We start from the raw sequence: 115,343 nt of genomic DNA on the forward strand, positions 1-115,343 counted from the left end.
CACAGACTCAACAAAAACTGTATATAAAAACAGTTACATTTATAACGCACTCCCCAAATTTAACAATAATTAATTTAAACGAACTGACATTCAACTGATGACCAACTGCATATACTAAGAATTTCGTATGTTGAAATACGTCTAAATGTAAATGTTCGTAACAGAGATAACATCTGTTTATTTAATAAGCAACAAAACAATCAACTACTTAATAAATATTAATCATTCTCTTTGACATTTTTTACTTACATCCGTAACCGAAATGCTTACAACTTTTCTATAAAAACCAGTCACTATTATAAGTGTGCAGAGGGCATTGCATTAATAACTGCACGGTTGTTAGTTAACGCAATTAACTAGCTAAAAATATAATTTAACTGACTTATTATTGGAGAATATAATGACTACTTTTAAAAAAACCTTATTAGCCGCTGCAGCAATTCTACCTCTAGTGGCTTTATCACTACCTAGCCATGCTGTTATGGACTCTTACATGGAGAAAGCGCTAATTAATGTTTGTAAAGCAGCGAAAAGTAATAGCGTACTTAAACTTAAAAGCACTACCAAATATTACCGCTTAAAAACGAAAACCGTTGCTTTGGGTTTGGTTTGTAACGGCGATGATGTCATTACTTTTGCTGAAAGCTATGGCGCAAACAAAACTGCAGCTACGCTGCAAAAAAGTATCGGACGAGTTAGTATTACTGATGTTGCTTCTGTACAAAAGTTAAATGTAACTTTCTAGAACGTGAAAATACAATAAGATTAAATGAAAGTTAATAGGCTCTTGAATAAGTTATCGTTAATAGCATGCTTAGAGTAACTCATGCTATTAACCTGCTTATTTTACTATTAATTAAAAATCGCTTTCTTAGCTCGCGACGCTGAAATTAGCTTGTGCTAAAGAGCTTTTCAAACCATGATCGTTTATCTACTTTAGGTTGTAAGCAGTTTTTAGAAATACGAACCCCCGCAGCAACGGCAGGATAAAGTGTAGTACCTTCACACTGCTCGTTTACCGCTAGCCCTGTTTTTTGTTCAAATGGCAGCATAATAACCCCATCGGGCATATGCTCTTTTCTATCGCTAATACCTTGCGCTTTCATAAAATCAGCAAATAAAGGTAATGCGCCACTACTGCCTGTTAGCCCTGTCGGCTTGTTATCATCGTTGCCTAGCCATGTGGTCACTAGATGTTTGGCGTCATAACCAACAAACCAACTGTCACGTAAGTCATTACTGGTACCGGTTTTACCTGCAACACTGTTATTAGGTAAGCGCCAGCTAAGTGATTTTGCCGAGCCAATTTGAGTAACTTGCCCTAACGCATAATTTAATAAATAAGCACCATGATTAGATAGACGCTGCTCTTGCAAGTCATTATACGTCCACAAGGTTTCACCTTGGCTCGACATAATATGAGTAATTGCATGACTTTTCTTATATTGACCATTCGCTGCAATCGGTAAATAAAGCTGATTAATTTCTACTGGCGACATAGTCATCGAGCCTAGCAGCATTGCTGGGCGCATCGTAATATCTTGCTGATAGCCTAATAAATGTATAGCATCTGCGACATTATCAAGTCCTAGCGCCATACCTAAATTCACCGTTGGTATATTTAATGAATTCACTAAGCCGGTAATAAGTGGCACTTGACCACGGTATTTACCATCATAGTTTTTCGGTCGCCACAAGTGGCTTACTTGTGTATCACTCTTTTTATTTTGGCCGGTTTCACGGCTTAATGTAATAGCTTTATCGTCAAGTAATGTTGCTAAATTATATTGTTCAAAACGCTCTAACGCAGCTAAGTAAATAGCAGGTTTAATTAATGAACCAATTTGACGTTTTGCATCTAACGCGCGATTAAAGCCAGCAAAACCGCTAACACGATCTCCCGCTAAAGCTCTTACTTCTCCCGTTGAAATATCACTAACCACCATAGCGGCCTGTAAAGATTTTTGTTGGTATTTTTTTTCTAACAACGGCAACTGCGTATTAATAGTTTGCTCAACTAATTGCTGACTACGATGAGAGAAACCAGTAAAAACTTTAATGCCTGATTTGCGAAGATCTTCAGAAACCAACTCGTTTAATTCTTGGTTAACTAATTGTAAATACGCTGGGTATTTTTTCTTTCTACTTTGTCGCTTATTTGTCACGCTTAACGGTGCATTTACCGCATATTTAAACTCAGCAAGCGATAACATGTCTTGCTCAAGCATTAAACGTAAAATTAAATCTCTGCGTTGTTTAGCGCGTTTAGGGTGGCGCCGAGGATCATAGTAGCTCGGGCCTTTCACTTGTGCGATGAGTAATGCTATTTCATGGTTTGTTAACTGCGCAATATTTTTTCCAAAATAGAAGTTTGATGCCAAGCCAAAACCATAAACACCATGAGCAAAGTTTTGTCCTAAATAAACTTCATTTAAATAGGCTTCAAGTAGCTGATCTTTGCTGTAGCGAAACTCTAAAATAAGCGCCATTAAGGCTTCTTGCGCTTTTCTGGTTAAAGTACGGTCTCGCGTTAAAAACATATTTTTAACTAACTGCTGTGTTAGCGTACTTCCCCCTTGCACTGTTCTGCCTGCACGCATATTTGCATACAAGGCTCGAAGAATACCTAATGGTGATACACCGCTGTGGTGATAAAAATCTCTATCTTCAATTAATAACAATGTATCAATGAGCTGTGCTGGCACCTGTTGTAAAACAATTAATTCACGATCTTCTTTATTGTCTGGTACTAATCTAGCGATTAACTGCGGCTCCAGCTGAATACTCGGCACAACATTATGTTGCACATATAAGGCTGTAATGTGGTTATTTTCCACTTCGATAGTTAACGGCTCAGCCCCCATAAAACCTTGCGCAAACGTAAATGCTCGCTGAAAGATAATCAACCGATGGCTCGACTGCGCAAACTGCCCCGGTGCACTAACTTTGGCAACTTTTTTATAGCCTTTTAATTTTAATTCTTGCGCAATATGGCTAAGGTTAGCTTCATCACCAACATGTAACGTATCTACCTTACCGTAAACTTGCACAGGTACTTGCCAACGTTCACCTTCAAAGGTTTTTTTCACCTTTGCATCAAGATAAATAAGCACAATAATCAAGGTAAAAAAAGCGGCAATGCATACTTTAAAAAAAGTACGTAGGCACCACGATAACCAACCTTTCGCTTGCCCATCATTTGTTTTAATCGCTGATTTTTTTTCGCTAGTATTTTTACTTTTTTTAGCGCGTGTTTTTTTATTGTCTGTCATATAACTTAATTTATCTTCTCAGCCACATTAGGCTATTTTCGGGTAATAATTTCTTAAATCGCAAATTACTTTATTTAGCTGGTACCATAATTATGTGGTTTTAATATGTCGTTTAGTTTTATTAGTGGCAACCGCATTAGCGGGATCATCTGGCCAATAATGTTTTGGATAACGACTTTTCATGTCTTTTTGCACCGCTTGATAACTTCCTTGCCAAAATTGTACTAAATCTTGCGTTACCTGAATGGGCCGCTGCGCGGGTGATAGCAACTCTAATAATAATGGAATACCTGCAATAGCGGTATTGCCTGTAATAATACCCACACAAGGAGTTTGCGTTAAACCATAGAGCTCTTGCATGGGCAATGACACTTTCGGTGATTTTTCTTGGTTATACGTTATGGGGCAGTGTCGTCCTGTTGGCCCAATGAATACAGTAGGTGCAGCATGCTTAAGTTGTTGCTGCTGCTGATAATCAAGTAGTGACAATAACATTGCACTTAAATCAATTTTATCTAACTGTGCTTTACTTTTAATAGCGCCAACAAAAGGCGCGAACCATATCGGTAAGTGATTAAGTAAATAATCCTCATCTATCATTGGAAGTTTCAACTCAGACACATAGTGATTAAGCCACTGCCAGCGTGCCTTAAGAGCAATGTCTTTCGCTTGCCAATTAAGAAAAGACAAACCTTTTTGTCTGACTAAATCACACCACATGGTACTAATATTTTGCTCATTAAGCCCTGTAGAGACTTTTTGTTCATTGAGCACTAAAGCGCCAAGTTTGCTTTGATGACGGGCAATAATTTTACCTGTAGTTGTATCGAAGGTAGCATTGTCTTGCGCGATAACCTGTTCACTAAAAAGCAGTTCTATCGCCGATAAATCAATGCTTGCGGCTAATTTAGCACTCAACTGGTGATTAAATTGCATTAGCTGTGCAAGGACTAGAAACTCTTCATTTGCTAAGGCATCATCACTATTCACCTGTGCCCCTTTGCCGTTAGCACATAAAAAACTACAAGCACTAACACCTGAGTTTACATTTGCACGACCACGAACTTTAGCAACACGCTCAGGGTAGGCTAGTGCTAAAATAAGCCCCGTATTTTCAAGTGATATATTGTTAATGTTGAAACTAATATCAGCACGTTTAGCGACTATTTGTGCTTGCTTGACAATACGTTTCATCAAGCCATTATTCGTAAAAGAGTTTTCAGTAAATAACTGTAAACGATGCACTAAATTAATATTATGCTGTGCTTGCTCTGCACGAAATATATCACGTTCTTCTAACAGCGCCGCCATTAAACAAGCTAACGACGGATCACTATTGAGCACTTGGTTATTGGCTTTGCTATAGTTTTTAATGGCAAAAATCATATGTGCAAAGCGAGGGTGGCAAGGTAAAGCGGCAACTAAACCACCATGTGCAGTTAAACGTTTTTGCCTATCAACTATTAATAGGCTTTCAAGCTCTTGCCAGCCTTGTTGCTCTTTACTAGCACTTGGTAACTCTAACATTGGCAGCTCTGCTAATGCACTAACACCCCAACGGGCGGCTTCAATTAATGTTGGTAATAAATCAGCCTGCTGAATAGCATTCTCTGGATATTGCGGACGCCTATCAAAACTGTCTTTTGCAAATAACCGAATACATTTGCCCGGCATTAATCGCCCTGCTCGTCCAGCGCGTTGAATGGCAGACGCTTTTGCTATTTGTTTTTGCACTAATTTGTTAAGCAAGCTGGCGCTATCATAAATAGCCACTTTTTCTAAACCGCTATCAATAACTAAATTAACCCCCTCAATAGTTAATGAAGTCTCTGCAATATTGGTGGCTAGTACGACTTTGTTAACACCTAGCTCAGATGGCGCTATTGCCAGCTGTTGTTCACGTAACGATAATTCACCATATAAAGGGCATATAAGTGTGTTATCAGGTAGTGATGATGCTAATCGTTCAGCCACAAAGCGAATATCGCCAACCCCAGGTAAAAAGACTAAAATAGCACCATCATGTTGTTGCGCTTGTTGCTTAATCACATTAACGGCATGTTCTCGCCAATACTGTGCATTAGTTGGTGCTTGATATTCTATGTCGACGGGAAAACTGCGCCCTTCACTCGTAATTGAAACAGCATCAGGTAATGCACCCAATAAATTATCACTATCAATAGTTGCCGACATCAGGAGTATTTTTAAATCGTCGCGTAACTCAGTTTGCACTTCTCTAGCTAAAGCGAATGCTAAGTCCCCTTGTAGGCTACGCTCATGAAATTCATCAAAAACAATTAAGGCTGTACCAACAAGCTCGGCGTCTTGTTGAATAATTTGCGTTAAAATACCTTCAGTGATCACTTCAATACGTGTATGTGCTGATACTGATTTTTCATGTCGTAACCGATAACCAATAGTATCACCAACACGTTCACCTAACTGGCTTGCTAAAAAATTAGCAATATTTTTTACCGCTAAGCGTCGTGGTTGCAATAAATAAATTTTTTGGTTTGTTAGGGCTGGTAAGGTTAATAACCATAAAGGCAACCCTGTAGACTTACCTGCTCCAGGGGGGGCAGATAGAACCACAGTATTATGCTGAGTTAAAAGCTGCCCAAATTCAGCTTTAATAGCGGTAATAGGTAATGCAGGCAAAGACGACATAAAATCATATCACTGTAAATAATAACAGCATAATAGCAATTATTTCACTGACACCCAAGATAAGTAAAACAAACTCCAAAAATTTACCGTTAATATCCCTATAAATATCAAATACTCGTTACTTTCATGGATTAAATTTTACAAACCAACAGCTAAGTTATCATTAATTTTTATCAAAAATAATCTTGAAAATATAAAAATCCATGCTTACTTGCAAGTTTACTTCAAACTGGTATACCTGTATCTCTTGGCTTACTTATAAGGAACTATTATGCAATTTTCACAACATGGACAGTACACCATAGAACACCAAGACAACATTTTGATTGTTGATGCCGCTGGCCCTTTTAATGACGAAACAGCAAAGCATTATCACCAAGATATAACACAATTAATTAATGAATTATCTGGCGAGGCGTGGGGCTCATTAGTCACTTTCCATGGTAACAGTATTTTTACCCCTGACGCTGAGCAACAATTAATTGAAACGACACGTTATCGACAAGAGCGCGGTATGATAGCGATTGCTGTAGTAATCACTAATAGTGCCTATGCTGATATTCAACAAATGCAATTACAACGAATTTATCGTCAATGCCGTATAGATTTTCATGTTTTTAGCGAGGTGAGCCGTGCCAAGTCTTGGCTCAATCAGTTTATAACTCGTCGTCAAGATAAAGGGTAAGAAAGCACAGCGTTAATAAAGTTTTTAGCGTAGAGTAAGCATAATCTCGATTTTATTTTACATTACTTTTAACATTATCTATGCAATTTACTTTATACCCCGCAACACTCATCAAACGTTACAAACGCTTTTTGGCCGACATAACCTTACCTGGTAACACACAAAAATTTATAAATCACTCCAATACTGGTTGTGATTAGTCATTAGTTAAAGAGGCTTTAAGTTTACGTGGGGTACTGGATGATTACTCTTTAGATAAGCGCAATAACAATGGTCTAAAAGTATTAATTAATAGGTTTAAATTGGATGAATAATATTCAAAGACTTTATGCCTATTATATTGCTCCATATAATTAATATTTAGAGGTGTAATAGAGATTCTTCGTTCATCATCATTCCATGAAAGTTTATCGTTAACTCTTACATCTAATTTATTTTTCAGTCTCGCCAATTCATGATAAAAGTATCGCCCCTTATCATTATTAACAAACCTTATAAAAACACCAATGGAATCAGACTTCTTATCTTTATAAAGTGTTACCCATGCGATCATCCCAGAAGGCGGCAACGACATGCTGATCGAACTTTGTTTGCTGGTATTACAGATTGGTTGTGCCGAATCATCTAACTTCAATTCAGATAGAAACTGACTCCAATACTCTTGATTAAGGATTTGATCTTCTGTTGGTTGATTATTTGAATTCGACTCTAGTCGATCTATTGCAACGTCTTCCGAAAGATTTGCAGCAACACTAATATTTGCATTTTCAATAGATATTACATGTCTTTCAACTATCTCTGTTTTTTGCAACAATCTTGGTTGAACGAGTAATGAATCATTCTCCATTTTAAATATCATCATTTCAACCATGGCAAAACTAAACTCCAGTGATGCATTACGCGTCAGAAAATCATTTATTTCATTAGCGCCTTCACGAATACCATCTCCTACGACCATTAAAAGAAACTTACCTCCCGATAAGCTTTTTTGAACAGCATCAATAAAATAAGCTTCCGGTAAATCATTACAATGCGCTTTAACACACTCATAAAGTGAAACATCACCTGTACGCCTTTTAACTTGGTTATCAAGCTCTGTATAACTCCACTTATTGAGATCTTTTGCATAATCAAGTGTCTGACCTACAACTTCACGACGTGATTGAGGGTTCCTGTATAGCTTCACCTCAACGATAATAATCCTTCCTGCGGTTGTTACATAAAGACAATCAATTCTTCCTGATGATGATTGTAGCTCCATACATATAGGCACCAAGTCAGTATAATCTGGATTAATCTCATGAATAGGTAACAAATCAGTATTTTCAAAAATAATTGTTTGTAACCACTTTTCGTCATAAACACTACTATCTGCAAAATCAATTCTATTGAGCTTTTCAATAATTTTATTTTTGTTTATTAGTAATGGAGTTGTATTGGTATTCATGGAGAATCTCTTTATGATGAAAACTATGGAAATAATAATTATCTTAATAAATAATACTAACAAATGTATAGCTAAATGAAATTTAAAAAACCTCTCAAAAGTGCCACTTTAATCAAACGTTACAAACGCTTTCTGGCCGACATAACCTTACCCGATAACACACAAACAACTATACATTGTGCCAATACAGGAGCAATGACCGGCTGTGCAACCCCCAACGATACTATATGGTATAGCACGTCTGATAACCCTAAGCGTAAATACCCTTTTAGTTGGGAAATAACACAGAATAAAAATAACCACTATATATGTATTAATACTTTACGCGCCAACCAATTAGTTGAAGAAGCAATTAACAACAAAGTCATTACTGAAGTTGCTGATTACGGCCAACTACAAAGAGAAGTAAAATATGGTAGCGAAAATAGTCGTATTGATTTTTTACTAACAGCCGATAACAAGCCTAAGGTCTATATCGAGGTTAAGTCTGTCACCTTACTCACAGACCAACAAGGCTACTTTCCTGATGCAGTAACCAGCCGTGGGCAAAAGCATCTACGAGAGTTAATAGAAATGACAGAGCAAGGACATAGAGCCATCTTATTATTCGCGGTACTTCATAGCGGCATTAATAGTGTTAGTCCTGCAGAGCATATTGATGAAAAATACACAGCACTGCTAAAACAAGCAATGGCAGCGGGTGTCGAGGTGATAGCTTATAAGGCGAAATTCACCGAAAACGATGCAAAATTTACGGTAATTTTGCAAAACAAGGTACCACTTATTATTGAGAAAGAACCAATAAAGATTGACTTAGCCTAGTAAAACTTGCTAAAAGAGCTTGCTAAAAATGTTTAGTAAATTTAAAACTCGCATTTAAAACACCTAATCAATTGATTTAATTAGATTTAAAAATTTTTACTATTAAACAGTTGATTTTTATCAAGAGCGACACAATATAGTCCTAATTCATCGGGCCATATATATTATTGGCGCTTACAACTAAGTTAGCTCATCATACAATTAAATGATGAATACAGTCGCTGACTTGGTCTATGTAGCACTAGGAGATTAAGCATGCCAACAAGTACAAACAAACCATTAGGGATTCTTGCGTTAGCTGGCGTTGGGCCATACCAAGAAAAAGCTGGCGAAGAATACATGGGTGAGCCTCAATTAGCGCATTTTAAGAAAATTTTAGATGCTTGGCGTATACAGTTACGTGAAGAGGTTGATCGTACCGTAACACACATGCAAGACGAAGCAGCTAACTTTCCAGATCCTGTTGACCGAGCAGCTCAAGAAGAAGAGTTTAGTTTAGAATTACGTACTCGTGATCGTGAACGTAAACTCATCAAAAAAATAGAAAAGACGTTACAATTAATTGAAGATGATGATTTTGGCTTCTGTAACTCTTGCGGTATTGAAATTGGTATTCGCCGTTTAGAAGCACGTCCAACTGCCGATCTTTGTATTGAGTGTAAAACCTTATCTGAAATAAAAGAGCGTCAAATGGCTGGCTAAGAATTAACTTCAATTTTATTGTGAGTTAAACTTTACCTATGCACATAACGTCTATTCAGCGACCCGAAAATACTAGCTCTGCTAGCCATTATCGCGGTCGCTTTGCTCCCTCTCCTTCTGGATTACTCCATTTTGGTTCATTAATTACCGCTTTAGCGAGCTTTCTCGATGCCAAGTCAGCTGTAAGCGCTTGTGGTACTCAAGGAAAATGGCTAGTACGTATTGAAGATATTGACCCTCCACGAGAGCAAGCGGGCGCAAGTCAAAAAATTCTCGCCACATTAGAAGCATTTGGTCTGCATTGGGACGAAGAAGTACTTTACCAAAGCCAGCAAAGCTCTCGCTATAACGCCTTATTAGAGCACCTACACCAGCAACAATTAAGTTATTACTGTCAATGCACGCGTGCAGATATTAAAGCCATAGGTGGCATTTATCAAAGTCACTGCAAGTCGCTAAATATTGATTCTAAACACAGTGCTATACGTTTAATTAATCAATATGGGCTCTATCAATTTAGTGATACCTTTCAAGGAAAAGTTAGCTGTGAGCAAGCACTAGCCAATGAAGACTTTATTATTCATCGCAAAGATGGCTTATTCGCATATCAGTTAGCAGTAGTAGCAGATGATATTGAACAAGGTATCACCCATATAGTACGCGGTTGTGATCTACTAGAGCCCACGGCAAGACAATTAACGTTATTTAAAACACTAAACAGCACTGCGCCACAATTTGGTCATATACCACTGGCAGTCACGAGCCAAGGTTATAAGCTCAGTAAGCAAAATAAAGCGCTCGCCATTGACACTGATAAGCCACAACCTGCATTAGTCAAAGCACTGAGCTTTCTTGGACAAAATCCCCCCAAGGCATTGGTTTTCGAATCAGTAGAAAACATTATCAATTGGGCCATAAACAACTGGCAGCGCAGCGCTGTCCCTCAAAAAACCAAAATTAGCATTAATGAAAATTAGTTAAAGATTTATTACCCTACCAGCTCTCTAAGTAGAGCGACAACTAAAGGAAATTAACATGTCAAAAACAATTGTGATCACTGGCGCAAACCGCGGTATAGGGTACGCCATGACAAAACTATGTTTAGCGCGTGGCGACACCGTATATGCCTTATGCCGTAAAAGCTCAGCCGATTTGAACCAGCTTCAAGCGACATTTAAGTTAACTATCATCGAAAATATCGACGTATCAACAGAGTTTGGCATTAACAACGCAGTTGTTGCCCTAAAAGGTATTACCATTGATTTATTAATTAATAATGCCGGTATTTTACGTAATGAATCACTAAACGACTTAAACGCTGAAACCATTACCGAGCAATTTCATGTTAATGCTTTAGCGCCATTACAAGTAAGTCATGCATTATTACCTAACTTAACTAACGGTAGTAAAATTGCTTTAATTACCTCTCGCATGGGTTCAATTACTGATAACACTTCGGGTGGGCGTTATGGCTATCGTATGTCTAAAGCTGCTTTAAATATTGCTGCAATGTCACTGGCACAAGACTTAAAAGCCGATAACATTGCCGTAGGAATTTACCACCCAGGTTACGTACAAACTGATATGGTAAATCATAGCGGTGATATTAGCAGTGACCTTGCAGCCGAACGTTTAATTGCCTTAATGGACAACTTATCATTATCTGAAACAGGCGTATTTAAGCACTCTAATGGAGAAACTCTTCCTTGGTAGTTAACCTGAACTCGGCTTAAGAGATATTTAACAAATTGAAATATCAGTAAAAATTACTTTTATGAACCTCTAGCTTGATAGTTTTCCTTAATTCAAGGCAAATTTCGCGTCAATAGCTGGCCTATTGCAAGTAAATTTAACGAAGAAGTTAGGAAAAGTAGCTGCTAGATAAACATTTGTTAAGCCGAGATCAGGTTAGTTAATACCACTCAAAGCAAGATCGTCTTCCATTAGTCATTGCACAAGGCATCAAGTAATAGCGCTTATTGCATGATGCTTTTATGCCACTTCTTCTGTTACCTTGCAGCATGACGGACTACCACGGCGGCAAACGAAAATAGCTGAACCCTGCAACTTTTTGGCTTGTTTTTTAGCATCACTGGCAAGCTCAGCAATATCATGATGTGAATGGCATAAGTGAAGATCTGGTGATACAACGCCAATAGCTAAACTCAGTAGCGAAAAAAACTGCCACTCACCCGTTCTCGATTTAGCTTCAATCCCCCCAGCTTTCAAGTGTGCGTCATCATAAAAATGCTCAATGTGTTGATCAAATTCACTAATAATTTGTTCGCAACTCTTTTTCCAATTTTCTTTCTGATAATCTTCTTTAAAAATAACCACAAAATCATCGCCGCCAATATGGCCAACAAAATCCTGGCTGGGAACATACTTTTTAATAAGCCCTGCAACGAGCTGAATAATTTGATCGCCTTTAGCATAACCATAAATATCATTAAAAGGTTTAAAGTTATTTAAATCAAAATAGGCAAAATGGAAGTTCTTTTGCTGGAATATTAATGAGTCTACTTCTCGATAAATAGGCACATTACCGGGCAACATGCTCAAAGGGTTAGCATAGCGAGCATGTTGCAGCTGCTGCTGAGTGACTTGCCGAAGTAAATCTCGAACCGAGCCAATACCAATATAGCGCCCCTTATCGGTAATAATAAAATGCCATAATAGCTTTTCATCATGCTCTGAAGTTACCAATTGTGCCACTTCATCAAGTTGGGTATTTGCCTCAACAATAACGGGGGTTTTAGTCATGGTTTCACTAATCGGTTTACGCTCATTCAGTGCTCTACCAAAAGGGGTTGAAAAAAGTTCCAATAAGTTATCACGTAAAATCATCCCGATAGGCTTATCATTATCAATAACAGGAATCGAATGTACTTTCGGGTGCTTATAAAGAAACTCTACCACCTCTTTTGTCAGTTCATTACCATGACGCGGTTGCATAAACTGCAATAGTGATGAAGCCATCTGCTCAAAATGTACTGGAAAGTTCTGCGCTCTCGCATAGCTTCTTAATATAGCGGGCAAATCAACAGCTGGAAATGGCTCTGGACGAGCAAAAAGAAAACCTTGATATAAATTCATACCAAATTCTTGTAATTGCTCAAACTCTTCTACTGTTTCAATACCTTCAGCAATCACTTGTGCATTAATACTACGCCCTAGACTAATAATACTCTTAATAAACTCGCGTTTAATTGGGTCTTGATGGCACTGGTTAATAAAATATCGGTCTATTTTCACAAAGTTTGGGTTTACTTCTGACCATAACTTCAAACCTGCGTAACCTGCCCCTAAATCATCCACAGCTATTTGAAAGCCTAAATCACGATAATGCATTAACGCACGTTGTAGTAACTCAGGCGACTCTATTGGGTATTTTTCGCTTAATTCAATCACCACTTGTTCTGGCTGCAAGTCATGCTCAGCCAAATAGGATAGCGTTGATCCTTGTGGATGATCCTCTTGTAGAAACACCATCGGGCTAACATTTAAAAATAGTTTGCCTTTTAATGCTAATGCAACAAAGCGAGCAATGGAGATTCGACGGCAAACTAACTCCAACTCTGACAACAGCCCAAATTCAAATGCTGCATCAAACAAAGCTTGTGGGTTATGCAGTGGACTATCTGATGGTCCACGTATTAGTGCCTCATAGCCATAAACATCATTAGCGTTAGTTGCATAAATGGGTTGAAAGAAGGCGGTGAGCTGTTGGCGTTGAATAATATTAACGAGCGTACTTTTTAACTGCATGTGAATTCGAAATAGCTTAATTTAGTTAAGCTTAATCAAAAACTATGACAAAAATGTGACGACATCTGCCGACTTTTCACACAAATTAAGTTTTTGTTAATTGCTTTTACGCTGTTATTTTTTTCAACGCTGTTATATCATTGCGCCACTATTTATCTGTGTTCTTTAAAGGCCTGTGATTATCAAAAGTGTTATCGATTTATGTAAAAAAATTTTTACTCGACCCAGTAATAATGCGCAAACTATTACCTCAAAAGTAACAACTCATAAGACGAGTGCTCCACCCAAGAAAAAAGCGCATGCGAGTACGAAACAACATAATGTTAGCGCCTCATTTGATGCGCCCTTAGTCTTAACTCGAGATCAACACCCAGTATCACGCCAATTATTAAGTCCAAATGCACTTAAAGTATTATATCGCCTAAACAAAGGAGGCTTTGATGCCTACTTAGTTGGTGGTGGTGTTCGCGATATTCTTTTAGGGTTAAAACCAAAAGATTTTGATATTGCAACCAACGCAACGCCAGAAGAAATTAAAGGCTTATTTAGAAACTGTCGCTTGATTGGTCGTCGTTTTCGCTTAGCACACATTGTTTTTGGCCGTGAAATTATTGAAGTTGCCACCTTTCGAGGTCATCACGACAGTACTGCTGAAAAAAGCAAAAAGCCAACTAAAGAACATACTAAAACATCAAAACAAAATGATGAAGGTATGTTATTACGTGACAATATTTACGGCACTATTGAAGAAGATGCTGAACGTCGTGATTTCACTATCAACGCGCTATATTACTCAACCAAAGACTTCAAAGTATTTGACTTTGCTAATGGCGTAAAAGACATTGAAGATAAAGTGATTCGCTTAATCGGCGATCCTGAAACGCGTTACCGTGAAGACCCTGTACGCATGTTAAGAGCAATTCGATTTGCCACTAAACTTGATATGCAAATTAGCCCTGAAACCAGTGCGCCAATTCAAGAGCTAGCAACGTTAATGGCGAGCATTCCTGCTGCTCGTATGTTTGAAGAGTTCTTGAAAATGTTTATTTCAGGCAAAGCCATTGCAAACTTTGAACAATTACGTCACTACAACCTCTTTGGTTACTTTTTCCCAGCCGTTGAGCAAGCACTCAATGCTCAGCCCGAAAACGAGCAAGCAAAAGTAGAGCAACAGCAATTGCTGGCATTAATTGTCTTAGCAATGGGTAATACCGACCAACGTATTAATAACGATCAACGAGTAACACCTGCGTTCTTGTTTGCCGCATTATTGTGGTATCCACTGCAAAAGCACATCAAACAAATTAATGCCGCACAGCAATTAGCGCCACAAGATGCTTTTTTTGCTGCGTTAAGTGAAGTGATGCCAGAGCAGCAACGTAGTATTGCTATTCCTAAGCGCTTTCAGGGCGTAATGAAAGATATTTGGATATTACAAGACAAACTTGCTCGTCGTGAAGGCAAGCGTGCTTTTAAAACCTTTGAGCACCCTAAATTTAGAGCGGGCTACGATTTCTTATTATTGAGAGCTGAAATAGAACAAAGTGCCGAACTTAAAGAGCTTGCTCAGTGGTGGACTGACTTTCAAGAAGTCTCAAATGACGCTCGTGTTCAAATGATCAAAGGCATTAAAATGGTACCAGGCTCAAAACGGCGCTCACCAAGAAAGCGTCGTAAGCCAACTAAATCAGCGGCTGCCAACAATAGCGCTAACCACGACTAAGTAACGCTAATGACTATAGTATATATTGGGCTAGGTAGTAATTTATCAGACCCAGCAGAACAAGTTAAACAAGCAATAGTTGAAGTTGCTAAAATACCTCACAGCAGTGTTTTAGCGACATCGAGTATTTATTTAAGCCGCCCAATGGGACCTCAAGATCAAGACGATTATATTAATGCCGTACTTGCTCTTGAAACGACATTAGCACCTCTTGATTTATTAGATGCGCTACAAGCGATAGAAAATGCTGCGGGTCGTGTTCGTAAAGATAATCGTTGGGGCGCACGCATTCTTGATTTAGATATTCTATTATATGGTGACCTAGTTATTAATAATGATCGTTTAACTGTCCCTCATTATGGTATGAAAGTACGCGAATTTGTTTTACTGCCTTTAGCTGAAATTGCGCCAAAATTATGCTTACCTTGTAATGAAGCCGTAGCAAGCTTGGCAAATAAAGTTAATACTAATGGCATTCAAAAGCTTACTTAAAAAGACATTTTTTCACCGACTCGAATAGCAACACTAACACTTTGTAACAGTACACAAAAACCGGAACACTTATGGCTAAAATAACCACCGCGACTTTGCTTAAAATGAAGCAGCAAGGCAAAAAAATATCAACGATTACCGCGTACGATGCAAGCTTTGCTAAGCTTTTCGACCAAGCAGGTATTCATGCTATTTTAATTGGCGATTCACTGGGTATGGTATTGCAAGGACAAGATAGCACTTTGCCTGTGACTGTTGACGATATGGCCTATCATACCCAGTGCGTAAAACGCGGGGTTGAAGACACCTTGATTATCGCCGACATGCCATTTATGAGTTACGCCACTAAAGAGCAAGCTTTCACGAGTGCTGCTCAATTAATGCAAGCCGGTGCTAGCATGATAAAAATGGAAGGTGGTGCTTGGTTAAATGACACCATTAGCGCTTTGGTAGAGCGTGGTATTCCTGTTTGTGCGCATTTAGGACTAACACCGCAATCGGTTAATGTATTTGGTGGTTTTAAAGTACAAGGTCGTGAAAACGACAAAGCGCAACAAATGATTGAAGATGCCAAAGCCCTCGAAACCGCTGGTGCACAATTATTGGTATTAGAATGTATTCCAAGTGCTCTAGGTAAAGCAATTTCACAAGCGCTTACTATCCCTGTTATTGGTATTGGCGCAGGTAAGGATACCGACGGTCAAATTTTAGTTATGCATGACGCTTTAGGTATTGCTTGTAACTACATGCCTAAATTCTCACGTAACTTTTTAAAAGATACCGGCGATATTAAAGCCGCAGTAGAGTTATATATTAGTGAAGTAAGCGCAGGTAACTTCCCTGGCGATGAGCATATTTTTAACTAGCAGTAAGTTAACCTGAGATCGGTTTAGATTTAAGAGATATTTAACACATTGAAATATCAAAATAAATCACTTTCTGAATCGTTAGTTTGATAGTTTTTCTTTTTTTCATATGACAAGCAAGAAAAATTTCGCGTCAATAGCTGGCCTATTGCAAGTAAATTTAACGAAGAAGTTAGGAAAAATAGCTACTAGAGCAACATTTGTTAAACCGATATCAGGTTAAGTTGTATACTCAAAACTACTGAGTAACCATTAACCAACAGCATTGAACTAACCGAGTCCGAAGAAATACCTATGAAAACAGTTACTCATATTAATGAACTACGTAACCAAATTAGCCAATGGCGACAACAAGGGCTAACCATTGCCTTTGTACCAACAATGGGTAACTTACACGCGGGTCATATTTCTTTGATAACGCATGCTCATCAACATGCCGATAAAATTGTTGCCAGTATTTTTGTTAATCCGATGCAATTTGGCGCTAATGAAGATATTGATAGCTACCCAAGAACCATGGAAGAAGATAAAGCTAAGTTGGTTGTTGCAGGCACCGACTTATTATTTACGCCAACCCCCGACATGATTTACCCTAAAGGGTTAGCCAAACAAAGCTACGTTGAAGTACCTAATGTATCTGACGGTTATTGCGGAGAGAGCCGCCCAGGTCATTTTCGTGGTGTAGCAACGATTGTTTGTAAGTTATTTAACTTAGTACAGCCTGATGTTGCCTGTTTTGGTTTAAAAGATTATCAGCAAGTACAAGTGATCACCACTATGGTTGAAGACTTATCAATGCCTATCACCATCATACCTGTTGATACTATCCGCGAAGAAAGCGGCCTCGCTTTAAGCTCACGTAATGGTTATTTAACTCCTGACGAAAAAGCAATCGCCCCCGCATTACAACAAAACTTACAATGGCTAGCGCAAGCAATAAAAGCCAGCCATGCTAATAGTGACAGTATTGATTTTATTGGTCTAACAAAAAAAGCCGCCAACGCAATTAATAGCACAGGTATGCACACCGACTATATTCATGTTTGCCATGCACAAACATTACAGCCCGCCAGTGAAGATGATAAACAGCTGGTAATTCTTGCTGCTGCTCACTGTGGTAAAGCGCGATTAATTGATAATTTACCATTAAATTTAGATTAATGGAGTTATCGCTTACTCTGTGACTACTTCACCTCGTACGAAGCTCTAAAAATAAAGTTCATAAAACAACAAGTTAATTGCGGTAAACATCGGCAAATTTGCCGCGATTAGGTTGATAAAATATTTTTTATTAAAAGATTGCCACGCAAAATTTTATTGCTATAATCGCCAAACTTTTAAACGATACACATAACTAGTCTCCTCTAGTTAATATCACTTCAGCCTAGATAAATCCTATGAGTAAACGTCCTTTAACTACTGCGGCACAAAACCCTCTAATAAATGCGGAAAAGCAAGAGAGTGCGTCAAGCAATGGTTCAAACACTATGGTAAATAATACCCCTGACACATCAACCGTTGCAACGAACAATGAAGATTGGAGCGTACAAGATAGCGCTGATCTTTATAGTATTGATCAATGGGGTGTTGGCTATTTTAGTATTGCTGACAATGGTGAAGTGCATGTTAATAACCCGACTAGCGCCAATAGAAGTACTGACACGACAACGCTAAACAACACCAGTGTATCGTTAGTTGATATCGTTCAAGGCATGAAAGAGCGTGGCTTAGAAATGCCTGCAATTTTGCGCATTGAAAACCTGTTGGATCAACGTATTAAAGAGCTTAACGAAGCTTTTTTGCGCGCCATCACAGCGGCTGAATACCAAGGTAATTACCGTGGTGTTTTCCCTATTAAAGTAAACCAACAATGCCATGTTATTGAAGAAATAGCCGACTTTGGTCGTCGCTTTAACCATGGTTTAGAAGCAGGCTCTAAAGCGGAATTGATTATTGCCTTATCACAATTACGTAATCACGAAAGCCCTAATCAAGACAGCTTAATTGTGTGTAATGGTTATAAAGACTCTGAGTTTATTGACTTAGGCTTATATGCTAATCAAATGGGCATCTCGTGCTTTTTTGTTCTTGAAACGCCAGCAGAGTTACCGATTATTCTTGAGCGCAGCCGAGCGTTAAATATTAAGCCGTTAATTGGTGTACGAATAAAGTCATCGGTTGTTGTAGATGGGCATTGGAATGAAGATAGCGGTGATCGCTCTATTTTTGGTTTATCTACCAATAGTTTGCTGGAGGTCGTCGAACAATTAAAAACGGCTAACATGTTAGATTGCCTGCAATTATTACACTGCCACTTAGGTTCGCAAATTCCTAACATTCGCAACATTCGTAATGGCGTGCTCGAAGCTTGTCGTTTTTATAGCGAATTAATAAACGAAGGTGCGCCTATGGGCTACCTCGATTTAGGTGGCGGTTTAGCCGTTGACTATGAAGGGGCTAGCTCAAATAGCACGCATAGCATGAACTACAAGCTTGATGAATACTGTGCCAATATTGTTGAAACTATTATTGAAAGTTTGGATCCGTTAGATATTGCTCACCCAACGATTGTCACAGAGTCGGGTCGTGCAACGGTCGCTTATTCATCTTTATTGCTATTCAATATTTTGGATGTTCGTAATCATGAGCCGCAAGCATTACCAGCGACTTTAGCTGATGACGCTCACGAACTATTGCATAATTTATTTGCGGTGTTAGGTAATACCACTAATAAAAACTTTCAAGAGTGCTATAACGACGCTATCTATTATCGTGATGAAATTCGCGAGTTGTTTAGACGTGGTCAAGTGAACTTACATGAAAGAGCTCTAGGCGATAATATTACCTTGGCTATATTAGAAAAAATAAGCCATATACTGAAAACAATTGAACGTATACCGCCAGAGTTGGAGAAACTACCAGAGTTATTGTCAGATATTTATTACGGTAACTTTAGCTTGTTTCAATCATTACCCGATATTTGGGCGATAGATCAGGTTTTTCCTGTAATGCCTATTCATCGCCTTAATGAGCAACCTGACCGTGAAGCAATTATTGCTGACATTACCTGTGATTGTGACGGAAAAATTGACCGTTTTATTTCACCTGATGGAATTCGTAATACATTGCCGTTACATAAGCTTAATAAAAACGAAGAATATTACGTAGGTGTTTTTTTAGTTGGCGCTTATCAAGAAACCTTAGGCGATTTACATAATCTATTTGGAGATACCAATGTAGTAAGTGTCAGACTCAATGGCGATGGTAGCTTTGATTTTGTTCGTGAGTTTCATGGCGACAGTATTTCAGATGTACTAAGCTACGTTGAATACGAGCCAAAACAAATGTTAGAGCAATTTAGACGCAAAGCGGAACAAGCGGTTAAAGAACAAAAAATAACCGTAGCGCAACGTCAAGAAATACTAAAAGCGTTTAAAGAAAGTTTACAAGGTTACACCTATTTTGAGCGTGAGCAAGTTAACTAATTAAGCGTAAAAATCGTAATGAGCCGTTAAAAAACAATGGCTCATTGCAACCATTAATAAACAACGAACAATGTAAAATACAGGAAAAACCATGTCTCAATTAACCCCTTCAAAAGTGATCATTATCGGTGCCGGTGGCGTTGGTGGTGTTGTTGCACAAAAGTGTGCGCAGGTAGCTGAACTTTTTAGCGACATATTATTAGCAAGCCGTACTGAAGCAAAATGTATTGCCATTGCTGAGCAAGTCAAAGAAAAAACAGGTCAAGTGATTCGCACCGCACAAGTTGATGCAGACAACGTACCTGAGCTTGTTGCTTTACTCAAAAAAGAACAACCACAGTTAGTCATTAACGTTGCCCTGCCGTACCAAGACTTAACCATTATGGATGCCTGTTTAGAAGCTGGTGTTCACTACATGGATACAGCTAACTATGAGCCATTAGACACCGCTAAGTTTGAATACAAATGGCAGTGGGCTTACCAAGAAAAATTTGAGCAAGCAGGTCTTACCGCACTACTTGGTAGTGGTTTCGATCCCGGCGCAACCAATGTTTTCACCGCTTACGTAGCAAAACACTACTTTGATGAAATTCATGAGTTAGACATTATTGATGTTAACGGTGGTGATCATGGCTACCCGTTTGCGACTAATTTCAACCCTGAAATTAACATTCGTGAAGTAACCGCTGAATGTCGTCATTGGGAAAACGGTGAGTTTGTTACAACCGATGCTATGTCGAAAAAAGCAAGCTTCACTTGTCCTGAGTCAGTTGGTACTTACAATATTTACCGTATGTACCACGAAGAGCTTGAGTCATTAACAAAGCACTTCCCAAGCCTAAAACGCGCACAGTTTTGGATGAGTTTCTCTGACAATTACTTAAAGCATTTAGAAGTACTCGGTAATGTTGGCATGACAGGCATTGAGCCAATTGACTATAACGGTCAACAAATTGTGCCAATTCAATTATTAGCCAAGTTATTGCCTGATCCATCATCATTAGGTCCTCGTACTGTTGGCAAAACTTGTATTGGTGTTGTAGTACGCGGTATTAAAGACGGTAAAGAAAAAGTCGTTTATCTTTATAATATTTGTGATCACCAAGCTTGTTATAAAGAGGTTAACTCACAAGCAATTTCATACACCACAGGTGTACCAGCGATGATTGGCGCTAAGCAAATGCTTGAAGGTAAATGGCTAAAACCTGGCGTATGGAACATAGAACAATTTGATCCTGACTCATTTATGGCTGATATGAATGAACACGGTTTACCGTGGAAAGTTATCGAATTAGATGATTTTTCATTATAAAAAGTAACGGGATTGAAACGCATTAGCATCACATAGTTAATGCTCAACAGCCCCACTAACGCGGTTTATTAACAGCTTAGCTGATAATAAACCGCATTTATTATCTGACTCATAACTATGGGTACAGACAGCTCAAACAAGCCATTCGGCTTGGGCATTTGCAAGGGTAATCACTTCATGCAATTTACCGATTTTACTAAGCTTGACCTACAACGTTTACCGTCACCATGTTTTGTGGTTGACCAAGTCGCTATTGAACGTAACTTAACCATACTTAATCATGTTGCTAGCGCCAGTGGTGCTAAAGTGCTTGCCGCGCTTAAAGCATTTTCTATGTGGCAATTAGGCCCGTTAACCGCAAGTTATTTAGACGGTATTTGTGCCAGTGGTTTACATGAAGCTAAGCTTGGTTTTGATGAATATCGCTACGGTGATAAAAAATCAGAAGTACATGTCTACAGCGCTGCGTTTAGCGAAGCCGATGTAAAAGAATTATTAACCTTTGCTGATCACATTGTTTTTAACAGTGTTAGTCAATGGCAACGTTTTAAACCGCTATGTTTACAAGCTCAAATTGAACGACCATCGCTGCATTTTGGCTTACGGATAAACCCTGAGCATTCAGAGGGAAGCGTACCACTATACGACCCTTGCGCCGAAGGCTCTCGTTTAGGTATTAAACTTTACCAATTAGCTGATATCGACTTAACTGGTATTAGTGGTTTGCACTTTCATACCTTATGCGAGCAAGGTTTTGCTGAACTTAATAGAACCTTAAATGCTGTTGAAAACAAATTCTCTCATCTGCTGACACAAATGCAATGGGTTAATTTTGGTGGTGGACATCACATTACCGCACCAGACTACCAAGTAGACGCATTAATTGAGCGTATTAAGAGCTTTTCAGCGCAACATCAAGTACAAGTTTACTTAGAGCCTGGTGAAGCTATTGCTATTGGTAGTGGCGTATTGTGCGCTGAAGTACTCGATATATTTGAGAAAAAAGCTCAAAGCGAGCATGACTATCACGCTATTTTAGATACGTCAGCCACTTGTCATATGCCTGATACCTTAGAAATGCCGTATCGCCCTGATATTACTAACTCAGGCGAGGTAAACGAGTTTCTCCATAACTATCGCTTTGGCGGTTTAACGTGCTTGGCCGGCGACATTGTTAATGATTACAGCTTTGCAGAGCCATTAACAATAGGCCAACGTATCGTTTTTGAAGATATGGCGCATTACACTATGGTAAAAACAAGTACCTTTAATGGCACTAAATTACCAGCGATTGCGCTTTGGAATTCACAAACAGATGAATTAACCCTAGTGAAGCAATTTACGTATGACGACTTTAAACAACGTTTGTCTTAATGGCCATTTAACTACTCAACTATAGTTTAAACACTATTGTTAAAATACCACATAGAGATATACCATGACCGAACCTCATGACGATTACCCAATATTTTTAGGCTCTGAAATAGAACAACCTGAAATGAATAATGCCTTTTTTCATGTCTTGCCTGTACCATTTGAAAAAAGTGTTTCTTATGGTGGTGGCACTGCACAAGGGCCTTCAGCTATTTTACAAGCGTCTTGGCAACTCGAAGAGTGGGACGGTAAAAGCAAGCCATGCCAGCATGGAATTTATACTCACCCTGCAATAGATTGCAATGTATCTGCAGAGCAAGTCATAGATAATATTGCCAAAGCAACCAAGTTAATTCTTGATAATGGTGGTATGCCAATTGTTTTTGGTGGCGAACATACCGTCACTTACGGCGTTATTAAAGGCTTTCGTGATGCGGGTTATGACGACTTTGGTGTTGTGCAAATTGATGCTCACGCTGATTTACGTGAAGCCTACGAAGGTGACAAGCTTAGCCATGCCTCTGTAATGAAACGCGTTGTTGATTTAGGTATTCCATTATATCAATTAGGTATTCGCGCTTTTTGTGAAGAAGAAATGCAAATTCGTGAACAACATGGTGTGCATTTTCAAGACGGTGAAGAGTTAGTCCCTAATAATATTCAAAGTATTACGTTACCTGACGACTTCCCTGAAAAAATATTTTTCACCTTAGATATTGATGGTATGGACCCTTCAGTGTTCCCTTCAACAGGAACACCAGTGCCGGGAGGCTTAGGCTGGTATCAAACCTTAAATTTGTTTGAGTCTGTTGCTAAGCAGCGCACTATTATCGGTTTTGATATTATGGAGTTTGCGCCAATCAAAGACTTTCATGCTTATGACTTTGCCGCTTCATTACTGACTTATAAAATGATGGGTATTGTTGAGCGTAACAGCAGTAAAGTTAAATAACCTGAGGCCTAATTTAACTTAGCTTAAAGCTGATTTAAGCGCAGAGTTATAAGCCATAAAAAAGCGACATTAGTGTTCAACATTATGTCGCTTTTTTTATAGCCTAACTGGAGCTATTTAGTGTTAGCCGCAGCAAGTAATTCAGGTAAAAACTGCTCACTCTCTAAAGCAAGTTTACTTTGCTCGACGAGAATGTCTTGTAAAATTTCTTTGGTCGTGAGCGGGTTAGCTAAAACCACTCTAAAAACAATAACTTTTTCACCGTTATAATGCCCTACTTCAATACGCGTTCGCGAAACAAAAGACTTTCCGTCTTCACGCTGACGTTTTTGAATAAACTTGGTTAGTTTTCCAAGTAATAAATTGATATGTTGCTGACCTGCCACATCATTATTTTTGCCCTGGTTTGCCAATAACTCTTGTACTGATTTAGGCGCATAACGATAGGTTAATAAACATAACTCAGGCTTGGTTATTAATTCAAAATCTGGGTGCTGGTTAATAATATCCGCAAAGTATTCTGCTTTTTCTATCGCTTGGTTAATTAACATTTCATAACCGGGGCGACTAATAATATGTAAGCTAGAGTAAACTAACATCGCCATACCAGGGCGTGATCCTTCAAGGGTATGGCTACCTAAATCTTTTGAGCCTTTACGAAGAATATATTCAGCATGATGTTCAATAGCCGCAACCGATGAAGGGTCTTTAAAAATAACTACCCCAGCGCCCATAGGAACATACATTTGTTTATGAGCATCTATGGTTACTGAGTCGGCACGTTCAACGCCAGCAAGTAATGGACGGTATTTGTTTGATAATAAGGTAGCTCCACCCCATGCGGCATCAACGTGAAAATGACATTGATGCTGCTCGGCAATATCAGCCATTGCATTAAGCGGGTCAATATTACCCGTTTCAGTAGTACCCGCTACACCAACAATAGAAAGCACTTTAATATTTTTTGCCGCTAATTCATCACACTTTTGCGCCAACTTAATACAATCTATTTTATTATTTTCATCCGTAGGAATGGCAATAACACTGTCTTGACCAAGACCTAAAATATCGGCTGACTTTTTCAGTGAATAATGACCACGCTCTGAGACCAAAATAGCCAAACCTTGATAACCATAATGCTGCAAAGCTGCAAATAAGCCACTACGAGCAACTCCCTTAAAGTCACCATCCGCTTTTAATAATTTGTTACGAGCAACCCACAACGCAGTAATATTAGCTACTGTGCCGCCTGAACAAAAAGCACCAAGTGAGTGTTGAGCGCTATGCATCCAGTTTTGGTAAAAGTCACTTGTTTCTTGATAAACCAAGTTATGCATCATGCCTAATACTTGGCGTTCTAACGGTGTAAATGCTTTAGACGTTTCTACTTTAACGAGATTTTGATTTAATCCAACCATTAACTTAGATAATGGTAAAATAAAAGAGGGTAAAGCTGAGGTCATATGACCAACAAAGCTAGGGCTAGAGGTATGAACTGATTGAGAAACTAACTTATCAAGTAAGTGACTCATATGGTCTGATACAAACGCCGGTTGCTCAGGAATTTGTGCATCAATAAAGTCTTGTTCAATATCAGTTAAAGCATTCTCACTGGCAACAATATGATTATTTAAAAAGCCAACCAAGTTTTGCGACATTTCCTGCTCAATTAACCCTAAGGTTGAATCAGGTGCTTCAGCTACGGTAAAAATCCGATGTAAAGACTCTTGTGTGGCATCTGCAATACGTTTAGTGGCTTTCATAATGGTTCACTTTTACTTACCTAATTATACCGCGCTAGCTAGGCTAGCTTAATCGTGGGTAAGCTATCATTGTTTAATTGAGTGTACAAAGCATCGCACTTTAATAAAAAATCAGTTAAAAGTCTTCTTTTTTTAGTGACTATGATGAATACAGCAAGATACTCACCACTGTTACGTACTTACTTGACGATCATAAAGACACTGTATATCATCAAGTTCCATTAAAGTACGAGCAATATTGTCATTATATGAATAGATCCCCTCTTTTAGTAACTTTCCTCAGCATTTCATTACTTGCCATAACCAATAAAGCATTGGCTGATTCTCCTTATATTGGTATTGATTACATGCTAACCGATATTGATGTTGGGGGGGAGAATATTCAACCAGCCATAATGGGTTTAAGGGCTGGAGTAAGTAATAATAATATCGCCTTTGAAGCGCAGTATTTACTATCTTCAAAAACAGATAACTCCAATCGAATAAAGTTTGATTTAGAAGAAAGCAAAGCATTATATGTTGTGCTGCAGTCAGATACTATGCAAGGCTTTCGTTTTGATGTCTCGCTAGGCTATGCTATGAATGACCTAGCGGTTACCGGCCCTGCAGAAACTTATAATGGCACTGAAGAATACAGTGGCTTTTCATGGGGCGTATCCCTTATACAACAATTACCTTACATAGAAAATGCTCAGGTTAGGTTAGGGTATCAATCATTATACAAAGACAGCGACCTTGAAATTACCGGTATTGCTTTAGGCTTAACCTACCAGTTTTAACATATACCTCTAGCATGTCAAACCAACTTCTTAGCCAATGAAGGCCTTTTATTTACTATGCAAAACATTAAAAACTTAACAAGCGTTTCTTACGCCTATATCAGTTCATTACTTATCAGTGTTACGTTATTATCGGGTTGTGGCTCTGATGGCGACTCTGAAAACCTAGCCAAAGCGGTCAAATTAGAAGCTCAACGCCAAAATGGTACTATTATTGAGAGCTTTGTTATTTCTGGTGGGCAAACTCGTCTAACAAAAGATGATACACATCAATTAACGGCGATGGGCACAGACAATAAAGGAAAAACCCGTGACGTTACTAAAGAGTTAACTTGGAGCTCAGGTGATGAAAGTATTGCTACTGTTAATGAAAAAACGGGTTTGGTAACGGCAATTAAAAACACCGAAGAAAATCAAGGCATTGTTGTTATAACGGCAAAAACCGATAATGACATTACTAGAGATGTAAGCTTATCAGTAAGTAATGAGGCTCCTGAGAGTATTGTCTTAAAGCAAATATCCCCTGAACAAGGAAATATTAACACTTGTATTGCTGCAAAAATTAATGCCGATGTAACATATAAAGATGGCTACCAATCGTTAAATACTACCCGCGGCGTCAGTTTTAGTGTTGATGATAATAGTACCGCTGTTATTAATGATGAAGGTGATCTTTTTACCTCAGCTGCAAGCCCAGAAGACACCATAATTAGTGCTAGTATGACAAATAAAGTTATAGGTTTATTAGCTGTTACAGCAGATCCTAGTAACTTATCTGAGTTGATTATTATCTCTGACGATGAAGAAGTAACGGATCGCATCACAATGAACGTTGGTAAGCGTTTACAACTGAATGCACAAGCAACATTATTAGCTGAAGTATCTGAGGACACCTTTGATATCGACAACAGTGTTAGTTGGAGGACAACACCTAATAATACTCAGATTGGGCTTACCAAAAAAGGTGACAACAAAGGAACACTACTGGCATTAAAGCCTGGCGTGGTCCAAGTTATGGCAAATTGTGGCGGTGAAGAAGCAAAAGCAATTATTGAGATTAAAGGCGAAGCAGATATAGAAGACTTGCAGATTAATGATGGTGAAGATGAGTTAACCGTAGGGCTAGATGACTCAATTACGTTAACCCTGAGTGCTAATTACACAAATACACCGAGTACATTAAATGTTACCGAATTTGCTCAATGGCTAATAGATGGTGGCACCGAAAGCGACCTCATTAATGTTGAGCTAGTAGAAACAGGAACCGATACTGCTAATTATAAAATAACAGCCAACAAAATCACTACTGGTACTGTCGTTATTTCAGCAGCTTATGATAACAATGAAACGAGTGTGCGTATCAATATAGAAGTATCTGAATAGAAATAGCAACATAGAAATAACAGAGTATTATTAAGATGACTAGCGATTAAAATTAATACTACTCATATATTAAAAGCGACCTTCAAGGTCGCTTTTTTGTTTTTCTAAGTACAATTTTCCATTTTAAACATTAATTTTCACTCAATAATTTTCGTAGTCTATACTGCTTATAAGCTTTACTTTTTATCAACCACTTGCATACTCCGACGATTTCATTTTTATTCTAATACGGTAGACCTTATGACCAATGATGCTGTACCTTCAACCCAAAAAATAGCCATTACTGACCTTAAACCAGGCATGTATGTTTTATCTATCACCAGTAAAAATAAAAGCGTTAATGTTAAAACTGAAGGCTATATAAGAAGCCAAGAAGGTATTCAGAAAATGGTTCAAGCCGGTATTACCCACCTAACCATTGACCCTAATAAACAAAAGCAAGCCGAAAAAATAGATAAAATATTACCTGATATTGATAATGAACCAGAGCCATCGGCACAAGAAAAGCCTACATCGGTTTCATTAGATCAAGAAATGAAAAGTGCTAGTACGCTCTATGACAATGCCAAAACGTTGCAACATAAAATTCTTAACAATCTCACTGAAAGCAGAAGCATAAATATTAGTGAAGCAAAAGAAGCAACCGACGCTATTGTAGACTCCATCTTTAGAAACCAAGATGCGCTCGCCTGTATGTCTCGCTTACGTATTAAAGATGAATACTTAGTAGAGCATTCGCTTAATGTTTCTATTTTAATGAGTATCTTTGCTAAATATTTAAAGCTTGACCGCGAATTAATAGAACAACTCGCCTTAGGCGCTTTCTTGCATGATGTTGGTAAAGTCTTAATTCCACCAGAAGTGTTACATAAACCCGGCAAACTGACTCCCCCTGAGTATGAAATAATAAAAAGCCATGTAACATTAGGTATGCAAGTCCTACAAGATTGTCCTGACTTACCTGAGCTAGTCTTAAGTGTTGTCAAACAACATCATGAACGCTTAGATGGTACAGGTTACCCTCAGCAGTTAACTGAGCCACAAATAAGCCAGTTTGGTCGTATGATAGCAATTGTTGACAGTTATGATGCTATGACAGCCGAGCGTGTCTATAAAGCAGGTATGCACCCTATCAAAGCGTTTAAAATATTAATGAAGGAATCTCCAACCAGTTATGATAACGAATTGGTTGAGCAATTTGTAAATTGTTTAGGTATATACCCTATTGGCACTTTGGTAAAATTGACAAGCGGTAAACTAGGTTTGATAAGCAAGTTAAATAAAAGCAAACCACTACAACCTTTCGTACGGGTTTTTTATAATACTAGATTAAACCAAGCTATCGCCATGGAAGAAATTGATTTAATCCATGACAAACATCAAGATCAAATTGACTGCTGCATCAAACCTGAAGAGTTCAATATTAACCTGTTACGCTTTTTTAAACGGGCTTTTATAGAGTAAGGCCCTTATTATTTTAATAACATATTAATATTAAAAGACAATAATTCAAGCTTCCTTCTCTAACTAGAAATTTTCTAGTATAAGCAAGACCGTTTTATGCGCCAATAGCGAGTCTATTGCAAATGACTCCAACGCGATTATTGATAAGTAATATCAGCTTGAGATAAATTTATTATTTTAAGCTCAGATTACTTAGAGCAGCGAAGCCGCATAAATTAGGCCTGCTTGAAATAACGCCAATAATGACAATGCTAAAGCGAGTACTTTACGTTTAATTTTTATCATGGTGCATCCTTAATACTACTAATCAGTTTAATTACCTATTAAGTTCACTTTAATAAGTATTTAACCTGATCTCGGCTTAACAAATGTTTCTCTAGCAACTATTCTTCTTAGCCTCTTAGCTAAGTTCACTTGCAATAGCTCCCTATTGACGCGAAATTTTCCTTGCTGATCATATGAAAAGAAGAAAAACTATCAAGCTAACGATTCAGAAAAATAATTGGTGCGGATATTTCAATTTCTTAAATATCTCTTAAACCAAGTTCAAGTTATTTAACGATAAGTAGCAAGGGCTATACCAAAAGTAAAAAACAGTCTGCTTGCAATAATTAGATTACCTGAGTTACCAATAACATCAGTGGCAGCGAGGCATTTAAGGAAATTTAACCTTTATCTTGGTGGAGGAGTAGCGGTCAATAAAGACAATGAAGTATAAAATGAAAACTACGAGTGTATAGTAAATTTCACTAAATAGTGGTGATAATAACGCATCAACTTCATCTAGATGCAAATAAAATCGCTAATAATGGAGTTAACTCTCTCAATTTCAGTAAAGAGTCGTTAAAGTATTATTAAAGACTCTTACTTACCATTAGCGAGTATATTAGCGTACTAATGAAAGCTGATAACACACTTGCTGACTTGCTTGGTATTTAGCTTCAAACGGGGTTAAGGCATTTTTTACATCAACCGGTAGCGCCTCTATATTGCCGCGCAAATTCACTAGGCCAGCCGCTTGTTGAAACTCTTCTAAATACAAACGCCAATTACTGCGCAAAATAAGTTGCTGACCAATACTGGTCATTTGTGGAAACACCGCACTACCGTGCCAGCGACGCTGTAAGTGTTTAGCTTTTGGCCACGGATTTGGGTATAAAATATAGTGCTTAGTCACGGGCCAATTAGCGGCTTTGACTAAGCGATAAAAGTCATTTAAATCGGCACGAACCAAATGAAAGTTACCCTGCTCTTCTAACTCTTCAAAACCTTCGACATTACGATTAATGCGATGCGCCGACTTATCAACACCAATCACTAACGCCTGTGGATTTTTCTTTGCCAAAATACGCGTACTTTGGCCAACGCCACAGCAAGCATCTAAAATAATTTCACCTTGAGGGTTTTCACTAAGAAAAGCTTGTACCGCCTGATTAACCTCATTAAACGCCTGTTCAGTATGCATTTGATAAGGTTTTTTAAATGGGTGTGATAAATGCTTTTCAACAACCTCATTAAGCTTTTCATGAATGCCGGGTTGATTAGTAATAATCGCTTTTGAATCACCCGTAGGCATGTTGTTCATTTTATTTCCTTCATTATTTTTAAATCAATAACGCAATGATCTTTTCTAGGTAAGTAGCCCGTTATATGTTTGCATCTACAAGCTTAACTTCTCAGGCCAATACCTTTATTAATTAAAGTCATAGCCACGGTAAATAACACGATAATAAATATTCCAATTACGCTAAATGCAGTCACCAAACTGACATCGGATACCCCTAAAAAACCGTAACGAAAGGCATTAACCATGTAAACTATTGGGTTAGCTTGCGATACCCCTTGCCAAAACTCAGGCAATAAGGTTATTGAATAGAAAACACCGCCAAGGTAAGTTAATGGCGTTAATACAAACGTAGGAATAATCGAAATATCATCAAAGCTGCCAGCAAAAATGGCATTAATCAAGCCGCCCAATGCAAAGGTCGCCGAAGTTAATAAAACGGTTGCAATAATTACCCAAACATTATGAATTTGCACATCAACAAAGAATAATGATACTAAGGTAACAATCAAGCCAACCAATAAGCCACGGCACATACCGCCACCCACATAACCAGCAACAATCACCCAGTTAGGTACGGGGGCAACGAGCATTTCTTCAACATTACGCTGCCATTTAGCACTGAAAAATGATGACGACACATTAGAGTAAGAGTTCGTAATAACACTCATCATAATAAGGCCTGGGACAATGAAAGACATATAGTCAAAGCCACCCATTTCACCAATACGTGAACCAATTAGCGAACCAAAAATAACGAAATATAAGCTAATAGTAATGGCGGGAGGCACTAATGTTTGCACCCAAATACGCATAAAGCGCTGAACTTCTTTGGTTAAGATACTTTTTAAGGCAATAGAGTTATTCATAATTATTGGCCTGCATTCTTTTCAATTAAGTTAACAAATAGCGCTTCTAAACGATTACTTTTATTACGCATACTTAGCACTTGCACCCCTTGGTTTGATAACTGCTCAAAGACACTGTTTAAGGTTTGAGCCTTATGAAGTTCAACTTCTAAGGTGTGCTCGTCAATAACACTATAACCAACATCACTAAGTGTGATTTGTTGATTGGTCGGAGATAAATCAAGGACAAAGGTTTCACTATCAAGTTGCGCGAGCAAACCTTTCATACTGGTGTTTTCAACTATTTTTCCGCCATCAATAATCGCGATATTACGGCACAGATTTTCCGCTTCTTCTAAATAGTGAGTTGTTAAAATAATGGTAATACCTTGCTCATTTAATACCTTCAAGAAGTCCCACATACCGCGGCGAATTTCAATATCAACACCAGCGGTTGGTTCATCTAAAATCAACATTTTCGGCTCATGCATTAACGCACGAACAATCATTAAACGACGCTTCATACCACCCGATAATGACTTAGCTTGCACATTACGCTTATCCCAAAGCTCAAGTTGCTTCAGGTATTTTTCTGCACGCTCCATTGCCGTTTTTCTGGGTACGCCATAATAACCGGCTTGATTCACCAAAATCTGCATCAAGGGTTCAAACTGGTTAAAGTTAAATTCTTGCGGTACTAAACCAATAAAGCTTTTTGCTTTTTCTAAATCGCTATCAATATCATAACCAAATACCTTTACTGTACCTGCGGTTTTATTAACAAGTGAAGTGATCACACCAATAGTGGTCGACTTACCAGCACCATTTGGGCCTAACAAAGCAAAAAAATCACCTTGTTTTACGGTTAACTCAATGCCTTTTAACGCCTCAAAGCCCCCTTTATAGGTTTTTGCGAGCCCGCTAATCTCTAATGCATATGTCATAGGGTTTCCAATCCACTTGATGGGTAATAAAACTGAACTAATAGATATGGTGGCACTAATCTTTTTTTCAACAACTAATCAACACAGTATTTTTCATTGAACCATGAAAAAGGGTTATCTACCGACTTTTTCTTGTGTCGGCATAAGGCTATATCTACAATGATTGTTCAATATTACCTTCAGGACAACTCATGTTAGCCAATTATTCATTTAAAAAGCGCAAGGTAAATAAGTTAGCACAACTTATTTTAGGTGCTTTATTAACGCTACCGTTAATTGCATGCCAAACCACTGATAACAGCACAGCAAACACCACTAATACGGTAGATAGTTCGTCATTAACTATCGCCAACATTTATCAAGAAAAACAATTTAAGTCGGAGCGCATCGGTCAAATTCGCTGGTTAGCTGATGGTAGTGCCTACCTTGCCATTGAACAAGCTGCTAATGACGAAGAAAAAAACTTAGGTAATGAAATCGTTAGCTACGACCCAACAACGCTAGCGCGTGAGGTATTAGTTAGCGCCAAACAACTAACACCACAAGGTTTTGAGCAAGCCTTAGTGATTGATAACTACCACTACTCAGACGATAAAACTAAGCTACTGATTTACACTAACAGTAAAAAGGTGTGGCGCTCAAATAGCCGTGGTGATTACTGGTTATACAACGTTAAAACTAAAACCTTAACTAAGCTAGGCGATAGCACTGAAAGCAGCCAATTAATGTTTGCTAAATTCTCACCTGACGCTACTCAAGTTGCTTACGTTTATAACAACAATATTTACCTACAAAACCTAAAAACACTTCACATTACACAACTAACCAATAGCGCCGGCAATGGTATTATCAATGGCCTGTTTGACTGGGTATATGAAGAAGAGTTTTTAATTCGTGATGGTTTTCGTTGGAGCCCTGATGGTAAAAAAATCGCGTACTGGCAGCTAGATACTAGCGGTAGTAAAGACTTTATTATGATCAACAATACTGACAGCCTATACCCCACGCTAACTAAATTCCCCTACCCTAAAGTAGGAGAAGAAAACGCCTTAGCTAACATAGGTATTGTTGACGTAAACAGCCAAAAAACCGTTTGGACTAAACTGCCAAACAACTCACGCAACATGTACATACCTCGCATGAACTGGTCGGGTAATAGTGAAGAAATTTTAGTTCAACATGTCAATCGCAAACAAGACACCAACAAACTTTATCTGGCTAATGCTAATAGCGGTAAAGTCTCGTTGTTAATGACAGAGCAAGAAGAAAATTTTTTAGACTTTTTTGATGACGCTCGTTGGTTAGAAAACGGTAATAGCTTTATTTGGACAAGTGAACGTAGCGGGTGGCGTCATCTATATCGTATTTCACGTAGCGGCAAACATGCTATCAACCTAACTAATGGCGACTTTGACATCACTGAAATTAAAGCTCTTGATGAGGCCAATGGTTGGATTTACTTTATTGCCTCACCTGAAAATGTCAGTCAGCGCTACTTATACCGTAGTAAGCTTGATGGTAGCATTAGCAATCAGTTAATAACTCCTGAAGGCTTTGACGGTTACAACCAATACCAAATGGCAAGTAATGGTAGTTGGGCAATTCATTCACACTCAAGCTTTAGCAAACCTACCAGTAAATACTTAGTGCAAATTTCGGCTGAAAATAAAAGCCAGCATCAGCAAAAGCATATTTTAATGACTAATGAAGTGCTTAATACTAAGTTAGCGACAATGAACTTAGCAGCAACGGAGTTTTTTCAAGTTGAAGCACAAGACGGTATCGTACTTGATGGTTACATTACCCGCCCTGCTAATTTTGATCCAAGCAAAAAATACCCCATCATTTTTTATGTCTACGGTGAAGCTTGGGGACAAACCGTACAAGACAAATGGCGCGGTAATGCCTTTATGTGGGACCAATACTTAACCGAGCAAGGCTTTATTGTCGCCTCAGTTGATAACCGTGGTACCCGCGCACCTAAAGGGCAAGCATGGCGTAAATCAATTTATGGCGCAGTGGGAATTTTATCATCACGCGATCAAAGCGATGCCTTAAAAGCCATGGCAAAGCGTTGGCCATATATTGATACCAACCACGTGGGTATTTGGGGGCATTCAGGTGGCGGCTCCATGACACTAAACATGTTATTTAGATACCCAGAGCAATACCATGTAGGTATTTCGTCTGCACCCGTTGCTGACCAACTGCTGTACGATACCATCTACCAAGAGCGATATTCTGGCTTATTACCTGACTACGCTGAAGGCTACAAACAAGGCTCACCAATTACCCACGCAAAAAACTTACAAGGGCAACTATTACTAATTCATGGCACAGGCGATGACAACGTACACTACCAAGGTAGCGAGCGTTTAATTAACGAGTTAGTAAAACATAACAAGCAATTTGAGTTTATGTCATACCCAAATCGTAGCCACAGTATTCGTGAAGGTAAAGGGACAACATTGCATTACAAAACGATGAAAACTCAATTTTTTAAAGATAATTTATTAACTGAGTAATTGGCTAATATTATTGGCTTGAGTTTACGCTAGTAGCAATAAAGATATACAAATAAAAGGGTAACCCGTGTTTAACGAGTTACCCTTTTTTGGATGACGATAAATGAATCAACCCATTAAGTGAGCAAAGCGACGATATAAGTGTATAAACTCTGTTTTTAGCTACATAACCTGAGCTCGGCTTAACAAATGTTTCTCTAGTAGCTATTTTACTGAGCGTGTTTTATCCTCACCTTAATGCTCAAGTTACGATTAAGCTATGAGATTTTTATGCATAACAGTTGCAAAGGTATACCTTCAAGCAATTTTTAATAATCGTTTTTGCAAGCCTTGTAAATAAGCTTTATTCGCGATTAATGCATCGAGCTCACCTTCAAAAGTGTAAACTTGTTTCAAATTAGGTAGTGTAAATTTCCCTTTTAATAAAGACATAGCGCACGTTAAATTAACAAAGTTAAAATATAAGATGAACAACTGGATAAAATCTGTCTTTTGGCGCTGTAAACCAAGCTTATTAGCAGTGCGTGGGTTTATTATATAACTCGTCACTTTAATTCTAATATTGGTGCTATTTTGCTGTTCATACTGTGCAATAAGCGCTAATAATCCCTCGATATTCGCAGTAAAAACCTGCCTTTTACGCTCTTGTGCTGTACTTGTAAAATCAGAGCAAAATAATAATCAAATAAACTACCGCTGTGTAATACTAATTGATTATTTTTCATCTTCTCAGCAATCAGTAAAGGCGAGTAATAAAGAAAACTACCATTTTTCACTCCGCTAGGAACATCCACAAAGGGAGCAAAAACCGTTAAGGAAATAGCCAAAAAAAGCAGACTAAATCCTGACAAACCACAGAATAACAATAAAGTTCCAATAAAAACATTAATCAATATAAACAAGCTTACTAGCTTGAGATAAAACATTATTTTCTGACGGCGACTAAATAAATAAAAAGAATGCTTCATAAAAAATATAACACTTACCAGTTTGATTTAACTGTTAACCTACAACAGTAATAATATTTAACCACTATGCCCTCCCTGCTCACGGTAAGCAATATGACTTGGCGCTAGCGAGTATATTTACTGATAAAGTTAGTATCTTTACCGCAGCTAATAGCGCAGTAATTGAAGTTTTTTTGCAATACTTTCAATGTTACCGCATATTTATTGACTAGGGTCTGTCACTAAACCTTTAAATGACCATAGCAACTCAACATAGGATAAAACATGCCAAATAATACAAATATTCCAGAAAAAGCGTTCGATTGGTACGATGAATACGCACATGACGGCATGGACCGACGAACCTTTATGAAAAAGCTAACGGGTTTAGTTGCTCTTGGTTATTCTATGTCGGTGTTAACCTCTGCATTGCTCCCTAATTATGCCTTAGCAGAGCAAGTTTCATTTAACGACTCTGATATCAAGGCGAGCTACGAAAATTTTCCGTCTCCACAAGGGCACGGCGAAGGTAGAGGCTATTTAGTTACACCTAACAATAGTACTAATAATATGCCTGTAGTCTTAGTTATTCATGAAAACCGAGGCTTAAACCCTTATGTTAAAGATGTGGCTCGTCGATTAGCTAAAGCTGGCTTTATTGCTTTTGCGCCTGACGCCTTATTTCCGTTAGGCGGATACCCAGGCAATGACGACGAAGGTCGAGCAATGCAAAAAACATTAGATAAAGACAAAATTCAAAACGACTTTGTTGCTGCGGCCAATTTTTTAAAGTCTCACCCACGTTCAAATGGTAAGTTAGGTGCCATTGGCTTTTGTTTTGGCGGATACATTGTTAACTATTTAGCAGCCATTGACAGTAACCTCATTGATGCTGGCGTTCCTTTTTATGGCACACCAGCAACAAAAGCCTTAAGAAAAAACATTAAAGCACCGTTAATGATTCAATTAGGTGAGCTAGATGAACGAGTAAATGCTTCTTGGGCTGAATATGAAGCTGACTTAAAAGCAAATAATGTTGAGTATGTAATGCATATGTACACCAATGCCAAACACGGTTTCCATAACGACTCAACAGGGCGATATGATAAAGAAAATGCCGAGTTAGCGTGGTCAAGATCGCTAGCATTTTTTAACAAAAAGCTAGTACTGAATAACACCTAATAAGTATTTATAACTAGCTTGCATGGCTTTAGAGTGTAGTTTTAGAGCTTTATGTTCACTTCAGGTTAAGCTGATAATTACCTACGTACATTACCAGCTTATTTTCCGCCTTTACCTCTAGAGCGCTTTGATAACAAAAACAAAGCCAACGATTATCTTCCTCTCGAGCAACTTGTATATTACGATTATTGTTCCTCACACCCACGAATCATCATTTTATGATTGAGTAATATTTTCTATTTCAACCTCTGGATCACAGGCTAACTTTTATATTTTTAACAGGTTGTTAGCTATTTATTGACCACCAAATTCTCTCTCGCTATAGGGCTGCCATGCAGAATAATCGTTTCTATACTATCCCACGACTCTATAGCGTCTAAAGGATTACTTTCGAGCAATAGAAGGTTAGCAATTTTGCCAACTTCTACAGTGCCATAATCTTTATCAATTCTGAATTGTTTAGCATTATTAATCGTTGCTGCCGCCAATACTTCTTCAAGCGATAGCCCTGCGGTAACCATAGCTTTCATTTCTTGATAGGTTGTTAGCCCAGGTTGGTTAGCAAAACTAGGGCTGCCAGGAAAGTCTGAAGCCAATAAAATAGGAAGGTTAGAGCTTCTTAGGTATTGAATAACTTTATTACCTTTTCCTATTCGCCCATATAAGAATGCAGCTGAAATTGATTGATCTGGCATTCCATCAAAACCAATTCGAAGTTCCTCCTTGAACCATTGCGCTTCAGTGGTTTTATACCAATCAATAAGTGACTTCGGCGTAATAGATAAAAACTCAGGAGAATTAACAATAGCAGGTAGCATTACTTCACCTAAGCCAGCAATCACTCTTTGTGTAGGCATATAGCCTACTTTGTTATTAATCATTATATCCAGAGTGTTAGATATCTCCTTAGGTATATCTTTCTCGCGATTATATTGCCCCCAATTCCACATACCATGAGCGATCACATCAACATCTGCGGCAAGTGCTAATTGTTGCATATCTAAGGCATTAGCATGGGCGACTATAAGTAAATTAAATTTTTCAGCCGCTATTTTAATTCGCTTTAGCGTATTGGTTGAAAATGTTTGCCATTGACTAGCGTTACCATAACCGTCTTCAAAATAAATTTTTATGCATGAAGCACCTGAATTGGCAACTTTACCAACTAAACTTTCGACAGAATTTACTGCGGTTGCCTCTGCACTTTCATCAATTAAATAAGTGAACATTGATCTTGAGAGAGCATCTGTTTTTTCTACATACGGAAAGGTATTCTTTGATGTTAATACCTCACAGCGAAAATAATCAGGGTGATGAGGCGCCGAAGTAAAATAGTCGAAACTTACTCCCGGATTAGGATCAAGTATTTGAGTGACTCCATAATATAAAAAGCTTCTTGGTTGTTGTTCAAAATAAGCCTTTACGAGTTTTGGTTTTTTAATAGCCACAGGTTCAACACCAAACCCCATACCAGGAATTGACGAAACATGCGCATGGCTATCCATAAGGCCAGGCGTTAAGAATTTTCCCGAACCATTTATTTTAAGATCGTAGGATATAACATCTTTATCCGTTATTTCGGTAATTCGTCCATCACTTATTAATACATTCATCTGTATTTTGGGTGCTTGCAAATGAGGAGAAATGATAGTGACATTTTCAATTAGAATCTTGTTCTGCGCTAATAAAGCAAAAGATAACAATGAAATTGAGAGTGATAATGCTTTAATCATGATACTTCCATGTTAGATTTATGAAATAGTTAACGCTGTTTTAAGCGTAAAATTGCAGTCGGCTATACTCATAAGGAACGATAATACCCAATGTTACCAGCCCTTCTTTAACGACTTATTATACGTTTTTTACGACTACCACTAGTTTTTTTACTTCACTTTCAATAGGCTCTTCAAAAAACTTGGTTACCTGATTAAACATTTCCTCGGTATCGAACGCTGCTCTTGATGGTTGCTCAACTCTCCTTTGTGCTATTTGTTGTAGGCACAATTCATTGCTTACTTTTAAATAAATAAGCTCAGACTCCGACTTTGCTTCCAATGATAACAGTTTAAACCACTCTCTTTGCTTTTTTGTATTCGCGGGGAAATCCATAACGACACTTGAACCAGCCCTTAATATACTTTGAACATGAGCTTTTATCAGAGGCCTTAGCTGACCAGAAAACTTAATATAGTCTTCAAAAGATGTAATTTGATCCGGATAAAGTTTAGACAACCACTCATCTTCAGAAATAAGAACAGCATTACGAACTACCGAAATCTTTTTAGACTCAGTTGACTTTCCTGCCCCCATTTTCCCACAAAAATAAATCAACGTACCACTATTTGACATCAGCCCTCCATGGCGCATAACGCCTCATTAAAAACAAACTGCTTTTTGCCCTTATTTAACTTGTTAGGCTTTTATTAGCTTTGAACAAGGCAACCTGTTTAAGTAATTACTTATTAAGACGTTAATATTTTCTTTTAACCACACGGGACCAAAGTCAGCAATATCATTATGTTTTGCCTTAGGAATATTCACTACGCAACTTCCATACTTTTCTTGTTCTGCTTCTGTTGGCAATACACCTTTATCAGCTGGAAAATCACTAGCCCGAATAGATAATATTTGGAAATTACTATTACGAGGTAAAGGCACACGCCTATGATCGAGCGTTATAATTTTTTGAATATAACTCTTGCCTTCATTACCTAACCACGCTGAAATATCACCGCCATTAGAGTGACCAATTAATGTTAACTGCTCAAAATTGTACTCAATAAAACGTTTACTTAAAGAGCCCTTTAAGAAATCTAATGTTTTTGCTCCACGTATCCAGTTTTCACTTCGCGTTTCATATAAATTACCTGAAACGGATAAAGCTGGATCACTTGGCAGCTCATGACCTATTGCAATAACGAGGTAACCAAGTTGGTTAAATTGCTTAGATAGAAAAGTATATTTTGTATGCGGCACTCCATATCCAGCACTTAAAAAAGCAACTGGACACTTTAAGTTAGTAGAGCATAGCTTGATATCAACAGGAAAAGTAATTTCTACTGGAATGATTCTATCTCTGGCTTCATCATAAATGTTTTCTGCATTTACTGTATTCAACCAACACGTAACTATGATTACGATTCCTTTTAGGTAACTCATAACTCTCCTGAAAGTCTAACGCCCGCATTCAGCGGTTTACCCGCTGAATGCTTTGTTGTACGCACTTAATTGTGCCTTTGTTTAACAGTAGAAAGGATAAAGCTATCAATTTCGTTATTAACTGCGCCAATACTACTGTTATTTAATATCACATAACCAAAGTTCAGGTCAGTAACAGAACGTGATAACGAGACCCAGCCTCGATTAAATCCCGCAAAGCCGAGGCTATTGTTTTCTGCGTCAATTACATAACTCATACTCCAGCGCCCGTTAGTATTCGGAGCTGGCTCTATCATCAGACTAATAAGTTTTTCTGGCAACAACGTTAAACCATTATAATGCCCATCGTTGTTGCGCAACACTGCCATATTAAAGCGAGCTAAATCTATAGGCGTTGTTTGTAAACCTGCTGCTGCTTTTTCATTGAAGTACACCATACCAGTTACTTTGCCGGTATCGTCATAAGGTGTTGCCGACTTATTAATTATTTTTTCAGTAATATTGAAAGTAGAATCCTTCATATTTAGAGGTTCGAACACGTTTTGCTGCATATAGTCTTCAAATGCCATGCCGGATACATCTTCAATTAAAAGTTGCACCACTGAATATCCACCACCAGAATAAGACCACTTTGTATCGGGAGTATGGATAAGCTCAACGGGTCCAGCACCATTGTTATCACCATTTAGTGAATCAACAATAGATGATAATTTTTCGGGAGAGTCCCATCCTACATATGGTCCCAGCGACAAGCCTGAAGTGTGAGATAGGATATTTCTTAACGTTACTTTTTTTACGTTAAACTCAGAATTAGGAATTTGCCAGCGTTTGAGATATTGATTAATTGGCGCATCTAAACCGACTTTACCTTGGGCTACAAGTTGCATTGCTCCCCAAGCAGTAACCAGCTTAGAAATAGATCCTACGTTAAACATTGTGCTTTGGGTAATTTTCGCTTCGGTTACTACGTCAGCGAAACCATAGGAGCGAAATTTAACGATTCTATTTCCATTGACGAAAGCAAGTGCGACACCGGGAGCTTTGTATTTATCTAAAATCTTCGGTATGCCATCGTCCAAGCGCTTTATGAGCTCAGACACATCAGTAATTTCTTCGGCAGTAACAAAATTGGCTAAAACGACCGCAGATATTATTAAAATAGATTTTATCATGACTTTCCTTGTGCGTACGGCGCTCATTTAAGGGCTGATAATACTTTACTAAAATGTGTAGCGAAGCGAAACCGAGCAAACTGTTTTTAGTCCCGCTTGATTGGTTTGTTATGTTACTTTTTACACGACAGTTTTGTGTAATATTTAATTAGAATATAAAAAGAAAACACAAAAGGTAGAATTAGAAAACTTAGCACTTTAATTAATGCACCTGAGGAAGAGCCTGCTGGTTGATTCGTTAAAATAAGACTAAAGCCAATACCAATTAAAATACACAAGGCAACAATTCCAAAGAATACCAATTTACGTGTAAACTCTGACTCTCTCTTTTCTAAACTTTTAACACCTATATTCATTTGATTTCCTAAGTAACATAACGCCTATTAAGAGGCTAAAATAGTTGGTTAAAATAAGCGAAGCACGAGCAAAAACCAACTGTTTTTTTAGTCCTTTTAAGCACCTTGTTATGCTTACAACTACAGCCACCGCCTAACGCTTTCTTTATACACTGCATACTCGTCACCGAATATAGAACTTAAAAACACCTCTTCCGGTTTTATTTGATATTTATTCATATACCAAATAAACAGCGCGATAAATAGCATGTTAATAGGATTAGCTAAATAAAAGAAGTAACCCAATAAAGTCATAAGCATGCCTACATACATTGGGTTACGAGTGTACTTATATACGCCTGACGTTACGAGAGTTGACACATTTTCAGTATTCATGGGATTAACTGTTGTTTTATGCTGTTGAAATGAAGCTACGCCCGAAAGTGTAAAAACGACACCCAAGACAAAAAAGAAAAATAACAATTGTGTACTGAAAGGCAAAGTAAAGTTAAAAACATTGAAGAATAAACCTATTAAATACATCAATGCCGCAAAAGTTGTTGTAACAATTACAGGGGGAATTTTTTGTTCAAGACTCACGAAATTACTCTTGTAAACATAACGCCTTGCTAAGCGGAAAATAATCGTTGGCTATAATCACGAAGTGATGGCCAACCATTATTTTTCCGTTTGAGCAACTTGTTATATTTAATAAACGTTAAAATGTGTAATTAACACCGATACTTGCACTGTTCCAATTAGATGAATCCAAAGTACTTACAGCTAAATCAGGTAAAACTTGATAGTCTAAGAATGCTGAGAATTTTTTTGATATTTGATAATTTATACCTACTCCATAAGTGAAGCCACTTTCAGAGTGATCCCTTGTATCTTGGAATCTAATTTCACTAACTGTAGTGTTTTCTTCGACAGTTTTATATTGGCTTTGGGTTTCTAAACTGTATGAAGTTTTAATAACACCAGCTAAAGCATAGATACTAAAATCATTTAGTATGGGATAGGTCCCTTTTATAAGCAACGAACCTTGGTTGTCAATTTTTTGTTTATAAACATAGTACCCATCCTCTTCTCCACATGGGCATAAAGCAGAATACTCTGATACCCCCATATTTAACCGAGTTTCAAGAGAAAAATACTGGTTGAATTGATAACCTAAAATAACTCCTGCTGTGCCTAAATCAGATGAAGATTCAATGTTTTGATTACTATATTGTACACCGACATAGAAATCACTTTCATTTGCGGCCTGAGCTGTCAGGGTAAAGATTAAAGATAAAGCAAGGGGGGCTAAGCATAATGTGTTGTTCATTTTAAATCCTTTAAATTATTATATTCCAATTTTAAATACTATTTTTCTTCGAGTTGAATGTTACTACCTTATTTCAATGTAATATATATTATTAAGCTGAACACCACCTGAACACTGAATTAAATATAACACCCTAATAATACGCTAAAAATTGTTTGCTAAAATGTGTAGCAAAGCGAAACCGAGCAAACTGTTAGCAGTCCCGCTTTAAATACTTGTTATGAAACGATTGATACAAAAATGTTTTTTAGCTTAACTAACACAACAACGGTACAGGTAACTACAACAAACTGCCCACACAACAACATAAATAACTTTGGCCAAAAATTAACTTCCTCAGTAAATACTGGGTGTCAAAAATAAATAAGAGACAAATTCCCTGGAAACAAAAGAATTTGATAACCGGGTAATGAGCCACTAAAAAACTCCCAAAGGTTCCAATTTAATGTAAATGTGATAAGCCCTATAATTGTGGCTATTACACCAGAATAAATTGCTACTGTATGGGATTTATAAAAATTCATTTAGTTTCATAACCCCCTGTTAAGGGGCTTTCTATTAGTTTGCTATAATTGTGAAGTGAAGCGAAACCGAGCAAACTGTAAAAAAGTCCCGCTTGAACAGCTTGTTAGAGCTATACTTTATAATTCCATCCGCACTTGGTTTTAGCTTCTTTGGCATTCTTTGCCCCACTAACCACGAAGTCCAATTGTATAGATGTCAAAACAGGTGTTTTATCAACATTTACTTCTGTTGCTGACCATTTCCAGTTTTTAAGAGAAGCCGCAGCATGATCATCAAATACACCTTCAGGATAAGACTCCTTAACTTTGTAGCCACTGGTTTTACCATTTTTGTTGATGCCAACAATAAGATCTACACAACCAGACAGTCCTTTTCTTGCTGCTGATATTGGGTATTTAGGTTCTTGCCTCTTTTCAACGACCCAATACTCTTTAACTAATTGTTTTTGTTCTTTTAAAGATAAATCCTTATATTCAATTGGGGATTTATCGGCAATCTGCACAGTATCATTAGATGCACATGCACCTAAAAATAAACTTATTATTGTAATTGAAACAACATTTCTCATCGCTAACTCCTTATAGCTCTAACGCCTCATTAAGAGGCAAATAATATGTTGGCTAAAATAAGTGAGGCACGAGCAAAAGACCAACTGTATTTTGTCCGACTTAAATTCCTTGTTAGTGTTTAGCCTAGCCAACTGTTAATTCTGTTCACCGTTGCCTGTGCGCTTAACCGATTTATTGAGCCATACGCAAAAGGTAGAACCGACATTAATAGCTTTTCATAGCCGAAGCCTGCTTTTTGAAAACTCTTATTAATGAGTAATCCTAACCTAGCCTTGGCGAAATATAAACACCGTAAAAAAGATTAACACGCTGTGTAAAAGCTATTTTCACCAAACCGAAAAAACATAAAGCTAAAGCTAAAACACCTAACGCCTCGCTAACGGGCGCAAAATTGTTGGCTAAAATTAGCGAAGAATGAGCGAAAGCCAACTTTTTGCGCCCACTTTGAGCGACTTGTTAGTTGCTGGTAGTTAAAAGCAACAAATTTACAACAAGTTACCACGTTTATGGAATGGTAGAAAGAGCCAATAAACGCCGCCGCAATAAACACCTAAACGTGAACTTTGAGCCTTAGCAACTAAAGCAATTTAATCACTAAACTACGCAAGGCGAAACTGATTGGCAAAAAGGAAGTAAAGATTAAAAGGCACTTCCATTGCCACACCAAAGAATTGAACCAAGCGCAAAAGCTAATATTGTGCGCTCAACGACAAATAATTTAACTCGAATTAGTGCGGGCAACTAACGCCGCACTAAGAGGCAAAAAATTGTTGGTTAAAATTAGCGACGAAGGAGCAAAAAGCCAACTGTTTTTTGTCCTTTTAAGTGACTTGTTATGTGCCAATACGCTATACTGTACCAAATAACGTACATGAACACTTTGGAGATACACATGGATGCTATAAGTTACACAGCTGCTAGAGCAAATTTAGCAAATACAATGGCGCATGTCTGTAATGATCACGCACCAATTATTATTACACGTAAAAGTGAAGCTCCTGTTGTTATGATGTCTTTAGAAGACTATAACGCCATGCAGGAAACTACATACTTACTAAGATCCCCTGCAAATGCTAGAGACCTTTTAGAATCAATTGCCGAGCTTGAAGCTGGAAATGGTACTGAAAGAGAGCTTATTGAATGAAGTTAACATTTTCAACAAAAGCTTGGGAACAATACCTTTACTGGCAAACCACCGATAAAAAAATACTTAAACGTATTAATCTACTCATTAAGGACATTCAAAGAACTCCTCAAGAAGGTATTGGTAAACCAGAGCCTTTAAAGCATGGATTATTTGGATATTGGTCGCGTCGAATAAATGATGAACATAGGATCGTTTATAAACATCACGATGACACGATTCTAATTGCACAACTACGATACCATTACGGCACATAACGCCCCATTCAGGGGCTGATAATAGCTTGCTAAAATGTGAAGCGAAGCGGAACCGAGCAAGCTGTAAGCAGTCCCGTTGCTGTAATGGCTTGTTATGTACGTATTACCACTGTTCTGCCAATAAAGTCATGCAATGCTCTCCGTTTTTCATTAAACAACATTGTAACAAATTCAGATATTACCCAGGTTATTGCGACGACACCCAATACAGCTGCACTTAAAGTTACAAATGTTGATAATGTTCCTGTAGTTTCGATAGATGAAGCAACAACGACAATTAAAATCAAAGATAAGGTATTTAAAACTAAATTAACAGATTCTCTTCTTAGAGCTTGTTTTACTCCTATTTCTGATTCGTCTAAGTGATTCAACACTTTAACGCCTAGAGCCATTTTGCCAAATGTTTGCCCACCACAAAGGCCGTGCATTAACACAGCATAAACCCCTAATTGAATAGCATTAAAAGTTTGAAAAAAGTTATCTTGTTGGGTGTAATCAAAGCCAAATATTAAACTTTCCACATAGAGGATAATCGCAAACAGTATTCCATCAATGAAAGCAGCCCAAAACCGAGGCCAGAATGTAGAATATTTACTAACTTCTATTTCTTCAAAAAATTCATTTTTACCTTGAGATGTGTGATTGGGATCATTTAAGAGCTCGATGACTTCTGCATACCTTTCAGGGTATGCATCTTTATCAATATGTTTCTCTGCATCTAGCAATTCATCATATGTAAATTCACTGAAGTTTGGTTTATAATCCATTATTTGTGACGACTCCATATGTATATAACGCCGCATTAAGCGGACTAAAATTGTTGCCTATAATGTGTAGCGAAGCGAAACTTAGGCAACTGTTTTAGTTCCGTTTAAATGCCTTGTTATGCGCCTAATTGATATGATGGATTGATTCTAGACATGATGACTGTATCAATATATTTACCAGATTTGAAAGTACTTAACCTTTTTGTACCTTCGATTTCAAAGCCCATGCGTTTATATAATGAAATAGCACCTAAATTATCTTCATGTACCTCTAGCTCTAAGCGTGTAATATTTAGCCAATTGTCTGACTGGTCAATAACAGCATTCATTAAAGCTTTACCTATACCTTTTCCATGAATCTCAGGGTGAACCGCGATAGCTAAACTTGCACAGTGTTTAGTCCTAACCTTAATAGATTGAAAAACAGTGACATGCCCCACTACTTTAGAATCATGTTCAGCGACTAACGTATAATTTTGAGGGCTGTTGAAAAGAGATGCAACAGCATCTGTACTTAGATATTGAAGCTGAGATGTATGCTCCATTACCGATGCATAACTATAAATATCAAAAATATCGGGATTATCTAACGATTCCAAGTGTCTAATTACAGGTTTCAAAACTCTTCCTTTTAGATTAATTATGGCGCATAACGCCCTAATAATGGGCTAAAATGTTGAGGAACGTATATGGACTCCTCTTGCATAGCAAGCCGTTTATAATAAATATCAAATGTATGAAGCAAGTTCACGTATATTCGGTTTCTGATGGGGAGCTACCCCGAACCTTAATGGCTTAATCCACTGACAAAGCTCCTTAACGAGTACAAGGTATTAAAATACCGTCGTTCCTCACAGGTTTTGCTTTGCGTGCGTTGATACACTTTACATTATTATTTTACGATTGCTTATACCCAGTTAACTTGGTTACTTTTTCAAGTTTTATCAAACACTACTGAGCTAAAGGTGTTCGATAATCTTCGCCACTTTTCAAAATAGCCCATGCCATTCTGACTAGCTTATTGGCGTAAGCAACCGCAGTTTTGTTTAAATGATTCTTCGATAATTGCTCTCTTATCCAACAACTCAACCCATCTTGCTTATCTTTAATTCGACTTACAACTGAACGTGCTCCATGAACAAGTAATGAGCGTAAACACCTATCACCTCGTTTCGTTATCCCTAACAACTTATTGTTTCCACCTGTTCCTGAATGTGCAGGAACCACACCAACACTTGCGCTGGCATCACGCCCACACTTATAGGCTGAGCCATCGCCTAATCTTGCGTAAAGTGCACTGGCAATAATCCAAGCAACACCAGGTAACGCTATCAATCGACTACAAACTGGAACCTTCTTAGCTCGAGCAACTAACTTATTCGTCGCCTCTTCAACCTGACTATCCAACAACAAAAGCTGGTCTAGTAAATTCCTTAGGATAAATCGGCTAGATGTTGTTAATTCATTCTCGGCATCTTCAAGAAAGCGAGGTAAATTTTTACGTATCTTAGCAATGCCTTGAGGGATTTTAACGAGTGCACTGGCAATAATCCAAGCAACACCAGGTAACGCTATCAATCGACTACAAACTGGAACCTTCTTAGCTCGAGCAACTAACTTATTCGTCGCCTCTTCAACCTGACTATCCAACAACAAAAGCTGGTCTAGTAAATTCCTTAGGATAAATCGGCTAGATGTTGTTAATTCATTCTCGGCATCTTCAAGAAAGCGAGGTAAATTTTTACGTATCTTAGCAATGCCTTGAGGGATTTTAACGCCATACTCTAAACCCAAACCTCTTATTCTATTTGCGGTTTGAGTGCGCTGCTTTACATAACCTTGACGTAGTTTAAGTAAACTCGCTAAGTCTTGCTGGTCAAGATTTTTAACTTGAACAAAATACGTTTTAGGTCGTTTGATTGATTCATAAATAGCGAGCGCATCGTTAGCATCATTTTTATTACCAGTACGATACTTAGCGGCAATGTGTGCAGGAACAAGCAATACTTTATGACCGTTTTGTTGAAAGCGACGCCCCCAATAATGAGCTGTGCCGCAAGCTTCCATACAAATTGTAGCTTCTGGGTGTTGGGCAATGAACTGAACCATTTTGGCTTGGCTCATTTTATTGTTAGATTTTAGAACGCCGTATTTATTAAATAAGGCGACTTGGAAAACAGTTTTAGCTAAATCGATACTTATAGTGGTAGAATTTTTCATGGTTTGGGCTCCTGTTGATTGGCGTCTTCACCTTAACCTATTTAGGCCAAAGGTGAGGAGTCCATACCATTGAAGCTAGCCAACTGTTTAGCGTCCGTTTGAGTAACTTGTTATGTGTGAAATAAGTAAATAGGATAATCTATTTAGATTGGTTTATTAACTCTTATCAGCGTATGAAAATTTACAAACCAATTGAAGTTTATCGGTAGGTGACTGAAACTCCTTTGTCTTTGAAGGAACTATCATTTCGCCAGTATACTTAGCAATAATAAAACTCTCACTCAAATGTTCTTTTTGTCCAAAAACCCAAGACTTTAGAGTTAAATAAGTTGTGTTGTTTAATTTAAAAGAATTTAAATGAAAAGCTGACTGAATACCGTAATGTCGGTAAGAGGAGTTATGACACCAACCAACTCCTTCCTTAGACCATATTTTTGACACGTTATCAATATTCAGAGTGCCATCACTATTAATTTCACTATCCTCGATAACTCGATAAAATGATTTATAACCACTGCAGCCGATAGTTCCTTCAAGGACTACTTCGGAATTTCCATTATTATCAATGTCAAATTTTGAATATCTCAAAGAGTTATTGGTAATATGATATGGACCTTTTACTTTGTTCCACTCGGTGTAGTTATAATCTCCACCTGAAGCCTTAATAGCTGAATAGAAATTGGCGTCCTTTATACTAAGAAGGTTCTTATAAACACTTGTACATATTTTTTCATCGTTTACTTCGTTGAGGACAACATGTTGCGCATATGCAAATGATGAAACAACTAATGCACATGGTAATAAAATATTGCAATATGTATTCATACTTTCCTTATAGAATTATAATTTTCAATTGATTAGTTTGTGATTGATTTTTCACCTGCTCCAGCAAGCTAGCCTCGAAACACATAACGCCTCATTCAGAGGCAACAAAATAGTTGGTTAAAATTAGCGACGCAGGAGCAAAACCAACTGTTTTTTGTCCTGCTGAAATGACTTGTTAGGGATATTACTCCAACAAAGCCTCTTTAGTTTCAATAAGCAACTGAGCTACTTCAAGTGTTTTTTTACTATTAGCAGATAATCCCATTGAACCTGACTCTACTTTTACTAAGTAAGCTGATATCTCATGATCTTTAGAATCGTTTAGTAAGAGTTTAAACACTTGTGGCAGATAGGAATGATATTCATCGCGAGCCATTGGTATGTCACAAACGCCAATAGGATCCCAAAGATAAAATAAGATTTCATCAACTCGGCGATAAAGTCCTTTTTCCGAAGTGCTGAGTTTATTATTCATATATCCCTAACGCCCCATTAAAAGGCTTTTAATAGTTGGTTAAAATGTGAAGCGAAGCGGAACCTAACCAACTGTTAAAAGTCCTGCTTGAATGGCTTGTTATGTACAAGCTACTCCGAACTTTTTCGCTTTATAAGTTCTGGTACATTACCATCTGAAAGCTCTTGAGATTTCATGTACTTTTCTGCACTGTCAGTGGAAACATTATAAATAGACCAAGGAATTGTAACAGGTAACAAAACAGTATCTGTGACTAGAGAGAAAGGGAAGTCTACGCATATTCCATGAGCACAAGCCAATTCCATATGCCTAATAGTACCGGAAAATACTTTATTATTATGTTCCTTTTCACCTAACGTACCAATTGAAACACAACCAGTGGTTGATAATAAAACAATAATATTGATCAAAAAAAATAGAAATTTACGCATCAACTTTCCTTGTACATAACGCCTTGCTAAGCGGAAAAGAATAGTTGGATATAATCGCGAAGCGATGGCCAACTGTTATTTTTCCGTTTAAGCAACTTGTTATATACCGTTGTAATGCTTAATTTCAACAACGTCCCCTTCAATAAAAATCATATCACTATCAGGTATTAAATCTGAATACTCACCCATGAAATAATCAGTGTCTGTAACTAATTTAATATCTTCACCTAGAAGGTATCCATAACGATCTAATCCAGTATCGTATAGTCCATCAGTTCCCTGTGGGTAATTAGCGAATTTAACTGTGTTGTATGAGGATTGGAGCATTTTTACAAATGCTTTTTCGGCATCAGCAATTACGCGTATATAATCGACATCAGCCTCTGGATCGTAATCATCAAGATCCGAGTCACTTTGTATTGTTGTTATTGCGAGTGGTTCAATTCTAAAAAACAAAAGTGTTATCTCGTCTGTAACTCTTGTTTTCGAACATACAGGATATTGATTGGATAGAACTCGTAACCTCTTATCATGGGGCTTAACTAATAAACGTTTTAAACTATTATCTTGTTTTGATATGCCTACATAATGCAACTGATAATCACAAAAATCTTTATAGTTATCAAATCCTTTTATATATTCACACCTCATACTTTTAAGGTAAGTAATCTTTTTAATATCAAACCAGTCTATAACATCCCCTACAACATCATCTATAACCGTTCTAATGATTATCATATTATCTGTCGATTTTAAATGAAGGTTATCAACAGTTATGTTCAGGATGTCTATTAAGGCTAATAAATCTATTTCACAACTTGAAGATGATTTAGAATCTTTAAAATGTAATTTCAAAAATTGGCCTGTCTCAATACTTGGCTTACTTGTAAATCTAGGGTTTTCACGTTGGCATATCATATATAAATGACTTTGCTTAAGTCGTTCAGCAACCCATTCATCATTTTTTACTTGCTCAGCTTCAAAATTAGACATGGGCTTATAGACAAGTTTTAACGTATGGATATTTGCTTTCATTCAAACCTCGTAGGTATATAACGCTTTGCTAAGAGGCTAAAATGGTTGGCTGGCTTTTTTGCGGTACTTTGCAAAAAACGAGCAAACTGTTTTAGTCCTTTTAAGCACCTTGTTAGTGGCCTTTTAGCTATAATATACCAGAGCATTTATAATTTAATCTTTTAGAAAGCGACATATTCATCAGTTTGCTATGCAATTTTATTTTGTTTCTCATTTTCATAGTGTCTAAAAATTGCAGTATCTCGTTGGCTATCCGTTATATTGGAATCAGTTAAGTGAGCTTGAGTCAAATCGCACCCTGTTAGTATAGCTTCTGTTAAGTTCGCATTTGTAAGGTTTGCCCCGCCAAGATCTGCATAAGAAAGGTCTACCTTTTCTAGTCTGGCTTTGCTTAGATCTGAACTTTTAAAATCAGTTTCATTAAGTAGAGCCATACTTAGGTTTGCTCCAGAAAGGAATGAACCATATAACTTAGCTCTCGTTAGGCACGATTTAGTTAAATCAGCGTTTTCCAAATTTGCTTTACTTAAATCAGCCCCTTCTAGCGTTGCATTTTTCAAGCTAGTTATATTCACCTTGTTTTCTACTTTAAAAAAGAAGGTGAGTTGCGCATCAATTAATTTTGCATTATTTAAATTCACATTATCAAGGTTTGCACCATTTAAAAGAGCTCCTTGCAGATTTGCCCCTTGCAGATTTGCTCCCTTCAGGTTTGCCCCTTGCAAATTTGCCCCTTGCAGGTTTGCTCCCTTCAGGTTTGCCCCTTGCAAGCTTGCCTCTTGCAAATTTGCTCCCTTCAGGTTTGCACTTTCAAAGTTTACTTTATCAAGAGAGGCTTTCTTTAAGTCACTATCCTCCAAGGAGGCATACTTTAAATTGATATTCGCTAATTGATGACTATCAACAAGCTTGAACCCTGTTAGTAAATATCCAGCCTTATTATTAAAAAACAAACCTACTTTGGATTGATTAACTGTCTTAATAAACTTCAGCATATTATCCGTTTTGTTAAAAGGATCATCTTTATCTCTAATTATATCGAGCTCAACTCCATAAACTATTAAAAACTCCCTAATGCTTAAATGAGAAAAACGGAATTCGCCATATGAATTGCGATTAAGTAGTGAACTTGTCCCAATATCAATATGATCTATTCCTTCAATGACTCGATCCGCAGAATCCTTTAACAACACAATACTGGATTCTCGATGACACAATTGTTTAATGTGTTTCAGAGCAACTGTATGAGTACTTTGTCGCTGCATAGTTTCAGCTAACCATACACAAGCTTTGAGTAAATCTTCTTTATTTATATCTTTATCATGTTGTTTTCGAAGTTTTATTACTTCACGATTTAACCAGGTTTCTACTAAACCTTTATATAAATCGTACTCAGTTGCGCCTTTACGGTGACTTTCTAATAAGGTTTCTACATGAGATAACAAAAATGGGCGAAACTGAAGTGAACTTATATTTTTAACCGCTTTTTTTGCATCATACTGCTTAGGATCTTCAAATCGGTTCAATATAAATTTTAAACCTTTAGGGTAACGTTTTTCCAGATAAGCATCGACTTGCTCATTAGTAAATAAAGATAGATAAACTAGAGGGCAGTCATAATTATTAAAAGATATTTTACCCATTGTATTAAAAGCAGACTCTGCGGTTTCAGGAAAAAACTGTGTACGGCAGGTAATTATTACTCGATAAAAGCAGCTAGTTGCCTCAAGTATTTTAGTCAATCTATTATTAGTGCCGCCTTCCTTACATTGGTTGTCTTCATCCAATGAATCAAGCAAGAGGATTGTTTGAGTTTTATTTTCTATTTTACCAATATCACTTAAGGTCGTAGCTCCTAATTTCAGCAGTTTGCATTCGTAATTTTTCGGCCAGAAAGACATCAAATGACTGAGTTTAAGCATCATCATCAAGGAAGTCTTTCCCATACCGGCATCAGCTAGAATAAACATCTGACTAGCTCCATCTCTAGTAAGAATATCCCGATTAAAAAACTTATTTATTGTTTCAAATACCCCTGCTCTTATTGATGAGATTGTTTCATCTTCAAGTTCATCAGCTGGATTAACTTGCTGACAGTTAGGTTGTATATAAAATTTAGCAAGTTCCTCGCAATTCCCAAAAATGTCATTAATCTTAACTAACTCTTGGTTCCGTTGGTCAATATTGCTCTTTAGCACCTTCGTTAGTACTTTTAATAGCTTAGTAGCCACTTTTGTAGAAATAAAACTAGTTGCTTCCATAAACCACCAACGTTCAGTAAAAAATTTTAATTAAATAAATTATTTGTAAATCTAAGTTTAATAGTGAAAAGATAACGAGATACTCTTGGCCACTAACGCTTTGCTAAGCGGCAATAAAATTGTTGGCTAAAATAAGCGAGGAACGAGCAAAAAGCCAACTGTTTTTTGTCCGTTTAAGCAACTTGTTAGCAATACCCTACACCGATAGAGAATCGAATTTAACAAATAGCATCCCGATTGAAAACATAATAAACCCTGGAATTGCATGAACAAATACAATTGGATATTGAACTATAGCGGATTTAGTTGGAATAAAAAAATACGGGTCTAACTTTTGAATTAACTTATAAATTGGTTTAACTATCGGTTTAAGATAAGTTTGAAAATAATAGCCAAATACAGCCATTGCCTGAACTTCCAGAAGCAATACAAAAAACTCTAAACCAATACCATCCAATAGCACAGCAATAGCTATAAACTCTGGCTCTAGTAATAAAAATAAAACTAGAAGAAAGCTAGACATTTTCCATGGGAATTTAGGTAATTTCACACTCAGTCCTTAAGGTATTGCTAACGCCTTACTAAGAGGCAAAAAATAGTTGGTTAAAATAAGCGACGCAGGAGCAAAAACCAACTGTTTTTTGTCCTTTTGAGTAACTTGTTATGTGTTGACTTCGCCTTTATCACTTTTGAAAACACTGGCAACATCACCATGACCATTACTGTTATATTTTTCCACCCAAATCTGATCACATTGAGAACATTTAAACGTTGTGATCCAGTTTTTAAAGTCCGTATTTAATTCCACAAGTTTACCTGATAGCTCTGATATTTCTTTGACTGCTAGCCCTTGGTAATCTGATTTATGATTTGAGCAACAATTCACACTAGCTTCCTTAAAACACATAACGCCCCAATAAGGGGCTAAAAATTGTTTGCTAAAATGTGTAGCGAAGCGAAACCGAGCAAACTGTTTCTAGTCCCGCTTTATTGACTTGTTAGCTAACTTTAATTCTGTACGGTGATTTTTTTTATTTGTTTTCCATTGCTATCGCTAGTTACAACAATATTATTCCCTTTAGACAAGAATACTGATTTCGGCTCATCTTTAGACGAAATTATAACTCTATCAAAGGGCACTTCATCTCTATGATTAAATTTAAAGACATCAACCATACAAGGGTATAAATTATTACAATCGATAGAGGCTAATTCGTAAGATTTTCTATTTAAAGATGCCCATTTAGGGCGCCCATTTAAATATCGTGTTCTTGGCCAAAAAACAGATATGTCCCATTTTTTTAAATCAGAACTCCAAGTTTTATTACCTTTTACAAAGATAAAAGGTTCTTGTAATCCCACTTCATTAACTGCTTTTGTGTATGTTGGGTGCTCAAATTCTGTATTACTTCGTTCTATTCGTGTTGTTTGGTCAATAGTCAGTGTTTCTAAGTTGGTAATGCTTTTAAGTTTACTCGCTAACCATTCCTCTTCATTAATATGGGAATAACCAACATGGATGATGATTTTTGCATTAGGGTCTTTATCAAATACTTTTTCTTTGATAGTCAGTGCAGAGTTAGTTTCCCGTTCATCGATAGTATTGAGTTTACTTGCTTTATGCAGATCATAAGAAATTATTTCAAAGCCGATTTCCTTGGCTTTAAGTACTAAATTTGCATAGATACTTTCACGGGTGTAATACCCAATATTGTTAGTAACATATCCTTTATTAATTTGTGATGAAGCTGAACTATTTAAAGATTCAGCCGCAAAATAACGATATCCTTGCTTCCATAGTCCCGAAAGCATACGGTACGTTAGCACCCTATGTTGTGCAATATCGTGAGCTTCATTGAACATTACAATTTGATGTAATTGCGAGCGTTTTAATATTTCACTTTCCGCGCCTTTTGCTTTGTAATCAGTTAAATCTTCAAGAGCTAAAGTTTCACTTTCAGCAGTACTATCTTTAGCAACAAGCGCTTTTTTATGTAAGCCAGCAAACGAATATTTAACACCAAGATCTTGCATAATAATATCTAAAGCCACTGGACTATCAGTATACTCTTTTGCAAAACTTTCAATGATTGGAAGTTTTTCAACTAAGCTTTTTCCTTTCGTTTGTTCTTGAACCTTATTTCCAATTTTTATTGCTTCTAAAAGAAATTGTTCATGATCATGCTCTGAAGAGTAGGCCGAACTAGAAGCAAGTAAACAAAACAGTATTATTCTTTTCAAGTTAAATCCCTTTATTTGAAATGTAATGCTCAACGATTTGGCAAGTTAGCTAACGCCTAATTAACAGGCAAAAAATTGTTGGCTAAAATAAGTGAACGTAGTGAACAAAAAGCCAACTGTTTTTTGTCCTTGTTTAATTTCTTGTTATGCAGATTCATCGTCAAAGTAAATGTCCCAAGATATATTAAGGTTTAATGAAACAAGCCTATTCATTAAATCCACAGTCATTGATGGACCACCTTGACCATTAGAGTCCCAAAAACAAAATATGTCAGTTGAACAATTTAACTTGTGCAAATTACACATAACTTCGAGTTTATCTTGCAGGTTATTTAGGATTATCTCAAGGTGCTCTACATTATCAGTTGAATCAGATAAATTCTTAGTAGAAAAAGCCCAATAATTAAATTCTCGCTCATGCTTATATTTGGAATCATGATTAATAGCTTTAACCTTTGTAGGATTAAAACCAATTAAGTCCGTGATTTTTTCAGGCGACAGTTCAGAAGAGAAAATCCTTAATGTCGCATAGGTAAATGTACATGCCATAGTTTGAGTTTAACTTATCTGCATAACGCCCATTTAAGGGGCTGATAATAGTTTGCTAAAATGTGTAGCGAAGCGAAACCGAGCAAACTGTTAGCAGTCCCGCTTTAAATTCTTGTTAGCTTTCGCTTACTCTCAATATTAACTTCTTTAACTCGGAAATGACTAACTCAGGCTCATCATCTTGAACAAAATGACCACTTTTTGTAGCCATTACAGCCTTGCCTTTTGGAAAGAGATTTACCCATTCCGATTGATACTTCCCCCATAAATCGCGAGCTTCATCGGTGTCAAAAAGGCGCTTAGGAGTTTTAAACTTTTTAACACCTGCAATCAATGTGATAGGAATGTTTTTGATATCACCGTAGCCTAATGAAGGCTGTTTGTCCCAAATATCATTTATTAAACACCAACTATTTTCTTTACCCATTTTTATATCAGTTTGTTTTAGTTTCTCATTAGAATCTTTTCCACCTATAGGATCTAATTTTTCAATAATTTCGATATCTCTAGGGTTGATAGGGTCAACAAACAACATGGCTAAAACTTTATTTGGGTTTCTAGCTGAAAACTCCCTCGCTATTTTTCCACCATAAGAGTGAGAAACATAAATGATAGGTTTGTTTATTTTGAGTTGTTGAATTAACTTTTCTGCATCCTTTACATAATCACTTGATGTTAAGTCACCAACACAAGAGGAAGATTTTCCTTCACCTCTTCTTGAATATCTAATCGCTGTAGTATTTTTTGGAAGATCCTTCCAAATAGAATCCCAACCAGACATTCCAGAAATTGCTCCAGCTTCAAAAAGTACGATATTTTCTCCATCACCTTTAATTTCGTATTCTAATTCCGCTTGATTGACTAAGAGTGATTTAGCCGAAGCGAAAGTGCAAATAATGGAAAGGCTTATGGTTAAAAAAACTTTTGGAAACATACACTCATCCTTGAAAGAAAGCTAACGTTTTGCTAAGAGGCTAAAATGGTTGGCTAGCTTTTTTGCGTTACTTTGCAAAAAACGAGCAAACTGTTTTAGTCCTTTTAAGCACCTTGTTATGCGACTGCTAGCAATAACCACAAACCGCACAACGCATATAAGGTTTCGTGGCAGCAAAGACAGAAGTAAAAAACACCTCAGTGCAACCCACAAAACCGTGAATTTTGAGCCACTGAATTGCAGTGGCTTTTACCAACAAACTACGATGGCGAAAAACTGTTTAACCAAGAGCTGAAACAGTGTTATTACGCGTAAGTTACCAAGATAAAGAAAAGGCAACAACGACAAAACTATTGGTAAAGCGCCAAACTTAGCAAATAAATTTAGTCGAATTCGCATCTGACGCATAACGTTTTGCTAAGAGGCTAAAATAGTTGGCTAGCTTTTTTGCGTTGCTTTGCAAAAAACGAGCAAACTGTTTTAGTCCTTTTAAGCACCTTGTTATGCGACTGCTAGCAATTACCACAAACCGCACAACTTATATAAGATTTCGTGGCAGCAAAAGCCGAAGCAAAAAACACCTCAGTGCACCCCACAAAACCGTGAATTTTGAGCCACTGAATTACAGTGACTTTTACCAACAAACTACGTTGGCGAAAAACTGCTTAGCAAAAAGCTGAAACAGAATTATTACGCGTAAGTTACCAAGGTAAAGAAAAGGCAACAAATACAGAATTTTTAGTAAAACGCTAAACTTAGCAAATAAATTTAATCGAATTCGCATCTGACGCATAACGCCCCAATAAGAGGCTAAAAATTGTTGGCTAAAATTAGCGAGGCACGAGCGCGAGCCAACTGTTTTTAGTCCTGCTTAATTGCCTTGTTAGGTTTTACTGGATAAATTAATGAACTGCCGACTGAATAATGTACCAGTCTCCATTTTTCTTATACACGTCAATTTCTATCACAGCATCCCGCTTTTCGTAGATACCTTTCCAAACGAACCTGAATATATCTAAACCATCGAAATTAAAGTTTCTCAACGTGCATAAAAACTCATAACCAGTATTCATGCCGTTTCTTTCATGCATCCCTTTGATGTCCTCTGAAAACCTCTCTCTCGAAAAGTTTCCAAGGTACTTATCTTCGTAACGCTTCGTATACAAATCAAAGTTCTCAGTGTCATCTGCTTCAAGCATTTCTTTTAGGTACTTTTCGGCTATTGCCTGTACTTCAGAAGAATCAGTCATAATTTCATCCTTGTGTATTATGTTTTTATTGCCAAGCGTGCCACCACACTTTGTGTAAAACCTAACGCCTCGTTAAGAGGCAAATAATATGTTGGCTAAAATAAGCGACGCAGGAGCAAAAGCCAACTGTTATTTGTCCTGCTTTAACGACTTGTTATGTTGTGAGTACGGTAATACATATTTTTCTAATAGATAAAACAATACGGTAAGAAAAATAAATATAACGCCAAATAGCTTACTGTGAAAAAGAGCTCTTTCCCTTAAACTTTCATGCAGCTCTATTACACTTCTAATGACTAACTCATCAGTTTCTATTTTAGCCATAGTAACTTTAGAAGTTCTTTTTATTTCATCAGAACTTAAAGCTATAGGCATAAAGCCATCAAGAGCATTTTCATGGCTCTTATACAAGAAATAATTATGAACAGATATCGAGAAACCAAAAACCATACAAAAGCCTATTAAGGCATAAATTAATTTAGGTTTTATCGAATTCATGATAATGCTTCCATTGCAACATAACAGTTTATTAGGAGGAAAAATGCGCTCTTTTCTAGCTGCACTCTTTCCCCGTAAAATTAATTGTTAACAACTCTATACGAGCAATCACATTGAATCAATGAGTTATACCTATATTAGCTAACAACCATAATATTCTGTAGAAAGCGTGCATTTTGCCTTATTTCAAGCATGAAACTAAAATGCAGATTGCAGCGAAAGAAATAATACTTGGTTGTCACCAACACTTTGATAACCAATACTCGACGATACGTATTGCCCATTAATCGCTTCTAAGGCGATACGGTATCCCAATTCCTTATCTACGCCATCTCGATATTCTAGCGCAATATTAATGGCGTTATCTTGATAAAAATTATACCGAGTCCCTATACGGGCCAATTCAAAAAGCTCGGAATAATTATCTTCAGCTGAGTCAACTTGCTGCTTCATTAGCGAGCTTTCAACGTAGTAATGTACGCGGCCTGAATACGCCCAATTAACGCCCATCGTAATTTCATTTTGGGTTAAGCTTTTATTTTGCTCCCCTTGATTAAGCTGATAATTAATACGCCCGTATAAATTAACCTGCTCGGTATCTCGAGTTAATTGCATCAACTTAGTTTGATAATTTATACCTATGCCTGAAACAACCCCAGAGCTATCAAATACCCCTTTAATTCCTGCGCGTTGAAAATCAATTGAAACGCCCTCGTATAAACTAAGCCCAGTTGCAGCACTTGCAACAGAGCCTTTCAGTGTTTCAGCGGCACAAACAGTTGGCAGTCCTGTGCTTAGCAAAACAGCCAACATTATAGTAGCTCGCTTTTTAGCTGCTTTATTAAAAGTATTATTAACTGATTTATTGGTTGTCATTAGGGCACTTGGCATCATAAGCCTCCTTAAAAAGTTTATTCGGTTACGCAAGCGCTTTCTCCGCTTGGCTTGCAATAAACTATAAAGAATTCAACTACGACACTGCCCAACTATATGATTAACGGACAAAAAAGAGGATAAGCGGTTTAATAAGCTCGATGAAGTAAATTAAATCATTCACAAATAAGGTCATTAATAAGCGATAAGTGCGTCATACCATTAAAAATTATCTTTTTTGTTTTGAGTTCTTAACGTAAAAGTCACTGAAATATTTCAATAACCTACTCCTCTTAAAAAATAATGCAGACTTCGCTACCTTCAACACTAGCAAGGCGGATTTATGCGCTAATAGCAAGCCTATTGCAAATGAGCCCAACGCGATTAATGATGAAAATAGCGCTTGATCTTATTCATTTAAAGATTAAAATAGCGTTTGAATATCATTCGAATACAATTTCACAACATAAAATAACAGGTTTATTATGGCGCCAGCTCCACGTTTTAGCCCTGAAGAGCAAGAAAGATTAATTTTACTTGCTGCAGTCACCGCTATTGAAGAAAGTAGTTTATTAGACTTTTCAATGTCGGCTATTGCCAAGTTAGCCTCACTCTCAATGGGGTCTGTCTATAAATTTGTCCAATGTAAAGAAGATGTATTAATTGCACTCGCTACCAAAATGTATCAAGAGCGGCGACGTGTATTTAAGCAAGTACTTTCATTGCCACTGACAACACCTGAGCGCATTATTGCTATCAGCTTATTAGATTTTTCAAAAGTAAGAATGTATAGCTTTGATGACCAATTAGAAAGCATTGTAAATACCCGTGCAATCATGAAACGCAGCTCAACACGCTGGCTTAATAGCATGATTGAGGGATGCCAAACCTGCGATGGTACCTTTAAAAGCTTTTTACAAGCAGCGGCAGATTCAGGTGAATTAATCTCAGGCGAGCGTGATATTGAAGAAATTAACTTATCATCTTGGGCGTTAGCGGTTGGCTATTTTTATACCGTACGCTTGCATCACAACCGCAGCAAAGAGCAAGAAGTTATCGACGAAGAGTGCTTACCAGCGTTAGAGCCTGACAATGTTCATATCCGCAGTTTACAGCGCTTAATAAACACCTTTGACTGGCAAGTTAAAGTCAGTAAAGAAGATATAACCAAAACTTGTGAGTGCTTAGTCAAACATGGACTACGATAATACTTACAATCATTGAAGACCAATTAACAACACTTATGACACGCGTATAACATACGTTCAAACACTATAAAGGAACATTGATGAATATATTAAGATGGATAATTGTGGCAGTAGTACTCGCCGCTGTCGTCTTTGGTTTGTATAGCTATAAATCGTCATTACAAGCAGCAACCGCGGCCCAAGGTGCAAGTATGCCTGAGCCAGCAGCCGTTGTAACCGCTGTTACCGTTGACACCATAACCTACCAAGACAGAGTACAAGTAAATGGTGAAGTGCAAGCATTTAGAACATTAACCCTTAATAATGAGCTTGCAGGGCAAATTACTAAATTGAATGCTCCGTCGGGTAGTCGTGTTAAAAAGGGGCAAATTTTACTTGAACTCGATCACCGCGATGAAGATGCAAAATTGCTGGCTGCACAAGCAACATTAACGCTAAACCAACAAACATTAAATCGTTATATTAGGCTACAAAAAAATAAAGAAATTAGTGAAGATCTTGTCGATCAAGCACAAGCTAATGTGCAAATTGCTAAATCAACCATTGCCGTACTGAAAACCGCTATTGCTAAAAAAGAGCTTACTGCGCCGTTTGATGCCACCGTAGGAATTCATAATTTAGAAGTCGGTCAATATTTAGAGAATAACAGCCAAGTATTGCAGTTAGTGGGAGTTAACGAGTTTACGTGGATAGACTTTTATTTGCCGCAGTTTTACCAAGAGCTAACTCTCGGCTCTACCGTACAAATACACTTAATTAACCCAACCAATGACAGCAATGTTTTTGAAGCTGAAATTATTGCTATTGACCCACAACTTTCTCACGCATCACGTAATTTAAAATATCGTGCACAACTACCATCAGCAACATTGTCGTTAAAGCCGAATACACTAGTTACGGTCAAAGCACCAACAACGGCTAGCGCTTTAGTGAATAGTGTTCCTGATTTAGCGATTAAACGTGATCCTTTAGGCACTTATGTTTTTGTGTTAGAGCTTGAAGAAAATGGTGAGTCTTATCGCGCACAGCAAGTGAAGGTTGAAGTAGGCGCTCGTCAAGGCGATCAAGTTATGATCACCTCAGGGCTTAAACAAGGTCAGCTTATTGCGAGTAAAGGGTCATTCAAGTTATTTCCGGGTATGAAAACCTACGTTGCAGCTTCTGAAGAAGCACTTATTATTGCAGACAAATAAGGGAATATCATGACGCAAAGTAAAGCTTCTGTTATGGACATTTTTGTTCGCCGCCCCGTTGTTGCTATTGTACTCTCGCTTATTATTTGTATTGCGGGTTTATGGGCTGTCAATAAAATTCCAGTTTTACAGTTTCCAAAAATTGAGAGCGCTTCTTTAGTAATAAATACCTACTACATTGGTGCTTCTGCCGATGTAGTGCAAGGTTTTGTGACTGAGCCTATTGAGCGCGTAGCTGCCACCGTTCCTGGGGTTGAGTATGTTGACTCGGTTAGTACCTCGGGTAGCAGTACCGTTACCGCGTGGCTTAACCTCAATCAAGATAGTACTCGTGCACTTGCTGAGCTAAGCTCACGTTTAAGTCAAATACGCTTTGAATTACCAGCAGGCTCGCAAGACCCTGTAGTATCGGTGAGTCGTGCCGACAGACCTTTTGCCGTGTTTTATTTAAATGTGCATTCTAACGGTAATGATTTGTCAAAAATTACCGACTATTTAACCCGTCAAGTTAACCCCATTTTAAATGCTATTGAAGGTGTACAACGGGTTGGCATTGAAGGCGCAAGAACGCCAGCAATGCGTATTTGGTTAGATGCAGACTCACTAAATGTGTTTAATTTAAGCGCAAAAGAGGTTTATCAAGCGCTGGCAACCAACAATACTATTGCCACCATGGGTTATGCTGAAAACAATAATCAACGCATTGATATTGTTGCAAACACTCAGTTAAGCACAGTTAGCGAATTTCAGGACTTAGTGGTAGCTGAAATAGACAGTGCCACCGTTTATCTTAAAGATATTGCCCGTGTTGAACTCGCAGCAGAAGACGCTAGCGTTACTGCTAGGTTAAACCACAATGACGCGGTTTATATTTCTATTTGGCCTCTACCTGGTGCCAACGAAATAGCCATTGGTGATCGCCTCTATGAAAAGGTTGATGAGTTAAATAAAACTCTACCGCACGGTATTTCTATTGACTATGCCTACGACGGCACGCTTTACATGCGCAGTGCTTTAGAAGAAATTTTCACTACCTTAATCGAAACCGTTATTTTAGTGGGCATTGTAGTATTAATGCTAATGGGTTCATTTAGAAGTGCGATGGTGCCATTAATCACTATTCCTATTTCTATTTTAGGTGCCATTGGCGCTATGGCCTTAATGGGCTTTTCGCTAAACTTATTAACGGTACTTGCTATTGTACTTTCTGTCGGCTTAGTGGTTGATGACGCCATTGTTGTGGTTGAAAACGTTGCCCGCTTAATGCGCCAAGGTATGTCTAAGTTTGATGCTGCATTAACTAGCTCTCGACAACTGCTCGTGCCTATTATTTCAATGACCTTAACGCTCGCGGCAGTTTACGCACCAATTGGCTTTTTATCCGGCTTAACAGGTGTACTATTTAAAGAGTTTGCTTTTACGCTAGCAATTGCCGTTATTATTTCAGGTATTGTCGCCATAACGCTGTCGCCTATTATGAGTGCTTATGTTTCACCTAAAGGTGGTCAAGAAGGCTGGTTAACCCGAAAAGTGAACCATGTTTTTGAAAAGGTTCAGCATCAGTATGCGCGTCTTTTAGGGCATATTTTTAAGTGGCAGGGACAAGTATTTTTGATTGCTTTTGTGGTATCTATGTTAGCCGTGCCTTTTTATATGCAATCAAAAAAAGAATTAGCCCCCATTGAAGATCAGTCTGGAATATTTTTTGCTGTTCAATCACCACCTGACTCATCACTTAGCTACAATGTCGGACAAATGGGTCCAGTTGTTGAAAAACTACAAACAATAGAAGGTGGCAAGCAAGTATGGCAAGTTGTTTTCACTAGTGGTGGTTTTGGTGGTTTAGAGTTAGTTGACCCAAGCGAGCGAGACTACAGTGCCCAAGCACTTATTCCGCGCTTGTACGGTGAATTGTCACAAATCCCAGGGCTAAACTTATTCCCGCTATTACCAAGTTCACTGCCAACATCTGGTCAGTATGAAATAGAAATGGTGGTCAAGTCATCTGAGCCTTATTCAGAGATGAAGCAGTATGCTGACCAACTGGTGGGTGCCGCTTTTGGTAGTGGTCAATTTCTTTTTGCCGATACTGATTTGAAAATTGATTTACCGCAAGTTGAACTTAAACTTAATCGTCAACGCATTGCTGATTTGGGCATGAATTTGGCAGATGTCAGTGAGCAGCTTGGCATTTTATTGTCGAGTAATTTTGTTAACCGTTTCGACGCTAAGGGTAAAGCATATCGCGTTATTCCAATTGTAGATGATACTATCCGCAGTAAAACTGAGTCGTTATTATCACTCAACATTAAAATGCCAACAGGTGAATTACTGCCAGTTTCAGCTGTCGCTGATTTAAACTGGAAAACGGTACCTCGTCAATTAGGTACCTTTGCTCAGCAAAACTCTTTTAGAATATTTGGTGGTGTTGCACCAGGCTCAAATAAAGAGGCGGCGCTATCTGCACTTGAAAATGCCGCAAGCGAGTTGTTACCGGTTGGCTACAGTATTGATTATGCTGGTGAATCACGTCAGTTACGCAAAGAAGGTAATACCTTGTTAATGGTATTGGCTATTTCATCACTGATTGTATTTTTAGTGTTAACCATACAGTTCAATAGCTTTAGAGACCCTCTAGTGGTATTGCTAGGTTGTGTACCTTTGGCGTTATCAGGTGCGTTGTTGATTTCTTACCTTGAATTCACCACCATGAATATTTACTCACAAATAGGGCTAATTACCTTAATTGGCTTAATTGCTAAGAACGGTATTTTAATTGTTGAGTTTGCTAATCATGCACAAGAAAGTGGCGCAACAAAATTAGCCGCGGTAACCGAAGCAGCAACGACGCGTTTACGTCCTATATTAATGACAACAGCAGCGACCATACTGGGGCATTTCCCGTTAGTATTAGTGACTGGTGCTGGTGCTGAAGCACGTAATAGTATTGGTATAATTTTAGTGGCGGGTATGTTTATTGGTACTATTTTCACTTTATTTATTCTGCCAAGCTTTTATTTACTGCTAGCGAAAAGAAGAGAAAAAGTTATTGCGTAACTTAGCGCTGAAGCAGCACTAAAGTAATAGATAGTTAGCCACTCACTAGAACCAGCTTAGCTAGTTCTAGTTAAGTTAAGTTAAGTTAAGTTAAGTTAAGTGAGATTAGGTTAGGTTAGGTTAAAGCAAGCTAATTTAGCTTAATTAAAAAAGGGACTGTTTGATAAGAACAGTCCCCTTTTCATTGCTACTTCAACAACAATTTAACCATTTTAGGTCAATACTATAGCTTGTAAGCAACCGTTAGCTTTATTCGCTAATAAGTGTCTCAAAACCGCCATAAATTAATCGCTTGCCGTCAAATGGCATGGGATTATTGTCAGGGTGCATTCTTGGGTCTTCCATAATCGCCTGCCAGCCAACATTACGCGCTTCTTTCGATGGCCAAGTTACCCAAGAGAAAACTACTGTTTCGTCATCTTTTTTTTGCACCGCCAGCGGGAACGAAGTTACCTCGCCATCAGGTACGTCATCTCCCCACGTTTCCATTATTTTTAATGCGCCATGCTCCTTAAAAACAACGGCAGAAAGTTTTGCATGTTCAATGTATTTATCTTTATTGATCGTCGGAACTGCTGCAATGAAGCCGTCAATGTAAGACATAATATTCTCCTTAATAAATAACTGAGCCTGATTTTAGGTTTACTTGAAAATAAAGCCTAGCATCATTTCAAAAAAATAATAATGAAAACTTAATAACCGGAACTCGAGTTACCTAGCACACTAATCTATTGGTATTAACGTGCCTAGGTGCTAACGTGCCAAGGTATTCTCGTAAGGTATTAACGCGCTAAGGTATTAACGCGTAAGGTATTAATGCAATGCTTTTAAACTAACAAATACCGCGCTAGATAAAGCAGGTACCTCAAACTCATCGGCGCTGATTTTACTGGCTTTAACTTGCTCGTCTATTCCTGCTTGCTGTAGTGGGTGTAAAATATAAGTACTTGCGCCACTATAGCTAAAGCGCTGTTTTTTAGGGCTAGTATTAAATATTACTATAACGCTTTGGTAGTTATGTTTGTCATCAAGAGTGCTGTTTTCCTGTGTCGCACCGCTTTTTATTTGCATTACCAACAAGCCATCTTGGCTGGCACCAGCAATATTTAAAAAGCTTACTTGTTCAATAATCTCTTGCGCTGTGGTTAGTCTAAATAATGGCGTACTCATTCGTATCGCTAACATTTGCTGAAATACTTGATTACTAAAGGCAATATCTTCAGCGTCAACCTTATCTCGCCCTTCATGCCCTAAAAGCACTTGCTGAATAAGCGGCCAGTTAGCTTGATCTTTTTCTGCTGGTGGTAAGCCAACGTCATAGTAATTTTCTTGTGCTGAAAAATCCACGCGATTAAACCAGTCACCGTAATCGTAGCTATCACGTAAAAATGATTTTGAACGCATAAACTCTGAGCCCATATGAACAAAGGGTATGCCTTGAGCAAATAAAGCAAATGACAAACTTTGTAAGTGCATTCTTACTCTATCTTGCGTTGACACATCAAAGGCTAGTCGATATTGGCTATTGTCCCACAGTGTTTGATTATCGTGTTTAGAAACATAATTAATCGTATCAGCAGGATCCTTAGCATAGCCTGTTGGTTGGTCGCCATAAGGAACATCTTTCCCTAATAATGGCTTACCTTGTTTATCCGTGAGCGGAAAATCCGCTAAATTTCCAGCTAAACCAATACGTAATTGGTTCATTAATAACTCATAACTTGCTTGGCTTTGCGCTGTTGTTTGTAGTTCATTAGCTTGCATTAGCAGTCCGTTACCAATGCCCTGTGTAGCACGGGTATTATTGCCACCACCGCGCACGGCATCACGTAATCGGTCTGAAAAAGTGCCTATTTCGCTGCCGCCTAACTCTAATTGGCTCGCTTGCACAAACTGGTTGTTATTAGCCACTTCGCCAAAATTCCAACCTTCACCATAAAAATAGGTATCACTATCAACACTGCGCACTGCTTCTCGTGCCTTAAGCATTGCCGATTTAGGCTGATGTCCCATTAAATCAAAACGAAAACCATCAATTTTATAATCACGTGCCCAAATCACTAAAGAGTCTATCATCAGCTTTTCCATCATCACACGCTCTGTCGCGGTGTTGTCGCAACAAGTTGACTGCTCAATAGCACCTGTTAGTGGGTCTAAACGGTGATAATAGTTAGGTACTATTTTATCCAATACCGATTTAGGAGCTAACCCTGAAGCATAGGTATGATTATAAACAACATCCATGATCACTCTAAAACCTAGCTCATGTAGATTTTGTACCATTTCTCTAAATTCTACTAAGCGTGTAACCCCTTGAGCATTAACGGCATAACTGCCCTCTGGCACGGTGTAATGCAAAGGATCATAGCCCCAGTTATAGTTATCAACTGCTCGTAATTCGCTCACTAACTGTTGCGCTTTTTTACCGTCAGTTGCATAGCTACTTAATAGCGATTTAAGCGTTTGCTGCTCATTATACTCTTGTTGGCAAATACTCGCTTTAGCGGCAATAGTACACACTTTCGCTAGACTGTCAGCCATATCAATATGCTGACTCGCCTCTTCATTCACCGTTGCTATATCGTATGTGGGTAATAAATGAATATTATTTAACCCCGAGGCCTGTAGCGCCTTCAAATGCTGCATACCATCAGAGTTTGCTTCGCTAAAAGCCTTGTATTTACCTTTAAATTTAGGGTTAGTTAAACTTGGGTCATTAGCACTAAAGTCACGAATATGGGTTTCATAAAAAATATTATCTTCAATATTTTTTACTCTGGGTATGCTGTGTTCAGCCCAATGACTTGGCTGAGTTGTAGCATCATTTAAATTAACAACCTGCGAGTACTCACTATTAACCGATAAACTTAGCGAGTATGGGTCTGTTACCTGTAGCGTCTCTACTTTTTTAGACGCTGGGTGATAAACACGTACCTGATATTGATAATAGGCATAACTTGCCTCATCACCTGTGGTCACTTGCCAAACACCTGTTTTACTATCTTCGATCATGGCTAGCTGAGCGTTAGGCATGGCTTGTAGGTTTTCATCAAACAATAACACAGACACTGCTTGTGCCGTTGGTGCCCATAATTTAAAACTAACACCTTGCTCACTAATGTTTGCCCCTAAATCAGTCACTTCATCAGCATCGTTGTCTACACTGGTATATAAGGCATCAATAACAGCCCCTGTTTGTATATACGTTGCTGCGATTAGTTGTTTGTCGGCATCAAATGAAGTAATAACGAGTGAATGCTTAAGCCACTGCTTAGCTAACTCATTGCTTATATTTACTTTATAAGACTGAAAGCCAGTAAGGTGTGGAAATTTTTCTGCTAATTTTTTTGGGAGTGTGATTGCCGTTAACGCCACAGTATCAACAGTATTAGCGGCTAGCTTAGTTAACTGGTAACGATTATTCGTTTGTTGTTTAGGTAAGAGAATAATTTGAGGCGTTAGCCAGTGCGCAGAAAACCCTTTAGCTAAGGCTTGTATATTACTTGACGTATCAACAGCTTCAATTGCCACTGGTGCTTTGGTATCACAAGCAGCTAACAATATGCTTAAAGACAAGAGTTGTAGATAGAGAGAAATTTTTTTCATAGCGTTCTTCATTTAGCTGAAAATAATATGATCACTAATTTACGGTGAAAAAGTAAAACTAAAAACGCTTAGCGTTAGGTTGCATACGTATTCAATACCGCCCCACCCTTATGAATACGTATGCATGTGGTATCTAAGCATTAGCTGCAGCCTTATATTAAAGTTGTTGACATAGTAGCCACCCATAAAGGCGCATGACAACAATCACAATATAAATATAAAACATTACACAAGCATATAATTATTAGGCTGATAGGACTTAGCCAATAAATAACTCACGGATGGTTAGGGGAGAATATTCAATGTTACATTTTAAACCAAGCAAAATGTCATTAGCTCTACTTTCAAGTGGCTTAATGGCATTAAGCGCTACAAGTTTTGCTGCCGAAGAAGCCAAAAGCCAAGAGGAAAAAGCAGAAGAAGCTGTTGAAGTAATACAAGTAAAAGGTTTTCGTAAAAGCCTTGTTGAATCAATTAACTTAAAGCGATATTCCTCGAGTGTAGTTGAAGCCATTTCTGCTGAAGATATTGGTAAGTTACCTGACTCTTCTATTGCAGAATCTATCGCTCGTTTACCGGGTCTCGCTGCGCAGCGCATTGACGGTCGTGCAAGTAAAGTAAGTATTCGCGGATTTGGTGAAAATGAAAGCGGCACAACCTTAAATGGTCGTGAACAAGTTTCTATTGGTGACAACCGCGGCGTTGAGTTTGACCTATACCCATCTGAAATAATGAGCGGTGTTACCGTTTATAAAACCCCTAATGCTAGCCTAGAAGGTGAAGGTATTGCAGGTGTTATTGACTTACAAACTATCAAGCCATTAAGCCAAGATGACCGTGTTATTCAATTTAACGGCACTTATGAAAAAACCAGTTTTGAGAAGTTAAACCCTAATGGTGATGACGATGGCTTAAAGGGCACATTCTTTTACATGGACCAATTTGCAGATGACACTTTAGGTGTTGCCTTTGCTTATACAACCATGACTTCACCTAACCAAGAAAAACGTTGGAATTCTTGGGGTTATCCTGAGTTTGAATACAGTGACGGCTCACAAGGTTCTATTTTAGGAGGGGCGAAACCTTTCGTTCGTTCTTCTATCTTAGAGCGTGACTCCGCTATGCTTGTTATTGAAGCTGCGCCAAGAGATGATTTAAAAATGACATTTGATGCCTTATATGTCGACTTTTTAGATACCAAAATATTACGTGGCATTGAAGTACCGTTTGCTTGGGGCCAAGGCTCTATCTCTCCCGATAGCGTTACCATTGACGCTGATACAGGCTTTATAACGAGTGCAACAACGCAAGGACAACGAGCATTAGTACGTAACGATTACGAAGAGCGTGATGCCGAGCTGATGTCATTTGGTTTTAATACCAATTGGGCAGTTAACGATAACTGGACCTTAGACATTGATGCTAGTTACTCAAAAGTTGAGCGTGACGTTTACAGTGTAGAAAGCTACGCTGGTACTGGCCGAGGCGACAACCGAGGTGTTGCTGATGACATAGGCTACACCTTTGACTCAGGTAATACTGGGGCAAAATTTACCCACGGTTTAGACTACAGTGACTACAACCTAATTCAACTCGGTGGTCCATTAAGCTGGGGCTGGAGTGGCGCACTTAATGATAAATACGGTGTAACAGGCACAGAATACGAAAACCAATTACAAGACGGTTTTATCAATACGCCAACTATTGATGATGAACTTATGTCGCTAAAATTTGCGGCTAGCCAAGATATTGATTCTGACTTCATTTCAGCAATCACCTATGGTGTTGCCTATCGTGAACGTGAAAAATCAAAAACATCAGAAGGTTATTTCATGACCTTAAGCAGCTTTAGCTACCCTGATAATACCGGCATGTTATCAGTACCAGAGCAATATCGTTTAGGCACAGCTAACCTAGACTTTATTGGCATGGGCGATATGATTGCCTATGACACAATGGGCTTAATTAACGATGGCTATTATGATTTATTGCAAGAAAGTTTAACGGATCCAAAACATGCGACTAAATCATGGACCGTTAATGAGAAAGTAATGTCTGCTTTTGCGCAAGCTGAATTAGCCACTGAAATTGCAGGTATGCCAGTAACGGGCAACTTAGGTGTTCGCTACGTTTATACCGAGCAATCTTCACAAGGTAGTGCCTTTAATACGATTGACGGCTTAGTAGTCGCAGAGCCTACCGATGTTAGTCATGACTATAATCATTTCTTACCGAGCTTAAACTTATCAATGCAAATTGATGATAGTCAAACATTACGTTTTGGGGCAGCTAAAACAATTTCACGTGCCCGTTTAGATGAAATGAATGCCTCATTTAATGCCACATACAATCAACAGCCTGACAGTGAAGGTAACTACTGGAGTGTATCTGGTGGTAACCCTGCACTTGAGCCCAAAGAAGCGATTGGCATAGATTTATCTTATGAAAATTATTTCAGTGCAGAAGGTTACTTTGCTGTAGCTCTTTTTCATAAAGATTTACAAAATTGGATTTTTGACGGCAGCTACGCAGTAGATATGACGGGCATTGCTGACCCTGCTACAGGTGAATTGCCAGCTACAACCACAGGTACAGGCAACGGTAAAGTGAATGGCGGTGACGGCACACTTTGGGGTTATGAATTATCAGCAACGTTACCTTTTAACATGGTTCATGAAAGCCTTGATGGTTTTGGTATTATTGCCAGCTATACTGGCATTGAGTCAGACATGAAAGATCAAAATGATAACGACTATGAGCTACCAGGCTTATCTGACAGTATCACCAGTGCTACATTCTACTACGACAAAAATGGATTTTCAGCACGAGCAAGCATGCGTAAGCGTGGTGCATTTAAAGGTGATGTTTACGGCTTAGGTTTTGATACTGTGCAAGTAGATATTATGGGTGAAACAATTTGGGATGCACAAATTGGTTATGACTTTGGTGAAGGTGGCTTTGAAAGCTTAGAAGGCTTATCTATTTTCTTACAAGGCTATAACTTAACTGAAGAGCCATTTACCTCATTACAAGGTGACAATGCCCTACAAGTACGCGACTACCAAGACTACGGTAGCACTTACCTTTTAGGCTTTAGCTACAAAATGTAAATAACGTTTTAGTTACCCTTCGCACTTGTTAACAAAGCCCTTGTAATATTACCTTACTAGGGCTTTTTACTTTGTTAATTAACAATAATAATAAGTAAAACTATTAAGGAAAGTATCGTAATGCCGCATCAAAACCAACACAAAATCGCCGATACAGCTAACCCCAAAATTAATAATATCGTTATTGTTGGCGGCGGCACCGCAGGTTGGATGACAGCCGCATTGTTGATAAAAACCTTAGGTAAGTCGTTAAATATTACCTTAATTGAATCTGATAATATTGGCACCATTGGTGTTGGCGAGGCGAGTATTCCCCCTATTGTTAACTTTAACAGTGCAATAGGTATTGATGAAAAAACCTTCATTAAAGAAACTCAAGCAACCATTAAACTCGGTATAGAGTTTACTGACTGGGGTCAACACAATGATAGCTATATGCACGCCTTTGGCAGCATAGGAAAAAAATTCGCATTCTGTGATTTTCATCATTTTTGGCTAAAGGAGCAGCAACAAAATAACGCTATGCCAGTAAACGCTCATAAGAGTTTTTGGGATTACTCACTTAACTATCAGGCAGCTAAACAAAACAAGTTTGCACCTATTCATAATATTCCTAACACAAACCTACCCGGTATTGCTCATGCTTACCATTTTGATGCAGGTTTATACGCTAAATTTATTCAAAAGCACGCGATGAGCATGGGCGTAAAGCGTATTGAAGGAAAAGTGATACAAGTTAATCAACATCACGACACTGGCTTTATCAAAAGCCTAGTATTAGCAAACGGTGAGCAGATTACAGGAGACTTATTTATTGATTGTAGCGGTCTTAGCGCATTGCTTATTGAAAAAACACTCAATACTGGCTTTGAAGATTACTCTCATTGGTTGCCTTGTGATCGCGCTATTGCCGTACCTTGCGAAAAAATAACACCTATTGAACCATATACTCGCTCTAGTGCACATGCTGCTGGTTGGCAATGGCGTATTCCACTGCAACACCGAACCGGTAATGGTTTAGTTTACTCAAGTAAACACCTCAGTGATGAACAAGCAAAAGCGCAATTACTCAATAACCTTGACGGCAAACCGCTAGGGGAGCCTCGAGTTATTTCCTTTAAAACAGGCCGTCGTCGTAAGCAGTGGCATAACAACGTGATTGCTATTGGCTTATCTAGTGGTTTTTTCGAACCCCTTGAGTCGACTAATATTCACTTAATTCAAACGGCAGCGATACGCTTGTTAAAGTTTTTTCCACATAATGGTATTGAACAAGCCGCCGTTGATGAGTTTAATCGCCAAGCAAAATCTGAGTTAGAAGCTATTCGTGATTTTATTATTATGCACTACAAGCTCAACAACCGAGGCGACAGTGAGTTTTGGCGTACCTGTCAGCGCATGCAAGTGCCGCCATCATTAGCCAATAAAATAGCGTTATTTAAAAAAACAGGGAATGTATTTTGTAAGCCTGATGATTTATTCACTGAAATAGCATGGCAACAAGTGATGATAGGGCAAGGCATTATTCCTGAGGATTATCACGCTTTAGCTGATACCTTATCTGAAGAGCAACTTAGCGACTTAATGACAAGCTTGAAAACCCTCATTACCCGCACTGTTGAAAAACTACCAAGCCATGATGATTTTTTACCGTAAGGAGTGCCATATAGCTCGCTATACAATTGGCGAGAACCATCACCTTTAGCTGATATATCATTTCTAACTAATATTAGCGCACTTAGGTCGACCACTAAATACCTTAACAAAGTAGCTATCTTAACAAAGTAGCTAAGCTGAACAGCCAAAGTCACATCCGTGACCTTGGCATTTTCATCTGAAAAGCTATCTCTATCTAACTAACGGGGTCTAACTAACCACTAATACACTTTAAAACATAGTATTACTGTTTGCGGAGTCGCTTGGTACGGGTTGAATAACATCCCAATGCTCAACAATTTTACCATTTTCAACACGAAATATATCAACAACAGCTTCGCTGACTCCCTTGCCATCAGTTGAGTTTACATGTAACCAGACTAAGTCACCGTCTGCAACACTTCTAACAATGGTTGCTTTAGATTGAGGGTTATCTTTAAAGTACCCCTCAAAGTAACCAACAAAAGGGGCTTTTCCATCAGCTACATACGGGTTGTGTTGTATGTAGTTATCAGCAACAACTTCCGCGGCTTGATGTACTTGATGTTTATTGAAAAAAGCATCGTAAAAAGCAATAACAAGTTGCCTATTTTGCTCTTCCTTTATTAAGTCTCTTGGTTGACCATTAGCATAGCTAGCACTTGAGGTAAGTGTTGCAATAAGTAGAATAAAAACAAGACAAAGGTTATTTTTTGCTTGCATAGGTTTTTCCTTTTTAGTGGTGTTGTATATTGAAGGTAGTTGTTCGAAGTAGTTTTTTAGATGCCGCAGCCATAAGCCGATTTAATGATGTAGCCTGCTATATCCAATAATAAAGCGTGATAAGTATCAATGTTGAAGCTCATTTTGAGGCACTTGTGATGGCCGAGCAACTAGGTAAATCATAACAATAACCTCTATTGCGGCCACTAAACTCACAACCCACCAAGGTGCATTACTTAAAGATAAAATAATTAACCCTGCGAGCATACCTGCTCCAGCAAAGCATTTCGCTTTTATCGGCACTACTTTATGTGCCTGCCAATGACGCAAACTTGCGCCATAGCGAGGGTGATTGAGTAACCAAGCCGTCAGTTTTGGCGATGAGTGTGTAAAACACGCCAATGCCAAAATGAAAAAAATAGTGGTCGGCATTACTGGCAAAACAATACCAATAATGCCCAATCCAACCAGAGCTAAGCCCAGTAGTTGGTAACCAATATTTTTATAGGAGACTAAAGTTACCTTTAAATTCATGAATAAACTTGTGCCTGATAAAGTTGAAAACGGGTAAACGCTTGGCGAGCACCATTAATCAGTGCTTGCTCTTGTGCTGCGGTTAATTCAATAGTGTCAATTAATTGCACTAAGTGACGCCATGCGCTGCCACGTCCAGCTCCTGGGCCAGCTAAATAACGTGCAGCAAACTCTCCTGTATAGTGTAGACGAGCTTGCGCTTGTTTTCCTAACATTGCAGCACCAACTTTTGAGCCTTCAACAACATATAGCCAACCAAGCGCAGTTGCTAGGTCGGTATTATTATCAATAAGTGGCACAAGCGTGCTAGTCGGAAGCCTGCGTTCTAAGTCAATAAAGTCCTGTTCTAATAAGCCAAGACGGCGACGTGAAACTAAGTCGTCAATGTGTTTACTTAACTGTGTATGCTCATAGAGTGCGGAGACATCTTTTAAAAAATAATATTGTAGTGATAAAAATTTCACATAATTATCAACATTCGCAAATGGGTCTTTTTCCATAATGCTTTTGTCGATATTGTCATGTAAATCGGCAGTGCCTTGTCGAAGTGCTAGTGCCCGAGATGAGGCGCTTACTGCTGCTGTCATGTTTTACTTCCTTAACGGTGTTTTGATGGTTTGTAACAATAATTTTTACTGTGCTGTTACTTGTATAAAAGTATTTTTTCTTTGATATAAACAAGCTTGAGCCGCGGTTTAACTGCCCTAGCACTTTATATTTTGATTTCAAGACCCAGAGTAATCGTACGTCCGGGCTCAGGCATAGCAACGATTGAACCAGATGAAACGATATAGCGGTCAGTCAAATTGGTTACTGTGGTGTAACCACTGATAGTGTTGTTAAATTGATAATCAACATAGAAATCAAGCTGATAACTGGCTGGAATTTTCTTAACGGCTTTTGCGCCAGTACCACTTAAAAAGCCACCGGGGTGTTCTTTGGCAGAATGGCCTTTGTAAATAAAGCCCGTATCGAGTTTATCGTTTAATAACTTCTTACCAAGCGAGACGACAAGATTTCTTTTAGGTGGAATGCGTAGCGGTGTTAAGCTACCTGAAAACCCCTGATTATTGCACTTTTCAACGCCTTCAAGCTCAGCATACTCACTAGAGCACATTTCTATATCTGTATAATTGGTATATGAAAGCGTGCTATAAAATAGGTCGCCTTGATAATCAATGCTAAGTTCAATCCCTGGTAATTCAAATGAATCGTAGTTAGTAAAGGTATAAGCAGAAGTTTGCCACTCTGTTGCATTAGGGTCTTTATTAGGTAAATTTCCAGTAGCTAGCATATTTTCAATACGTGTATCAAAATAGCTAGCTGATAGCGTTAACTTATCTCCTGGTGTTAGCGTATTAACAAAGCTGCTCTCAACTCCAAATTCAAAAGTATTAGTATTTTCAGGTGTTACAGGGTAATACGGAGAGTATGAAAACACTTCATTAGAAACCGTGGTTTCATAGAGGTTTGGCATTCTATAAGCTTTACTATATTTAAATTTTAGTGCGGTATTGCTTAGCACACTATAATAAACCTGTGCCGTTATATCGGTTTTAGGATCAAACTCTTGGCTTAACCCCGTCTGGTTATCTGTCGTTTTTGAGTCATGATGGTTCAGGTTAAGCGACAGTTCAACTGGCTCTAAATCAATTTGTGCATTAACAAATACACTGCGCACGGTTTGTTTACCATCACGTGAGGTCGTGAGGTCGCCGTAAAAATTCTCTGCTGATCCTGGTTTTGGCTTTAGGTTTTCGTCTTGCCAAGACGCACCATACATTAGGGTAGTTGGTATAGTGGCGAGGTTAAAAGATGATGAATTATAGACACCTAAACCCTGACGTTGATTGCTGTACTCATGAAAGTACTGCAGAGCATTTGGACCAAAGTTACTCCCTAAGGCATTATATTGCGCTAATTTGGCCTCTGTTGCCCAAGCGTTAACTTTCAAATCAACTAATGCATTGTTGGCTGGTAAATAACGATACAAAGCGCTAGCACTATTAACTTTAGCGGTACCTGGCTCCCATTGTGGCATAGTTTCAATGCCCGCAGGCACTTCACCATATTCACCATTTGGCAATATCCAAAAATCACCTTCTCTTTGCTTATGCCAGTACGAAGCCAGCATTTCACCAGCTTCTTGTTGATGATGACGAGTATTTAACTCTATTTCATGCTCATCATTAAAAGCATATTGTACTTTGGCGAGGTAAGATTCACTTTCAAAGCTGGTATTTACCACTTCTCCACCCTGGTTGACTGGTGGCAATATTTGCCCCCACGGGGATTCTTCAACAAAGTGGTCATAACCATTTTTGCCCGCAAAGTAGTTACCAATTTTTTTATTACTGTAAGCAAAAACGGTTTTAAGCTTGTCTGTTTGATAGGCGCCAGCAGCCATAATGCCGCCATTATCAAAATCACTACTGCTATTATTATTGCGAACGTGGTAATACTGCTGTTGGTTGGCATCATCGCTAACCGTTGGTGTGTGATTATTGTTGTATGTTTTTAGCTTTATTAACGCACCGACACTTTGACCCGATTTAAGAATATCGTTGGTGTTTAAGGTGGTAATATTAACCGTCCCCCCGATAGCACCAGCATTGAATAAACTGCCCTTAACCGATGAGCCTTTTTCAACAGAAACTGTGCTGATAAAATCTGAGTCAATGTAACTGCGATCTGATGTTCCCATATAACCACGGTTAGTGTGAGTTGATTGCAAACTACCATCAATAAACACCGGTACTCGCCCTTCGCCTTGTACACCGCGAATACCAATATCAAGCGCCCCCGCTTCATTACGTATATTGTTTGCTTCAATACTGGTATGGGTTGAGAAAATATCTGAGTTTGAACTGCCTTTGCTACGCTCTAATTGTTCGCGATTAAGGTTAATTTGCTGACCTTTAACTACGATAACTTCAATATCACGTCGTGGCTCATTAAGACTGGCTGAATAAGCAGGCAACTCAACAATGGCAACATCACTCTCGGCTGTGGTGTCAGCTGCTTTAAGAATAATATTATTACCCACTATTTCAGCAGTTAGTTCTGTACCTTGTAAGACTCTCGTTAAAGCATCACGTACCGTTCTTTGGCCATCTAACGTAGGCGCTTGTATGTTTACCAACAAACTTGCGTCGGCAATTAAGCTCATATTGGCTTGCTCAGCAAGTTGATTAAGCGCCTGACTAAGTGGCTGCTGAGCAATATTAAAGCTGACTAGGTTTGCCCGAGTTTGAGCTGCCAAAGGCTGAGCTAAAAGCAGTCCTAAAGCAAGGGGAAGAGTGGTTAGCTTTAAGCTGTGTTGCGTGGAGGTGAACATTACAATGATTCCATATAGAGCAAATGTGTTTATATGAAAACGAATGAGAATGCGAATCCCTCAATGTTTTTTTGATTTTTTTTTGATTTTTTTGCAGTTATTTTAAGTACACTTAACTTTTACTTATAACCACCTGATTATTATTGCTTTTAATATTTACGGGCAAAACATGTGGCAATAAATTTAAAAAATTATCGAGCTCTGACGCATTAAAAGTACCAGATAGCATCATATTACTAACGCTATACTCGCTAAACTTAAAATTAGCATCGTGATAACGGCTAAACTCTGCACATACTTCGTTCAATGGCACGTTATTAAAGACTAAACGACCACTACGCCAAGCATCAACAAGTTGTGGATTCATATTGAGTACTTCAACACCGTGCTCACTAAGCACTGCTTGTTGACCCTGTACTAATTCAACTGCAGGCTCCCCATAGCGAGTGCTTTGCACTTTTACGCGCCCGTGCTCTACACTAACTCGCGTACTGTCAACTTTGCTATCAACACTAAAGCGTGTGCCTAATACGGTAATATCGGCTCTATTTGTATTAATAATAAAAGGCCGCTGTGGGTTCTTTGCCACATCAAATAACGCCCTACCTTGGCTTAAATGACTCACGCGCTGCTTAGCATCAAACGCTAAGGCAAGCTGTGTTTGTGCATCTAAACTAAGCTTACTACCATCAGGAAGATTAAAGTCAATTTGTTCATCTCGAGCAGATTGATAGTTAGCAGTAAAGTTTGAATCAGTATTTCCCCCAAAGTAGTAACTAGTTAGGCTGACCATTAAAATTGTGACACTGGCAGCGATGGCCAACACTTTTCGAATAGGAGAAAGTGTAACTGCTTTATTAATCGCTGCTGTTTTACCCTCGCCTAATTGTGCAAGTAGCTGGTCAACTTGCTGACTTTGTTGATAAGCATCGTAGTGATCCGAGCTTTCGTTTAGCCAACGTAAAAATGCCTGTTGTTGTTTTGCATTTAGCCCTGTTCGTTGTAACTCGAGCCACTGGTTAGCTTGCTGTTGTAATTGCAATGGTGTTTGCTGACTTGTCATTGTTGTGATTCTCGTACTTATTTTTTTAATACATCACGACATGCAAGCATGGCCGTCGCTAAATGTTTTTCAACCATACTCACTGAAATAGCCATTTGTTCAGCAACCTCTTGGTAGCTTAAGTTTTTAAACTTATATAAGACAAAGGCTTGTTTGGTTTTCAGTGGTAACTTTTCAATGCAAGTATAAAGCAAATTGAGCTGTTGTTGACTCGCTAATTTTGCTTCTGGCTCATAATCGCATGGCGCTATAAGTTCGCGTTCTTCAGGCTCAACAAATTTTTTATTGCGACGGTAGTTATCAATCACAATATTTTTTGCCGTCGTGAAAAACAGTGCCCGTTGGTGATTATCATCAGGCTGTTCTTGTTTAATACGGCGACTCAGTAAACGAGCATAAGCTTCTTGTACTATGTTTTCTGCTTTACTACGACAGCCCACTGAGCGAGAGATAAAGCTTAAAACCTCAGTGTAATATCTTTCCAATGTACACCCATCTGTTTCGAAAAAGGAGCAGGATGCTACCAGCAAAACAAGTTAATAACAATCATTATCGTTTGCATATAATGTGTGAGAGTGGAAAATTATCAAATATTGATATTGTTCCCCTAATGCCCAGCGTTACTTTCTTTAAAACTCTGCTATAGAGAATGATTGTGATGATGCAGCAATAATAACTTGACACAAAGAATTACGGATGTAATCTATAAGGATAAATTACATTTGTAATCAAAAGTTATAGGAGTTGTTATGACCGAAATTAGTAATGCTGAATTTGAAGTACTCGATGCACTGTGGCAACAAGCACCTGCCAGCGCTAATGAGATTATTGCACGCTTAAACCAACATAAAGAATGGCATGAAAAAACCGTAAAAACGTTACTCAATCGCTTAGTAAAAAAACAAGCGATTAGCTTTGAAAAGCAACAACGCCATTATTTATATTCACCGTTAGTCGAGCGTGATGCTTACACCCTAAAAGAGAGTCAGAGCTTTATCGAGCGAATGTTTAGCGGAAAAATAACGCCTTTAGTGGCTAACTTTGCGAAACAGAATGATTTGAACAAAGAAGATGTCGCCGCACTTAAAGCACTGATTTCTGACTGGGAAAAAAATAATGATTAGCGACTTAGTAGCTTTATTAGTCAACGCGTTATTACCTCTAACATGCATTCTTATGTTTATTTTAATGATTCGTCAATCGTTGAGGCAAAACACTGATGCCAAAAACAGCTATCGCTTATGGCTATTACTGCCTTTATGCTTAGTTATTACGCTTACGCCTATTGCTGCAAGTATTATCAACGAGGTTATTCGCTTTGGAGGTTATGGCTTTAACGATAGCTTTACCCATAACTCAATACAGGCTTACATCGTTAAGCCAACCTTAACGATTAACCAACACTTGAGCCATAATGTCTCAATTGAGTTAACACTTTTTAGTATTTGGCTACTGGGCTTTTCTATGCTCGCAGGTTATTGGTTAACCTTGCATGTTGATTATCAAAAAAAGTTAATGCTCAAACCAGCAAGCCATCATGCGTTTACTCAAGAAATTAAAAAACTCAACCGCAGCACTAACTCTTTGACACTTGCGCAAAGTAGCCATGTTCATAGTCCAATGTTAATGGGGTTGTTTAAGCAAATCTTAGTTATTCCTGAGGATTTTAACGAACTTTATACCCCAGAGCAGCAACAGCTGATTATTGCTCATGAAGTTTGTCATTTTTCTCACCACCATATGTGGGCGAACCAAGTCGCGCTTTTGCTCTTAGCGTTATTTTGGTTTCATCCGCTAGCTTGGCGAGCTTATGCAGCATTTCGCCAAGATCAAGAGCATGCCTGCGATCAATTTGTTTTATCGCGAAAACAGACTCAGTCCAGGATCGAATATTGTAAAGCCTTAGTAGTAGCGGCTGAAACCTCACCGCCTAATGCCTTTACATTAATGAGTTTCAAACACAATGGAGAACAATCTTTTATGTTTAATCGTATCGAACAAATCAAAAAAATGGACCATAAAAAGCCTATCAGTAAAGTCGCCATGTTAGCACTAGTAACATTACTATCAACATCATTAGTGGCTGGGGTTACCTATGCCAGTAGCCAATTAAAGGAGGCACAAAAACAAGACCACAAACAATTTGAAGTACAGCCAACCCATCGCATTGAACCTAAATATCCTATTGAAGCCGCTAAAGCTGGTACTGAAGGCTCGGTGGTATTAAAGTTTGATGTGCTTGAAAACGGTAGTGTGACGAATGTTGAAGTGGTGAATGCTAAACCTGCTTATGTTTTTGATAAAACAGCGGTAACGGCTTTAAAACAGTGGCGCTATAAAGCGAGTAATAAAGTAACTAAAAACTTATTAGTGCAATTAGATTATTTGATGGATGAATCGTCAACACAACCAGAGCCCCTGATTGAACGCATCAAGGTAAGCAATTGATTTGTTAACTTAACTTAACTTAGATTAGCTTAACTTAGATTAGCTTAACTTAGCTTAACAAATTAACTGAATGAAAAAATAAAACGATGACGTAGATAAATACTGATGTTATCTACGTCTACTTTACACTAATAAACGCTAACTGAGTGAGTAAGTAGCAACCCCCTAAATATTGCCCCTCGTAAAAGTCGTATAAATAATAATCTGCTCTATACTAAATACTACCCCTGACATAATTATACTAAACCACAAGGTAGCAGGAAGTTGTTCAATAGGTATTACGCTACAGGTATTATTAAACAGCACTTAACATTTGCCATACAGTTGTTAAGAGGCTTTACATTGTCATTAGCCTTGCTCTGTGTTTTTGGCGCTTTCGCTCAAGAAAAAAACCAGCAGTTAACCTTTTGCGTAGACCCTGACTGGATGCCTTTCGAAGGCGTTATTAATGGTCAACATACTGGTATTGCTAGCGATTACCTTGAAATATTCAAACAGTTAACCCCCTACTCTTTCACGATAAAGCCAAGCCCCTCATGGCATCAAACCATAGAACAACTTCAATCAAACGCTTGTGATTTAACCTTAATGCTTAACAGAACCACTGAGCGTGAAAAATTCCTCTCTTTTTCTATGCCTTATTTTTTCGGTCCTAATGTTTTGGTAAGTAAACCAAACATCCCTTTTATGCAAGGGTTACCTGCAATAGGAGATATGACTTTAGGCGTAGTTTCTGGTTATCGATTGCTGGAAGAGATTCCGCGCAATTACCCTAAAATGAAATTAAAAATAATGGACTCAGAAGCCCAAGGTTTAAAAGCGGTAGAGCAAGGCGAAATCGATGTTTATGCTGGCTCTCTCTATTCCATTAATTTAACAATTAATCAACTAGAGCTAGAAACGCTAAAAATTAATGGCTGGATTTCCTTACAAGACCAACTACGTATTGGTTTTACCAAAGCGAATGCCCACTTAATCCCAGCTTTTAACCAAGCCATCGATCAAATCACCAGTAAACAACACAACACTATTTTAAATAAATGGACCAACGTAAAAATAGTTAAACAAACAGACAACACATTACTGTATTACCTTACCGCTAGCGCCGCCATTATCTTCTTTATTTTTTTATGGCGGAGTCTGGTTAACATGAAAGTGTTCGCAGCATTACATGATAAAAACCAAGAGCTTGAAAAAATAAAAGAAGAATTAACCAAAGCCAATAAAAATCTTGAATACCGTTCATTTCACGACAATTTGACCAATTTATATAACCGACACTATTTTATGTCGACGGTAAAAGACCACTTTAATAATGTACTTAGGCATCAATGTATTTCTGCAATTATGATGATTGACCTTGATTTTTTTAAGAAAATTAATGATGAGCATGGTCATAATGTGGGAGATAAAGTGCTTCAGCAATTTTCAACCGTGCTATCTCAGGTATTACGCGCTGGGGATATCGCGGCCAGATGGGGTGGCGAGGAGTTTATTGTATTATTACCTAAAACCACCAAAGTTGACTCGATTGCTTTAGCACAGCGCCTAGTAAAAGCCGTTGATGAAACAACCTTTGAGTTAAACATACACTTAACAATTAGTGTTGGTGTCTCGCAATCAACAGCCAATGATGACATTGCCTCATGGATTGAACGGGCAGATATCGCACTTTACCAAGCAAAAAATGAGGGAAGAAATTGCATTAAAGCATTCGCCGTATAGTAGAAACCGTTAATAATTAGTTAGTGATTAGTTAGTGATTAGTTAATAATTAGTTAATATCTAGCTAAAAACCAGCTAAAAATCAGCCATAAAAAAGCCAGCAAAGCTGGCTTTTTTATGTAATGGAATTCACACTTGGTGTGAATTAACTTTAGCTGTTATTTAACAATATCATCTGCCGGCTGATCAACTGGTGGAAAAGCTTTAGGTTGCATTTTTCTTATCGGCTGCTTGTTAAGCTTTTTGTTTAAATACTTAAGTGCAGCTTCTAATTGAGCATCTTTACCGTTAAAGGTTTCATGAGGTAAGTTATCCACCTCAATTGTTGGTTTAACGCCATGTCCTTCAACAATCCAGCGTCCATCCATCGCATACACAGGAAACTCTGCCACTCTTGCCATACCGCCATCAGATTGTTGATTAGCACCACGTAACCAAACACCAGCACCCGCTGTTTGTTTACCAATAACAGGAGCAAGTTTATTGGCGATAATACCCGCAGTAAAAGTTTCACCATCGGAGTAGGTCATTTGATCGGCTAATACCACTAAGTGGCCTCTAAAGGTTTGCTGCATGTTAGTGCTTGGCTCACCAATAGGCGACTGCCAAAACATCCATACACGTCGTAACAGCTTTTCAATAATCCAACTATCAATATTACCACCACGATTACGGCGAACATCAATAATCAAACCCTCTTTATTAATTTGATGATAAAACTCACGCGCAAAACTGGCAATATCATTACCGCCCATAGCATGTAAATGTAAGTAACCTATATTAGTATTATTAGCACTGACCTTAGTTTGGTTATAGTTAACCCAATCTTGGTAACGCAATTGATAATCTTTGCGGGTACTTACAGGCACAACAACGGTTTTATGCACGTTATCACCACGTATTAGCGCTAATAATACTTGCTTACCCGTTTGATTGCGTAAAGCAGCGTTCACTTGAGCAATATTGGTAACTTTACGACCATTAATACTTTCAATAAGGTCGTTATTATTAACATCTACGCCAGGCTGGTTTAATGGCGAGTTCATCAAAGGTAATTCTGAATCGGTTTGATAAATATGCTCAACTATAACGCCAGCGGCTGTTTGTTTAAGGGCTGCTCCTAATGTTGCGGTTTTAGCGGCGCTGTTGTCTTTGGCATAATCGCCACCACGCACTTGCGAGTGAAGAGCGTTTAACTCACCCATCATTTGCTTAAAAATATCGTTAAGCTCGTGACGGTCGGTTAAGCGGTTTAATAATGGCTCATATTTGGCTTTTACAGCCTGCCAATCAAGGCCGCGCATATTGGCATCATATAAGAAATCACGATGCATTAACCACGCATCATGGAAAATTTGCTGCCACTCTTGTTGAGGGTTAATCAGTAACTGCCAGCTAGCAGTATCCACAGTCAAACCTGCGGTTTTAGCGGGGAAGTTACCATTAGCGTCAACAATCAACATTTGATTACTTTTAGCTTTACGAACAAAAACTTGTTTATTGTCTGCTGTTAATTGGTAGTCGGCAATGCCCTTCACTAAAGATTTGAGTTTAGCGTCAGTTTTTATTTCAATTGCATGTAAGCTCGGGCTATTACCTGCCCCCGTAGCCCGATCTAATAGATATAAATGTTTATCCGTAACTGATAGCTTATTAAAGTTACCTGACGGTACGGGTACTTGCCATAATGTTTCACCCAGTAACTCCCAACTTAACTGTTCTTGCACTGTTGTTACAGAGCTATCTTTACTTTTTGAGTCTGCTTTCGCTTGCTCTTTTGCTTCTTTATCACTGCGTGCTTGTGCCGCTAACAATTCATTATTTGGCTGGAATGGAAATTGTGCATTTGCCGTTAACGGGTAAGCAAAAATTTGGCTGCGACGATCAAAAACGGCTCCCATCACTCTGTCACCCCAAGGTGATGATGGTGTCGCGTTAAAATGTCTGTCTGAGAGAAAATATAACCACTGACCATCTGGGCTAAACGCCGGCGAATAAGCATTATATTTATCTGTGGTAAGTAGCTTACCTTTATTGTCAGCAATACTAAAAAGTTCAATGCGACTACGTTGATCTTTTTGTTTTGAGCGAGTTAATGCTAAATAATGACTGTCACTTGACCACACCACATCTTGAAAAGGGCTTAAGCCGTCATTGTTCTCAAGTAGTTTTTTATTTTCACCTGAATCTATATCAAGTAACCATAAATTACCGGCCTTATCATCATGCGCAATTTTCTTTCCGTCAGGCGATAAGTGCATATTCCAGCGGAAAATATTACCATCATTAGTTAACTGTTTAGCATTGTCTGAGCCATCAGCAGCAAATTGCCAGATTTCTAACTCACCGCTACTATCATTGATGGCGTAAACCCATTGTCCGTCATGGCTTAAAATAGCATTGCGCGTTCGTGACGTTGGTGGGGTAAAGACTTCAATTAAACGTGATTTATCAGTACTGGCTATCGCAACTTTACCACGCGCGGTAATGGTCACTTTAGGTAATGATGAAATGGTTGCCGAGGTTAAGTGTTTTAGTGGCTTATTTACCCACTTCTCTCTCAAGTTAGGTAAATCAGAGCTCAACTGAATATCAAGAGTTGTAACGTCTTTAGAAGCTAAATCCAATATTTTTAAATCAGCCCCTTGTTGAAAAATAATACGGTTTTCATCAAGTCCAGCAGAACGAACTGGCCAATCTTTAAAATGAGTAACTTGTTTTAATTTTTCACCGCGGGTATTCATTTGCCAAATATTATCAGCACCGCTGGCATCACTAATGAAATAGACGTTATTGTCAAAATACATAGGCTGACGAACATCGCCATGATGTTTACTGGTCAACAGTTTTGCTTCTTTATTACCCTCTAATTGAAAGCGCCATAACTCACCTTGAGCACCACCGCGATAAATTTTAGCGTTATCAGAAGATACTTGTAAGCCAAATTGCGTAAAAAATAGCGTATTGTTTTTTTCATCAATACTGCCTTCAATGGCGTCGGCTAACGGAATAAAGCTTGTTTGAAATGTTTCAGGATTAACGGTTTTTAAAGTCCAGTTCCCTGTTGGTCCAACACGGCTATTCGTTGCATATAAAATGCTGCCGTCACTGTGCCAACCTTGCAAACGCACATTGCTGTTTTCAAAAGTAACGCGCTTCGCTACACCGCCAGCAAGTGCAATAACGTAAACTTCCGTTGAGCCTTCATAGTTGGCAGTAAAGGCAAGCCATTGACCATCGGCAGAAATACGCGCTTGTTTTTCTTCAGCAGGATGAGTAGTTAAACGTTTAGCCGAGGAGTTTTTTAAGGAGTAATGCCATAAGTCACCCTCAGCAGTAAATACAACATTATCACCTTGTAATGTTGGCGAGCGGTAATAGCCTTGTTGCGCAGAGGCAAACTGACAGAGTAAAACACAGCAAAGGCCAATAAGCTTTTTCATCTTCTATCCTTTTTATTAATACTTATATTTAAGACTGTTATGCTTTCGCCACTAACTTCTATTGAAGCTACAGGCATGATTAGACCGCTAAACAGATCTTAATTTGTGTGAGAATCAACACTATATTAACAAATAACATCTAAGATAGAGCAGTTTTTTATAAACAAGTAGAAATAGCTTGAGCGTAACATTATGCGCGCAAGCTATTTTTCGGTGGGCTGTGATTAGATTTGCTGGGCTATGATTAAAGTTGGTAAATAGCAAAGCTCAACGCTGCAATTTCATCTGAACTACCACTATTCACTGAACGATAAATTAGCTGAACATCACTTTGCTTCATAACCTTGGTCAGAGGTTGAGCTTGTGTCGCGGTATTAAAAACAACTAACAACTTTTGTGACTTTTTATCACTATTCTCAGTTACTTGATAGTCTCGGGTTATCGCAAAAATACCGGCACTATCTTGAGCATAAACAACCTCTTGTTGACCAAAACGTAATGCAGGATATTGCTGGTATAGCGCAGCATACTCACTAAAGCGCTGATAGAAAGGGTGACTAACATCAAAGTTATTATCGGCAGTGCTGTTATCCGTTGCTAATAAATCATCATCATTATAACTCGCTACTTTTGAGGGCATCATATCTTGGCGAGAAGCTTGATCACCACCATCTCCGACAAAGCCCTGTTCGTCGCCATAATAAATTACTGGCACACCACGACTAAAAAACATCATCGCGTGGGCAAGCAAGTTACGTTCTATTTGCGCGGCTTCACTGTAATTTTTCGGGCTATTTTTAAGCATATAGGCAAAACGCCCCATGTCATGATTACCCGTAAAGTTAACCAACTGATTAGCATTACTGATGTTACTTTGATAAAGGTGATCTTGAGCAAATAATTTTGCTAAAACATCGGTACCTTGTTGCTGCACTAGCGTTTTTTCCATTGCGCCTTGAAAAGCAAAATCAAGTACCGAGGGAATTTTCGCTTCGGTGGTAAAACGGCTTAAAAGCTCAGGTTCAAAACTATACACTTCGCCAAACATGAAGAAGTTTTTAATCCCTTGCGCTTTAGCGTGTTGCATTAGCGCAGGTGAAAACGCTTGCCAAAACTCAATATTAACGTGTTTTACCGTATCAATACGAAAGCCATCTGGCTTAAATTCATCAATAATATTTTTATAAATATCAATCATGCCAGCAACAACCTGCGGATGTTGAGTATATAAATCATCAAGACCGGCAAAATCACCACGAACCGCACTCTCACCCTGCCAAAAAGAATCCCCTTGGTTATGGTAATACTTAAGATCGTTTAACCATGTAGGTGATTTAATCGCTTCTTCACCCAGTGGAATTAATGGCGTGTAACGTTCGCCCTGTGCGAGTTGTTCACTTGACTTAAAAGGACAGTCGTCGCCTTTTACTAACCAAGCATTTCCAGCTTTACCATGACACTCTTCATACTTAATCACGTCAGCGGTGTGATTAGTAATAATATCAAAAAAAACTTTAATATTGCGTTGGTGAGCTTGGTCAATAAAATGCTTTAATTCGGCATTACTGCCTAGGTGAGGGTCAATTTCAGTAAAGTCTAAAATCCAATAGCCATGATAACCTGAGGTACCCGCCTGAACAGCGCGATTACGCAAAATAGGCGTTAACCAAATAGCGCTAATACCCATGTTATCAAGGTAGGGTAACTTTTCAGTTAAGCCGATTAAATCACCACCGTGATACATGCCTTTATGCGTTGGATCAAAACCACCACGTGATAAAGCACGCTGAGTATCGCTAAGTGATGCGCCTAAATCATTAGCCGCATCGCCATTATAAAAGCGATCGGGTAACACAAAGTAAAACACCTCATCTTGAAAATCGCGTTCTTGATAAGGGCGAAGATCTTTAGCTTTAGCGACCAAAGTGTTAGTAGCTACAGACAATTCGTTGTGCTTAGAGCTGCTGTCAGCACTTGTATCAGTAGTAAGATTCGCTGCTAATGTCAAAGCGCTAACGCTAAAACTCAAGCTAAAAGCTAACACTAAACCAGCTTTACTCAGAGCAGGATTTACTCTAGGTATTATCTTGGCCAGATTACTTTTCATCAGCTACTCGCTTTGTTTACAGTGTTTAATTTGCCATAAAAACAACCAAACGCAGGTATTAGCAGAATGTTATTAGTAAGAGTGGCTACCGCCAGTTTATGACCTTTTACTTCATTTAAGTTTTCGGTATTAATGTCAAGTTCACATAAAGCATTAAATTGTGAAATATCGACTTTTTGCTCTTGCTCACTGAAGTTAAAACAAACTAATAACTGCTCACCTTGATAATGGCGAACAAAAGTTAACAAAGGCTCTGCTGTGTTAATAAAACTAATATCACCGTAACATAACGCTGGCTGTTGCTTGCGCCAGCGATTGAAGTGTCGATAGCTATTTAGCACTGAATCAATATCTTCTTCTTGTAAGTCAACCGCATTAGCTACGTGGTCTTTCGATACCGGCAACCAAGGTTTAGCCTCACTAAAGCCGCCATTAGCTAAGTCATGCTGCCATGGATGCGGAGTACGACAACCATCTCGGCCTTTAAATTGTGGCCAGAAAGTAATGCCGTAAGGGTCTTGAATATCTTCAAACGCAATATCGGCTTCTATTAAGCCCAGCTCTTCACCTTGGTAACTACAAATACTACCGCGTAAAGAAGCAATCATGGCAAACAACATTTTAGCAAAGGTTTTACTTTTGTAGCCTCCCCAGCGAGTGACTACACGTTGCACATCATGGTTTGAAATGGCCCAACAAGGCCAACCATCGGCAACTCGCGCCTCAAGAGTTTCAACTACTTGTTTGATATAACTTGCGCTAAAGTTATCGGTAAGTAAGTCAAAGCTATAGCCCATATGTAAACGCTCGCTACCTTGCGTATATTCAGCCATGGTTTTTAGTGAGTCTTCTGACGATATTTCACCTAAGGCAACGCTACCCGGATACTTATTAAGTAAACGTCGAATATCTTCCATAAAGCCTAAGTTTTCATCTTGGGTGTTGTTGTAATAGTGATACTGGTAGGCATAAGGATTTTTCTCATCAAAACCAATATTCGTTCTCAACTCTTTTGGTTTTGCCGGGTTATCTCGTAATTGAGCATCGTGATAGCAAAAATTAATCGCATCAAGTCGAAAGCCATCAACACCGCGCTTTAGCCAAAATTCAATATTGTCTAATACCGCTTTTCTTACCTCATCATTATGAAAGTTAAGATCAGGTTGACTCGATAAAAAGTTATGTAAATAGTATTGCTGGCGACGAGGATCCCATGTCCAACCACAACCACCAAAAATAGAAAGCCAGTTATTAGGTGCTGTGCCGTCTGGAGAAGCATCGCTCCATACATACCAGTCAGCTTTATCGTTAGTTTGATCTTCTCTTGAGTCAATAAACCACTGATGCTGGTCTGAGGTATGGCTAAGTACTTGATCAATCATAATCTTAATACCGCGCTCATGCGCCTTGGCAACTAACTCATCAAAGTCAGCTAAAGTACCAAAAATAGGATCGATATCACGATAATCGCTAATATCGTAACCAAAGTCTTTCATTGGCGACTTAAAAAATGGCGAAATCCAAATAGCATCAACCCCTAAACTGGCAATATAATCTAACTTGCTAATAATACCAGGAAGATCACCAATGCCGTCTTGATTAGCATCACAGAAGCTACGCGGATAAATTTGATAAATAACTGCACCACGCCACCACATTTGTTCACTCATTTGAAAACCTCAACATTTGCGCCAATTGAGCCACTTAAGCCTATTGCTTGTAAAAAGTGCCATCAACACGGAATAATTCTTTCAAATAAGAATACGCAATTAAAAACGTAGGTAATAGTCTCTGCATACGTATGTATAGGCTTTATAAAAAATTACATACGTATGTAATTTTTTCGCTAATACTTAATATGACTTGCATACGTATTCAAGATGCTGGCAAGACAATACTAAGGTTATCATCTTGAATACTGACCAATTACCACTCTCATTTAAGGTATTACTTTGCGTTCACTATTCGTTAAAAATTTATCGCTATGCCTGTTATCTGTTTTATGTATTATTACATCAGGCAGCGTCAATGAAGTACTCGCGAGCGAGTCTCTTAATAATAACCACTACCTTAGTCACGAAATAAAAAATAATACTCTAGTCATTAATACTAAGCTAGGTCGTGTCAGCTTAAGCAATTACAGCGGTGCGGTAGAAGTGGTATATCAAATAGAACAATCAAAATTTCCTGCACAGCAACTCCCCTCTTTTGCTATAAAAGAGCAAGCGCTAAAATCTAGTTTTAGTACCAAAGACAGCCAAGAGCAACTCACCTTTACAACGAAGCAGTTAACCGCCGTTATTCAAAAATCACCTTTTGCCATCCGTTACTATCAGCAAAATAATCAACAACCAAGTAAACTACTCTTAGCGGAGGAGTCTGGTTACTTTAGCGGTTCAGTTAAGGAAAATGAGCAAAATATTGCAGTACAAGGCTTTCGTTTTCACCTTGACGATACCGAAAAACTACTCGGTGGTGGCGAGCGCGTTCTTGGTATGAATAGGCGTGGCCATGCTATGCCTTTGTATAATAAAGCCCACTATGGCTATACCACCGAATCAAGCCAAATGAATTTTAGCTTACCCGCAGTTATGTCGAGTAACAAGTACATTGTCTTATTTGATAATTCAGCCAAAGGCTATTTAGACCTAGCAAATGCTGAGCAAAATATTATGCAATTTTCAGCCGTTTCTGGTCGTATGGCATACCTTGTTTTTACCGGAGAAACCTACCCTGAGTTAATTAATAACTATGTGAATGTCACAGGAAAACAGCCGCTACCTGCCCGTTGGACATTAGGAAATTTTGCTTCTCGTTTTGGTTACCGCAACGAACAGCAAGTGAGAGACACGGTAAAAAAGTTTGTTGATTTAGACATTCCTCTTGATGCACTCGTACTCGATTTATATTGGTTTGGTAAAGATATTAAAGGGCATATGGGTAACTTAGCTTGGGATAAAGACACTTTTCCTACGCCCAAAAAAATGATGAAAGATATTAAAGCACAAGGGGTGAAAACCGTTTTAATTACTGAGCCTTTTGTTTTAACTACATCAAGTAAATGGCAAGAAGCAAGCGATAAAAAAGTACTTGCAAAAGATGCTACTGGTGAACCTAAACGCTTCGACTTTTATTTTGGAAACACCGGCTTAGTCGATGTTTTTAGTAACCAAGGTCAACAATGGTTTAATAATATTTATACCGATTTATACCAACAAGGCGTTGCTGGCTGGTGGGGCGACTTAGGCGAGCCTGAAGTGCATCCAAGTGACACCTTACATACCTTAAGCGATAACAGTGTGGTTAATGGTGATGCAATTCATAATGCTTACGGCCATCAGTGGGCCAAAATGGTTTATAACAACCAATTAGCCATTAACCCTAACGAGCGACCTTTTATTTTAATGCGTTCAGGGTTTTCGGGCTCACAACGCTACGGGATGATCCCATGGACAGGTGATGTTAGTCGTTCTTGGGGCGGATTAAAGCCACAAGTTGAGTTAGGTTTACAAATGGGTGTATTAGGCATGGCCTATACTCACTCTGATTTAGGGGGCTTTGCTGGTGGGGAAAGCTTTGATAAGCAATTATACATTCGTTGGTTACAATACGGTGTTTTCCAGCCTATTTATCGCCCCCATGCACAAGATAACATTGCTGCAGAAGTAGTCTTTCATGATACAAACACCCAAGATATTTTACGAAAATTTATCAAACTCAGGTATCAACTACTACCTTACAACTATAGCTTAGCGTATCAAAATAGTCGCACTGGCATGCCGTTAATGCGCCCGCTATTTTTTGAAGACGAGGCAGACATAAGCCTCATAGACAATACGCACAGCTACCTATGGGGCGATGCTTTTTTAGTGACCCCAGTCGTTAATCCTGACGTTAAACATGTTGAAGTCAACTTACCTGCTGGCGTTTGGTTTGAATACTTTCCAGCAGAGCACAAACCAAGCCCTAAATACCAAGGAAAACAGACCATAACCCTTGCCACCGATATCAATACCTTACCGGTGTTAGTGCGAGCGGGTTCTTTTATTCCTATGGTTGATGCAATTCAGTCAACTGAAGATTATCAGCACAGCAAACTAAATTTACACTATTATGCGGATTCATCTGTAACCTCCGCTCGCTATGAAATGTATGAAGATGACGGAAAAACTGCACACGCTATGGATAAAGGTTTATTTGAATTACTGCAATTTGAGGCTGAACAAAAAGCGCAAAAACTTACTATTAAGCTCTCTCGTAAAAATCAGCTTAATAGCCTCAATGGCTCACTGAAAAAAATCAATACTGGCTTTGGTTATCAAGGTATGCCACAAGAGCGCATTATCACAATGGTGATCCATAATTGGCAAAAGCCGCCAACAGCGATTCATTTAAACAATACCGCCATTACTAACAGCGTTTGGCATGAAAAAAACAAAACATTAACGGTAAAGTTCAGCTGGCAACATCAACCAGCAACGCTAACTTTACTTTAAATGACAAAAAATTAATCATTATACTTTAACGATAAGCAACTTATGAAAACTACTCAACAAGCTAACAATAACAATACGGTTAATCTTATTGCCGATATTGGTGGTACCAATATTCGCCTTGCACTCGCAACACCAGATGCTAGCGCTGCCATGAAAGTAAAAATATCTCACATTGAAACTTACCAATGCGAAGCTTTTGATAGCCTCACTGAGGTACTAAAGCACTATATTGAAGAGAAACAATTAGCTTCCTTTCGTGTTAATGCTTGTTTGGCTATTGCTTGCCCAGTAGATAATGACTTAATTAGCATGACAAACTTACCTTGGCAGTTTTCACAAAAAGCCCTTAAAGAAACGCTAAACCTAAACAGCTTACGTTTTATTAATGACTATACCGCAATCGCTATGGCTATTCCGTTATTGTCAGAGCAACAAAAAGTTAAAATTGGCGGTGGTGCTACCGTTGCAGGTAAACCGATAGCAGTATGCGGCCCTGGCACAGGTTTAGGAGTCGCTAACTTGGTGCCGATTAAGGCTGCTGGTGATACACAATGGCATTGCTTTAGCGGTGAGGGTGGACATATTGACTTTGCCCCTATCAATGACACCGAGCAAAAAGTACTTAACTTTATTCAACAGATAAAAAAACGTGTTTCATACGAGCAATTACTGTCAGGTTTTGGCTTAGAACAAATTTATCAAGCCCTGTTATGGATAACACAGGGCAAAGAAATCACCACAGTAAAAGAGAAGCTATCCGCTAAAGATATTACCCGCAAAGCTATCGACCAAAGCTGCGAAGTTTGCGAGCAGTCACTTACCCTGTTTTGCAATGTATTAGGGAGCTTTGCTGGTAACCTTGCTCTGATTATGGATAGTCAAGGTGGTGTTTATATTGCTGGAGGTATTGTCCCTCGCTTTATCGACTACTTAAAAAATAGTGACTTTAGGGAACGCTTTGAGACCAAAGGCCGTTTATCATATATTACCGAGCAAGCACCAACCTACGTGATAACCGAAGAACAACCAGGCTTACTTGGCGCCGCTGCAGTAATTTTACAAGGTGAAATCTAACACCCTGAATACGTATGTAAGCGCTAGAGCTAAAACGACAAAGTGCGTATATTAAAATGATTGGTTGAGCTTTAATGTCATAAAGCTTTATGACATTAAAGCTCAACCAACAGCACAACACACGTTATTTGACATCTCTTGGTGTAACACATTATTACTCTCCCAGTAATAATGTGTTTTTTCAAATTTCTCAGCGAAAATTATAATAAAGAGTGCCTTAAATGAGCAACATTAATAACCAACACAAGCCCCGCCTAAGTTTTTGGCAAATTTGGAATGTAAGCTTTGGCTTTCTCGGTGTACAGTTTGGCTTTGCATTACAAAATGCTAATGCGAGCCGCATATTATCTGACTTAGGGGCTGATCTACATTCATTATCACTATTTTGGCTAGTAGCCCCAATTATGGGTTTGATTATTCAACCAATTGTTGGCGCTGCTTCGGATAAAACGTGGAACCGACTAGGTCGCCGTAACCCTTATATTTTGGCCGGTGGTATTGCCGCAGCTATTGGTATGTTTCTAATGCCAAATTCAGCAACACTCGCCAGCTTTATTACACCTTTATTGTTTGGCGCTATGATGCTAGCAGTGATGGACGCTTCTTTTAACCTAGCTTTTCAACCATTTAGAGCTTTAGTTTCTGATATGGTACCTGCTCAGCAGCGAAATATTGGTTACTCAATACAGTCATTTTTAATTAATTTAGGCGCGGTCTTTGGGTCAATATTACCTTTTGTACTCACCAATGTTATTGGTTTAGAAAATACTGCTAGTACTGGCAACGTTGCCCCTTCGGTAATTTGGGCGTTTTATTTAGGCGCCAGTGTTATGTTAGGTTCAGTATTGTGGACCGTATTACGTACCAAAGAGTATGCCCCTGGTACTCATGGTTTAGCGCCAATAGAAACACAAGTAAAACCCTTGTCACTATTTGAGAAATTATTAGGATTTTTGTCATTAATGAAAACCATGCCAAGCACTATGAAGCAGCTAGCTTTAGTGCAGTTTTTCTCTTGGTTTGCGCTTTTCATTATGTGGGTTTATACCATGCCAGCAATAACTCAGCATATTTGGGGAGTAGAGGCAAAATGGTTTGATCCTACCTATTTAAATAGTATCGGCGTAATACCAACCAATATTGCTCAAGCGAAAGGAGCCGCTGGTGACTGGGTCGGTATTATTTTTGCTGCTTATTCATTATTTGCAGCAATAGCGTCACTCTTTATGGCTAAAGTGGCTAATGCTATTGGTAGAAAGTTAACATATAGTTTATCACTGCTAGCAGGCGCTATAGGCTATTTAAGTATTATATTATTACAAAGCCCTGAACTCGTTTTAGTTAACTTAGGTATTACCCAAATATCAGTACCTCATGGTGCCGTATTATTGCTACTACCTATGATAGGTATTGGCATTGCATGGGCAGCTATATTAGCAATGCCTTATGCTATTTTAGCGGGCTCGCTGCCAGTGAAGCAAACTGGGGTTTATATGGGAATATTTAACTTTAGTATTGCTGCGCCGCAAATTGTCTCAGGTATTTTAGCTGGTTGGATACTAACAACAGTTTTTGATAATCAAGCCATTTATATCATGATGCTTGCAGGCGTTTCGATGTTACTTGCCGCATTATCCGTTTATTTTGTAAAAGAAACAGCTGAACAAACATAAACACTTAGGTGGGCAAGTACCAATCATCGATGCTTATAAAGCCAAGGGCTATTTTATATAGTTACTTGGCTTTTAAGCTTAAGAGAAACATTTATTAAGCCGAGCTCAGGTTAACTAGCACAAGACTTTCGCATTACCAGCTCAGGAGGAATTAGCGTCGTACTCGCCTTTTCACCATGAATTAAACTCAACAATGTATTTACCAGTAACTCTCCTGCCAGCTTAGTATCTTGCTTAACCGTTGTTAAGGGTGGAAAGGTAAAACTCGCTATCGCGATATCATCAAAGCCAACCACAGAAACTTGCTCCGGAATTTTAAAACCATGCTCCTGTAAAGCACGCATTGCACCAACTGCAATCAAATCACAAGCAGCGCAAATAGCATCAAAACTTTCACCGCTATTAATCAATCGACAAGCGGCTTGATAGCCAGACTCTTCAGTATACATAGCATTAAATTGCAGCGCTGGGTTTACCGTCAACTGATGTGCTTTTAATGCCTGGCAGTGACCTTTATAACGCTCAAAAAACTCTGGAGCATGACTTGAAGCACTGCCTAAAAACGCAAAGCTTTTTCTGCCGAGTTTAATTATATGCTCAGTAATTTGTTTGCCACCAGTGAAGTTATCGCAGCCTACAGAAATAATGGGTAAATGCTTAACTTCAGCGCCCCAACGAACAAAATGAGTACCTTGATCAAGCAGTTTGACCAATTTTTCTTCGTAATCAACATAGTCGCCATAGCCAAGTAAAATAAGTCCATCAGCTTTATTACTGTCTTCAAAATCGGCGTGCCAATCTTCACTGGCTTGCTGAAAAGAAACAAGTAGATCATATCCTTTACTTGCACAAGCACGTGTAATGCTACCAAGCATAGATAAGAAAAATGGGTTTATTGCTGAGTCGTCATTAGTCGGATCCTCAAACAATAATAACGCAATGGTATCACTTTGCTGAGAGCGTAAATTACTGGCATTTTTATCAACCTTATAATTTAACTCTTTTGCTATCGCTTGGATTTTACTGCGCGTCGCGGCATTAACCAAGGGGCTATTACGTAATGCCCTAGAGACCGTTGATTGAGAAACACCTGCTCTATAAGCAATATCAAATGACGTAGACTTTTCTTTCACACCAAGCACCTAAAAGAACAAAAACTCAACAGAATATACCTCAGTGCTATTAACATGTATAGCTGTTAACAACTTAGTAAACCAACAAATACACGCAACAAATACAGGCATAGTACGGTTCAATAATAAAAAGACCTTACCTAAAAAACAAAAAACCTAAATAACTTACGTTTATTTAGGTTTTTCGATGAAAACGATAAAGTAAATCGTTTAAAACATTGAACCAAATTCAAGGTGAAATATGCCTAAATTTGCATTATCAGAACTACTTAAGTCAATCCAGCTTTGCTGATAACTAGCACGAAAGAACATGCTGTTATCTAACTCGTAACGTACGCCTGCGGCAACATTGTAAGAAAAGCGAGTATCGTTAAAAGTGTTTTGGTAGCTATCGCAGACGTAACCCCACCACGGATCCCACCAACAAATAGAGTTTGGTGGCCCCTTAGCGATATTACTATCAAGGTAACTCCAACCAACACCTGCTTGAACAAACGGTGTAAAACGCTCAGTCATAAAGTGATACACCACATTAAACTGACTTTGCATCACATCCATTTCATGATTAACGTTATAAGGGCTCCCGCCATCATCAACGAAAGTAGCATCATACTTAGGCGTCAACGCTGAAAATTCAAAATTTAATAAAATGTGTGGATTGAGGTTATAACCTAAGGTAAAGCCCCAACCAACATCGCTATCAATTTCAACACCACTACCGTTTTGCCCATCTATAGAAGTTGATTGACTACTCAAAAGCGCAAAAGAGCTTTCCCACTTGCCATCACGTTTGGTGTAATTAGCTGCTGAGCTAGCACTAAATCCTGCGGCTAACATGCCAATAACGCTAGTGATTAATAGTATATTTTTATGACTCATAATCTTCCTTGTACGTCGTTATAACGATTAAACTAAAATGAAAGACGGTAGCTATTAAATTCTAAAAAACAGGTTACTTAACCTGAACTGGGTTTAAGAGATATTTAACAAATTGAAATATCAGCAAAAATTATTTTTCTGAATCTCTAGCTTGATAGTTTTTCTTAATTCAAGGAAAATTTCGCGTCAATAGCTGGTCTATTGCAAGTAAATTTAACGAAGAAATTAGGAAAAATAGCTGCTAGAGAAACATTTGTTAAGCCGAGTTCAGGTTACTTAGTAGTCGCACGTGATACATAATCACCAGAGCGAGTATCAATACGTACTTTCTCACCTATTTGTACAAACAATGGTACGCGAATTACAGCGCCCGTTGCTAATGTTGCTGGTTTACCACCAGTTCCTGCGGTATCACCTTTTAGGCCAGGATCTGTTTCAGTAATATCAATTTCAACAAAATTAGGTGGTGTTACTGAAATTGGAGAGCCATTCCATAAAGTGATAGTAGAAATATCGCCTTCAACTAACCATTTCACAGAATCTGCAACGGCTTTATCGTCTGCTGCAATTTGCTCAAACGTTTCGTTATTCATAAAATGCCAAAACTCACCATCTGAATAAAGGTAGGCTAATTCAATATCCATAACGTCTGCACCTTCAACCGTTTCACCTGATTTAAAGGTTTTTTCTAATACTTTACCTGATACTAATTTACGAATTTTAACACGGCTAAATGCTTGCCCTTTACCTGGCTTAACCAGTTCATTTTCAAGGATATTACATGGTTCGCCATCAAGCATGATTTTAAGACCAGCTTTGAACTGGTTAGTACTGAAATTAGCCATAGTGTTGCTCTTTTATTAATTATTTGATTTTAGATAGCCGATACGCATTATAATAGGCGCAAATTAAGCCATCGATGATAAGTTGAAATTAGAATTGCCGCAGATAATAACCCAAATCGACAATAATTTGCAGTCTTGTGACGAAAATTCGTGGCAAAAAGATTTACGAGATGTGGTCACCGACCCTGAAAAGCTACTCAGCTTGTTAAATATTACACCTGATGAGTACCTTAAACACTTTACCGCCCGTAAGCTATTTCCGGTACGTGTCCCGCTACCTTTCATTAAGCGCATGAAAAAAGGTGACTTTTCTGATCCCCTCTTACAACAAGTCATGCCTTTAGCTAAAGAGTTTGTTGTAACAGAAGGTTTTACTGTTGACCCTTTAGCTGAACACGATACTGTTGCCGAAGGGTTACTGCATAAATACAAACACCGAGTATTGATGATTGTTAAAGCGGGTTGCGCTATAAATTGCCGTTACTGTTTTCGTCGCCACTTCCCTTACCAAGACAACAGCCCTAACAAGCAGCGCTGGCAGTCAGCATTAACGTATATCAGCGAGCACAGTGAAATATCTGAGGTGATTTTTAGTGGTGGCGATCCTCTAATGGCCAGCGATGATCATTTAACTTGGTTAGTAACCCAACTAGAGAAAATTCCTCACGTTACACGATTACGTATTCATAGCCGCTTACCTGTGGTTATTCCTAATCGTATTACCACATCGTTAGTTAATATGCTCAGTAACACGCGCCTTAAAGCGGTTATGGTTTTACATATTAATCATCCTAATGAAATTGATGGTGATTTAATAAAAGCACTGGAGTTATTACGCCAAGCACGTATTCCGCTTTTTAATCAAAGTGTGTTATTAAAAAATATTAACGATAACAGCACTATCTTATGTGAGTTAAGCGAGCAGCTTTTTGATGCTGGCATTCAACCCTATTACTTGCACCTGTTCGATCCCGTACAAGGGGCTGCACATTTTGACGTTACTGAACAAGAAGCAGTAACTATTGCTAATGAAATGCTAGCAACACTCCCAGGCTTTTTAATGCCCAAATTGGTGCGAGAAATTGCAGGGCAAACTAACAAAACGCCTATCAATCTGGCATAATCGCAAAAATAAAAGCGACCAACATCACCACTTAATGTTGGTCGTCACTTATCATCAATGTTGAGACTGTAAAAATATGACTAAAGCCATCGAACAACAACTAATTGAAAATATCTCGGTAATTTTAAAGAAATCACTTGCTGCCGATGCCTCGCTTGCTGACTTACGCGAGCATAAAAAAGCGGGTTTTGAGGCTATTTTTACTAAAGAAGCAGGCTTTAATAATAGCGCAGATACCTTTCAGCCTTATGTAGAAGAAGTTGCTGATGATTTTGTGAAATGGCAAGAAAGTAAAGATCAAACAGTACTTATTGCCTTGGTGAAAAAAATAGAGCAACTATTTACCGTGTTGGCGAATTTTGAGAAAAGCTATAGCCAATAAGCATAAAGCGATTACTTCAAGTTCATGCTCTTGAACTTGAAGTGATTTAACGGAGCGTTGCTTGGTTAATAATTTACAACGACTAAGTACGTTCAGAGACAACTTGCAATTGACAGTTGTGCTTATTAAGCAAGGCAAGAATAGCTAAATTCAATTGATTGATTTCGTCTAAATAAACATTAAACGTAGTTGTTTTAACATATACCAGTATATCAAGCTCTAAACCGTGTATTGAATAGTTTTTAAAGTGTGCTCGTTGTGGTGACTCTTCTAATAACGCTAACGACTTAATATGTTCGCGTACCGCCTCCAAGAAACCCTCCATGTTCTCTTTAGTGGTATTAGGGCTTAAATGCAGCTTAGGTCGAAACGCCATTTTTTCTCGTTCAGAAAAATTCTCCAGTTCCATATCAATAAACTTAGCATTAGGAACATAAATAACCGTACGATCTAACGTGCGAATTCGGGTTGAACGTAAACCGATTTCTTCAACAACACCAATACTGTTGCCAAACTTACATAAGTTACCTATTTTCACGGGGGCTGATGTATATAACGTAATAGCGCCAATAATATTTTCAACGGTTTTTTGTGCCGCTAGCGCAATAGCTAAACCACCAATACCTAAACCTGCAAGCAATGTTGAGGCATTAAAGCCTAAACTTTCTAACCAATGTAAAACCGCAATAGTAACAACAATTAACTTTAACACTGTTCCTGCAGGGCGTAATAAGTACACAGCAAGTTGTTTATCTTGTGCAATAAATTTTTTGGCGAGTATGCTTTTCATCAATTCAACAAAACGGAAAAATGCCCAACACCAAGCGAGTGTTAATACCGTGCGCCCCTCCATTACTGCTTGTACCGCTAAGGTGACATTAGCTTCTTCACGAAAAGTTCGCGCAAAGAATATCGCTAATAATAACGCGACAGGGCCTGTAATAAAGTTTAGAGCTTCTATAGAAATGCCGCTATAAATACGCTTAATAATCAACGCGGCTAATTTAGTAATTAATAACGCTACGAAATAGTATATGGCGAGCATCAATGAAAAATATAACCATTGCCACAACATTACGCCAAAGAGCTCTGCTGGAGGTAGTTTTTTCGCTAACCACTCACCTAAAGGTGAATAAGAATATTGTTGGTATAAAAGTGGAATTTTTTCAACGGTAGCATTTGATATTTTCCAAATTTTAACGCGATCATCTTTGCGAGGAACACGCTGTAGATACAGTGAAATACTAATATCATTGTAAGGCACTTTACCAATTAGCTCTCGGTATGAAGGTAAGCCGTCATTTAGCTCGCCTAAAGGGTGATCACTAATACTATTAAAATCAATCCATAGGGTTCTATTTAACACTACCCCTAACTGTCTTGTTAACTCTTCTTCACTAATTTTACTGGTTTTGCTCGAAAGATTACGAAAGTCTAAATATTGACTCGCGAGTACTAAGTCTCCTGCTCGCATCGCTTGTATGTAGCTAGTTATCGCGCTACGTGGTTGCCCTCGGTCTAAATCATCAGCAGGCACATTGTCATTAGTTTGCGCCGTTGACGGCACAGCTTGGTTGGTAGCTGAGTTAACCTGGTTATCACCTTTTCCATTGCCTTCTTGAACCGTTTCTTTCTGTTCAAGCATTTGCTTAATGGACAAACCTTCTGGCTTTTTTACTTCAACTGCCGTTACCGACAACATTGAAAAGCATAACATCATGACCAGTGTGTAGCTTAAACGGTTAATACACTGAAAAAATCGAGTTTTAAATAACATCAAAAGCGTCCGCGTTAACAGTACAATAATAGAAATATTAATTAGATAATAACTTACTCCATTACAATTGCACTAGTTTTATCCTTAAGCTTATTGATACTGGGCAAAGTCAATAAAACACAGACATAAAAAAAGCCGCAAAAGCGACTTTTCAATGCAAATGATGAAGTTACTACTCAACAATTAATGCTTCAAAGGTTTCTTTAAACCAGTCATCGAGCATTTGTTTTTCATACGTTAATGATTCATTTCTGTATTTCAGGTGACTTCCCATCATAAAGTTCATGTCTTTAATTACTACAGTTTCAGCCTTTATGCTTTTGCCATCTTGATCAACTAAGTTATATGACAAGTTAATACGTGGGAAGTAATTGTCTTTAATAATTCGCATCTGATTAACGCCAGAAAAGCGTGTATCACCAGCTAGGTCAACATCGGTCACTTCAATTTTTAATACTTGATCTTCGGGTAATGTTTCAGCGAGTTTCGCAAAGTGCTTTTCAAACTCTTTAAAGGTACGTTCACGAAATGATTTACGGTTTTCATTACCTTCATCAATATCACGGAACTTTTTATAATCACCCCAAGTCACTTCACTGGTCGCAGCAAAAGTATTTGGCGCTATAAGTATGCTCACCATTAAAGCTGACAATAAAACTAATTTTTTCATTCTATTTCCCTCTTATTAAAACTGCTTACAAGCTTATTTAAACACAAATGTTATAAGCAGCGTGTTGTAAAATGTAAAATACTTGTACTAGTTTGTAGCATAAAACTGCGCCATAACAATGCTGACTACGTTACTGCTACGCGCTTCTTGCTCTGCCTCAGAAAACTCTTCATGTACAAAGCCTTGTGCTGCGCCTCGCCACACTGTTTTACCAGTGAATGCATCTTCAATATAAATTAGAAAACTACCTTTTTGTAAGCCTTCACTTTCGGGTAACCCTGGACTTACACCAAACTTTCCATTAATGGTGTCATCTGACAAGTCACTCGCTAATGCCACACTAAAACCGACGTGAAATACAGGTGCGCTATTATTCTTCGCATTTTCAAAGCCGTTATCTTCTAGGTCTTGAATAATCGCGTGAGCATATTGTGCGTATACCGCTTGAGTTTGTTCGGTTTTAAGCGAGGTATGCTTAAGGTGTTTAGGTGATAATGAAAATAGGCTACCCGGTGCAAAACTCAACGGAATATCTCTGACGCTCGAAACCGCGAGATTATTCTGTTTACTTGTTGGCGAGTTTTCTTGTGGTACTTGTACACAGCTGGCTAATAAAAAGCTTCCTAATAACGCAAAGGTTAACACTATTTTGTTGTTCATCTTCATTCCTAGAATAATATGCTACTAAGCTAATACTGACCTAATGTACGAACTAAGTCTATTAAGCTAAGTATATAAATGTAATCAATTAGATACTAGAACAAAGTGTTACGTCATTATTTCTTCATAAAAGTGCAATAGTTACTGTTTAAGCTAACGCTTTAGAGTAAACACTCATATAACTATTTTAACCACTATTGGAAAGCAGTAATGACGACATTATTTTCAGGCGTTTGGCAGGCAGATAATACCGCGCTACATCACCAATTAACACAACTACAAAATATCGCCTTACAAGAATTTGATATTGAAATATCAATAAATAAAATGTTAGCGGATATCAGTTATCGTCAATTAGTCTTAAGCGAATTAGCTCAATTGAAACACCATAAAATTACCGATATCATTAACTGGTTAAACAATCCAAAAACTAATACTACTCATCCGAAAAAATCTGTCAGTGGCGTACTCATTGCGGTCGTGGCTTGTGTTTTTTTAATGTTAACGGCTTTTTTATTTATTAATACAAGCGATAGCAATAATCCCCCATTACCGTCCACTCAAAAAGCAACGCAGGCTACTAGTGTAATAGCTCCGCCTAAAAGCTCTGCTGGTGAAGTAGCGCAAGTCATGGCTCCCATTAAAGTGATAGAAAAGCCGGCAAAGCTACTCTTTAGCTTGCATGGTTCAAATACTATTGGAGAAAAGCTAGCGCCTCGCTTATTGGAAGGTTTTCTTATTGAGCAAGGCGCTAGTGAACTCACTTGGCAACAAGGAGAAAAACCTGTTGAGCGCCAACTCACTTTTACCCTGAATAATGAAAAGCACTACGTTGATTTACAAGCTCATGGTTCATCAACGGCATTTTTAGGCTTAGCTGAGCACAGTGCCGATATGGGAATGTCATCAAGAAGAATCAAAGAAATTGAATTAAAAGGGTTACAAAGCACCTCTGGCAAACTTGATGGTGTTGGTAATGAGCACATTATTGGCTTAGATGCTTTGGCTATTATCGTTAACCAAAACAATCCTGTTAAACAATTATCGACCCAAACATTGGCAAAAATTTTTTCAGGCGAAATAAGTAACTGGTCACAAATAGGCGGTAGTGATCAAGTAATTAAGTTATTCGCTAGAGATACTCATTCGGGAACTTGGGATACGTTCAAAAATTTAGTACTGAAAAAGCATGACTTGAGCTTAGCTTCTAGCGCACAACGTTTTGAGTCAAGTTCAAAGTTATCAACACAAGTATCACAAAATGAAGGCGCTATTGGCTTTATTGGGCTTAACTATGTTTTACATAATAAAGCGCTTGCGATATCAGCAACCAAAAAAACTAACGCCATTTATCCAACCCGTTTTACGGTAAGTACTGAAGACTATCCTTTATCGCGTCGCTTATACTTTTATACACCCACAAATGCTGCTGACACCGTAAAAGAGTTTGCCCATTATGCCATTTCTGCTCAAGGGCAAAATATAGTCGCTAACACTGGATTGGTTTCACAAAACATTCAATTAGAGCAAGCTTACCCGTTAGAAAATGCACCTGAACAATATAATCAATACACTCAAACAGCAAAACGATTGTCATTAAACTTTCGTTTTGATTACGCAACCAAAGACTTAGACAACAAAGGTAAACGTGACTTACAGCGCTTAGTTGAATTTATGGAGCAACATGTAGGACGACGTATCGTATTAATGGGCTTCTCAGACAGTGTCGGCGCTAAATTAAAAAACAAAAACCTCGCGCTACAGCGGGCTAAATCGGTCGAGCGCGCCTTAACCTCGCGCGGCATTCCAGTGCTATCGGTTGAAGCTTTAGGAGAAGCTTTGCCTATTGCCAATAATGACACTGAAGAAGGCAGAATGCGGAACAGGCGTGTTGAAGTTTGGCTTTTATAATTTTCTCCTTTCACAGAGAGCTTTAATATTTTTGCAACATTAAACCATTATATTAGCGCACAGAGTTCGGCTTAATGAACAATATTAAGCAGCAACAATTTAACGTATAGTCATTGGGAATGATTCATGTTTACTTACTTATCAGATTTAAAACAAGTCACTCAGCTATTAACCTCTTTTTCAGCCAAAGAGCTAAAAATAGCAACGGATAATATTAATGCCTTAGATAAACGTTTAAGCACCCCAGTGATTGAATTACTCGAAAACCGTAAAAAACACGGTAAATTATTTATTGATCAAGCTGTAGCTGCAGAAGGTATTGCTATCGAAAAAGCAACACTATCACTTTTATTATTAAATAATAATGCGCTAGCTCATCATGTTAATCGCTTATGTTTAAGTGAAGCGGTTATCGTAAGAGATACATTACTTAATGGCCTAGACATGTTAGCAATAGCAATGAATGAACATGCAATCAAAAAACAAGCCGTGAAAACGTTACGATCTCGTTTACTTAGCCATGAAAAAAATGAGCCAATAAAAGATCTTAGCCAAACCGCTACCGCCAATAATGTTATGCCTATCCAACTACTTGAAGTAAAGCAACGCTTAGCGAACGCGTTAACAGATGAAACAAGTAAAAATTCCGCCATAAAAAACAAGCTGAATAGTCAATTATCAGCCCGTACACATACAAGTAATATCGACAACAAAACATTAATAGCTGCAACACGCTAATAAGTACCCTGTTAACGTGCGGCTATTAACCTATAAATGCCTTACTTCTATTTACCCAATGGTTGTTACTTTCTTTGCGTGATAACCATGGGTTATTACCCTGAACTGAAATTCAGTAGCGCCAGCAGCTCTATCAAGGGTAAAGTTTTCCTTCAAACAAGTAAAAAATTGTTCACAAAAATGGCTCTGATTTGTCATTTTTTAGTCGCTAAACTGTCTTTTTCACTCTCTATAGTCGTTATAAATTCTTCCATCAACGAGTATAATTATGAGAAAAACACCTTTAACCTTAGCGCTACTTTGCACAACTTCTGCATTACTTTTTGCTTGTAATGATTCAAATAGTGATGCCACAGACACAAGTAAGAACAGTGGTCCAGTCGCAGGCACAACCCTAAACATTCGTTTACTTGAAACCACAGATCTTCATGCTAATCTCCTGAATTATAATTACTTCTCAGACAAACAAGATGACAAAGTAGGGTTAGTAAAAACCGCGGCATTAATTAGGCAAGCAAGAGATGAAGTCAGTAATACTCTGCTCGTTGATAACGGTGATTTATTACAAGGTAGTCCGTTAGGTGACTACATTGCCAAAGTAAAAAAACTCCAAGCGAATGAAATACACCCGGTTTATAAAGCAATGAATACCTTAGATTATGATGTTGCTAATATCGGAAATCATGAATTTAATTTTGGGCTTGAGTTTTTAATGGAAGCGACAAACGACGCCAACTTCCCTTATATTTCAGCTAACGTATTTGTTGATGATGGTGATGACAACGCCGAAAACGATATCCCCTTATTTGAACCTTACCTCATTCAAGAAAAACGTTTTATTGATAGTAATGATCAAGAGCAAATTATTAACGTTGGTTTTATTGGTTTTGTACCACCACAAATAATGCAATGGGACAAAGCAAATTTAGAAGGTAAAGTTATTGCCAAAGACATTATTGCCATGGCAAATAAATATGTGCCTTTGATGAAAGCCCAAGGCGCTGATATTATTATTGCCATTCCCCACTCTGGTTTAGATGTTGCAGCTGCTACGCCATTAGCCGAAAATGCCAGTTACTACCTCTCAATGGTTGATGATATTGACGCCATTTTATTTGGTCATGCCCATGCAAACTTTCCTGGTAGCAATTATGCTGAGCTAAGTGATTACGGCATTGATAATGATAAAGGCACCATCAATGGTGTCGCTGCAGTTATGCCCGGTTTTTGGGGTAATCATTTAGGAGTTATCGACTTATCACTAGAATATAACAACAATAGCTGGCAAGTAATCGACTCTCAATCAAGTTTACAAGCCATTTACCAGACCGATGAGAATAGTACCACTGTTGCTATGGTAGATAACGATGGCGCAGTTGAAGCCGCAGTAATGCATGATCACGATGAAACCCGCACCTGGGTTAATGAGCCTTTCGCTAAAGTGTCTGCACCAATCAATAGCTACTTTGCCTTGGTTAATGACGACCCATCCATTCAAATAGTGACCGATGCCCAGACTTGGTACACTCAAAAAATAATACAAGGTACTGAGCTTGAAGGCTTACCAGTATTATCTGCCGGAGCCCCTTTTAGAGCAGGTCGTGGCGGCGCCGATGACTATACCGCTATTGATGCTGGTGATATTGCTTATCGTAATGTTGCTGACTTATATATCTATCCAAACATCTTAAAAGTGCTGAAATTAAATGGCGCACAAATTAAAGAGTGGTTAGAAATGTCAGCAGGTCAATTCAATCAAATTGAAGTTAATAATAATGCTGTGCAAAGCTTAATTAACCCTGATTTCCCTTCTTATAACTTTGATGTAATTGACGGCATCAGCTACCAAATTGATGTTAGCCAAGCCGCTCGTTACAGCGCTAAAGGGGTAAAAGTTTCTGATGACGAAAGAGTTAATAACTTAACTTACCAAGGAAAAGCGATAACCGCTGAGCAAGAGTTTTTAGTGGTAACTAACAACTATCGCGCCTCTGGTGGCGGTAACTTCCCTAACATTGGCGCCGATAAAATAGTGATAGATTCACCAAATGAAAACCGCCAAGTGGTTGCCGATTATTTAGCAGAGCAAACAAGTATCAATACCGAGTTTGGTCTAGATCCGAGCGCAGATATGAACTGGTCTTTTACCGCGATAGCTAATGTTAATGTGCAGTTTACGAGCTCAAACAGCGACCAGGCAAAAAGTTATAGCCAAAAATTTAGCCATATCACTCCAACCAACCTCACAAATAATGATGGGTTTGCACTGTACACCTTAGATCTAAATTAAACACACGTTAACAGTACCGAAGTAAAAACGCCTGATATTCGTCGCTATAAAAGGCTTGAATATCAGGTGCCAACACAACCTGCAATGAAGTAATGCATTTAATAGGAATTAAAACATGACTTATAATTACAGTAAAATCTCAGCATTAGTTATCTCTCTCGGCTTGGGTTTAGCATCATTATCATCCCATGGAGCGGAACCTTATCAGTGGAATAATACCATCCCAGAAAAAGCACCAACCGCAAGTCAAAGCAATGGTAAAACAGTGCTCTTTGATGTATCACATGGTGGTGTAGAAGGTAATGCCGACTGGGTTATTGATGGCGCGTTTTCTGACTTTGCTGATGCACTTGTCACGCAAGGTTATACCGTACAAGAATATCGCGGTGTTGATTTAAATAACGATGGGACTATTCACTTTTTTGATGATAGAACGCCCAGTAATGAGCAAAATGAAGCGATTATTACTTATAACGCAATTCAGCATGCCGACGTGTTGGTATTAGCAGAAACTAACCGACCATTTACCCAAGCAGAGCAACTTGCACTTGAGCAGTTTATCGCCGCAGGTAAAGGCATATTTTTTATTGCGGATCATTATGATGCTGACCGTAATTTAAATACTTGGGATGCAACTGAAGTGTTTAATGGCTACAACCGCTCTGATTTAGCCAAATACGATCTTGGTGGCGAATACGGTGACTGGCGCAATCCTAAAATGGCTAACGCAGGCTGGTTAGTAGAAAACTTTGGTATTCGCTTTCGTTTTAACGGGGTTGACTACAAACAAGGTGTTAGTGGTGTTGTAACACCAAATAAAACAGAGGGTATAACTCAAAATGTGCAACCTATTCTTATGGCGGCAGGAGCAACATTAGCGATTGTAAATGAGCAAAAGGCCAAAGGCTTAGTTTACTTCTCAGAAACAGATACGCCAGTAAAATGGAAGCACGCAAAGGATCAAGGCTTATACTTTGGCGGCGCTAATGAAGGCCCTTACGCAGCTATTGCCAAGTCAGGCGCAGGTAAAGCCGCATTTATTGGTGACTCTTCACCAATAGAAGATGCTACCCCTAAGTATAAACGTCAAGATAGCGGTCAAACTAAAAAAACCTATCCCGGCTGGACTGATTCAGGTAATGCAGCAGTTTTAGCGGTAAACATTGTCAACTGGTTAGCAACACCTGAGAGCTATCACTACTTTGATAATCAAAATGGTCATGTTACAGGTATACCTACACCTGAGCCAATGGCTACACAAGAAATGTCAGACCCAAATAATGGCAATCCTTGGGGAAGCCCAGCATCAGGTTTTGATGCGTGGAACAGCGATACCTATAAAGATAACAGCTTCAATTCACCTTATGGTGACGGTCACACTACCCCTGAGCCTGATCCAACACCGACACCAAACGACTCAATATCAGTAACCCAAGCGCTCGCTGCTGCACAAGGTACTCAGTTCTCAGTACTTGGCACCGTTACCGCTTCAGTAAATGGTATTTATGGTTTAGTACTTAGTGATGTAAACACGCCTGAAACTGCTATTTACGTCAAGCTCGAAAGTAGCCAACGAGCTGATTTTAATCCTGAACTTAATCCTGAAATATTAACAAAAAATATTATAGTTACGGGCACGCGCAATAGCTATATGGGCGCTGCTGGTATTCGCTATGTTACCGATATTCAACTTGCACCTACCGCTTTATCTATTGAACAGGCATTAGCTTCTGCGCAAGGCGAAGAAATTGAATTAATAGGTAAAGTAAAGTCAGCATTAAATGGCATTTATGCTCTTGTGCTTGAAGATTTAACCAACCCAAGTTTTGTCATTAATGTTAAATTAGAAAGCGGCCAACGCAATCAGTTTAGTCCACAATTAAACCCTGAGCTGTTAGGCGCACAAATCATCGTTAAAGGTGTGCGTGATCAGTATATGAGTCAGGCAGGTATACGCCAAGTATCTACTATTAACGTGGTCGGTAACAATATTCCTGAGCCAAACAATGACCTATCAGTGGCAGAAGCATTGAATATGGCTAATGGCACACTCGTAACATTAGCAGGAGAAATAAAAGCTGCGATTAATGGGCAATATGCACTTGAATTAATGGACCCAAGTAACTCAGCAACGAGTATTTATATCAAACTTGAGTCATCACAGCGTGCTAACTTTAGCCCACAAAACAATCCAAGCTTGATTGGTAAAAAGCTTAGAGTTGAAGGCATGATTAATGATTATATGAACCATGCTGGTGTGAAAAATGTTACTAAGCTAACATTACTTAATTAGTTTTTAGGTTCTGTTGAAGGTAGGTAATAGGCAATAGGTACCTGTAAAAATCTGGTGTTAACAACACCAGATTTTTTACGTTAAGTTAAGGGGTTATTGACTTAATCTAAAACTAGGAGCTGTATACCAGAAAAATATGCTCGGCCAGTATTATCTACCCCAGCGAGAGTATTTTATTAAAAAACTTCAACATAAAAGCTTCATATTTTTAAGCATTGAGGTTTATTAAGTGGACAGTACTTCTTATTCATATGAAAATAATGCTCACAAAGCGCTAAGTGAGCTGTCACCCAAAGTACCTCATGAAACTAAGTAAAAGATTACAACAACTCGACCAAATGGTCACAACGCCTTATCAACATATTTGGGATTGCTGTTGTGATCACGGCCTATTGGGCATGACGTTACTAGCTCGTAGCGCTGCGCCTAATATCCACTTTGTTGATATTGTTCCTGAGCTTATGCTTCAACTTAACTCTAAACTCACGCAGTTTTTTCCACACTCAACAAGTACTTGGGCAAGCCATTGTATTGATGTAAAAAAGCTACCTTTAATGCAATATCCACTCGCGGAATCAGAAAAGCACTTAGTGATTATTGCTGGCGTTGGCGGTGATTTAATGACTGAATTCATTGAGGGAATTTGTGTTAATAACCCAAACCTAAATATTGATTTTTTACTGTGCCCTGTTCATCATCAGTTTAGTTTAAGAGCCAAACTCATTACGCTAAATTTTAGTTTACTTGATGAAGTACTACTTGAAGAAAACCAGCGTTTTTATGAGATGTTACTCGTTTCAAGTAATGCAACTCAAGGCGATAAGATCAGCCCAATAGGCGATAAAATATGGCACTCAGATTCAGTTGAGCAACGCACAGTAATCAATAATTACTTAGTCAAAACACTAAAGCATTATCAACGTATTCAGCAAGATCATAGCGCTCAAGCTGAGCGTGCCATTGAGCATTATCAAGCACAAGCAAATAAGCTAAACGCTATAAAATCAAGTAAATAGCACAGTACCGTTAATGTTGATATAGCGACTTGAGGTAAATTTATTATCCTATACTCAGGTGAATAACACATTAAGCCCGGTCGCTTACTTAATGCTTTACCTGTTCTTGTAAAAAAGCAATAACCCGTTTATGGCGCATTTTTACTGCTGACAACTTCAAATCACAAATATCCGCTATTTCTTGAAAGTCTAAATCTGTACGATAACGTAATAACATAATATTACGATCAACAAAGGATAAATGAGTCATTAACGCGGCTAGTGCATTGGATAAATCGTCATGCTCTTCTTCAGCAATGAGGTTTTCTAAGTATTCATCATTACTTTCTATGGTGTCCCAGCGGCGATCTCTTATTTTGTTAATACACTCGTTATGCGCAATTTTAAACAACCACGCCTTAAAAGATACTGACCACTTAAATTTCTTTAAGTGAGAGAGTACCTTAATAAGGGTTTCTTGAACGACATCTTCGGCATCAGGTTGATTATTAAGTAACTTAGCACAGTACCCTTTTAACACAGGTAAGTAAGGGGTAATTAATTGCTGAAAAAGACGTGTATCATAAGGCAAGCTTGCTTGCACTAATGCAACAAGCTGCCTTTCATTAAGCTTAGTCAAACCGTAATAGGTTATTGCTTAGTAACTTTATTCGCTAATAAAAAGGTATTAGGTAATGTGGTTATCGACTCACCTTCACCCATAACTTTACTTGCAACACTGCCAATAACAACTAAAGTACCTTTAACATCTTGCACTTCAATACTATCGCCAACTTGATACATTTCTCGTAAATAAACGCCTGCTACAATTTCTTGCGCCATTGACTTAGTGCCTATTCCTAACGAAATAGCCGCCGCCAAACCAACACTGGCAATAACAACCGTCATAATGTTATTTAGTAATGACACGTCAATATCAAGTTGAGTGATTGATAACGACACCGTAATCACAATAATAATACCGCGGCATACTTCAGCAACCGAACGTCCGTAATCAACGCCAGTATTTTTTGCCGCTATTTTAACGCCGTTAAAAACAATTTGAGCAACGAAGAAACCGCACACTAATACTGCCAATGACGCGAGCAGTTTAGGTAAAAACAATACTAAGGTGTCAATTAAACCTGAAAGCACTGTTAAACCAACAATGTCTAGTGCTGCTAATAAAAATATCAATAAAAAGAATGTAGAAATAATGCTAGCAACCACTTGGCTACCAGTTACTTGAACTTCCATCTTTTTCAATAGGGAATCTAGGCCTAGTTTATCTAAAAAGGTATTAAAGCCTATTTTCATTAACGACTTATTTAAAAAGCTTTTGATCAGCGATGAAATAAACCAACCCGCAAGTAAAAAGAGTATTGCCACAATTAAGTCAGGTAAAAAAGTAACAACTTTATGCCAAACAGCTATTAAGCCAGAATATGCTTTATCTGTGATGTTTTCTGTATCCATTATTTATTCTCATTATTGGTTGTGTACTTAATATTTTTTGCATCGTCGCTAAGTGCTTTAGGCTTTCCCGCCATACGCTTAAATAGTGGTTTTAGTATTTTCATAAAAAGACTAATAAACACTACCCAAATTGACGCCATACCTAACGCAACCAGATCTTTAGTGCCTTGTTGGTTGTTGGCTGTAACTTCAGCACGCTTAAATAATTCATCATCAGACGTTTTAAAGGCCAATGTGGAATCACTCTTTAGCTCTGCTACTAAACTTTCTTCAATATCTTTCATATTCCCTCAGCAACGATTTTTATCGCTTAGCTCTGTAACGGTTTAATCATAAAAAAGTCACATTAAATTAGTCTAAATTTCATTCTTTTTTATAACAATGTTCAACAACGTAAACCGCCAGCATTCTACGTTATTTTATCGACTTTCATTTATTTTTTAGCCTTGAAATAGTAAAATTCATAACTTATTTGAAAATAATGAAAATAAATTGTGACTTTTTAGTTTATTGTTCGTTATAGCCCCAGAAGTACAATCACATTACCGAAATTGATAAGGATTTATCTATGAAAAAATTTAACATTACTCTGTTAGCTGCATTAATTAGCTCACCATTAGCGGCAGAGACTATTGATAAAACATGGGAAGTGGGCGTTTTTGGCGACTACGTCAAATCAAGCACTAATAAAGAAAACAGACCAGAATGGGATCATATTGAAGCAGGTAAAGGCTTAGGTATTGATTTACAAAAAATTATTAATGATCAGTGGAATGCGCGTATAGAATTAGCCAGAGATCGTTACGAGACAGAAAATGGCAATAATACCGATTACGGTACACGCTTTGGTCTTGATGCTATTTATAAAGTTGGAGACACAGGGCTTTACTTTTTAGCGGGTGTTAAGCGTTTCAACAACGTAAATAGCTACAATGCTATTAATGCGGGTGCAGGCTATAACTTTGATATTAGCGAGCGTTTCTCACTATTTAGCGAAGCTGTTGTTTACCGTGATATCAACAATGGTTATACCGACCAAGGTTTTAAACTAGGCGTTAAATACGCTTTTGGCGATGTAAAAGCGGCGCCAGTTGTTCGTAAAGAAACCACACCAACGGCTATTATCGGCGATAATGATAGTGACAATGACGGCGTTAATGACAACAATGACAAATGTAAGAATACACCTGCCAATGTAAAAGTTGACTCATTAGGCTGTGCTTTATATGCAGAAGAAACTGTTGAAGTGAACTTAAATGTAACTTTTGAAAATAACAGTGCGCAATTAAAAGCTGAAATGACTAACGATATTCAACGTTTAGCTGACTTTATGAAAGCTTACCCAAATACAAGTGTTGTAATTGAAGGACACAGCTCTGCAATTGGTGAAGCACAGTATAACCTTAACTTGTCACAAAAGCGTGCCAATGTAGTTAAAGAAGCATTAATTAATGACTTCTCGATTGATGCTACTCGTTTAACTGCTAAAGGCTTTGGCGAAACACAACTTATTTCTACAGGTAATAGCCGAGCAGATCACAGTGCTAACCGCCGCGTAGTTGCCAAAATAGAAACAACCGTTAAAAAAGTTGTTATAAAAGGCTAAACCGTAAAATAGTTCGTTAAAAGGGAGTAATAATTTACTCCCTTTTTTACTTAATGCATTTAATAACGTTTAAAGAAACAATATACAGCAATCAGTACTACACCTAGGCATAAAGCCTCATTAAAGTTATTACCTTGATATGGACATCTAATGAAAAAAGTAAACGCATTAACTCGCCACTTTATTTATGAAAATATTAAAATTAACGAAACCATTTGCTCTTATCCACTTCGTACCGTGGCGCCAAAAATATATAACTCCACCAATGACACTAGAAATAGCGCCATAATAAGTAAGACTAAAAACAACGCAGAACA

Annotated in this window: 95 protein-coding genes (1 of these 95 only partly in view); 41 read left to right on the plus strand and 54 right to left on the minus strand. The window is 38.2% G+C overall.

The window, feature by feature from the left end:
* Positions 1–400 precede the first annotated feature (400 nt).
* On the plus strand, positions 401–745 hold the full coding sequence (locus tag ABD005_RS01205; RefSeq protein ID WP_343813977.1) for a DUF3718 domain-containing protein: 345 nt from the start codon (positions 401–403) through the stop codon (positions 743–745).
* Between the two features lie 145 nt (positions 746–890).
* Here the strand turns inward: ABD005_RS01205 and mrcB are convergent, their stop codons facing one another.
* The gene (gene mrcB, locus ABD005_RS01210) at positions 891–3,272 is read right to left on the minus strand and encodes a penicillin-binding protein 1B (protein ID WP_343813980.1); all 2,382 of its coding nucleotides are present in this window, start codon (positions 3,270–3,272) and stop codon (positions 891–893) included.
* Positions 3,273–3,362: 90 nt separating this feature from the next.
* Positions 3,363–5,939: an ATP-dependent helicase HrpB gene (hrpB, locus tag ABD005_RS01215; protein WP_343813983.1), complete on the minus strand. Its 2,577-nt coding sequence runs from the start codon at positions 5,937–5,939 to the stop codon at positions 3,363–3,365.
* A 271-nt stretch (positions 5,940–6,210) separates the two neighbouring features.
* Between hrpB and ABD005_RS01220 the strand changes: the two genes are divergently transcribed.
* Positions 6,211–6,624: a hypothetical protein gene (locus tag ABD005_RS01220; protein WP_215979725.1), complete on the plus strand. Its 414-nt coding sequence runs from the start codon at positions 6,211–6,213 to the stop codon at positions 6,622–6,624.
* 244 nt (positions 6,625–6,868) lie between these two features.
* On the opposite strand, the gene ABD005_RS01225 is transcribed toward ABD005_RS01220, so the two are convergent.
* On the minus strand, positions 6,869–8,071 hold the full coding sequence (locus ABD005_RS01225) for a DUF4268 domain-containing protein (protein WP_343813988.1): 1,203 nt from the start codon (positions 8,069–8,071) through the stop codon (positions 6,869–6,871).
* Positions 8,072–8,146: 75 nt separating this feature from the next.
* Between ABD005_RS01225 and sfsA the strand changes: the two genes are divergently transcribed.
* The 4 genes from sfsA (at position 8,147) to ABD005_RS01245 (ending at position 11,308) form a co-directional block, all read left to right on the plus strand.
* Positions 8,147–8,893, plus strand: a complete 747-nt coding sequence (gene sfsA / locus ABD005_RS01230) for a DNA/RNA nuclease SfsA (protein ID WP_343813991.1) — start codon at positions 8,147–8,149, stop codon at positions 8,891–8,893.
* 255 nt (positions 8,894–9,148) lie between these two features.
* Positions 9,149–9,595 carry an RNA polymerase-binding protein DksA gene (gene dksA / locus ABD005_RS01235; RefSeq protein WP_215979727.1) on the plus strand — a complete coding sequence of 149 codons (447 nt, stop codon included), beginning with the start codon at positions 9,149–9,151 and terminating at the stop codon, positions 9,593–9,595.
* A 38-nt stretch (positions 9,596–9,633) separates the two neighbouring features.
* Entirely contained in the window at positions 9,634–10,572 is a 939-nt protein-coding gene (gene gluQRS / locus ABD005_RS01240; protein WP_343813996.1) for a tRNA glutamyl-Q(34) synthetase GluQRS, read from the plus strand.
* Positions 10,573–10,630: 58 nt separating this feature from the next.
* The gene (locus ABD005_RS01245) at positions 10,631–11,308 is read left to right on the plus strand and encodes an SDR family oxidoreductase (protein ID WP_343813999.1); all 678 of its coding nucleotides are present in this window, start codon (positions 10,631–10,633) and stop codon (positions 11,306–11,308) included.
* Between the two features lie 279 nt (positions 11,309–11,587).
* On the opposite strand, the gene ABD005_RS01250 is transcribed toward ABD005_RS01245, so the two are convergent.
* Positions 11,588–13,363 carry a GGDEF domain-containing protein gene (locus ABD005_RS01250; protein WP_343814002.1) on the minus strand — a complete coding sequence of 592 codons (1,776 nt, stop codon included), beginning with the start codon at positions 13,361–13,363 and terminating at the stop codon, positions 11,588–11,590.
* A 175-nt stretch (positions 13,364–13,538) separates the two neighbouring features.
* Between ABD005_RS01250 and pcnB the strand changes: the two genes are divergently transcribed.
* The 8 genes from pcnB (at position 13,539) to speB (ending at position 23,567) form a co-directional block, all read left to right on the plus strand.
* Positions 13,539–15,086, plus strand: a complete 1,548-nt coding sequence (gene pcnB, locus ABD005_RS01255) for a polynucleotide adenylyltransferase PcnB (RefSeq protein WP_343814004.1) — start codon at positions 13,539–13,541, stop codon at positions 15,084–15,086.
* A 9-nt stretch (positions 15,087–15,095) separates the two neighbouring features.
* The gene (folK, locus tag ABD005_RS01260) at positions 15,096–15,578 is read left to right on the plus strand and encodes a 2-amino-4-hydroxy-6-hydroxymethyldihydropteridine diphosphokinase (protein WP_343814007.1); all 483 of its coding nucleotides are present in this window, start codon (positions 15,096–15,098) and stop codon (positions 15,576–15,578) included.
* Between the two features lie 71 nt (positions 15,579–15,649).
* Positions 15,650–16,444: a 3-methyl-2-oxobutanoate hydroxymethyltransferase gene (gene panB, locus ABD005_RS01265; protein ID WP_343814010.1), complete on the plus strand. Its 795-nt coding sequence runs from the start codon at positions 15,650–15,652 to the stop codon at positions 16,442–16,444.
* A 294-nt stretch (positions 16,445–16,738) separates the two neighbouring features.
* Positions 16,739–17,605: a pantoate--beta-alanine ligase gene (panC, locus tag ABD005_RS01270; RefSeq protein WP_343814013.1), complete on the plus strand. Its 867-nt coding sequence runs from the start codon at positions 16,739–16,741 to the stop codon at positions 17,603–17,605.
* Between the two features lie 236 nt (positions 17,606–17,841).
* A complete protein-coding gene (gene speA / locus ABD005_RS01275; protein WP_343814016.1) occupies positions 17,842–19,929 on the plus strand; it encodes a biosynthetic arginine decarboxylase in 2,088 nt (695 codons plus the stop codon).
* Positions 19,930–20,020: 91 nt separating this feature from the next.
* A complete protein-coding gene (locus ABD005_RS01280) occupies positions 20,021–21,241 on the plus strand; it encodes a saccharopine dehydrogenase family protein (protein ID WP_215979734.1) in 1,221 nt (406 codons plus the stop codon).
* 177 nt (positions 21,242–21,418) lie between these two features.
* Positions 21,419–22,615 (plus strand): carboxynorspermidine decarboxylase, encoded by a 1,197-nt coding sequence (nspC, locus tag ABD005_RS01285; protein WP_343814021.1) that lies wholly within the window; start codon positions 21,419–21,421, stop codon positions 22,613–22,615.
* Positions 22,616–22,679: 64 nt separating this feature from the next.
* Complete coding sequence (gene speB / locus ABD005_RS01290) at positions 22,680–23,567, plus strand: agmatinase (protein ID WP_343814024.1); 888 nt, start codon at positions 22,680–22,682, stop codon at positions 23,565–23,567.
* A gap of 113 nt (positions 23,568–23,680) precedes the next feature.
* Here the strand turns inward: speB and panP are convergent, their stop codons facing one another.
* Positions 23,681–25,330 carry a pyridoxal-dependent aspartate 1-decarboxylase PanP gene (gene panP, locus ABD005_RS01295; RefSeq protein WP_343814027.1) on the minus strand — a complete coding sequence of 550 codons (1,650 nt, stop codon included), beginning with the start codon at positions 25,328–25,330 and terminating at the stop codon, positions 23,681–23,683.
* A gap of 248 nt (positions 25,331–25,578) precedes the next feature.
* Here panP and ABD005_RS01300 point away from each other — a divergent pair, with 248 nt between their 5' ends.
* The 3 genes from ABD005_RS01300 (at position 25,579) to ABD005_RS01310 (ending at position 28,956) form a co-directional block, all read left to right on the plus strand.
* Positions 25,579–26,109 (plus strand): outer membrane beta-barrel protein, encoded by a 531-nt coding sequence (locus ABD005_RS01300; protein WP_343814030.1) that lies wholly within the window; start codon positions 25,579–25,581, stop codon positions 26,107–26,109.
* Positions 26,110–26,166: 57 nt separating this feature from the next.
* Complete coding sequence (locus tag ABD005_RS01305; RefSeq protein WP_343814033.1) at positions 26,167–27,492, plus strand: Ig-like domain-containing protein; 1,326 nt, start codon at positions 26,167–26,169, stop codon at positions 27,490–27,492.
* A 240-nt stretch (positions 27,493–27,732) separates the two neighbouring features.
* Positions 27,733–28,956, plus strand: coding sequence for a cyclic di-GMP phosphodiesterase (locus ABD005_RS01310; protein ID WP_343814037.1), 1,224 nt, complete (start codon positions 27,733–27,735; stop codon positions 28,954–28,956).
* Between the two features lie 886 nt (positions 28,957–29,842).
* Here ABD005_RS01310 and trmB read toward each other — a convergent pair.
* From trmB to ABD005_RS01325, 3 genes are all read right to left on the minus strand, one after another.
* Entirely contained in the window at positions 29,843–30,532 is a 690-nt protein-coding gene (gene trmB, locus ABD005_RS01315) for a tRNA (guanine(46)-N(7))-methyltransferase TrmB (RefSeq protein ID WP_343814854.1), read from the minus strand.
* A gap of 92 nt (positions 30,533–30,624) precedes the next feature.
* The gene (locus ABD005_RS01320; protein WP_215979741.1) at positions 30,625–31,389 is read right to left on the minus strand and encodes an ABC transporter permease; all 765 of its coding nucleotides are present in this window, start codon (positions 31,387–31,389) and stop codon (positions 30,625–30,627) included.
* A gap of 2 nt (positions 31,390–31,391) precedes the next feature.
* The gene (locus ABD005_RS01325) at positions 31,392–32,312 is read right to left on the minus strand and encodes an ABC transporter ATP-binding protein (RefSeq protein WP_215979742.1); all 921 of its coding nucleotides are present in this window, start codon (positions 32,310–32,312) and stop codon (positions 31,392–31,394) included.
* A gap of 191 nt (positions 32,313–32,503) precedes the next feature.
* On the opposite strand from ABD005_RS01325, the gene ABD005_RS01330 reads away from it, so the two are divergent.
* Entirely contained in the window at positions 32,504–34,837 is a 2,334-nt protein-coding gene (locus ABD005_RS01330; RefSeq protein ID WP_343814043.1) for a S9 family peptidase, read from the plus strand.
* 297 nt (positions 34,838–35,134) lie between these two features.
* Here ABD005_RS01330 and ABD005_RS01335 read toward each other — a convergent pair whose 3' ends face one another.
* Positions 35,135–35,269, minus strand: a complete 135-nt coding sequence (locus ABD005_RS01335; protein WP_343814046.1) for a hypothetical protein — start codon at positions 35,267–35,269, stop codon at positions 35,135–35,137.
* A 167-nt stretch (positions 35,270–35,436) separates the two neighbouring features.
* Positions 35,437–35,805 carry a hypothetical protein gene (locus tag ABD005_RS01340; protein WP_343814049.1) on the minus strand — a complete coding sequence of 123 codons (369 nt, stop codon included), beginning with the start codon at positions 35,803–35,805 and terminating at the stop codon, positions 35,437–35,439.
* A gap of 264 nt (positions 35,806–36,069) precedes the next feature.
* Between ABD005_RS01340 and ABD005_RS01345 the strand changes: the two genes are divergently transcribed.
* Positions 36,070–36,966, plus strand: coding sequence for a dienelactone hydrolase family protein (locus ABD005_RS01345; RefSeq protein ID WP_343814052.1), 897 nt, complete (start codon positions 36,070–36,072; stop codon positions 36,964–36,966).
* A gap of 290 nt (positions 36,967–37,256) precedes the next feature.
* On the opposite strand, the gene ABD005_RS01350 is transcribed toward ABD005_RS01345, so the two are convergent.
* The 8 genes from ABD005_RS01350 to ABD005_RS01385 form a co-directional block, all read right to left on the minus strand.
* The gene (locus ABD005_RS01350; RefSeq protein WP_343814055.1) at positions 37,257–38,699 is read right to left on the minus strand and encodes an amidohydrolase family protein; all 1,443 of its coding nucleotides are present in this window, start codon (positions 38,697–38,699) and stop codon (positions 37,257–37,259) included.
* Positions 38,700–38,817: 118 nt separating this feature from the next.
* Positions 38,818–39,315, minus strand: a complete 498-nt coding sequence (locus ABD005_RS01355) for a P-loop nucleotide/nucleoside kinase family protein (protein WP_343814058.1) — start codon at positions 39,313–39,315, stop codon at positions 38,818–38,820.
* A 63-nt stretch (positions 39,316–39,378) separates the two neighbouring features.
* Positions 39,379–40,125 carry an alpha/beta hydrolase gene (locus ABD005_RS01360; RefSeq protein WP_343814061.1) on the minus strand — a complete coding sequence of 249 codons (747 nt, stop codon included), beginning with the start codon at positions 40,123–40,125 and terminating at the stop codon, positions 39,379–39,381.
* A gap of 65 nt (positions 40,126–40,190) precedes the next feature.
* Positions 40,191–41,297: a serine hydrolase domain-containing protein gene (locus ABD005_RS01365; protein WP_343814064.1), complete on the minus strand. Its 1,107-nt coding sequence runs from the start codon at positions 41,295–41,297 to the stop codon at positions 40,191–40,193.
* Between the two features lie 113 nt (positions 41,298–41,410).
* On the minus strand, positions 41,411–41,653 hold the full coding sequence (locus tag ABD005_RS01370; RefSeq protein WP_215979749.1) for a hypothetical protein: 243 nt from the start codon (positions 41,651–41,653) through the stop codon (positions 41,411–41,413).
* 120 nt (positions 41,654–41,773) lie between these two features.
* On the minus strand, positions 41,774–42,232 hold the full coding sequence (locus ABD005_RS01375; RefSeq protein WP_215979750.1) for a methyltransferase family protein: 459 nt from the start codon (positions 42,230–42,232) through the stop codon (positions 41,774–41,776).
* Between the two features lie 118 nt (positions 42,233–42,350).
* Positions 42,351–42,962, minus strand: a complete 612-nt coding sequence (locus ABD005_RS01380) for a porin family protein (RefSeq protein WP_343814070.1) — start codon at positions 42,960–42,962, stop codon at positions 42,351–42,353.
* A gap of 634 nt (positions 42,963–43,596) precedes the next feature.
* Complete coding sequence (locus ABD005_RS01385; RefSeq protein WP_343814073.1) at positions 43,597–44,055, minus strand: energy transducer TonB; 459 nt, start codon at positions 44,053–44,055, stop codon at positions 43,597–43,599.
* A gap of 893 nt (positions 44,056–44,948) precedes the next feature.
* Between ABD005_RS01385 and ABD005_RS01390 the strand changes: the two genes are divergently transcribed.
* Both ABD005_RS01390 and ABD005_RS01395 read left to right on the plus strand, forming a co-directional pair.
* Positions 44,949–45,200, plus strand: a complete 252-nt coding sequence (locus ABD005_RS01390) for a type II toxin-antitoxin system Phd/YefM family antitoxin (RefSeq protein WP_343814076.1) — start codon at positions 44,949–44,951, stop codon at positions 45,198–45,200.
* On the plus strand, positions 45,197–45,457 hold the full coding sequence (locus ABD005_RS01395; protein ID WP_215978861.1) for a Txe/YoeB family addiction module toxin: 261 nt from the start codon (positions 45,197–45,199) through the stop codon (positions 45,455–45,457). Before ABD005_RS01390 ends, ABD005_RS01395 begins: the two co-directional genes overlap by 4 nt.
* Positions 45,458–45,549: 92 nt before the next feature.
* Here the strand turns inward: ABD005_RS01395 and ABD005_RS01400 are convergent, their stop codons facing one another.
* The 16 genes from ABD005_RS01400 to ABD005_RS01475 all read right to left on the minus strand — a co-directional run bounded on the left by ABD005_RS01400 (position 45,550) and on the right by ABD005_RS01475 (position 59,837).
* Complete coding sequence (locus tag ABD005_RS01400; protein WP_343814081.1) at positions 45,550–46,224, minus strand: RDD family protein; 675 nt, start codon at positions 46,222–46,224, stop codon at positions 45,550–45,552.
* 116 nt (positions 46,225–46,340) lie between these two features.
* On the minus strand, positions 46,341–46,844 hold the full coding sequence (locus ABD005_RS01405; protein ID WP_343814084.1) for a GNAT family N-acetyltransferase: 504 nt from the start codon (positions 46,842–46,844) through the stop codon (positions 46,341–46,343).
* Between the two features lie 331 nt (positions 46,845–47,175).
* A complete protein-coding gene (locus ABD005_RS01410; protein WP_343814087.1) occupies positions 47,176–48,444 on the minus strand; it encodes an IS110 family RNA-guided transposase in 1,269 nt (422 codons plus the stop codon).
* A 156-nt stretch (positions 48,445–48,600) separates the two neighbouring features.
* Positions 48,601–49,269: a hypothetical protein gene (locus tag ABD005_RS01415; protein ID WP_343814090.1), complete on the minus strand. Its 669-nt coding sequence runs from the start codon at positions 49,267–49,269 to the stop codon at positions 48,601–48,603.
* A gap of 184 nt (positions 49,270–49,453) precedes the next feature.
* Positions 49,454–49,744 carry a hypothetical protein gene (locus ABD005_RS01420; RefSeq protein WP_343814093.1) on the minus strand — a complete coding sequence of 97 codons (291 nt, stop codon included), beginning with the start codon at positions 49,742–49,744 and terminating at the stop codon, positions 49,454–49,456.
* Between the two features lie 110 nt (positions 49,745–49,854).
* Entirely contained in the window at positions 49,855–50,175 is a 321-nt protein-coding gene (locus tag ABD005_RS01425) for a YceK/YidQ family lipoprotein (protein ID WP_343814096.1), read from the minus strand.
* A 99-nt stretch (positions 50,176–50,274) separates the two neighbouring features.
* Complete coding sequence (locus tag ABD005_RS01430) at positions 50,275–51,210, minus strand: hypothetical protein (protein ID WP_343814099.1); 936 nt, start codon at positions 51,208–51,210, stop codon at positions 50,275–50,277.
* Positions 51,211–51,398: 188 nt separating this feature from the next.
* A complete protein-coding gene (locus tag ABD005_RS01435; RefSeq protein ID WP_343814102.1) occupies positions 51,399–53,471 on the minus strand; it encodes a pentapeptide repeat-containing protein in 2,073 nt (690 codons plus the stop codon).
* 196 nt (positions 53,472–53,667) lie between these two features.
* Positions 53,668–54,021 (minus strand): hypothetical protein, encoded by a 354-nt coding sequence (locus ABD005_RS01440; protein WP_343814105.1) that lies wholly within the window; start codon positions 54,019–54,021, stop codon positions 53,668–53,670.
* A gap of 111 nt (positions 54,022–54,132) precedes the next feature.
* Positions 54,133–54,357 carry a hypothetical protein gene (locus ABD005_RS01445; protein ID WP_343814108.1) on the minus strand — a complete coding sequence of 75 codons (225 nt, stop codon included), beginning with the start codon at positions 54,355–54,357 and terminating at the stop codon, positions 54,133–54,135.
* A gap of 122 nt (positions 54,358–54,479) precedes the next feature.
* A complete protein-coding gene (locus ABD005_RS01450) occupies positions 54,480–55,712 on the minus strand; it encodes a hypothetical protein (protein WP_343814111.1) in 1,233 nt (410 codons plus the stop codon).
* A gap of 144 nt (positions 55,713–55,856) precedes the next feature.
* Complete coding sequence (locus ABD005_RS01455) at positions 55,857–56,261, minus strand: DUF4279 domain-containing protein (RefSeq protein ID WP_343814114.1); 405 nt, start codon at positions 56,259–56,261, stop codon at positions 55,857–55,859.
* Positions 56,262–56,376: 115 nt separating this feature from the next.
* On the minus strand, positions 56,377–57,195 hold the full coding sequence (locus ABD005_RS01460) for an alpha/beta fold hydrolase (RefSeq protein WP_343814117.1): 819 nt from the start codon (positions 57,193–57,195) through the stop codon (positions 56,377–56,379).
* Between the two features lie 902 nt (positions 57,196–58,097).
* Positions 58,098–58,445: a hypothetical protein gene (locus ABD005_RS01465; protein WP_343814120.1), complete on the minus strand. Its 348-nt coding sequence runs from the start codon at positions 58,443–58,445 to the stop codon at positions 58,098–58,100.
* A 129-nt stretch (positions 58,446–58,574) separates the two neighbouring features.
* Entirely contained in the window at positions 58,575–58,943 is a 369-nt protein-coding gene (locus ABD005_RS01470) for a hypothetical protein (protein ID WP_343814123.1), read from the minus strand.
* Positions 58,944–59,141: 198 nt separating this feature from the next.
* Complete coding sequence (locus tag ABD005_RS01475) at positions 59,142–59,837, minus strand: hypothetical protein (RefSeq protein WP_343814126.1); 696 nt, start codon at positions 59,835–59,837, stop codon at positions 59,142–59,144.
* A gap of 464 nt (positions 59,838–60,301) precedes the next feature.
* Here ABD005_RS01475 and ABD005_RS01480 point away from each other — a divergent pair, with 464 nt between their 5' ends.
* The 3 genes from ABD005_RS01480 (at position 60,302) to ABD005_RS01490 (ending at position 65,274) form a co-directional block, all read left to right on the plus strand.
* The gene (locus ABD005_RS01480; protein ID WP_215980312.1) at positions 60,302–61,024 is read left to right on the plus strand and encodes a TetR/AcrR family transcriptional regulator; all 723 of its coding nucleotides are present in this window, start codon (positions 60,302–60,304) and stop codon (positions 61,022–61,024) included.
* 80 nt (positions 61,025–61,104) lie between these two features.
* A complete protein-coding gene (locus ABD005_RS01485; RefSeq protein WP_343814130.1) occupies positions 61,105–62,217 on the plus strand; it encodes an efflux RND transporter periplasmic adaptor subunit in 1,113 nt (370 codons plus the stop codon).
* Positions 62,218–62,226: 9 nt separating this feature from the next.
* Positions 62,227–65,274: an efflux RND transporter permease subunit gene (locus tag ABD005_RS01490; RefSeq protein WP_343814133.1), complete on the plus strand. Its 3,048-nt coding sequence runs from the start codon at positions 62,227–62,229 to the stop codon at positions 65,272–65,274.
* 249 nt (positions 65,275–65,523) lie between these two features.
* Here the strand turns inward: ABD005_RS01490 and ABD005_RS01495 are convergent, their stop codons facing one another.
* Both ABD005_RS01495 and pulA read right to left on the minus strand, forming a co-directional pair.
* Complete coding sequence (locus ABD005_RS01495) at positions 65,524–65,877, minus strand: DUF1428 domain-containing protein (protein WP_343814135.1); 354 nt, start codon at positions 65,875–65,877, stop codon at positions 65,524–65,526.
* Positions 65,878–66,087: 210 nt separating this feature from the next.
* A complete protein-coding gene (gene pulA, locus ABD005_RS01500; protein WP_343814137.1) occupies positions 66,088–68,880 on the minus strand; it encodes a pullulanase-type alpha-1,6-glucosidase in 2,793 nt (930 codons plus the stop codon).
* Between the two features lie 302 nt (positions 68,881–69,182).
* Between pulA and ABD005_RS01505 the strand changes: the two genes are divergently transcribed.
* A complete protein-coding gene (locus ABD005_RS01505) occupies positions 69,183–71,990 on the plus strand; it encodes a TonB-dependent receptor (RefSeq protein WP_343814140.1) in 2,808 nt (935 codons plus the stop codon).
* Between the two features lie 120 nt (positions 71,991–72,110).
* Positions 72,111–73,646, plus strand: a complete 1,536-nt coding sequence (locus tag ABD005_RS01510; RefSeq protein WP_343814143.1) for a tryptophan halogenase family protein — start codon at positions 72,111–72,113, stop codon at positions 73,644–73,646.
* Positions 73,647–73,877: 231 nt separating this feature from the next.
* Here the strand turns inward: ABD005_RS01510 and ABD005_RS01515 are convergent, their stop codons facing one another.
* The 6 genes from ABD005_RS01515 to ABD005_RS01540 form a co-directional block, all read right to left on the minus strand.
* A complete protein-coding gene (locus ABD005_RS01515) occupies positions 73,878–74,348 on the minus strand; it encodes a nuclear transport factor 2 family protein (RefSeq protein WP_343814146.1) in 471 nt (156 codons plus the stop codon).
* A 126-nt stretch (positions 74,349–74,474) separates the two neighbouring features.
* A complete protein-coding gene (locus tag ABD005_RS01520; protein WP_343814150.1) occupies positions 74,475–74,882 on the minus strand; it encodes a YbaN family protein in 408 nt (135 codons plus the stop codon).
* Positions 74,879–75,469: a biliverdin-producing heme oxygenase gene (locus ABD005_RS01525; protein WP_343814153.1), complete on the minus strand. Its 591-nt coding sequence runs from the start codon at positions 75,467–75,469 to the stop codon at positions 74,879–74,881. Before ABD005_RS01525 ends, ABD005_RS01520 begins: the two co-directional genes overlap by 4 nt.
* A gap of 125 nt (positions 75,470–75,594) precedes the next feature.
* Positions 75,595–78,219, minus strand: a complete 2,625-nt coding sequence (locus tag ABD005_RS01530; protein WP_343814155.1) for a TonB-dependent receptor domain-containing protein — start codon at positions 78,217–78,219, stop codon at positions 75,595–75,597.
* A 112-nt stretch (positions 78,220–78,331) separates the two neighbouring features.
* Positions 78,332–79,282, minus strand: coding sequence for a FecR family protein (locus tag ABD005_RS01535; protein ID WP_343814158.1), 951 nt, complete (start codon positions 79,280–79,282; stop codon positions 78,332–78,334).
* A 17-nt stretch (positions 79,283–79,299) separates the two neighbouring features.
* Positions 79,300–79,767 (minus strand): RNA polymerase sigma factor, encoded by a 468-nt coding sequence (locus tag ABD005_RS01540; RefSeq protein ID WP_215980301.1) that lies wholly within the window; start codon positions 79,765–79,767, stop codon positions 79,300–79,302.
* Between the two features lie 264 nt (positions 79,768–80,031).
* Between ABD005_RS01540 and ABD005_RS01545 the strand changes: the two genes are divergently transcribed.
* The 3 genes from ABD005_RS01545 to ABD005_RS01555 all read left to right on the plus strand — a co-directional run bounded on the left by ABD005_RS01545 (position 80,032) and on the right by ABD005_RS01555 (position 83,455).
* A complete protein-coding gene (locus tag ABD005_RS01545) occupies positions 80,032–80,406 on the plus strand; it encodes a BlaI/MecI/CopY family transcriptional regulator (protein ID WP_215980300.1) in 375 nt (124 codons plus the stop codon).
* Positions 80,399–81,730, plus strand: coding sequence for a M56 family metallopeptidase (locus ABD005_RS01550; protein ID WP_289847617.1), 1,332 nt, complete (start codon positions 80,399–80,401; stop codon positions 81,728–81,730). Before ABD005_RS01545 ends, ABD005_RS01550 begins: the two co-directional genes overlap by 8 nt.
* Positions 81,731–82,072: 342 nt before the next feature.
* A complete protein-coding gene (locus ABD005_RS01555) occupies positions 82,073–83,455 on the plus strand; it encodes a diguanylate cyclase (protein ID WP_343814164.1) in 1,383 nt (460 codons plus the stop codon).
* A gap of 158 nt (positions 83,456–83,613) precedes the next feature.
* Here ABD005_RS01555 and ABD005_RS01560 read toward each other — a convergent pair whose 3' ends face one another.
* From ABD005_RS01560 to ABD005_RS01570, 3 genes are all read right to left on the minus strand, one after another.
* A complete protein-coding gene (locus tag ABD005_RS01560) occupies positions 83,614–86,898 on the minus strand; it encodes a S41 family peptidase (RefSeq protein WP_343814166.1) in 3,285 nt (1,094 codons plus the stop codon).
* 244 nt (positions 86,899–87,142) lie between these two features.
* Entirely contained in the window at positions 87,143–89,005 is a 1,863-nt protein-coding gene (locus ABD005_RS01565) for an alpha-amylase family glycosyl hydrolase (RefSeq protein ID WP_343814169.1), read from the minus strand.
* Entirely contained in the window at positions 89,005–90,675 is a 1,671-nt protein-coding gene (locus ABD005_RS01570) for an alpha-glucosidase family protein (protein WP_343814172.1), read from the minus strand. The genes ABD005_RS01565 and ABD005_RS01570 overlap by 1 nt, the downstream gene beginning before the upstream one ends.
* A 282-nt stretch (positions 90,676–90,957) precedes the next feature.
* On the opposite strand from ABD005_RS01570, the gene ABD005_RS01575 reads away from it, so the two are divergent.
* The 3 genes from ABD005_RS01575 (at position 90,958) to ABD005_RS01585 (ending at position 96,248) form a co-directional block, all read left to right on the plus strand.
* Positions 90,958–93,501, plus strand: coding sequence for a glycoside hydrolase family 31 protein (locus ABD005_RS01575; RefSeq protein ID WP_343814175.1), 2,544 nt, complete (start codon positions 90,958–90,960; stop codon positions 93,499–93,501).
* A 42-nt stretch (positions 93,502–93,543) separates the two neighbouring features.
* On the plus strand, positions 93,544–94,575 hold the full coding sequence (locus ABD005_RS01580; protein WP_343814178.1) for a glucokinase: 1,032 nt from the start codon (positions 93,544–93,546) through the stop codon (positions 94,573–94,575).
* Between the two features lie 221 nt (positions 94,576–94,796).
* The gene (locus ABD005_RS01585) at positions 94,797–96,248 is read left to right on the plus strand and encodes an MFS transporter (RefSeq protein WP_343814181.1); all 1,452 of its coding nucleotides are present in this window, start codon (positions 94,797–94,799) and stop codon (positions 96,246–96,248) included.
* 110 nt (positions 96,249–96,358) lie between these two features.
* On the opposite strand, the gene ABD005_RS01590 is transcribed toward ABD005_RS01585, so the two are convergent.
* The 3 genes from ABD005_RS01590 to efp all read right to left on the minus strand — a co-directional run bounded on the left by ABD005_RS01590 (position 96,359) and on the right by efp (position 99,105).
* Positions 96,359–97,381 (minus strand): LacI family DNA-binding transcriptional regulator, encoded by a 1,023-nt coding sequence (locus ABD005_RS01590; RefSeq protein ID WP_343814184.1) that lies wholly within the window; start codon positions 97,379–97,381, stop codon positions 96,359–96,361.
* Between the two features lie 210 nt (positions 97,382–97,591).
* Positions 97,592–98,260, minus strand: a complete 669-nt coding sequence (locus ABD005_RS01595) for an outer membrane beta-barrel protein (protein ID WP_343814187.1) — start codon at positions 98,258–98,260, stop codon at positions 97,592–97,594.
* 272 nt (positions 98,261–98,532) lie between these two features.
* Complete coding sequence (gene efp, locus ABD005_RS01600) at positions 98,533–99,105, minus strand: elongation factor P (protein WP_215980290.1); 573 nt, start codon at positions 99,103–99,105, stop codon at positions 98,533–98,535.
* A gap of 127 nt (positions 99,106–99,232) precedes the next feature.
* On the opposite strand from efp, the gene epmB reads away from it, so the two are divergent.
* Positions 99,233–100,228, plus strand: coding sequence for an EF-P beta-lysylation protein EpmB (epmB, locus tag ABD005_RS01605; RefSeq protein WP_343814191.1), 996 nt, complete (start codon positions 99,233–99,235; stop codon positions 100,226–100,228).
* A gap of 76 nt (positions 100,229–100,304) precedes the next feature.
* On the plus strand, positions 100,305–100,610 hold the full coding sequence (locus ABD005_RS01610) for a hypothetical protein (protein ID WP_215980289.1): 306 nt from the start codon (positions 100,305–100,307) through the stop codon (positions 100,608–100,610).
* 82 nt (positions 100,611–100,692) lie between these two features.
* Here ABD005_RS01610 and ABD005_RS01615 read toward each other — a convergent pair whose 3' ends face one another.
* From ABD005_RS01615 to ABD005_RS01625, 3 genes are all read right to left on the minus strand, one after another.
* Entirely contained in the window at positions 100,693–102,387 is a 1,695-nt protein-coding gene (locus ABD005_RS01615; RefSeq protein WP_343814195.1) for a mechanosensitive ion channel family protein, read from the minus strand.
* Between the two features lie 172 nt (positions 102,388–102,559).
* Entirely contained in the window at positions 102,560–103,057 is a 498-nt protein-coding gene (locus ABD005_RS01620) for a DUF3016 domain-containing protein (protein WP_343814197.1), read from the minus strand.
* An 87-nt stretch (positions 103,058–103,144) separates the two neighbouring features.
* On the minus strand, positions 103,145–103,717 hold the full coding sequence (locus ABD005_RS01625; RefSeq protein WP_343814200.1) for a DUF4136 domain-containing protein: 573 nt from the start codon (positions 103,715–103,717) through the stop codon (positions 103,145–103,147).
* Between the two features lie 210 nt (positions 103,718–103,927).
* Between ABD005_RS01625 and ABD005_RS01630 the strand changes: the two genes are divergently transcribed.
* From ABD005_RS01630 to ABD005_RS01650, 5 genes are all read left to right on the plus strand, one after another.
* Positions 103,928–105,628 carry a substrate-binding domain-containing protein gene (locus tag ABD005_RS01630; protein ID WP_343814203.1) on the plus strand — a complete coding sequence of 567 codons (1,701 nt, stop codon included), beginning with the start codon at positions 103,928–103,930 and terminating at the stop codon, positions 105,626–105,628.
* Positions 105,629–105,754: 126 nt separating this feature from the next.
* Entirely contained in the window at positions 105,755–106,366 is a 612-nt protein-coding gene (locus ABD005_RS01635) for a hypothetical protein (protein ID WP_343814205.1), read from the plus strand.
* A gap of 268 nt (positions 106,367–106,634) precedes the next feature.
* Positions 106,635–108,656, plus strand: coding sequence for a bifunctional 2',3'-cyclic-nucleotide 2'-phosphodiesterase/3'-nucleotidase (locus ABD005_RS01640; protein WP_343814208.1), 2,022 nt, complete (start codon positions 106,635–106,637; stop codon positions 108,654–108,656).
* A gap of 115 nt (positions 108,657–108,771) precedes the next feature.
* Positions 108,772–110,949: a DUF6359 domain-containing protein gene (locus ABD005_RS01645; RefSeq protein ID WP_343814211.1), complete on the plus strand. Its 2,178-nt coding sequence runs from the start codon at positions 108,772–108,774 to the stop codon at positions 110,947–110,949.
* Between the two features lie 302 nt (positions 110,950–111,251).
* Positions 111,252–111,965: a tRNA (adenine(22)-N(1))-methyltransferase gene (locus ABD005_RS01650; protein ID WP_343814214.1), complete on the plus strand. Its 714-nt coding sequence runs from the start codon at positions 111,252–111,254 to the stop codon at positions 111,963–111,965.
* 88 nt (positions 111,966–112,053) lie between these two features.
* Here the strand turns inward: ABD005_RS01650 and sigX are convergent, their stop codons facing one another.
* From sigX to ABD005_RS01665, 3 genes are read right to left on the minus strand one after another with little or no spacing between them, the layout of a single operon-like run.
* A complete protein-coding gene (gene sigX, locus ABD005_RS01655; RefSeq protein WP_215980281.1) occupies positions 112,054–112,584 on the minus strand; it encodes an RNA polymerase sigma factor SigX in 531 nt (176 codons plus the stop codon).
* Positions 112,585–112,595: 11 nt separating this feature from the next.
* A complete protein-coding gene (locus ABD005_RS01660) occupies positions 112,596–113,420 on the minus strand; it encodes a mechanosensitive ion channel family protein (RefSeq protein WP_343814220.1) in 825 nt (274 codons plus the stop codon).
* Complete coding sequence (locus ABD005_RS01665; RefSeq protein WP_343814222.1) at positions 113,420–113,704, minus strand: hypothetical protein; 285 nt, start codon at positions 113,702–113,704, stop codon at positions 113,420–113,422. The genes ABD005_RS01660 and ABD005_RS01665 overlap by 1 nt, the downstream gene beginning before the upstream one ends.
* 284 nt (positions 113,705–113,988) lie before the next feature.
* Between ABD005_RS01665 and ABD005_RS01670 the strand changes: the two genes are divergently transcribed.
* Entirely contained in the window at positions 113,989–115,026 is a 1,038-nt protein-coding gene (locus ABD005_RS01670) for an OmpA family protein (RefSeq protein WP_343814225.1), read from the plus strand.
* Positions 115,027–115,176: 150 nt separating this feature from the next.
* Positions 115,177–115,343: the 5' portion of a hypothetical protein gene (locus ABD005_RS01675; RefSeq protein WP_343814228.1), read on the plus strand. It continues 49 nt past the right edge of the window; the window shows 167 of its 216 coding nt (coding positions 1–167); its start codon is at positions 115,177–115,179; its stop codon lies off the right edge, out of view.

It is taken from the genome of Colwellia asteriadis, from assembly GCF_039523295.1.
Classification (GTDB): domain Bacteria; phylum Pseudomonadota; class Gammaproteobacteria; order Enterobacterales; family Alteromonadaceae; genus Colwellia; species Colwellia asteriadis.

Excerpts from the sequence above, each read along its gene's own strand:
- ABD005_RS01205 (WP_343813977.1), top strand. The coding sequence starts at position 401 with ATGACTACTTTTAAAAAAACCTTATTAGCCGCTGCAGCAATTCTACCT.
- mrcB (WP_343813980.1), bottom strand. The coding sequence starts at position 3,272 with ATGACAGACAATAAAAAAACACGCGCTAAAAAAAGTAAAAATACTAGC.
- hrpB (WP_343813983.1), bottom strand. The coding sequence starts at position 5,939 with ATGTCGTCTTTGCCTGCATTACCTATTACCGCTATTAAAGCTGAATTT.
- ABD005_RS01220 (WP_215979725.1), top strand. The coding sequence starts at position 6,211 with ATGCAATTTTCACAACATGGACAGTACACCATAGAACACCAAGACAAC.
- ABD005_RS01225 (WP_343813988.1), bottom strand. The coding sequence starts at position 8,071 with ATGAATACCAATACAACTCCATTACTAATAAACAAAAATAAAATTATT.
- sfsA (WP_343813991.1), top strand. The coding sequence starts at position 8,147 with ATGAAATTTAAAAAACCTCTCAAAAGTGCCACTTTAATCAAACGTTAC.
- dksA (WP_215979727.1), top strand. The coding sequence starts at position 9,149 with ATGCCAACAAGTACAAACAAACCATTAGGGATTCTTGCGTTAGCTGGC.
- gluQRS (WP_343813996.1), top strand. The coding sequence starts at position 9,634 with ATGCACATAACGTCTATTCAGCGACCCGAAAATACTAGCTCTGCTAGC.
- ABD005_RS01245 (WP_343813999.1), top strand. The coding sequence starts at position 10,631 with ATGTCAAAAACAATTGTGATCACTGGCGCAAACCGCGGTATAGGGTAC.
- ABD005_RS01250 (WP_343814002.1), bottom strand. The coding sequence starts at position 13,363 with ATGCAGTTAAAAAGTACGCTCGTTAATATTATTCAACGCCAACAGCTC.
- folK (WP_343814007.1), top strand. The coding sequence starts at position 15,096 with ATGACTATAGTATATATTGGGCTAGGTAGTAATTTATCAGACCCAGCA.
- panB (WP_343814010.1), top strand. The coding sequence starts at position 15,650 with ATGGCTAAAATAACCACCGCGACTTTGCTTAAAATGAAGCAGCAAGGC.
- panC (WP_343814013.1), top strand. The coding sequence starts at position 16,739 with ATGAAAACAGTTACTCATATTAATGAACTACGTAACCAAATTAGCCAA.
- speA (WP_343814016.1), top strand. The coding sequence starts at position 17,842 with ATGAGTAAACGTCCTTTAACTACTGCGGCACAAAACCCTCTAATAAAT.
- ABD005_RS01280 (WP_215979734.1), top strand. The coding sequence starts at position 20,021 with ATGTCTCAATTAACCCCTTCAAAAGTGATCATTATCGGTGCCGGTGGC.
- nspC (WP_343814021.1), top strand. The coding sequence starts at position 21,419 with ATGCAATTTACCGATTTTACTAAGCTTGACCTACAACGTTTACCGTCA.
- speB (WP_343814024.1), top strand. The coding sequence starts at position 22,680 with ATGACCGAACCTCATGACGATTACCCAATATTTTTAGGCTCTGAAATA.
- panP (WP_343814027.1), bottom strand. The coding sequence starts at position 25,330 with ATGAAAGCCACTAAACGTATTGCAGATGCCACACAAGAGTCTTTACAT.
- ABD005_RS01300 (WP_343814030.1), top strand. The coding sequence starts at position 25,579 with ATGAATAGATCCCCTCTTTTAGTAACTTTCCTCAGCATTTCATTACTT.
- ABD005_RS01305 (WP_343814033.1), top strand. The coding sequence starts at position 26,167 with ATGCAAAACATTAAAAACTTAACAAGCGTTTCTTACGCCTATATCAGT.
- ABD005_RS01310 (WP_343814037.1), top strand. The coding sequence starts at position 27,733 with ATGACCAATGATGCTGTACCTTCAACCCAAAAAATAGCCATTACTGAC.
- trmB (WP_343814854.1), bottom strand. The coding sequence starts at position 30,532 with ATGCCTACGGGTGATTCAAAAGCGATTATTACTAATCAACCCGGCATT.
- ABD005_RS01320 (WP_215979741.1), bottom strand. The coding sequence starts at position 31,389 with ATGAATAACTCTATTGCCTTAAAAAGTATCTTAACCAAAGAAGTTCAG.
- ABD005_RS01325 (WP_215979742.1), bottom strand. The coding sequence starts at position 32,312 with ATGACATATGCATTAGAGATTAGCGGGCTCGCAAAAACCTATAAAGGG.
- ABD005_RS01330 (WP_343814043.1), top strand. The coding sequence starts at position 32,504 with ATGTTAGCCAATTATTCATTTAAAAAGCGCAAGGTAAATAAGTTAGCA.
- ABD005_RS01335 (WP_343814046.1), bottom strand. The coding sequence starts at position 35,269 with ATGTCTTTATTAAAAGGGAAATTTACACTACCTAATTTGAAACAAGTT.
- ABD005_RS01340 (WP_343814049.1), bottom strand. The coding sequence starts at position 35,805 with ATGAAGCATTCTTTTTATTTATTTAGTCGCCGTCAGAAAATAATGTTT.
- ABD005_RS01345 (WP_343814052.1), top strand. The coding sequence starts at position 36,070 with ATGCCAAATAATACAAATATTCCAGAAAAAGCGTTCGATTGGTACGAT.
- ABD005_RS01350 (WP_343814055.1), bottom strand. The coding sequence starts at position 38,699 with ATGATTAAAGCATTATCACTCTCAATTTCATTGTTATCTTTTGCTTTA.
- ABD005_RS01355 (WP_343814058.1), bottom strand. The coding sequence starts at position 39,315 with ATGTCAAATAGTGGTACGTTGATTTATTTTTGTGGGAAAATGGGGGCA.
- ABD005_RS01360 (WP_343814061.1), bottom strand. The coding sequence starts at position 40,125 with ATGAGTTACCTAAAAGGAATCGTAATCATAGTTACGTGTTGGTTGAAT.
- ABD005_RS01365 (WP_343814064.1), bottom strand. The coding sequence starts at position 41,297 with ATGATAAAATCTATTTTAATAATATCTGCGGTCGTTTTAGCCAATTTT.
- ABD005_RS01370 (WP_215979749.1), bottom strand. The coding sequence starts at position 41,653 with ATGAATATAGGTGTTAAAAGTTTAGAAAAGAGAGAGTCAGAGTTTACA.
- ABD005_RS01380 (WP_343814070.1), bottom strand. The coding sequence starts at position 42,962 with ATGAACAACACATTATGCTTAGCCCCCCTTGCTTTATCTTTAATCTTT.
- ABD005_RS01385 (WP_343814073.1), bottom strand. The coding sequence starts at position 44,055 with ATGAGAAATGTTGTTTCAATTACAATAATAAGTTTATTTTTAGGTGCA.
- ABD005_RS01390 (WP_343814076.1), top strand. The coding sequence starts at position 44,949 with ATGGATGCTATAAGTTACACAGCTGCTAGAGCAAATTTAGCAAATACA.
- ABD005_RS01395 (WP_215978861.1), top strand. The coding sequence starts at position 45,197 with ATGAAGTTAACATTTTCAACAAAAGCTTGGGAACAATACCTTTACTGG.
- ABD005_RS01400 (WP_343814081.1), bottom strand. The coding sequence starts at position 46,224 with ATGGATTATAAACCAAACTTCAGTGAATTTACATATGATGAATTGCTA.
- ABD005_RS01410 (WP_343814087.1), bottom strand. The coding sequence starts at position 48,444 with ATGAAAAATTCTACCACTATAAGTATCGATTTAGCTAAAACTGTTTTC.
- ABD005_RS01415 (WP_343814090.1), bottom strand. The coding sequence starts at position 49,269 with ATGAATACATATTGCAATATTTTATTACCATGTGCATTAGTTGTTTCA.
- ABD005_RS01420 (WP_343814093.1), bottom strand. The coding sequence starts at position 49,744 with ATGAATAATAAACTCAGCACTTCGGAAAAAGGACTTTATCGCCGAGTT.
- ABD005_RS01425 (WP_343814096.1), bottom strand. The coding sequence starts at position 50,175 with ATGCGTAAATTTCTATTTTTTTTGATCAATATTATTGTTTTATTATCA.
- ABD005_RS01430 (WP_343814099.1), bottom strand. The coding sequence starts at position 51,210 with ATGAAAGCAAATATCCATACGTTAAAACTTGTCTATAAGCCCATGTCT.
- ABD005_RS01435 (WP_343814102.1), bottom strand. The coding sequence starts at position 53,471 with ATGGAAGCAACTAGTTTTATTTCTACAAAAGTGGCTACTAAGCTATTA.
- ABD005_RS01455 (WP_343814114.1), bottom strand. The coding sequence starts at position 56,261 with ATGGCATGTACATTTACCTATGCGACATTAAGGATTTTCTCTTCTGAA.
- ABD005_RS01460 (WP_343814117.1), bottom strand. The coding sequence starts at position 57,195 with ATGTTTCCAAAAGTTTTTTTAACCATAAGCCTTTCCATTATTTGCACT.
- ABD005_RS01465 (WP_343814120.1), bottom strand. The coding sequence starts at position 58,445 with ATGACTGATTCTTCTGAAGTACAGGCAATAGCCGAAAAGTACCTAAAA.
- ABD005_RS01470 (WP_343814123.1), bottom strand. The coding sequence starts at position 58,943 with ATGAATTCGATAAAACCTAAATTAATTTATGCCTTAATAGGCTTTTGT.
- ABD005_RS01475 (WP_343814126.1), bottom strand. The coding sequence starts at position 59,837 with ATGATGCCAAGTGCCCTAATGACAACCAATAAATCAGTTAATAATACT.
- ABD005_RS01480 (WP_215980312.1), top strand. The coding sequence starts at position 60,302 with ATGGCGCCAGCTCCACGTTTTAGCCCTGAAGAGCAAGAAAGATTAATT.
- ABD005_RS01485 (WP_343814130.1), top strand. The coding sequence starts at position 61,105 with ATGAATATATTAAGATGGATAATTGTGGCAGTAGTACTCGCCGCTGTC.
- ABD005_RS01490 (WP_343814133.1), top strand. The coding sequence starts at position 62,227 with ATGACGCAAAGTAAAGCTTCTGTTATGGACATTTTTGTTCGCCGCCCC.
- ABD005_RS01495 (WP_343814135.1), bottom strand. The coding sequence starts at position 65,877 with ATGTCTTACATTGACGGCTTCATTGCAGCAGTTCCGACGATCAATAAA.
- pulA (WP_343814137.1), bottom strand. The coding sequence starts at position 68,880 with ATGAAAAAAATTTCTCTCTATCTACAACTCTTGTCTTTAAGCATATTG.
- ABD005_RS01505 (WP_343814140.1), top strand. The coding sequence starts at position 69,183 with ATGTTACATTTTAAACCAAGCAAAATGTCATTAGCTCTACTTTCAAGT.
- ABD005_RS01510 (WP_343814143.1), top strand. The coding sequence starts at position 72,111 with ATGCCGCATCAAAACCAACACAAAATCGCCGATACAGCTAACCCCAAA.
- ABD005_RS01515 (WP_343814146.1), bottom strand. The coding sequence starts at position 74,348 with ATGCAAGCAAAAAATAACCTTTGTCTTGTTTTTATTCTACTTATTGCA.
- ABD005_RS01520 (WP_343814150.1), bottom strand. The coding sequence starts at position 74,882 with ATGAATTTAAAGGTAACTTTAGTCTCCTATAAAAATATTGGTTACCAA.
- ABD005_RS01525 (WP_343814153.1), bottom strand. The coding sequence starts at position 75,469 with ATGACAGCAGCAGTAAGCGCCTCATCTCGGGCACTAGCACTTCGACAA.
- ABD005_RS01530 (WP_343814155.1), bottom strand. The coding sequence starts at position 78,219 with ATGTTCACCTCCACGCAACACAGCTTAAAGCTAACCACTCTTCCCCTT.
- ABD005_RS01535 (WP_343814158.1), bottom strand. The coding sequence starts at position 79,282 with ATGACAAGTCAGCAAACACCATTGCAATTACAACAGCAAGCTAACCAG.
- ABD005_RS01545 (WP_215980300.1), top strand. The coding sequence starts at position 80,032 with ATGACCGAAATTAGTAATGCTGAATTTGAAGTACTCGATGCACTGTGG.
- ABD005_RS01550 (WP_289847617.1), top strand. The coding sequence starts at position 80,399 with ATGATTAGCGACTTAGTAGCTTTATTAGTCAACGCGTTATTACCTCTA.
- ABD005_RS01560 (WP_343814166.1), bottom strand. The coding sequence starts at position 86,898 with ATGAAAAAGCTTATTGGCCTTTGCTGTGTTTTACTCTGTCAGTTTGCC.
- ABD005_RS01565 (WP_343814169.1), bottom strand. The coding sequence starts at position 89,005 with ATGAAAAGTAATCTGGCCAAGATAATACCTAGAGTAAATCCTGCTCTG.
- ABD005_RS01570 (WP_343814172.1), bottom strand. The coding sequence starts at position 90,675 with ATGAGTGAACAAATGTGGTGGCGTGGTGCAGTTATTTATCAAATTTAT.
- ABD005_RS01580 (WP_343814178.1), top strand. The coding sequence starts at position 93,544 with ATGAAAACTACTCAACAAGCTAACAATAACAATACGGTTAATCTTATT.
- ABD005_RS01585 (WP_343814181.1), top strand. The coding sequence starts at position 94,797 with ATGAGCAACATTAATAACCAACACAAGCCCCGCCTAAGTTTTTGGCAA.
- ABD005_RS01595 (WP_343814187.1), bottom strand. The coding sequence starts at position 98,260 with ATGAGTCATAAAAATATACTATTAATCACTAGCGTTATTGGCATGTTA.
- efp (WP_215980290.1), bottom strand. The coding sequence starts at position 99,105 with ATGGCTAATTTCAGTACTAACCAGTTCAAAGCTGGTCTTAAAATCATG.
- ABD005_RS01610 (WP_215980289.1), top strand. The coding sequence starts at position 100,305 with ATGACTAAAGCCATCGAACAACAACTAATTGAAAATATCTCGGTAATT.
- ABD005_RS01615 (WP_343814195.1), bottom strand. The coding sequence starts at position 102,387 with ATGTTATTTAAAACTCGATTTTTTCAGTGTATTAACCGTTTAAGCTAC.
- ABD005_RS01620 (WP_343814197.1), bottom strand. The coding sequence starts at position 103,057 with ATGAAAAAATTAGTTTTATTGTCAGCTTTAATGGTGAGCATACTTATA.
- ABD005_RS01625 (WP_343814200.1), bottom strand. The coding sequence starts at position 103,717 with ATGAACAACAAAATAGTGTTAACCTTTGCGTTATTAGGAAGCTTTTTA.
- ABD005_RS01630 (WP_343814203.1), top strand. The coding sequence starts at position 103,928 with ATGACGACATTATTTTCAGGCGTTTGGCAGGCAGATAATACCGCGCTA.
- ABD005_RS01635 (WP_343814205.1), top strand. The coding sequence starts at position 105,755 with ATGTTTACTTACTTATCAGATTTAAAACAAGTCACTCAGCTATTAACC.
- ABD005_RS01640 (WP_343814208.1), top strand. The coding sequence starts at position 106,635 with ATGAGAAAAACACCTTTAACCTTAGCGCTACTTTGCACAACTTCTGCA.
- ABD005_RS01645 (WP_343814211.1), top strand. The coding sequence starts at position 108,772 with ATGACTTATAATTACAGTAAAATCTCAGCATTAGTTATCTCTCTCGGC.
- ABD005_RS01650 (WP_343814214.1), top strand. The coding sequence starts at position 111,252 with ATGAAACTAAGTAAAAGATTACAACAACTCGACCAAATGGTCACAACG.
- ABD005_RS01660 (WP_343814220.1), bottom strand. The coding sequence starts at position 113,420 with ATGGATACAGAAAACATCACAGATAAAGCATATTCTGGCTTAATAGCT.
- ABD005_RS01665 (WP_343814222.1), bottom strand. The coding sequence starts at position 113,704 with ATGAAAGATATTGAAGAAAGTTTAGTAGCAGAGCTAAAGAGTGATTCC.
- ABD005_RS01670 (WP_343814225.1), top strand. The coding sequence starts at position 113,989 with ATGAAAAAATTTAACATTACTCTGTTAGCTGCATTAATTAGCTCACCA.